Source organism: Arthrobacter citreus, from assembly GCF_038405225.1.
In the GTDB taxonomy this organism is placed as follows: Bacteria; Actinomycetota; Actinomycetes; order Actinomycetales; family Micrococcaceae; genus Arthrobacter_B; species Arthrobacter_B citreus_A.
On the sequence record NZ_CP151657.1, the window covers coordinates 3,703,644 to 3,816,149 of the forward strand.

106 protein-coding genes and 1 other RNA gene (2 of these 107 running past the window's edge) are annotated in these 112,506 nt (G+C 65.7%); 69 read left to right on the forward strand and 38 right to left on the reverse strand.

Annotation, left to right across the window (positions count from 1 at the left end; all coding sequences use genetic code 11):
• Window positions 1-195: the 3' end of a RidA family protein gene (locus AAE021_RS17200; RefSeq protein ID WP_342023509.1), read on the forward strand. 207 nt of this gene lie to the left of the window's left edge; only the last 195 of its 402 coding nucleotides appear in the window; its start codon lies beyond the left edge, outside the window; it ends in the stop codon at window positions 193-195.
• Between the two features lie 169 nt (window positions 196-364).
• Here the strand turns inward: AAE021_RS17200 and AAE021_RS17205 are convergent, their stop codons facing one another.
• Together AAE021_RS17205 and AAE021_RS17210 are read right to left on the reverse strand one after the other, a co-directional pair.
• Window positions 365-1,231, reverse strand: coding sequence for a PaaX family transcriptional regulator (locus AAE021_RS17205; protein WP_342023510.1), 867 nt, complete (start codon window positions 1,229-1,231; stop codon window positions 365-367).
• Window positions 1,232-1,264: 33 nt separating this feature from the next.
• Window positions 1,265-1,987, reverse strand: coding sequence for a nucleoside/nucleotide kinase family protein (locus AAE021_RS17210; RefSeq protein ID WP_342023511.1), 723 nt, complete (start codon window positions 1,985-1,987; stop codon window positions 1,265-1,267).
• Window positions 1,988-2,161: 174 nt separating this feature from the next.
• Between AAE021_RS17210 and ssrA the strand changes: the two genes are divergently transcribed.
• Window positions 2,162-2,532: a transfer-messenger RNA gene (ssrA, locus tag AAE021_RS17215) on the forward strand.
• A gap of 87 nt (window positions 2,533-2,619) precedes the next feature.
• Here the strand turns inward: ssrA and AAE021_RS17220 are convergent.
• Complete coding sequence (locus AAE021_RS17220; RefSeq protein WP_342023512.1) at window positions 2,620-2,976, reverse strand: DUF4440 domain-containing protein; 357 nt, start codon at window positions 2,974-2,976, stop codon at window positions 2,620-2,622.
• A gap of 95 nt (window positions 2,977-3,071) precedes the next feature.
• Between AAE021_RS17220 and AAE021_RS17225 the strand changes: the two genes are divergently transcribed.
• Window positions 3,072-3,563 carry a hypothetical protein gene (locus AAE021_RS17225; protein WP_342023513.1) on the forward strand — a complete coding sequence of 164 codons (492 nt, stop codon included), beginning with the start codon at window positions 3,072-3,074 and terminating at the stop codon, window positions 3,561-3,563.
• A gap of 823 nt (window positions 3,564-4,386) precedes the next feature.
• Here AAE021_RS17225 and galK read toward each other — a convergent pair.
• The 3 genes from galK to AAE021_RS17240 all read right to left on the reverse strand — a co-directional run bounded on the left by galK (window position 4,387) and on the right by AAE021_RS17240 (window position 7,624).
• The gene (galK, locus tag AAE021_RS17230; protein WP_342023514.1) at window positions 4,387-5,544 is read right to left on the reverse strand and encodes a galactokinase; all 1,158 of its coding nucleotides are present in this window, start codon (window positions 5,542-5,544) and stop codon (window positions 4,387-4,389) included.
• A complete protein-coding gene (gene galT, locus AAE021_RS17235; RefSeq protein WP_342023515.1) occupies window positions 5,541-6,680 on the reverse strand; it encodes a galactose-1-phosphate uridylyltransferase in 1,140 nt (379 codons plus the stop codon). The genes galK and galT overlap by 4 nt, the downstream gene beginning before the upstream one ends.
• Window positions 6,681-6,784: 104 nt before the next feature.
• The gene (locus AAE021_RS17240; protein ID WP_342023516.1) at window positions 6,785-7,624 is read right to left on the reverse strand and encodes an SDR family oxidoreductase; all 840 of its coding nucleotides are present in this window, start codon (window positions 7,622-7,624) and stop codon (window positions 6,785-6,787) included.
• Window positions 7,625-7,787: 163 nt separating this feature from the next.
• On the opposite strand from AAE021_RS17240, the gene AAE021_RS17245 reads away from it, so the two are divergent.
• Together AAE021_RS17245 and AAE021_RS17250 are read left to right on the forward strand one after the other, a co-directional pair.
• Window positions 7,788-8,021, forward strand: a complete 234-nt coding sequence (locus AAE021_RS17245) for a hypothetical protein (protein ID WP_342023517.1) — start codon at window positions 7,788-7,790, stop codon at window positions 8,019-8,021.
• A gap of 100 nt (window positions 8,022-8,121) precedes the next feature.
• Entirely contained in the window at window positions 8,122-8,460 is a 339-nt protein-coding gene (locus AAE021_RS17250; RefSeq protein ID WP_342023518.1) for a hypothetical protein, read from the forward strand.
• A gap of 40 nt (window positions 8,461-8,500) precedes the next feature.
• Here the strand turns inward: AAE021_RS17250 and AAE021_RS17255 are convergent, their stop codons facing one another.
• Genes AAE021_RS17255 through AAE021_RS17265 form a run of 3 tightly spaced genes read right to left on the reverse strand, consistent with a single transcriptional unit; the run spans window position 8,501 to window position 10,694 of the window.
• On the reverse strand, window positions 8,501-9,352 hold the full coding sequence (locus tag AAE021_RS17255) for a hypothetical protein (protein ID WP_342023519.1): 852 nt from the start codon (window positions 9,350-9,352) through the stop codon (window positions 8,501-8,503).
• Between the two features lie 51 nt (window positions 9,353-9,403).
• Window positions 9,404-10,057 carry an alpha/beta family hydrolase gene (locus AAE021_RS17260; RefSeq protein ID WP_342023520.1) on the reverse strand — a complete coding sequence of 218 codons (654 nt, stop codon included), beginning with the start codon at window positions 10,055-10,057 and terminating at the stop codon, window positions 9,404-9,406.
• Between the two features lie 10 nt (window positions 10,058-10,067).
• Window positions 10,068-10,694 carry a TMEM175 family protein gene (locus AAE021_RS17265; RefSeq protein WP_342023521.1) on the reverse strand — a complete coding sequence of 209 codons (627 nt, stop codon included), beginning with the start codon at window positions 10,692-10,694 and terminating at the stop codon, window positions 10,068-10,070.
• 237 nt (window positions 10,695-10,931) lie between these two features.
• Here AAE021_RS17265 and AAE021_RS17270 point away from each other — a divergent pair, with 237 nt between their 5' ends.
• Window positions 10,932-11,243 (forward strand): maleylpyruvate isomerase N-terminal domain-containing protein, encoded by a 312-nt coding sequence (locus AAE021_RS17270; RefSeq protein WP_342023522.1) that lies wholly within the window; start codon window positions 10,932-10,934, stop codon window positions 11,241-11,243.
• Between the two features lie 335 nt (window positions 11,244-11,578).
• On the opposite strand, the gene AAE021_RS17275 is transcribed toward AAE021_RS17270, so the two are convergent.
• Window positions 11,579-12,349, reverse strand: a complete 771-nt coding sequence (locus AAE021_RS17275) for a hypothetical protein (protein WP_342023523.1) — start codon at window positions 12,347-12,349, stop codon at window positions 11,579-11,581.
• Between the two features lie 166 nt (window positions 12,350-12,515).
• Here AAE021_RS17275 and AAE021_RS17280 point away from each other — a divergent pair, with 166 nt between their 5' ends.
• The 3 genes from AAE021_RS17280 to AAE021_RS17290 are packed head-to-tail and all read left to right on the forward strand — an operon-like array spanning window position 12,516 to window position 15,194.
• Entirely contained in the window at window positions 12,516-13,238 is a 723-nt protein-coding gene (locus AAE021_RS17280; protein WP_342023524.1) for an ABC transporter ATP-binding protein, read from the forward strand.
• Window positions 13,235-14,506, forward strand: a complete 1,272-nt coding sequence (locus tag AAE021_RS17285; protein WP_342023525.1) for an ABC transporter permease — start codon at window positions 13,235-13,237, stop codon at window positions 14,504-14,506. Before AAE021_RS17280 ends, AAE021_RS17285 begins: the two co-directional genes overlap by 4 nt.
• 43 nt (window positions 14,507-14,549) lie before the next feature.
• Window positions 14,550-15,194 (forward strand): TetR/AcrR family transcriptional regulator, encoded by a 645-nt coding sequence (locus AAE021_RS17290; protein ID WP_342023526.1) that lies wholly within the window; start codon window positions 14,550-14,552, stop codon window positions 15,192-15,194.
• A 7-nt stretch (window positions 15,195-15,201) separates the two neighbouring features.
• Here AAE021_RS17290 and AAE021_RS17295 read toward each other — a convergent pair whose 3' ends face one another.
• The gene (locus AAE021_RS17295) at window positions 15,202-15,552 is read right to left on the reverse strand and encodes a hypothetical protein (RefSeq protein WP_342023527.1); all 351 of its coding nucleotides are present in this window, start codon (window positions 15,550-15,552) and stop codon (window positions 15,202-15,204) included.
• Window positions 15,553-15,661: 109 nt separating this feature from the next.
• Window positions 15,662-16,252 (reverse strand): hypothetical protein, encoded by a 591-nt coding sequence (locus tag AAE021_RS17300; RefSeq protein ID WP_342023528.1) that lies wholly within the window; start codon window positions 16,250-16,252, stop codon window positions 15,662-15,664.
• Between the two features lie 145 nt (window positions 16,253-16,397).
• Between AAE021_RS17300 and AAE021_RS17305 the strand changes: the two genes are divergently transcribed.
• Complete coding sequence (locus AAE021_RS17305) at window positions 16,398-16,880, forward strand: TetR family transcriptional regulator (RefSeq protein ID WP_342023529.1); 483 nt, start codon at window positions 16,398-16,400, stop codon at window positions 16,878-16,880.
• On the opposite strand, the gene AAE021_RS17310 is transcribed toward AAE021_RS17305, so the two are convergent.
• Complete coding sequence (locus AAE021_RS17310) at window positions 16,877-17,557, reverse strand: GyrI-like domain-containing protein (protein WP_342023530.1); 681 nt, start codon at window positions 17,555-17,557, stop codon at window positions 16,877-16,879. The genes AAE021_RS17305 and AAE021_RS17310 overlap by 4 nt on opposite strands.
• Window positions 17,558-17,701: 144 nt before the next feature.
• Between AAE021_RS17310 and AAE021_RS17315 the strand changes: the two genes are divergently transcribed.
• The 4 genes from AAE021_RS17315 (at window position 17,702) to AAE021_RS17330 (ending at window position 21,272) form a co-directional block, all read left to right on the forward strand.
• Window positions 17,702-18,484, forward strand: a complete 783-nt coding sequence (locus tag AAE021_RS17315) for an NUDIX hydrolase (protein WP_342023531.1) — start codon at window positions 17,702-17,704, stop codon at window positions 18,482-18,484.
• A 60-nt stretch (window positions 18,485-18,544) separates the two neighbouring features.
• Window positions 18,545-18,985, forward strand: coding sequence for an SRPBCC family protein (locus AAE021_RS17320; RefSeq protein ID WP_342023532.1), 441 nt, complete (start codon window positions 18,545-18,547; stop codon window positions 18,983-18,985).
• A 102-nt stretch (window positions 18,986-19,087) separates the two neighbouring features.
• The gene (locus AAE021_RS17325) at window positions 19,088-19,843 is read left to right on the forward strand and encodes a trimeric intracellular cation channel family protein (RefSeq protein WP_342023533.1); all 756 of its coding nucleotides are present in this window, start codon (window positions 19,088-19,090) and stop codon (window positions 19,841-19,843) included.
• 55 nt (window positions 19,844-19,898) lie between these two features.
• Window positions 19,899-21,272 carry an NAD-dependent succinate-semialdehyde dehydrogenase gene (locus AAE021_RS17330; protein ID WP_342023534.1) on the forward strand — a complete coding sequence of 458 codons (1,374 nt, stop codon included), beginning with the start codon at window positions 19,899-19,901 and terminating at the stop codon, window positions 21,270-21,272.
• 36 nt (window positions 21,273-21,308) lie between these two features.
• On the opposite strand, the gene AAE021_RS17335 is transcribed toward AAE021_RS17330, so the two are convergent.
• The 4 genes from AAE021_RS17335 to AAE021_RS17350 form a co-directional block, all read right to left on the reverse strand.
• Window positions 21,309-21,794 (reverse strand): GtrA family protein, encoded by a 486-nt coding sequence (locus AAE021_RS17335; RefSeq protein WP_342023535.1) that lies wholly within the window; start codon window positions 21,792-21,794, stop codon window positions 21,309-21,311.
• Between the two features lie 59 nt (window positions 21,795-21,853).
• The gene (locus tag AAE021_RS17340; RefSeq protein WP_342023536.1) at window positions 21,854-23,449 is read right to left on the reverse strand and encodes a PAS domain-containing sensor histidine kinase; all 1,596 of its coding nucleotides are present in this window, start codon (window positions 23,447-23,449) and stop codon (window positions 21,854-21,856) included.
• A gap of 8 nt (window positions 23,450-23,457) precedes the next feature.
• Window positions 23,458-24,273 carry an alpha/beta hydrolase gene (locus AAE021_RS17345; protein ID WP_342023537.1) on the reverse strand — a complete coding sequence of 272 codons (816 nt, stop codon included), beginning with the start codon at window positions 24,271-24,273 and terminating at the stop codon, window positions 23,458-23,460.
• Between the two features lie 139 nt (window positions 24,274-24,412).
• Window positions 24,413-24,949, reverse strand: coding sequence for a dihydrofolate reductase family protein (locus tag AAE021_RS17350; protein ID WP_342023538.1), 537 nt, complete (start codon window positions 24,947-24,949; stop codon window positions 24,413-24,415).
• A 163-nt stretch (window positions 24,950-25,112) separates the two neighbouring features.
• Between AAE021_RS17350 and AAE021_RS17355 the strand changes: the two genes are divergently transcribed.
• The 12 genes from AAE021_RS17355 to AAE021_RS17410 all read left to right on the forward strand — a co-directional run bounded on the left by AAE021_RS17355 (window position 25,113) and on the right by AAE021_RS17410 (window position 39,362).
• Window positions 25,113-26,936, forward strand: a complete 1,824-nt coding sequence (locus AAE021_RS17355; protein ID WP_342023539.1) for a thiamine pyrophosphate-requiring protein — start codon at window positions 25,113-25,115, stop codon at window positions 26,934-26,936.
• Window positions 26,937-27,077: 141 nt separating this feature from the next.
• Window positions 27,078-27,884 carry a DeoR/GlpR family DNA-binding transcription regulator gene (locus AAE021_RS17360; RefSeq protein ID WP_342023540.1) on the forward strand — a complete coding sequence of 269 codons (807 nt, stop codon included), beginning with the start codon at window positions 27,078-27,080 and terminating at the stop codon, window positions 27,882-27,884.
• Window positions 27,881-29,422 (forward strand): rhamnulokinase family protein, encoded by a 1,542-nt coding sequence (locus tag AAE021_RS17365; RefSeq protein ID WP_342023541.1) that lies wholly within the window; start codon window positions 27,881-27,883, stop codon window positions 29,420-29,422. The genes AAE021_RS17360 and AAE021_RS17365 overlap by 4 nt, the downstream gene beginning before the upstream one ends.
• A 40-nt stretch (window positions 29,423-29,462) precedes the next feature.
• Entirely contained in the window at window positions 29,463-30,497 is a 1,035-nt protein-coding gene (locus AAE021_RS17370; RefSeq protein WP_342023542.1) for an autoinducer 2 ABC transporter substrate-binding protein, read from the forward strand.
• 43 nt (window positions 30,498-30,540) lie between these two features.
• A complete protein-coding gene (locus tag AAE021_RS17375; protein WP_342023543.1) occupies window positions 30,541-32,079 on the forward strand; it encodes a sugar ABC transporter ATP-binding protein in 1,539 nt (512 codons plus the stop codon).
• Entirely contained in the window at window positions 32,076-33,110 is a 1,035-nt protein-coding gene (locus tag AAE021_RS17380; RefSeq protein WP_342023544.1) for an ABC transporter permease, read from the forward strand. Before AAE021_RS17375 ends, AAE021_RS17380 begins: the two co-directional genes overlap by 4 nt.
• Window positions 33,107-34,186 carry an ABC transporter permease gene (locus AAE021_RS17385; protein ID WP_342023545.1) on the forward strand — a complete coding sequence of 360 codons (1,080 nt, stop codon included), beginning with the start codon at window positions 33,107-33,109 and terminating at the stop codon, window positions 34,184-34,186. The genes AAE021_RS17380 and AAE021_RS17385 overlap by 4 nt, the downstream gene beginning before the upstream one ends.
• Window positions 34,183-34,986, forward strand: a complete 804-nt coding sequence (locus tag AAE021_RS17390) for a class II aldolase/adducin family protein (protein ID WP_342023546.1) — start codon at window positions 34,183-34,185, stop codon at window positions 34,984-34,986. The genes AAE021_RS17385 and AAE021_RS17390 overlap by 4 nt, the downstream gene beginning before the upstream one ends.
• Window positions 34,983-35,837 (forward strand): sugar phosphate isomerase/epimerase family protein, encoded by an 855-nt coding sequence (locus tag AAE021_RS17395; protein WP_342023547.1) that lies wholly within the window; start codon window positions 34,983-34,985, stop codon window positions 35,835-35,837. Before AAE021_RS17390 ends, AAE021_RS17395 begins: the two co-directional genes overlap by 4 nt.
• 18 nt (window positions 35,838-35,855) lie before the next feature.
• A complete protein-coding gene (locus AAE021_RS17400) occupies window positions 35,856-36,818 on the forward strand; it encodes an ABC transporter substrate-binding protein (protein WP_342023548.1) in 963 nt (320 codons plus the stop codon).
• A gap of 8 nt (window positions 36,819-36,826) precedes the next feature.
• Complete coding sequence (locus AAE021_RS17405; RefSeq protein WP_342023549.1) at window positions 36,827-38,341, forward strand: sugar ABC transporter ATP-binding protein; 1,515 nt, start codon at window positions 36,827-36,829, stop codon at window positions 38,339-38,341.
• Window positions 38,334-39,362, forward strand: a complete 1,029-nt coding sequence (locus tag AAE021_RS17410) for an ABC transporter permease (RefSeq protein ID WP_342023550.1) — start codon at window positions 38,334-38,336, stop codon at window positions 39,360-39,362. The genes AAE021_RS17405 and AAE021_RS17410 overlap by 8 nt, the downstream gene beginning before the upstream one ends.
• Window positions 39,363-39,443: 81 nt before the next feature.
• Here the strand turns inward: AAE021_RS17410 and AAE021_RS17415 are convergent, their stop codons facing one another.
• The 4 genes from AAE021_RS17415 to AAE021_RS17430 form a co-directional block, all read right to left on the reverse strand.
• Complete coding sequence (locus tag AAE021_RS17415; RefSeq protein ID WP_342023551.1) at window positions 39,444-40,724, reverse strand: ammonium transporter; 1,281 nt, start codon at window positions 40,722-40,724, stop codon at window positions 39,444-39,446.
• A gap of 174 nt (window positions 40,725-40,898) precedes the next feature.
• Window positions 40,899-41,492, reverse strand: a complete 594-nt coding sequence (locus AAE021_RS17420) for an HdeD family acid-resistance protein (protein ID WP_342023552.1) — start codon at window positions 41,490-41,492, stop codon at window positions 40,899-40,901.
• 142 nt (window positions 41,493-41,634) lie between these two features.
• Entirely contained in the window at window positions 41,635-42,465 is an 831-nt protein-coding gene (locus AAE021_RS17425) for an SGNH/GDSL hydrolase family protein (RefSeq protein ID WP_342023553.1), read from the reverse strand.
• Between the two features lie 44 nt (window positions 42,466-42,509).
• On the reverse strand, window positions 42,510-43,211 hold the full coding sequence (locus AAE021_RS17430; RefSeq protein WP_342023554.1) for a phosphoribosyltransferase: 702 nt from the start codon (window positions 43,209-43,211) through the stop codon (window positions 42,510-42,512).
• 137 nt (window positions 43,212-43,348) lie between these two features.
• Between AAE021_RS17430 and AAE021_RS17435 the strand changes: the two genes are divergently transcribed.
• The 6 genes from AAE021_RS17435 (at window position 43,349) to AAE021_RS17460 (ending at window position 51,196) form a co-directional block, all read left to right on the forward strand.
• Window positions 43,349-44,110, forward strand: a complete 762-nt coding sequence (locus AAE021_RS17435) for an SDR family NAD(P)-dependent oxidoreductase (RefSeq protein WP_342023555.1) — start codon at window positions 43,349-43,351, stop codon at window positions 44,108-44,110.
• 77 nt (window positions 44,111-44,187) lie between these two features.
• Complete coding sequence (locus AAE021_RS17440; protein ID WP_342023556.1) at window positions 44,188-45,516, forward strand: M20 family metallopeptidase; 1,329 nt, start codon at window positions 44,188-44,190, stop codon at window positions 45,514-45,516.
• Window positions 45,517-45,554: 38 nt separating this feature from the next.
• Entirely contained in the window at window positions 45,555-47,180 is a 1,626-nt protein-coding gene (locus tag AAE021_RS17445; RefSeq protein WP_342023557.1) for an AbgT family transporter, read from the forward strand.
• A 65-nt stretch (window positions 47,181-47,245) separates the two neighbouring features.
• The gene (locus tag AAE021_RS17450) at window positions 47,246-48,208 is read left to right on the forward strand and encodes an alpha-L-glutamate ligase (RefSeq protein WP_342023558.1); all 963 of its coding nucleotides are present in this window, start codon (window positions 47,246-47,248) and stop codon (window positions 48,206-48,208) included.
• 123 nt (window positions 48,209-48,331) lie between these two features.
• The gene (locus AAE021_RS17455; protein ID WP_342023559.1) at window positions 48,332-50,020 is read left to right on the forward strand and encodes a long-chain-fatty-acid--CoA ligase; all 1,689 of its coding nucleotides are present in this window, start codon (window positions 48,332-48,334) and stop codon (window positions 50,018-50,020) included.
• A 249-nt stretch (window positions 50,021-50,269) separates the two neighbouring features.
• Complete coding sequence (locus tag AAE021_RS17460; protein WP_342023560.1) at window positions 50,270-51,196, forward strand: YsnF/AvaK domain-containing protein; 927 nt, start codon at window positions 50,270-50,272, stop codon at window positions 51,194-51,196.
• 84 nt (window positions 51,197-51,280) lie between these two features.
• Here the strand turns inward: AAE021_RS17460 and AAE021_RS17465 are convergent, their stop codons facing one another.
• A complete protein-coding gene (locus AAE021_RS17465) occupies window positions 51,281-52,195 on the reverse strand; it encodes a LysR family transcriptional regulator (protein ID WP_342023561.1) in 915 nt (304 codons plus the stop codon).
• Window positions 52,196-52,341: 146 nt separating this feature from the next.
• Between AAE021_RS17465 and AAE021_RS17470 the strand changes: the two genes are divergently transcribed.
• The 3 genes from AAE021_RS17470 (at window position 52,342) to AAE021_RS17480 (ending at window position 57,407) form a co-directional block, all read left to right on the forward strand.
• Complete coding sequence (locus AAE021_RS17470) at window positions 52,342-55,818, forward strand: bifunctional proline dehydrogenase/L-glutamate gamma-semialdehyde dehydrogenase (RefSeq protein ID WP_342023562.1); 3,477 nt, start codon at window positions 52,342-52,344, stop codon at window positions 55,816-55,818.
• Between the two features lie 429 nt (window positions 55,819-56,247).
• Window positions 56,248-56,523 carry a hypothetical protein gene (locus AAE021_RS17475; RefSeq protein WP_342023563.1) on the forward strand — a complete coding sequence of 92 codons (276 nt, stop codon included), beginning with the start codon at window positions 56,248-56,250 and terminating at the stop codon, window positions 56,521-56,523.
• A gap of 125 nt (window positions 56,524-56,648) precedes the next feature.
• Window positions 56,649-57,407: an SDR family oxidoreductase gene (locus AAE021_RS17480; RefSeq protein WP_342023564.1), complete on the forward strand. Its 759-nt coding sequence runs from the start codon at window positions 56,649-56,651 to the stop codon at window positions 57,405-57,407.
• Here the strand turns inward: AAE021_RS17480 and AAE021_RS17485 are convergent.
• Window positions 57,404-57,661, reverse strand: a complete 258-nt coding sequence (locus AAE021_RS17485) for a hypothetical protein (RefSeq protein WP_342023565.1) — start codon at window positions 57,659-57,661, stop codon at window positions 57,404-57,406. The genes AAE021_RS17480 and AAE021_RS17485 overlap by 4 nt on opposite strands.
• A 138-nt stretch (window positions 57,662-57,799) precedes the next feature.
• Here AAE021_RS17485 and AAE021_RS17490 point away from each other — a divergent pair, with 138 nt between their 5' ends.
• Window positions 57,800-58,129 (forward strand): DUF6221 family protein, encoded by a 330-nt coding sequence (locus AAE021_RS17490; RefSeq protein WP_152223283.1) that lies wholly within the window; start codon window positions 57,800-57,802, stop codon window positions 58,127-58,129.
• A 55-nt stretch (window positions 58,130-58,184) separates the two neighbouring features.
• A complete protein-coding gene (gene malQ / locus AAE021_RS17495) occupies window positions 58,185-60,338 on the forward strand; it encodes a 4-alpha-glucanotransferase (RefSeq protein ID WP_342023566.1) in 2,154 nt (717 codons plus the stop codon).
• Window positions 60,339-60,350: 12 nt separating this feature from the next.
• On the opposite strand, the gene AAE021_RS17500 is transcribed toward malQ, so the two are convergent.
• The 4 genes from AAE021_RS17500 to AAE021_RS17515 all read right to left on the reverse strand — a co-directional run bounded on the left by AAE021_RS17500 (window position 60,351) and on the right by AAE021_RS17515 (window position 64,853).
• A complete protein-coding gene (locus AAE021_RS17500; protein ID WP_342023567.1) occupies window positions 60,351-61,583 on the reverse strand; it encodes an ABC transporter permease in 1,233 nt (410 codons plus the stop codon).
• On the reverse strand, window positions 61,580-62,461 hold the full coding sequence (locus AAE021_RS17505; RefSeq protein ID WP_342023568.1) for an ATP-binding cassette domain-containing protein: 882 nt from the start codon (window positions 62,459-62,461) through the stop codon (window positions 61,580-61,582). Before AAE021_RS17505 ends, AAE021_RS17500 begins: the two co-directional genes overlap by 4 nt.
• A gap of 111 nt (window positions 62,462-62,572) precedes the next feature.
• Window positions 62,573-63,346 (reverse strand): response regulator transcription factor, encoded by a 774-nt coding sequence (locus AAE021_RS17510; RefSeq protein ID WP_342023569.1) that lies wholly within the window; start codon window positions 63,344-63,346, stop codon window positions 62,573-62,575.
• Between the two features lie 106 nt (window positions 63,347-63,452).
• Entirely contained in the window at window positions 63,453-64,853 is a 1,401-nt protein-coding gene (locus tag AAE021_RS17515) for a sensor histidine kinase (RefSeq protein WP_342023570.1), read from the reverse strand.
• Between the two features lie 138 nt (window positions 64,854-64,991).
• On the opposite strand from AAE021_RS17515, the gene AAE021_RS17520 reads away from it, so the two are divergent.
• The 6 genes from AAE021_RS17520 to AAE021_RS17545 all read left to right on the forward strand — a co-directional run bounded on the left by AAE021_RS17520 (window position 64,992) and on the right by AAE021_RS17545 (window position 71,441).
• Window positions 64,992-66,167, forward strand: a complete 1,176-nt coding sequence (locus AAE021_RS17520; RefSeq protein WP_342023571.1) for a M20 family metallopeptidase — start codon at window positions 64,992-64,994, stop codon at window positions 66,165-66,167.
• Window positions 66,168-66,176: 9 nt separating this feature from the next.
• Window positions 66,177-66,632 (forward strand): hypothetical protein, encoded by a 456-nt coding sequence (locus AAE021_RS17525; protein WP_342023572.1) that lies wholly within the window; start codon window positions 66,177-66,179, stop codon window positions 66,630-66,632.
• Window positions 66,633-67,047: 415 nt separating this feature from the next.
• On the forward strand, window positions 67,048-68,427 hold the full coding sequence (locus tag AAE021_RS17530; protein ID WP_342023573.1) for an HNH endonuclease: 1,380 nt from the start codon (window positions 67,048-67,050) through the stop codon (window positions 68,425-68,427).
• A 313-nt stretch (window positions 68,428-68,740) separates the two neighbouring features.
• On the forward strand, window positions 68,741-70,171 hold the full coding sequence (locus AAE021_RS17535) for an APC family permease (protein WP_342023574.1): 1,431 nt from the start codon (window positions 68,741-68,743) through the stop codon (window positions 70,169-70,171).
• 25 nt (window positions 70,172-70,196) lie between these two features.
• On the forward strand, window positions 70,197-70,745 hold the full coding sequence (locus AAE021_RS17540; RefSeq protein ID WP_342023575.1) for an acyl-CoA thioesterase: 549 nt from the start codon (window positions 70,197-70,199) through the stop codon (window positions 70,743-70,745).
• Between the two features lie 78 nt (window positions 70,746-70,823).
• Entirely contained in the window at window positions 70,824-71,441 is a 618-nt protein-coding gene (locus AAE021_RS17545) for a dihydrofolate reductase family protein (RefSeq protein ID WP_342023576.1), read from the forward strand.
• Window positions 71,442-71,507: 66 nt separating this feature from the next.
• Here the strand turns inward: AAE021_RS17545 and AAE021_RS17550 are convergent, their stop codons facing one another.
• Window positions 71,508-74,375, reverse strand: coding sequence for a hypothetical protein (locus tag AAE021_RS17550; RefSeq protein ID WP_342023577.1), 2,868 nt, complete (start codon window positions 74,373-74,375; stop codon window positions 71,508-71,510).
• A 330-nt stretch (window positions 74,376-74,705) separates the two neighbouring features.
• On the opposite strand from AAE021_RS17550, the gene AAE021_RS17555 reads away from it, so the two are divergent.
• The 3 genes from AAE021_RS17555 (at window position 74,706) to AAE021_RS17560 (ending at window position 77,398) form a co-directional block, all read left to right on the forward strand.
• The gene (locus tag AAE021_RS17555) at window positions 74,706-76,112 is read left to right on the forward strand and encodes an OFA family MFS transporter (protein ID WP_342023578.1); all 1,407 of its coding nucleotides are present in this window, start codon (window positions 74,706-74,708) and stop codon (window positions 76,110-76,112) included.
• Window positions 76,109-76,222, forward strand: a complete 114-nt coding sequence (locus AAE021_RS18150; protein WP_425362417.1) for an MFS transporter small subunit — start codon at window positions 76,109-76,111, stop codon at window positions 76,220-76,222. Before AAE021_RS17555 ends, AAE021_RS18150 begins: the two co-directional genes overlap by 4 nt.
• Before the next feature lie 141 nt (window positions 76,223-76,363).
• Window positions 76,364-77,398: an NAD(P)-dependent alcohol dehydrogenase gene (locus AAE021_RS17560; protein ID WP_342023579.1), complete on the forward strand. Its 1,035-nt coding sequence runs from the start codon at window positions 76,364-76,366 to the stop codon at window positions 77,396-77,398.
• A gap of 12 nt (window positions 77,399-77,410) precedes the next feature.
• Here AAE021_RS17560 and AAE021_RS17565 read toward each other — a convergent pair whose 3' ends face one another.
• The 4 genes from AAE021_RS17565 to AAE021_RS17580 form a co-directional block, all read right to left on the reverse strand.
• A complete protein-coding gene (locus tag AAE021_RS17565) occupies window positions 77,411-78,532 on the reverse strand; it encodes a phosphotransferase family protein (protein ID WP_342023580.1) in 1,122 nt (373 codons plus the stop codon).
• A gap of 3 nt (window positions 78,533-78,535) precedes the next feature.
• Window positions 78,536-79,795, reverse strand: a complete 1,260-nt coding sequence (locus tag AAE021_RS17570) for an acyl-CoA dehydrogenase family protein (protein ID WP_342023581.1) — start codon at window positions 79,793-79,795, stop codon at window positions 78,536-78,538.
• A gap of 19 nt (window positions 79,796-79,814) precedes the next feature.
• Window positions 79,815-80,597 (reverse strand): SDR family oxidoreductase, encoded by a 783-nt coding sequence (locus AAE021_RS17575; protein WP_342023582.1) that lies wholly within the window; start codon window positions 80,595-80,597, stop codon window positions 79,815-79,817.
• A 155-nt stretch (window positions 80,598-80,752) separates the two neighbouring features.
• Window positions 80,753-82,726 (reverse strand): acyl-CoA dehydrogenase family protein, encoded by a 1,974-nt coding sequence (locus AAE021_RS17580; protein WP_342023583.1) that lies wholly within the window; start codon window positions 82,724-82,726, stop codon window positions 80,753-80,755.
• 248 nt (window positions 82,727-82,974) lie between these two features.
• Between AAE021_RS17580 and AAE021_RS17585 the strand changes: the two genes are divergently transcribed.
• The 6 genes from AAE021_RS17585 (at window position 82,975) to AAE021_RS17610 (ending at window position 88,025) form a co-directional block, all read left to right on the forward strand.
• A complete protein-coding gene (locus AAE021_RS17585; protein ID WP_342023584.1) occupies window positions 82,975-83,412 on the forward strand; it encodes a MarR family transcriptional regulator in 438 nt (145 codons plus the stop codon).
• An 88-nt stretch (window positions 83,413-83,500) separates the two neighbouring features.
• On the forward strand, window positions 83,501-83,839 hold the full coding sequence (locus tag AAE021_RS17590) for a bifunctional 3-phenylpropionate/cinnamic acid dioxygenase ferredoxin subunit (protein WP_342023585.1): 339 nt from the start codon (window positions 83,501-83,503) through the stop codon (window positions 83,837-83,839).
• 165 nt (window positions 83,840-84,004) lie between these two features.
• On the forward strand, window positions 84,005-85,054 hold the full coding sequence (locus AAE021_RS17595; RefSeq protein WP_342023586.1) for an iron-siderophore ABC transporter substrate-binding protein: 1,050 nt from the start codon (window positions 84,005-84,007) through the stop codon (window positions 85,052-85,054).
• A gap of 145 nt (window positions 85,055-85,199) precedes the next feature.
• Entirely contained in the window at window positions 85,200-86,414 is a 1,215-nt protein-coding gene (locus AAE021_RS17600; protein WP_342023587.1) for a mechanosensitive ion channel family protein, read from the forward strand.
• A gap of 114 nt (window positions 86,415-86,528) precedes the next feature.
• The gene (locus tag AAE021_RS17605; protein WP_342023588.1) at window positions 86,529-86,840 is read left to right on the forward strand and encodes a PRC-barrel domain-containing protein; all 312 of its coding nucleotides are present in this window, start codon (window positions 86,529-86,531) and stop codon (window positions 86,838-86,840) included.
• A gap of 108 nt (window positions 86,841-86,948) precedes the next feature.
• Complete coding sequence (locus AAE021_RS17610) at window positions 86,949-88,025, forward strand: YihY/virulence factor BrkB family protein (protein ID WP_342023589.1); 1,077 nt, start codon at window positions 86,949-86,951, stop codon at window positions 88,023-88,025.
• A gap of 64 nt (window positions 88,026-88,089) precedes the next feature.
• Here the strand turns inward: AAE021_RS17610 and AAE021_RS17615 are convergent, their stop codons facing one another.
• Window positions 88,090-89,421 carry an APC family permease gene (locus AAE021_RS17615; protein WP_342023590.1) on the reverse strand — a complete coding sequence of 444 codons (1,332 nt, stop codon included), beginning with the start codon at window positions 89,419-89,421 and terminating at the stop codon, window positions 88,090-88,092.
• Between the two features lie 65 nt (window positions 89,422-89,486).
• Here AAE021_RS17615 and AAE021_RS17620 point away from each other — a divergent pair, with 65 nt between their 5' ends.
• Window positions 89,487-90,473: an NAD(P)/FAD-dependent oxidoreductase gene (locus AAE021_RS17620; protein WP_342023591.1), complete on the forward strand. Its 987-nt coding sequence runs from the start codon at window positions 89,487-89,489 to the stop codon at window positions 90,471-90,473.
• Here AAE021_RS17620 and AAE021_RS17625 read toward each other — a convergent pair.
• Window positions 90,439-91,476, reverse strand: coding sequence for an NAD-dependent epimerase/dehydratase family protein (locus tag AAE021_RS17625; RefSeq protein ID WP_342023592.1), 1,038 nt, complete (start codon window positions 91,474-91,476; stop codon window positions 90,439-90,441). The genes AAE021_RS17620 and AAE021_RS17625 overlap by 35 nt on opposite strands.
• 195 nt (window positions 91,477-91,671) lie before the next feature.
• Here AAE021_RS17625 and AAE021_RS17630 point away from each other — a divergent pair, with 195 nt between their 5' ends.
• From AAE021_RS17630 to AAE021_RS17655, 6 genes are all read left to right on the forward strand, one after another.
• The gene (locus AAE021_RS17630; protein WP_342023593.1) at window positions 91,672-92,730 is read left to right on the forward strand and encodes a glutathione S-transferase family protein; all 1,059 of its coding nucleotides are present in this window, start codon (window positions 91,672-91,674) and stop codon (window positions 92,728-92,730) included.
• Between the two features lie 159 nt (window positions 92,731-92,889).
• Window positions 92,890-93,948, forward strand: a complete 1,059-nt coding sequence (locus AAE021_RS17635; protein ID WP_342025453.1) for a FecCD family ABC transporter permease — start codon at window positions 92,890-92,892, stop codon at window positions 93,946-93,948.
• Complete coding sequence (locus AAE021_RS17640) at window positions 93,945-94,994, forward strand: FecCD family ABC transporter permease (RefSeq protein WP_425362418.1); 1,050 nt, start codon at window positions 93,945-93,947, stop codon at window positions 94,992-94,994. The genes AAE021_RS17635 and AAE021_RS17640 overlap by 4 nt, the downstream gene beginning before the upstream one ends.
• Before the next feature lies 1 nt (window position 94,995).
• Window positions 94,996-95,949 (forward strand): ABC transporter ATP-binding protein, encoded by a 954-nt coding sequence (locus AAE021_RS17645; RefSeq protein WP_425362419.1) that lies wholly within the window; start codon window positions 94,996-94,998, stop codon window positions 95,947-95,949.
• The gene (locus tag AAE021_RS17650; RefSeq protein ID WP_425362420.1) at window positions 95,946-97,004 is read left to right on the forward strand and encodes a siderophore-interacting protein; all 1,059 of its coding nucleotides are present in this window, start codon (window positions 95,946-95,948) and stop codon (window positions 97,002-97,004) included. Before AAE021_RS17645 ends, AAE021_RS17650 begins: the two co-directional genes overlap by 4 nt.
• A 393-nt stretch (window positions 97,005-97,397) precedes the next feature.
• On the forward strand, window positions 97,398-98,012 hold the full coding sequence (locus AAE021_RS17655; RefSeq protein WP_342023594.1) for a M23 family metallopeptidase: 615 nt from the start codon (window positions 97,398-97,400) through the stop codon (window positions 98,010-98,012).
• Between the two features lie 23 nt (window positions 98,013-98,035).
• Here the strand turns inward: AAE021_RS17655 and AAE021_RS17660 are convergent, their stop codons facing one another.
• Window positions 98,036-98,995 carry a diacylglycerol/lipid kinase family protein gene (locus AAE021_RS17660; RefSeq protein WP_342023595.1) on the reverse strand — a complete coding sequence of 320 codons (960 nt, stop codon included), beginning with the start codon at window positions 98,993-98,995 and terminating at the stop codon, window positions 98,036-98,038.
• A gap of 223 nt (window positions 98,996-99,218) precedes the next feature.
• Between AAE021_RS17660 and AAE021_RS17665 the strand changes: the two genes are divergently transcribed.
• The 10 genes from AAE021_RS17665 to AAE021_RS17710 all read left to right on the forward strand — a co-directional run bounded on the left by AAE021_RS17665 (window position 99,219) and on the right by AAE021_RS17710 (window position 109,472).
• Complete coding sequence (locus AAE021_RS17665; protein ID WP_342023596.1) at window positions 99,219-99,998, forward strand: SGNH/GDSL hydrolase family protein; 780 nt, start codon at window positions 99,219-99,221, stop codon at window positions 99,996-99,998.
• Between the two features lie 248 nt (window positions 99,999-100,246).
• Entirely contained in the window at window positions 100,247-101,746 is a 1,500-nt protein-coding gene (locus AAE021_RS17670) for an MFS transporter (RefSeq protein WP_342023597.1), read from the forward strand.
• A gap of 63 nt (window positions 101,747-101,809) precedes the next feature.
• Window positions 101,810-102,310: a MarR family winged helix-turn-helix transcriptional regulator gene (locus AAE021_RS17675; protein WP_342023598.1), complete on the forward strand. Its 501-nt coding sequence runs from the start codon at window positions 101,810-101,812 to the stop codon at window positions 102,308-102,310.
• Between the two features lie 74 nt (window positions 102,311-102,384).
• Window positions 102,385-103,530, forward strand: a complete 1,146-nt coding sequence (locus AAE021_RS17680; RefSeq protein WP_342023599.1) for a glucose-1-phosphate adenylyltransferase family protein — start codon at window positions 102,385-102,387, stop codon at window positions 103,528-103,530.
• A 405-nt stretch (window positions 103,531-103,935) separates the two neighbouring features.
• Window positions 103,936-104,172 (forward strand): 50S ribosomal protein L28, encoded by a 237-nt coding sequence (gene rpmB / locus AAE021_RS17685; protein ID WP_104053173.1) that lies wholly within the window; start codon window positions 103,936-103,938, stop codon window positions 104,170-104,172.
• Window positions 104,172-104,339, forward strand: coding sequence for a 50S ribosomal protein L33 (rpmG, locus tag AAE021_RS17690; protein ID WP_104053172.1), 168 nt, complete (start codon window positions 104,172-104,174; stop codon window positions 104,337-104,339). The genes rpmB and rpmG overlap by 1 nt, the downstream gene beginning before the upstream one ends.
• A gap of 2 nt (window positions 104,340-104,341) precedes the next feature.
• Complete coding sequence (gene rpsN / locus AAE021_RS17695; protein WP_104053171.1) at window positions 104,342-104,647, forward strand: 30S ribosomal protein S14; 306 nt, start codon at window positions 104,342-104,344, stop codon at window positions 104,645-104,647.
• Window positions 104,648-104,958: 311 nt separating this feature from the next.
• Window positions 104,959-105,246, forward strand: coding sequence for an HU family DNA-binding protein (locus AAE021_RS17700; protein WP_152223378.1), 288 nt, complete (start codon window positions 104,959-104,961; stop codon window positions 105,244-105,246).
• Between the two features lie 222 nt (window positions 105,247-105,468).
• Complete coding sequence (locus AAE021_RS17705; RefSeq protein WP_342025457.1) at window positions 105,469-107,496, forward strand: cytochrome c oxidase assembly protein; 2,028 nt, start codon at window positions 105,469-105,471, stop codon at window positions 107,494-107,496.
• Window positions 107,496-109,472 (forward strand): NHL domain-containing thioredoxin family protein, encoded by a 1,977-nt coding sequence (locus tag AAE021_RS17710; protein ID WP_342023600.1) that lies wholly within the window; start codon window positions 107,496-107,498, stop codon window positions 109,470-109,472. The genes AAE021_RS17705 and AAE021_RS17710 overlap by 1 nt, the downstream gene beginning before the upstream one ends.
• Window positions 109,473-109,632: 160 nt before the next feature.
• Here AAE021_RS17710 and AAE021_RS17715 read toward each other — a convergent pair whose 3' ends face one another.
• The 3 genes from AAE021_RS17715 to AAE021_RS17725 form a co-directional block, all read right to left on the reverse strand.
• On the reverse strand, window positions 109,633-110,616 hold the full coding sequence (locus AAE021_RS17715) for a hypothetical protein (RefSeq protein ID WP_342023601.1): 984 nt from the start codon (window positions 110,614-110,616) through the stop codon (window positions 109,633-109,635).
• Between the two features lie 77 nt (window positions 110,617-110,693).
• A complete protein-coding gene (locus AAE021_RS17720) occupies window positions 110,694-111,962 on the reverse strand; it encodes a sn-glycerol-3-phosphate ABC transporter ATP-binding protein UgpC (RefSeq protein ID WP_342023602.1) in 1,269 nt (422 codons plus the stop codon).
• Between the two features lie 37 nt (window positions 111,963-111,999).
• Window positions 112,000-112,506, reverse strand: partial view of a carbohydrate ABC transporter permease gene (locus AAE021_RS17725; protein ID WP_342023603.1) — the 3' portion only. Its footprint extends 336 nt past the window's final position; the window shows 507 of its 843 coding nt (coding positions 337-843); its start codon lies off the right edge, out of view; the stop codon is at window positions 112,000-112,002.

Here is a 112,506-nt window from a genome sequence, read left to right on the forward strand (position 1 = left end):
GATCTCGTCTCGGTGACCATTTACTTGACCGACGTGGATGACTACATGGCCCACGGACGTGAAATCGGAAAGCTGTGGCGCGAGATGGCCGGCAGCGAGTACCCCGCCATGGCGGGAATCGGCGTGAGCCGGCTATGGCAGAAGGAAGCCGTCATCGAGATTCAGGGCGTCGCAGTCATTCAGGACCGCGGCTAGCCCGAAGGCGGCGGACGGCGGCGCCTGTGCCATTGACGGTTGGCGCCGCCGACGGAAAGACGATGGAAAGACGACGGACGCGCGCCGCCGACGGCTTAGCGCCGTCGATGGTTAGCGCCGCCGACCGCCCTGTGCTCAACCGCCCCGGAACGGGGCAGGCTAAGGGCTGTCAGGAAACGCCCTCGAGGATTGCCGTCGCGTGGTTCCTGGCCAGCGGACCCAGAAGGGAGTGCAGCCGGGAAAACAGTTCGTGGGCTTCCAGTGCGTTCCAGTCCTTGGACAACAACTCCACCGGCAGCCCGGGATCCAGGTACGGCAGTCTCCGCCATTCGGTGAGCAGCACCAAATGGTCCACGAACGCCTGTGCCTGCTGGTCCGGGCCGCTGTATTCACCCGCGGTCCACTTATCTAAAAGCGGCTGCTGGGCCCTGATGAACTCCGCGTATTGGCTCTGCAGGGCCGGAAGGTCCCACCACCGGGCAACGTTTTCCCGCATGTCGGTACTGCCTGCATGGTCCGCAGTGAAGAACTCCAGATACTCGCTGAGGCCCCGGCTGTCGAAGTAGGACAGCACCGCCGGACGCAGATGTCCCGGTGCAATCCACAGGCCGGGAGTTACCGCCCCGAAACCCATCCGCACCAGGGTACTGCGGATCTTGTGGCGGACGCTGCGTTGCGATTCCGGCACGGTGAAGGTGGCCAGCAGCCAGGGATCCCCCAGCTTTGCCCGCTGCGGATGGAAGATGCGCTCGTCGCCCTCTTGGAAAGTGGCGTCCAAACCGGCGGCCAGGGCATAACCGCTGCGGCCCTGCACCGTGACGCTGTCCAGCACACCGCGCTTTTTCAAGCGGGAGATGGAGGAACGGACCCCTGCGGGACCCACCCCGGCGTCCTGCAGCAGCCGGATGATGGCCGCCACCGGTATGCCGCCGCCGGGCGTCCTGGCGTAGAGGCCAAACAGGGTCACGATCAGCTGATGGTGCCGCGGTGCTGCCGGTTCCTGTTCATTCGCAGCTGCCGGCCGATCTGTGATCATTCGGCCATGCTACCGCTCCGGAGGCTACCCCCATCAATGCAGGGATGGGCCTGGGTTCTCCGGCAGCCGGACGGTGAGGTCCGCGAGCCGGGCGTAGCGGCGAACCGTGCCGGCATTGGTCTCGTCACTGCCCAGAGCCCATGTCTCCGCGTCCGCCGCGGACTTGCCGAAGTCCATGTGGCGGCGGATCAGACGCTCCCGGCGGATGTCATCCCCGGTCGCCAGGAACCACACCTCGTCCATGGCGGCCCGGGCGCGCGGCCACCGGCCATCCGGCAGCAGCAGGTAGTTGCCCTCCGTGATGACCAGGGGAACGTCGCATCGGATGGGCAGCGCCGACCCTATTGGTTCCTCAAGTTCCCGCCGAAAGTCCGGTGCATAAATCACCGGCTCCTGCGCCGTTTGGCGGCGCAGCCGTTCCAGCAGCGCCGCGTACCCGCCGTCGTCGAACGTGTCAGGAGCACCCTTGCGGCCGCGCCTGCCCAGCGCCTCCAGGACACTGTTCGCCAAGTGGAAGCCGTCCATCGGCACCAGGACGGCGGTTTCCGGCCCGAGTGCAGCCGCGAGCTCCGCGGCAACAGTGGATTTTCCTGCTCCCGGTGCTCCGGTGATGCCCAGAATCCGCCGGCCACCGCTTGAGGCCAGCAACCGTGCCCGTCCGGCCAGCTCGACGACGGTGGCCGGCGTTCCATCGACGGACCCGGTGGGTTCCGGCGCGGCCGGGCCGGTGCTGTTCGGGTGCGGTGAGTTGTCCATGCGGACATTCTCCGGCAGTTTTTCCGTGCCGGGGAATCATCACGGCGTGGTCGGCGTTATTATTTTCGGACGCGGGAACCACGGGTTGGCCGGAGCGAAAAATTCGGCCGGCGGTTCTGCGGCCAGTGGCAGCTGAAGAACCTGTTAGCTGCACGCATTTTGATAACTGCACACGGGGATGATCGGTTTCGACGATGTTTGCCGCGACAGGGGAAGCGGGCCGAGGATGCAGAGTTATCTCGCTAACGCTCTCTGCAAAAAAATAAGTGCCAAACCTATGCGCACTGACTTCGCCCTTGCTGCCTAAGCAGTAAGGCACAGTCCGTCAGCCCGGAGTTGCTCTCGCTCCGGTTTCTGGCGTCGTTTAGAGGGCCACTGCTGAACACCCAAGCCGTGAGGGTGTTCGGGACACTTTAACGGCTGGGCCCGGATCAGCCGCACGTCTGTACGACGGCTGGGGCCAAGAAAATCCGACGCAGACTGCGCCCGGAGAAGCCCTTTCAACACAGCATCGGACGGGGGTTCGATTCCCCCCATCTCCACCACCGGCATCTGCCGGAGTTCGAAGGCCTGCCCGGCAACGGGCGGGCCTTCGGCGTTTAACGGCGTTATCCCGGCCTGCTGAATGCCCCTTACTGGAATTCCGCCGGTATGACCGTTCCCTGGTGAAACCGCAGGCGTGGCGCCGCTGCCGAGGTATCCCACACCGAAGAGTGCCTGCTCTGCCTGGTCCCGTTGCGCAGCCGGTAGGTCACGAGGACAAGATCCTCGGACAGGTCAACGAAACCCCATTCGTCCGCTTCCGGGGCCGGGCGCCTGGCCTCTCCGGCCAGGGCAGCAATGACTTCGGCGCGTGTCCACTGCCGTCCCGAACGGCCAATTTCTCCGAATTCCGGATGCAGTAGTTCCTCCAGCCTGACTGCATTACCCCGGGTGGCGGACTCGAGAAGTTCCAATTCAGCGGCTTGAACCACGGCGTGTTTACTCATGGGATTAGTGTGCCGGATCCCGCACAATCTCCTAGGGTGGATTCCACAGAAAAACCAACAGGAACCAGGATGACCCCCCGGGCAAGGAGGCAATCATGACAGGACGCGGACGGACACTGCTCAAGGCGGCGGGAACCGGAGCGGCGGCGGGAATGGTGGGCGTGGCGGTGATGACCGCCGGTGAGAAGGCCGAGCAGCTGTTCACTTCCCGGCCCAATTCCTACGTGCCAGCCCGCACACTGCTGACCCTGCTGGGCAAAAAACCGGACGACGGCGAACACCCGCCCGTGTGGAATCACGCCATGCACTGGGGAACCGGTGCAGTGCTGGGTGCGCTGAGGGGCGTTTGGTCAGTGACCGGTATCCGCGGCCCGGTGGCCAACGGCACCCACACCGTGGTGCGGCTCGCCACCGACCAGACACTGGAGAATGCCACCGGGGCCGGGGCGCCGCCGTCGTCCTGGCCGGCCGGTGAAACCATCGTGGATGTGTGGCACAAGGCCGTGTATTCGTGGGTGACCGGGGTGGTCAGCGATGCGTGGATAGCGCCGGTGCTGGAATCGCGCCGGGGAACCACCAGTCACTGAGCGGTTCTGCCCCTCAAGCCACCCGGTAGCCGACCGGCGGCCGCCAACCCTGCGCGGTTCTGCCCCTCAAGCCACCCGCCCGGAGCGGCCGCCGCCAACCCTGCGCGGTTCTGCCCCTCAAGCCACCCGCCCGGAGCGGCCGCCGCCAACCCTGCGCGGTTCTGCCCCTCAAGCCACCCGGCAGCCGCCAACCCTGCGCGGTTCTGCCACCAAGTCACGCGCCGGCTGGCGCCGATGACCAGCCGGAGACCGTTCCCAGCCTTCCGACCTGGACCAGCCCGCCTCAGCTAACTGGACGGGATCTCTCGTGCAGATGAGGGGCTTTCCCGGGATCTATTGTGCAGATCAAGGGCTCAAAAGGGGCTTTTCGGGGTTCTTGGTCCCGTTATCTGCACGAAGGATTTCTTGATGCCCCGTTATCTGCACGAGAGATGGGCCGAGCGGGGTTCTAAGCCCGTTATCTGCACGAGAGATGGTGTTAGGAGGGACGAACCGGTCCGGGCGAGATCTCTCGTGCAGATCAGGGGCTTTCCCGGGATCTATTGTGCAGATCAAGGGCTCAAAAGGGGCTTTTCGGGGTTCTTGGTCCCGTTATCTGCACGAAGGATTTCTTGATGCCCCGTTATCTGCACGAGAGATGGGCCGAGCTGGGTTGTTAGCCCGTTATCTGCACGATAGATCGGCACCAGACACCGACGCGGTCGATCTGCTCCACAAACGCGCTCCCGAGGATCGTGGTGGGCGTCGATCGCGAGAGACCCGGCCGGACCTAGACCCGGCCGGACCTGGACCCGGCGGCCCCTGCGCCCGGCCGGACCGGGACCTAGACCTCCACCCGTCCCGCGCCGGCGGCAGGCAGCACCGTGAAGACTGCCGGAGCTGCGTAACCGGCCGCGGCAAAGGCACGGGAAACCGCATCAGTGACTGCCCCGGCGTCGCCGTCGGCCACCAGCGCGATGGCCGAACCGCCGAAGCCGCCGCCGGTCATCCGGGCACCGAGCGCCCCGGCGCCGAGAGCCGTTTCCACCGCAAGGTCCAGCTCGGGACACGAGATCTCAAAATCATCGCGCATGGACGCGTGGCTTTCGTTGAGCAGCGGGCCAAGGCCGCTCGGACCGGACTCCCGCAGGACGTCCACGGCGGCCAGCACCCGGGCGTTCTCCGTGACGATGTGCCGGACCCGCCGGAAGGTTTCCTCGTCCAGAACGTCTGCGGCACGGGCGAGATCATCAGTGCTGAGGTCGCGCAGGGCCGGAACTCCCATGGCTTTGGCCCCCTTCTCGCAGGAGGCACGGCGGGAGGCGTAGCCGCCAGTGGAGTGCTCGTGGCTGACCTTGGTGTCAATGACCAGCAGGGCAAGGCCGCTGCCGGCCAGATCCAGCGGCACCAGCTGGGCTTCCCGGCTGCGGCAGTCCAGGAAGACTGCGTGTCCTTCCTCGCCGAGCAGGGACGCGGACTGGTCCATGATTCCGGTGGGTGCGCCCACCATGAGGTTCTCCGCGCGCTGGCCCAGCGCGGCCAGCTCGGGTCCGGTCAGGCCGGCCTCAAAGAGGTCATTGGCCATAACCGCCACGGCGCATTCCAATGCGGCGGAGGAGGACAGTCCCGCACCAACCGGTACGTCCGAATCCAGGAGTACGTCCACGCCCGGGACCTTAACGCCATGGTCCTCGAAGGCCCACAGTACGCCCAGCGGATAAGCGGCCCAGCCCTCGATGCTGCCCGGCGCAAGATCTTCCAGGTGCGAACTGGCCGTGCTTCCTCCGCCAAAGGCGGAATGGACGACGGCGGTGCGGTCGGTGCGCGGTGCCGCAGCAACCGACGTCGTGCGGTTGATGGCGAAGGGCAGCACAAATCCGTCGTTGTAATCGGTGTGCTCCCCGATCAGGTTGACCCGCCCGGGAGCGGACCAGATGCCCGCCGGCTCCCGGCCGAAGCGGTCGGTGAAGGCAGCGGCAAGTTCGGGCGTGGAGAGGGTCATGACAGGGCCTTTCCGGCATGCTGCACCTTGGCGGCGGGGGAGGGGACGGCGCGCAGGGCTGCTGCCACCTGTTCAGGAAGAGTGTCGTTGATGAAGGCGCCCATTGCCGCTTCGGAGCCGGCTAGGAACTTGAGCTTGTCCTCGGCCCGGCGGGGTGAGGTCAGCTGCAGGTGAAGGCGGCTCGACGGGCGGAAGCGGGAATCCAGCGGGGCCTGGTGCCAGGCCGCGATGTAGGGAGTGGGCGTGGAGTAGAGCCCGTCGACGCGGGCCAGCAGGTCAAGGTAAACGGACGTCAGGTCGTCGCGCTCGGCGTCGTTCAAGTCGGCCAGGTCCGCCACTTGGCGGTGCGGAACCAGGTGAACTTCCAGCGGCCACCGGGCGGCAAAGGGCACAAACGCACTGAAGTGGCGGCCTTCGAGGATCATCCGTTCGCCGGAACTGCGCTCCGCGTCCAGGGCCGCTCCCAGGAGGGTTTGCTGTCCGCCGGAGGCCTCATGGAAGGCCGCGGCCTGCTGCGCCATGACCGCGGAGCGGGGAGGAATGAACGGGTAGGCGTAGATCTGGCCGTGCGGATGCAGCAGGGTCACGCCGATATCCGCTCCGCGGTTCTCGAAGCAGAACACCTGCCGGATGCCCTCCATCGCTGAAAGCGCCTCCGTGCGCTGCGCCCACGCGTCCACCACCGTGCGGGCGCGCTCGTGGGACAGGGACCCAAAGGATCCCTCGTGCGCGGAGTCGAAGGCCACCACTTCGCAGCGCCCGTACGCGGGCGCCGTCGCACCCCAGGCCGGATTGTCCGGAAGGACACCCAAGTCCGGGCCGAAGGACGGAAAACGGTTCTCGAACACCACCACTTCATAGTCTTCGGCCGGGATTTCCGAGGCGCGCGACGGCGAGGAGGGGCACAGCGGGCACTGATCGGCGGGCGGCAAATGGGTGCGCGACTGGCGGTGCGCAGCAACGGCAATCCATTCTCCGGTCAGGGCATCAAACCGTGCGGTGCCGCTGCCGGGCCGGGGAGGCAGCCCCCGGCTGTCGGCGGGGGCTGCCGCGCGCCGGCGGGCGGCCTCGCTGGATGCGTCAAAATAGATGAGTTCCCGGCCGTCGGATAGCCGCGTGCTGGTGGAGACTGTCATGAATTCCTTAGTCGGCCGGTCGCTGGAATTCACAGACTATCCCAAGCCGCCGGGCCAAACGCGGGGTGTGACAGGGCCCGGCGGAACCCGCCGCCGCGGGACGGCTACAGGATGGGGCGGCCGCCCGTCACGGCAACGCGCGCGCCCGAAATGTAGCTGCCGTCGTCGGATGCCAGAAGCACATACACCGGGGCCAGTTCCGCGGGCTGTCCGGGACGTCCCAGCGGTGTGTCGGAGCCGAAGGAGGCCACCTTCTCCGGCGGCATGGTGGCGGGAATCAGCGGGGTCCAGATCGGTCCCGGGGCCACGCTGTTCACCCGGATGCCCTTCTCGCCCAGGAGCTGCGCAAGGCTGGCGGAGAAGTTGGCAATGGCCGACTTTGTGGCGGCATACGGCGCGAGAGTGGGGCTGGGCATGTCCGAGTTCACCGACGAGCTGCCGATGATCGAAGACCCCGGAGCCATGTGCGGCAGCGCGGCCTTGACGAGGTAAAACATCGCATTGATGTTGACCTTGAAGGTGTACTCCCACTCCTCGTCGGAAATCTCCTCGAGCGTCTCGTGGTTCATCTGGTAGGCGGCGTTGTTCACGAGGATGTCGACCTTGCCGAACTCGCGCACTGCGGTGTCGATGACCTTGCGGCACTGCTCGGCCGTGTCCAGGTCGCCGGGAACCAGCACGGCGCGGCGGCCGGCTTCCTCCACCCAGCGGGCCGTTTCTTTCGCGTCGTCGTCCTCGTTCAGGTAGGAAATGACGACGTCGGCGCCCTCGCGCGCATAGGCGATCGCGACCGCACGCCCGATGCCGCTGTCGCCGCCGGTAATCACGGCGGTCTTGTCCGTGAGCTTGCCCATCCCTCGGTATGTTTTTTCGCCGCAGTCCGGGGTGGGGGTCATCTGGCCCTGGGTGCCCGGGGTGTCCTGCTGCTGTTCCGGCTGGTTCATGACGGTCCTTTCACTGGAAAAGTGCTAAGCAGGCTTATAATCTAGTGGTGCCGGCCGTCGTTGTGAAGCCCCGCTTTCGGCTCCTTCGAACCCGGTCGGCGAGACCAGGACAGCCTCCACGCTGCTGTCCTGAAGCAGCTGCGATCAGCAAAGGAGAAGGATGATGCCCACCGCAGATGACCGTTCCGCCATGCCGGCGCAGAACGAAGCCGATGCCCTGGAACAGCAGGCTCCCGCGGTCCCGGAGGCGCAGGAGGACGCCGGAATCCAGGACCCCGTGCGGGCGCACGGAGATCCGCTGCGGCCGGAGGGCTCGGAAGCTGACCGGCTTGAGCAGGACGCCGACGGCGGGATGGCTCCCGATGAAGACGACTATCCCCGCGGCGGTGCCGGCTAGGGGCGGCAGTTCCGCCGTTTCCCCAAGCGCCGTCTGATGCTGCCGACATGCAAGACATCGAAACCGCCCCGACACCGGAGCCCGACACAGGAGGAAGAAGATGACTGACTCACCCGCTCACGAGGACCTGCAGCTGCCCGGTTTTGACCACGTTCCACTCGGTTCCCTGCCGTCCCGGATCCACCCCCTCGATGAGGCCGGAGTGTCCGGACTGCTGGCATACGAACGGGCGCATGGGAATCGGCTGCCCGTCATCCAAGTCCTTGAACGCCGGCTCGAGGCGCTGCGCAACGGTGAAGAGCCGAGCGGATCGGTTCCGGAGGACATGCCTGAGGTAACGCAGAATCAGCAGGGTTCCAAGGTTTCTCCGGCGACCACCGGCCCCAAGATTAATCCGCCGTCGCAGGGTGACCCCACCAATCCGGCGCAGCCGCGCTAGGAACCTGCTGCCCGGCGTGGCACTGGCCAGCGATGCCGGCTCAGGCGGCCCGGCCCGCTGACGCGCGCGGGTGCTGGTGTGCTCCGTGGGGGTGCACGCCGAGGCCTTGCCGGGTGTGGTTTTGAAGGTCAGCGATTGCCTGGTCGGGAAGATCGATGATGCCCCGCAGCGAACCACGCAGGCTGCGGTAGGCGGCCTCGACCTCGGAGGGGGTGGCAGCGCCGTCCAGGATGATGTTCAGCGCCTGCCGGGCTGTGGCCAGCTTGCTGCGCTCGGCGTCGCTGAGCTTTGACTGACCGCAACGCCTGGCGTACTTTTCGGCGGTGATGAGGGCAACCTCGAAGCGGTCCACGGCACGGTGGAGCTTCGATCCCTCGGCGTGGCCGCGGCCGATGTCCAGGGCTTCCGCCTCGGCCGCGCGGATGCCCTGCATGGCCACGATGACGTCGCGGATCACTGGGTCCGAGTAGTCGGTCATGACCGGGTAGTCGATCATGAGCGACACATCGGTTTCGTAGCGGGACCACTTCACCAGGAGCTCGTCCCGGCGCTGGTGCAGCCGGCGCCAGGACTCCACCCGGGCCGCGGCGTCGTCGCGCCGGTTCCGCTCCCGGCGTGCCCGGCGCTTGAGTCCGCGCACGCCCAGGGCCAGCAGCACCACCGCGCCGATGAACAGCGACGGTGCGATGAACACTCCAAAGAACGACAGGATCGATGGCCCGTCGTCGAAGTCCCGGTAGGAATCGGAGCCGTCCATCATCTCGGAGGATTCGGAGAAGACCCAGTCGATCATCTGGAAGGCGCCGTAGCCCAGGACCGCCACCAGGCCGGCAGTAAAGGCCGTGAAAATCAGAGCAGCCACCGCGACTTTTTTCGCCAGTCTCTTCAGCATGGCGCTAGCTTACCGAGTGCCGGGCCGCCGGCACAGGGGCCGCCGGGTATCTCACACGAACGCCAGGACCGGCTCGGCCAACCCGCCGCCGATCTGCTCCGGAGGGCGCTTGTTTCCGCGGACCTCAAAGGAGTGGTTGCCGCCCTCGATCCGCTGGACAACGGCGTTGGGCCCAATGCGCTCAGCCACGGGTTCCAGCTCTCCGGGCAGCGCGAAGGGGTCCCGGGTTCCCTGCAGGAACAGCATCGGCAGGGTCAGTCCGTACAGATGTTCGTCGCGCATCTTCTCCGGCTTGCCCGGCGGGTGCAGCGGATAGCCCAGAAGGATCAGTCCCGCCGTCGGCATGCCTTCAGCGGCGGCCATTGATGCCATCCGGCCACCGAAGGATTTTCCGCAGGCCCACAGCGGCAGGCCGGCCGTGCGTGCTGCTGCAGCATCCATGACGTCACGCCACGCCTGGATGGCGGCCGGAGGGCGGTCCGGAAACTTCTTCCCGGCCTCGCGGTACGGGAAGTTGAAACGCAGCGTGGCTACTCCGCCTTCATTGAGCGCATCAGTGAAACCGGTGAGGAAGGGATGGTCCATTCCGGCCCCGGCCCCGTGTGCGACGACGACGGCGGCAGTGGCGTTCGGGGGTGCGGCGAAGGCGGCGGAGACTTCGGTTCCGCCTGTCGACAGGAGGAACTGTTCGTACTGGATGGGCATGTCCTTCAATTTACGCGGCCCGCAGCACACGGGCAGCCAACCGCTCCACAGGACGCTGCAGGAACAGGAGCAGCAGTGCCCAGAGTCCCACGCGCGGAAATCCGAGGGCGACTGCCAGGGCAAACGCCATAAGGGCCGTCAGAGATGCAGCAGGAAGAACCCGCGCAGGCCGGGCGTCAGCTGCGGCAAGGCCGGGTGTGCGGCTGATGATCATTTGCTGGATGAGGGCCGAGGCGCTGGTGAGAAGCATTGTCCCGATATAGAGGCCGTTGGTTAGCCTGCCGTCCTGGCCGCCGCTGTCAAGCAGCTGGGTGGGGAACGGCAGGAACACGAGGCTGAGCAGCCACAGCAGGTTGGCCCAGACAAGTGCCGGGGTGAAGCCGGAGATGCTTTCGTACGTGTGGTGGTGGCCCAGCCAAAACCGGAAAATCACCACAAAGCTCAGGGCAAACGCAAAGAGGCTGAAGGAGTTCTCCGCCAGGAATGCTCCGGGGGACTGACCGCCGGCGGCCGCGGCCCCGGTCACCGGCGGGAGGATGAGCAGGGTCATCGCGATGGCCACAACGGCGTCAATAAAACCGAGCAGGCGGCCTGTCCCGGCACGGACAGGCCCGGAATCCGCCGGCAGCTTGGCCATGGCCCACCGTCTTTCACGCCGCCGGAATGTGCAGCCAGCCTAAGCGCCACCCGGGAGCGTGAGGAAGACCGGACTATGAGTGGACGTTCCGGCCGCCGCAAAAAAGTGCGCTGAGAAGAACGGGACCCACGGCTGCCCATACCGTGCGGGATGCTCCGTTGCTACCGTCGGAAATGTCGAGGTGCCGGACAGGACAGATGCCCAGGCAGGACGGATGAAATCCCGCGAGGAGGAAAGATGCGCGCTCCGGTCGATTTCCACCATGCAGCCCGGGACACGGCGGTGGTCATTGCCGCCATCCGGGACGACCAGCTGGGCTGGCCCACGCCGTCGCCCGACTACAGCGTGGGTGATCTTTTGGACCATATGGACGGACTGTCCCTGGAGCTCCAGCTTTCCGCCATCAAGAACGCGCCGCCGCCCGGTATCGGGGAAGCACCGCAGGCTGACGCCTCCCACTTGGCCGCCGGCTGGCGTGAACGAATCCCCAATCAGCTCACTGCGCTGGCCGATGCCTGGGCTGAACCGGGCGCCTGGGGAGGGTGGTGAAGCCGTGGCGGAACTGCCCGCCCGCTCCCTTCCGCGGCGCAGGGCGGGCGGGGTTGATCCGGATGCCGCGCTGGAACAGCAGCGAACCCGCATAGGATGCGGCTGCCGCCAGCATCATTCCCGGCAGCCCGATCAGCGCCAGCGCGGCGCTGCCTGCGGCCGCCGCCGTCGTCGACGCCCCCTGGTTTACCAGCGTCGAACAGCACCTGCGGCAGTGGGTGACCGCCGCCCGCGCCCGGGACATCAGCTGGGCAGGCATCGGAGAAGCCCTCGGCATGTCCCGCCAGTCCGCCTGGGAGCGGTTCCACGACTAGCGGTTCCGCGGTTGGCCCGGCTCAGCCCAGGAGCCAGTCCAAGGCCTCCCGGGCCACGGGCGCCGGGACCGTGTGTCCGCCGTCGAACTCCCGGTAGGTCACGTCATATCCGTCCTTTTCCAGGGCGGGGACAATCTTCCGGGTTGTGGAGCGGAGCGGGAGGACATCATCGCCGGTGCCGTGGGAAACAAAAATGGCCGGCTTGCCCTGCCGGGGGCCGGACGGGATGAAGCCAGGGGAAAAAGCGATCACCTTGGAAAAAAGGTCGCCGTTGGCCAGGCCAAGCCCCAGGGCGTAGGAGGCGCCGTCGGAGAACCCCGCAATGGCGATGCGTTCCGGATCGACGGCGATGGCGGAAAATGTCTCCTCCAATCCGGCGTTGATATGCTCCACATCGGCCTCGTAGCCGCCGCGGATGGCATCCCAGGTTCCGGTCCGCGATGCGGGGGCCATAAGCGCCAAACCGTAGCTGTCCGCAAGGCCGGCCAGCAGGGACAGTCCACCCGCGGCGTCCCCGCCTGCCCCATGCAGGAGCACCAGCAGCGGCAGGAGCCCGCCCGGTGCAGCTGCCGACCCGGGAACTACGGCAGGCACGTACAGCAGCGCGTCGCGTTCGGCGACCAGCCCCAGCGTCCGCTGTCCGGAAGGGGCACTGCCGCTGGTTTGCCCCGGCCGGGCCGTCAGGTGCGCCGCATGCGCCCCGGCATCCGTGCTGCGGACCGGCCGGCAGCCGGGAATGAAGGCTCCGGCCGCCAAAACGGCGGCCGCCGCCACAAAGGCTCGACGCGACATTTCCTGCACCCTTCCCTCCTGCTGCTGGCTGCGGCCGCCACGCACCGCCCGGAAGCACACCACAGAGTAAATAGCCGTACCCGCCTCCTGTAAAGGCTCCGGGAATTGGCCAGCGCAATAATGCACTCCCTGCAAACTTGCAGAAACTGCACGTATCGTTTCGGGTATGACACCACACATACTCAGCGCGCAGGACCTGACCAAGTCGTACGGTCAGGGGGAGAACCGCTTTGACGCCCTCAAGGGGGTCAACCTTTCCGTGGACGCCGGAGAATCCCTCGCCATCGTCGGCAAGAGCGGCTCCGGCAAGTCCACCCTCATGCACTTGCTGGCGCTCCTGGACACACCGGACGGCGGCACGATTACCGTCAAGGGACAGGACGCCCGGTCGCTGGGTAAAAACGAGCTGAACGAACTGCGCAACCGGGACTTCGGTTTTGTGTTCCAGCAGTTCTTCCTCACCCCCAACTCCTCGGTGCTGGATAACGTGGTGCTGCCGCTGATGATCGCCGGCGTGAAGCCGGCCGAGCGGAAAAAGCGCGGCATGGAGGCGCTGGAGCGCCTGGAAATGGCGGACAAGGCCCGCAACCGGGCCACCGACCTCTCCGGCGGACAGAAGCAGCGCGTGGTCATTGCCCGCGCCCTGGTGAACAACCCGTCGGTGATCTTCGCCGATGAACCCACCGGCAACCTGGACACAGCCACCGGCGCCGTCGTTGAGGACATCCTCTTTGACCTGAACCGGGAACAGGGCATCACGCTGATCGCCGTCACCCATGACACCGACCTCGCGGCCCGCTGCAGCCGCCAGTTCTACATCAAGGACGGCCGCGAAGTATCGGCCGCCGAGCTTACCTCCACCACCATCACCACAGGGGCCTCAGCATGACCGCCGGCGATATTCTCCGCTCTGCCGTATCCAACACCTTCCGCAGTAAGGTCCGCACCGCGCTGACCGTCGTCGCCATCTTCATTGGCGCCTTCACGCTGACGCTCACCAGCGCCATTGGCGCCGGCGTCTCGGACTACATCGACAAGCAGGTGGGCGCCATTGGCGGCGATGACCTGATGACCGTTTCTCCCACCACTGAGGCGGCGGCCGCGGATGACGGGCCCAAGGAATACGACCCCAACGGCGCCGCCACGCAGGGCAACTTCACCCTGCTGTCGGACGCCGACATCGAGGCCATCCGCGCCACTGACGGCATCGAAAAGGTCGAACCCGCCGCGATGCTGGCACCGGACTACATTCAGTACGACGGCGGCGCCAAGTTTGAGCTGACCGTCAATCCGATGGTGGGGCTGGCCGACGCGGACCTGGCCGCCGGACGTCAGCTTTCCGAGGGCAGCGGGACACTGGAAGTGCTGATTCCCTCCAGCTATGTGGAGGCCATGGGCTTCGCTGACGCCGAGGCAGCCCTGGACCAAACGGTGGCCATTGCGGTCACCGATTATGCCGGTACCCAGCACACTGTGGATGCCGTCATTGCCGGCGTGCAGAACGATTCCCTCTTCGGTGACGGCGCCGGTTTCAACGCGGACCTGCGCGCCGAGGTGGATGCCCTGCAGCGCACCGGAATTCCGGAGGGCGTTTCCACCGGTTACATCACTTCCGTGGCGTACCTGGACGATGACACGGATGAGGACCAGCTCGCCGCCATCAAGGCTGACCTGGAAGACAAGGGCTTCACCGGCCTCACGGTCGCCGATCAGATTGGCGCCATCCAGACCGTCATCAACGGGATCATCGGCGTGCTGAACGCCTTCGCCGTCATCGCCCTGATCGCCGCCGGCTTCGGCATCGTCAACACGCTGCTGATGAGCGTGCAGGAACGGACCCGCGAAATTGGCCTGATGAAGGCCATGGGCATGGGCGGCGGCAAGATCTTCGCCCTGTTCAGCGTCGAAGCCATCTTTATCGGTTTCCTCGGCTCCGCACTCGGTGCCGGTGTCGCCGTCGGGCTGGGATCCGTGATCAGCTCGGTGCTGTCCAACACCGTCCTGTCGTCACTGCCCGGCCTTCACATCATGCTGTTCACGCCGGCATCCGTGGCCACTATCATCGGCATCGTCATGCTGATCGCCTTCCTGGCCGGCACCCTGCCGGCCCGCCGCGCGGCCAGGCAAAACCCGATCGACGCGCTGCGGTACGAGTAACAGCTTGGACGGGGACCGGAACACGGCAACGGAGGGAGCAGGCATGGACGGCATCACGGCCGCAGCTGAGGACCATCCCGGCGAGGGGCTGCGCGCCCGCAAGCGCGCAGCCGCCCGGGCCGCCATTGAGCGGGCAGCGATAGCCCTGGTGCTTGAACGCGGGTACGAACGGGTGACCGTTGACATGATCTGCACCGCGGGCATGGTCTCGCCGCGCACGTTTTTCAACTACTTCGGATCCAAGGAGGGCGTTTTTCTGGGACCGGCGCCCGAGGACGCCACCGAGGCTGTCACCCGCGCCTTCCGCGCGGACACCGGCGCCCCGGTGGTCCTGGCGCTGGCCAGAGCCGTGTTCTCCGCGCTCTACGAGGGCCAGCCCGACGCGGAGCTGGCCCGCGCCAGGATGAAGGTGGTCATGGATTCCCCGGAGCTGCTGTCCAAGCAAAACGAATGGATGGCGGTCCATGAGAACCAGTTGGCGGACCTGGTGGTGTCCCGGTATCAGCGGGAGGGGCGCGGCGAGCCGGCTGCGGACCTCGCCGCCGAGGCGCGGATGGTGGTGGGCCTGGCCCTGGGAGTGGTCCGGGTGGTGCTGCAGGAGAGTTACCTGGAGGACGACGGCGAGTGGCCCGGAGCCGGCGCCATGGACCGCTCCGGGGAGCTGCTGGAGAAAATCTTCCCCCGCTGATCCCGTGTTATGGGGCCCTGATCCTGCCCCCGCGGCCGTCGCCGTCGTCGTCGTCAGTTGCTCCGGGCTGGGAGCCGAACGTGCGCCTGACCGCGGTGCCTTTGCCCAGATGCTCCGGATTGGGCCGGGAGGTGATGATCAGGAGCAGGAGCATCAGCAGCGTCACGATGAAGGTAACGCAGGCGGCGGCGACGCCGAGCTCCCACCGGAACTCGCGCTCGGTGCCGCCGGTGGAGAAAACCGCAACGGCCACCCCGGCCACGGCTGCCAGTACGGCAGAGATGATCACGGGAACGTTGCCGAAATCCTGGCGGCCGGACGGGCCGTGCTGCCCGGGTAGGGACGGTGTGTGGGGCATGGCCATTCCTCCTGCGGAGAGGGTGAAGAGGCACGCACCATCGTAAGACTCACGGCGTCCCGCCGGAACCCCCAGCCGCAGGGTTTGCCGGAGCTTCCGCCGGGCGGGGTTAAAGGCTCCGCATGTCGAACATCGGCAGGGTGCGGTTGATCAGCGGACCCACCAGCAGCGCGAAGGCCACGGTCCCCAGCCCCACGGTGCCGCCCAGCGCCCACCCCGTGGCCAGCACCGCCACCTCTATTCCGGTGCGCACCGCCCACACCGGCCAGCCGAAACGGACGTGTATGCCGGTCATCAGACCGTCCCGCGGGCCGGGCCCAAGCCGTGCCCCGAGGTAAAGCCCGGTGGCGGCCGCCAACAGCACCAGCCCGCCGGTAAAGAGCAGCACCTGTGCCCAGAGCTGGTCCGGCGGGCTCACCAGGAGCAGGCAGATCTCTGCGCTGGGCCCAACCAGCAGAACGTTCAGGACCGTGCCGATCCCCGGCTTTTGCCGCAGCGGAATCCACAGCAGGAGCACCAGTAAACCAATCAGGTTGGTGACCAGGCCGAAGGGCGCCCCGGACTGCCGGGACGTTCCCTGCGACAGGACATCCCATGGCGAGACTCCCAGGTGTGCCTGGATCATCATGCCGATGGCAAAGCCATAACAAAAAAGCCCGAACAGCAGCTGGGCCGAACGGCGAGCGGTGATCCACGTCATGACCCAAGACAAGCCGGAAACAGGCTGGCGTTCAAGCAGATGTCCGACATGACGGAGAGGGGTTTGCCGAAGCTGAAGTTAATTCCAAACCGGGCTAAGCTTGTCGGTCAATCGAAACACGGTTGACCGTTGAGCTGGAGGAAAAATGTTCAGGCCGGGCGCACCAATCGACGAGGTCGAGCAGGACGTTGAAGCAATGATCATAGAGCTGGTCCATGAACTGGGCCGGCTCGCGGAAGCGGACCCCAATCCGGTGGGAGCACAGGACCGGGCGTATATCCAGGCGTTCTCTGATGCCGGATCCAACAGCAACACTGACCAGGGCGCGCTGCTGGCCACCGCCGTCGGACGGCCGAACCTGGCGGAGTCACTGGTGTACCTGAACCGGCGCCTGGACCGCGACAACCTGGATCCGCGACAGCCCACCGGGGTTATCGGCGTAATCATCCGGCTGGCCATGGACGGCCTGTGGGTCAGCGACATTTTGGATTCCACCCGCTTTGCGGACAAGGAACGCACACGCATCACCAAGCTGCTCACCGCGCTGACCCGGGTCAGTGATGATCAGCTGGAAACCATGCTCGGCGCGCTTGCCAGTTCCGGCGCCGATGAGCGCCGGCGGGCCTAGGCGGTTGTATCCGGGTCTTCCTGCCCTGACGGCCCTGACGGCCCTGACGGCCCTGACGGCCCGAGCGGGCGGACCGGCTGCCGGAGGACCGTCCGCAGTTTTTCGGTGGCGGTCCGCCGCGGGTCGCTGAGGTACACCTCGTGGTGGTCGCCGTTGAACGTCAGCCGATGGGCCGGCATCCACTGGTGGTGCAGCCGGTGCAGGACCGGGCCCTCGGCGTCGTAGGCTCCGATGTACAGAATCTGCACGGAGGAGCCCTCCTCGAGGGGCAGCAGCCGGATTCGTTCCAACCCGGACAGGGCCTTTTTCTTCTGCACGGTGGCGACTGCCGCCTGCACCATGTCCTCTGTGATCCAGTCCGGCTGGGCCACCAGCATGGTCCAGTCCCAGGAATCCTTTTCGCCGCGGGTGAAGGCGTCCATGTCATCGGCCCGCCACAGTCCCTCGAGTGGACCCACGGTGAAGTCCAGGCCGAGCTCCTTCTTCGAGGCAAATTTCAGCGTATACGCCGCGGGATACAGGCACTCAAGGGCATGGACATATTCGGCTGAGGTGTTGGGATCCCCCTGGCCGTCATAGGCCAGATACTGCAGGCGGGGCACCTGGACCATGGAAAAATCACCGGGCTTGGGGGCGTAAAGCTCCGGATAGGCCTTCTTGAACTCGAACTTTTCCATTGTCCTGCGCCGCCTTTCCGCTGCCCGTATCAGGGTAGGTCGCCGGGCATGGCGGCTGCTACCGCACACCGGAAAACAGCTACCATCCATGTGGGGCCGGATGGTTCCTGAGGTTTCTTCAATTCCCCGGACGAACGGATGCCCATGCTGCACGGTACGGCCGCCACAGTGGTGCTGTTGCGTGATGCCCCGGACGGCCTGCAGGTGCTGCTGCTTGAACGTCCCGGCCACCGCGGCGCCTTTGCCGGGGCCTGGGTGTTCCCCGGCGGAGTGGTGGACCCGCAGGATGCCGTGGAAGCAACAGAGAACGACGACGCCGGGCTGGCGGCCGCGCGCCGGGCCGGCGTGCGGGAAACGGCGGAGGAAACCGGCCTGGTCCTGGACCCGCGGGAACTGGTGCATTTGTCCTGCTGGGTTCCGCCGCCCGAAGCGCCGCGCCGCTGGAAAACTCAGTTCTTCATAACCCCGGCCCCGGCGGGCAACATCGTGCTGAGCCCGCAGGAGCACGTTGACGCGGTGTGGCTGAGGCCTCAGGACGCACTGCGCCGGGGACATGAGGGAACCATGGACCTGGTGCCGCCCACCTGGGTAACTCTGCACGGTCTGCAGGAGCACCGGACCGTTGCCGAGGCGCTGGCCGCCGCGGCAGCAGCCGTTCCTGAAACGTATGCCACCCGCCGGCTGCCCGGGCGGGAACCACTGGTGATGGTGTGGCAGGGTGACCCCGAGTACCCGGGGAATGACCCCCAGTACCCGGCCGGCCCGGCCGGCCCGGACGGCGCGGCCAGCCCGGACGGCCCGGCCAGCCCGGACGGCCCTGACGGTTCCGAGGGCCGGGACGGAACCGACGGCCGGGACGGAAACCCGGCCCGCCGGCACCGGCTGGTGCGGCACGGATCCGGCTGGATCTACCAGCGAATCAAGTAGCGGTGTTCGCCGCGCATGCCCGCAGTCCGCACGGCGGACGCGCGCCCCTAGACTGGGCGGATGAACAGTCCCTATCTGATTTCCCGTGACCAGCTGGTGCCTGCTGCACCCGACGCCGTCTTTGACCTGCTGGCCCGCCCCGCCATGCACAGCGTGATCGACGGCTCCGGCACCGTGCGCGAGGCCCAGCCCGACGGCCCGGCCAGGCTCTCACCGGGAGCCCGCTTCGGCATGGACATGAAGATGGGCATTCCCTACAAAATCAGCAACACGGTGACCGAATTCGAGGAAGGCCGCCGCATCGCCTGGCGGCACTCCGGCGGGCACGTCTGGAGGTACCTCCTGGAACCTGTCGAGGGCGGCACCCTGGTGACGGAGCAGTGGGACGCACGGAAGGTGCGCCACCGCGTGATGTACCGGGTCATCGGAATTACCCGAAGCCACCCGGCCAGCATCGAGCAGACACTCGGGAAGCTCGCCGCGCATTTCACGGTGAAGTAGCGGCACAAGGCCAAGCCGCGGCACGGGGGTCAGCTGCGCAGGCCCCGCCCCGATAGAATGGATGCCTGAAACACGGGCAGGCAAACTAACACCGGGAGCGGCGTGGAGAACTTCGATCCGGGGGCCGTCTTCAACTTTGTGGACCTTGCCGGCGTGCTGGCTAACGGCGTGTTGGGCGGTGCCGTGGCCCGGCAGCTGCGCATGGACCCGGTCGGCTTCCTCGTCCTGGCGCTGACCTCAGCCCTGGGGGGCGGTGTCCTGCGCGACACCCTGCTGCAGGCCGGAACACCGGTGGCCCTGACCAACCCCGCGTACCTGATGGCAGCCATTGCCGGAGCGCTCATTGCGTACCTGATCGAGCTTAAGGGCAAATGGGCCAACCGTTTCCTGATCATCATTGATGCCCTGGCTTTGGGCTGCTGGGCCGCCACCGGAACATCGAAGGCTCTGACCGTGGGCCTGGAGTGGCTCCCGGCAATCCTGATCGGCGTGGCCACCGCGGTGGGCGGCGGCATGATCCGCGACATTGTGGTGGGCCGGGTACCGGCAATCTTTGGCGGCAACACGCTCTACGCCACGGGTGCACTGGTTGCCGCCGTCGAAATGGCCATTCTGTACCGGATGGGAATGCCCAACGTGGGGATGGGTGCCGCCATCGTGACCGCCGCCGTCCTGTGCACAGTGGCCCGGCGCCGCGGCTGGCGCCTCCCGGGCCCGGGGGAGTGGAGTGTACGCATGACCCGCCGCCCCCGCGCCTCCGGGTCCTCGGCAGCCGGCCGCAGGAACCCCAAACGCGAGCAGCAGGGCTGGCCCCGTCCGCGCTTTGGCCGCTTCCCGGGGCTGCGCCGAAAAACTTGAGCCGGCAGCGAACCGACTTGTCGCCATGCCCACACCCGCCGGTAGCGTGGCGCACATGACTGCTTACAAAACCGTGAACCCCGCAACCGGGGAGACACTCCAGGAATTCGCAGAAGCGACCGACCGAGAGATCAGTGAAGCCATCAGCGCCGCGCACGGGGCCTTTGCCTCCTGGCGGGCAACGCCGGTTGAATCCAGAAGCAAGATCATGTCCCGCGTGGCGGAGTTGTACCGCGAACGCAGTGACGACCTGGCAGCACTCATCGCCACCGAAATGGGCAAACCCCTGCGCGAAGCCAAGGGTGAAGTCGCCCTGTCAGCGAACATCTACGAGTACTACGCCACCGAAGGCCCCGGTTTCATGGCCGACGAGGAACTGACCGTCAAGGGCGGCGGCGGCGCCACCGTGCGCACGGAGCCGATCGGCACAATTTTGGGCATCATGCCGTGGAACTACCCGTACTACCAGGTGGCCCGCTTCGCCGGCCCCAACCTGATGCTGGGTAACACCATCCTCCTCAAGCACGCCAACAACTGCCCGCAGTCCGCACTCGCAATGGAGCAGATCTTCAGCGACGCCGGGCTGCCGCAGGACGCGTACATCAACCTCTTCGCCACCAATGAACAGGCTGCTGACATCATTGCCGACCCGCGCATCCAGGGCGTTTCCCTGACCGGGTCCGAGCGCGCCGGTTCCGCCGTCGCCGAGGTGGCCGGCCGGAACCTGAAGAAGTACGTGCTGGAACTGGGCGGCAGCGATCCGTTCATTGTCCTGGACTCCGCGGACCTGGACGCCACCGTCAAGTCCGCCGTTGCCGGACGCATGGGCAACGCGGGACAGGCCTGCAACGCCGCCAAGCGGTTCATCGTCATGGAGGACCTCTACGAGGACTTCGTGGAAAAGTTCACCGCCAAGATGGAGAAGATCCAGCCCGGAGACCCGCTGGACGAGGGCACCCGCTTTGGCCCCCTGTCATCGCAGGCCGCCGCCGACGGACTGATCGAACAGATCCGGGACGCGGTGGACAAGGGGGCTACCCTGCACACCGGCGGCAGCCTGGTTGACGGGCCCGGAGCCTACGTGCAGCCCACCGTCCTGACCGGGGTCACCAGGGACATGCGCGCCTTTTCCGAGGAGCTCTTTGGTCCGGCAGCGGTGATCTACAAGGTTTCCAGCGCGGATGAAGCCGTGGAGCTGGCCAACAGCTCGCCCTACGGCCTGGGCGGCGCCGTCTTCAGCACCGACGAAGACAGGGCCCTGGAGGTGGCGGACCGCCTGGAATCGGGCATGGTCTGGATCAACGGTGTCTCCGGAACCCAGGAAGACCTGCCGTTCGGCGGCGTCAAGCGCTCCGGCGTCGGCCGCGAGCTGGGCCGGTTCGGCATGGACGAATTCGTCAACAAGAAGCTCATCCGCACTCCGAAGTAACGCGGCGGAAGGATGCACCTCGGGAGGAACCCGAACCTAGGCGGGTTCCTTCTGGGGTGTCTCCTTCAGCCCGGCGCGGGCAGCGCGCTCTTCCGCCGTGGTGAACACGATGTACCGGTACGCAAAATACCGGAACACGTTGCCGGCAATCACGCCCACCACGTTTCCGGAGATGTTGTCCGCCAGCTGGCTGTCGAAGCCCAGCAGATAGTGGGAGACATACAGGCACCCCGTGGCGATCAGCAGGCCAACAAAATTGGTGAGGGCAAACAGCAGGGTTTCGCTGCGGATGCTCCGGCCCCGCGTCCTGCGGAACGTCAGGTAACGGCTGCCAAGCCAGGAAACAGTGGTTGCGACGGCGACGGAAGCCACCTTGGCCGCGATGGGGCTGTCATCAAGGACTGTCGAGGCCAGCACGTTGTACAGCGAGATGTCCACCAAGAAGGCCACAGTGCCGACGAGGGAAAACGACCCCAGCCTGCGCACGACTTTGCGCACCGGCGAAGCTTTGCTGCTGGCCATCGACCTGTTCCCCTGCTCACTTTCGCCCGGACAAATCCGGGACTCCCTTTGGGATATTTTCACAAGCGGCCGGAGGCCACAAAATCAGCCGGGGCAGGGGTGACGGGCAGTGTGACAGTGAAGACAGTTCCCCGGCCCGGTTCACTGTGCAGGGTGATGCTGCCGTGATGTTCTTCGATGATCTTGCGGCTGATCACCAGCCCCAGCCCGACGCCGGGAATGGCGGCTTTGCGTGCGGTGGCTGACCGGAAGAACTTAGTGAAGACCTCGCCCTGCTCGGCCTCGGTCATGCCGATGCCGGGATCGGCCACCTCGATGCTGGTCTGCCCTCCGGTGCGCCGCGCACGGACGGTGACCGTTCCACCGTCGGGGGAGTATTTGACGGCGTTGGACAGCAGGTTATCCAGCACCTGCCCGATGCGCTGGGGATCGACGGTGTCCGGGAGGGTGTCCGGCAGATCCGTGACAAACTGCACCCCGTTGATCCCGGCCCGGGGCGCAGCGGAGGTCACGGCGGACTGGATCAGCTCGGTGAGGTCGACGGCCTGCAGCGCCAGCGTACTTCCGCCGGCGGCCGCGGTGAGCAGGTCGGAGACCAGCGCCAGCAGCTTCTCGGAATTGCGCATCGCCACCTTGAGCGACGTCGTCACGTGGCCCGGAAGGTCATCCGCGTCTTCCAGCAGCAGGTCCAGGTAACCCATGATCGACGTCAGCGGTGTGCGCAGTTCGTGCGAAACGTTGGCTACGAAGTCATCCTTGGCACGCACCGCATCCACCAGGCCGGTGACGTCGTTGAAGACAATAACCGACCCCCGAAAGGCTCCCTGGCCGCGCACCGAGCGGGCTGAAACGCTCAGCCCCTGCTGCCCGTCCCCGGTGCCAAACCACACGAGCTGGTCCGAGTAGGACCCGGCGAGGACCGCGCGCCGGAGCGGGCGCTCATCACTGGGCAGCGGGGTCACCCGGTCAGGACCGAACATGAGCAGTTCACACTCATCAGCATCCCGGACGCCGGGCGGGACGGCCCGCTGGCGGTTATGCATCTGCCGGTTGTTGGTCAGGATGTTGTTTCCCGCCTCGTCGATCACCACCACGCCCACCTCAACGGTGTTCAGGATGGTCTCCAGCAGCGTTCCCTTCCGCCGGCTCTCGGCCAGGCTTTCCTGCAGCACGAGGTCCTTTTGCCGCAGGGCCTCCTGCTGGGCGAAAACCGACGCTTCGGCGCTGGCCCGTGCTTCCTCGGCTTCTTCCGTCTTGCGCAGCGTATTGACCAGTTCCTGCTCGTAGAGCCGGCGTTCGTGGGCATTGAAGACTATGACCCGGTCCATGGCCGGCTGGCCGTCGGCCGCCGGGATGCGGCTTGCCGAAAGCAGCGCCGGCATCCTGGCCCCGTCCGCCTTGAGCAGGTCGACGGCGAGCTCCGCGAAGGCGCCCGCGACGCCCATCTGGGGCGCGGCATGGGTCGCGTAGAGGATCCGGTCGCCGATGGGCAGCAGCTTGAGGAAGCTGGTTCCCACCAGCTCTGCGCGGGTCATGCCCAGCCATGCCAGCAGGGTGCGGTTGGCCTCGAGGATGGTCCCGTCAGCGCCGCTGATGAGGTAACCGGCCGGAGCATCGTGAAACAGGGCCTCGAAGTCCAGGGGGACAGCGTCCACCAGAGGGGCTACGCCGCCTGGCGGAGGTAACCGAGGATGGTGTCGGCGGTTTCCTCCGGGGCGCTGACATGCGGCAGGTGGCCGGTGGCCTTCATGACCGTCAGTGTTGCCTGGGGCAGATGCTCCTGCGTGTAGCTGCCAACGTGGACGGGAGCCAGCAGGTCATCGGAGCACTGCATGACGAGGGTGGGAACGCTGACCTGCGGAAGCAGGTGGCGGACGTCGGAAAGGAACGCCACCCGGGCAAACTCGCGCGCAATGGTCGGGTTGATCCGGCAGAAACTGCCCTCCAGCTCGCTGTGCAGCTGCGGGGATTCCGGATTTCCCATGATGACCGGGGCCATGTTGGCGGCCCACACCATGTAGTTGCTGTCCAGGGAATCCAGCAGCTCGTGGATGTCATGCTGCGATGTGCCGCCAACATAGTCATCCTCGGGGTAGTCCATGTAGCTGGGCGAGGAAGCCAGGAACACCAGGGACTTGAACCGCGAAGGATCGGCAGCCGCTGCGGCCACGCCCATCATGCCCCCGACGCTGTGGCCCACAAACGTCACGTCGTGCAGGTCAAGCTCTTCCATGATGTCCTGCACGTCGGATGTGTAGCCGTCCAGTGATGAGTACCGGGCGGAGGAATAGGAGTCCACATCCGAGTTGCCGGCGCCCATGTGGTCAAACAGGACAATCGTGAAATCCTGTGAAAACCGGGGGACCAGGCGCTGCCACATGCCCTGGTCGCAGCCGAAGCCGTGCGCGAACATGATGACCGGGCCCTCGGGATTCCCCAGGACTTTAACGTTATTGCGGATGCGGATGTCTTTCCCCATGAAGATTTGCCACTTTCTGAGACTGGCGAGCTGGCGCGCTGGCATGCTGCGGCCGAAAGAGTCAGGCGGACCCCGCGGCGCACGAAATCACACTCTATCGGAATCAGGCAAGCGGAGCCGGATGGCCCGGCGCTGCCGGCTAGGTGAGGGAAAAGCGGAGCTCCGCGGCTCCGCCGTTGAACGACGTCGTGCCCGCCAGCCGCATCGGTGCAGTCGGGGCCGACACCGGGAGCAGCCGCCGTCCGGCTCCCAGGGCAACGGGCATGTAGGTGACCCACATTTCGTCCAGAAGCCCGGCCTCCGCGAACTGGGCTGCAACGTCGCCGCCGCCCACCACCCAGACGTTGCGTCCGGCGGCGTCACGAACAGCGTCCGCACAGATTTGCCGGATGTCCCCGGAGGTAAAGCGCACTCCGCTGCCCGGGGGTGCCTGCAGGTTTCTGTGGGTCACCACCTGGCATGGCATGGTGCCGTAGGGCCAGGTGTCCGGCTCTTCCCGGCCCATCCATTCGAAGGTGGCCGAGCCCATGACCAGGGATCCGACGCCGGCAATGAACTTGTCGTAGTGGTCCTGGAAAGCTTCGAATCCGAAGGCCAGCAGCCAATCCAAATTGTGGTCCTCAGTGGCGATGAACCCATCCAGTGATGACGCGACGTAATAGAGGACCTTACCCATGGTGAAGAGCATATCGGCGGCCCGGCTCCCGCACACCAGCCCGGGCACCGGCAACAGGGGGAAGGGGGCAAAGTTGCCTCCCTTTCCTCCTCCGCCTGCCCGGCCGGAAGCGGGGATAGAGTGGGGAATACTCAGCACACTGATCATTTCCGGGAGGCATGCGATGGGCGAAACAACGGACGGTTCACAACGGCAGGAGGAGCCGCAGCTGGTGGCGGACCTGTTGGTCTCCCGCCTCAAGGCCTGGGGCGTGGGCCGGATCTTTGGCTACAGCGGGGACGGCATCAACCCTTTGATGGGTGCGCTCCGGCGGGCCGGAGGGCCCGAGTTTATCCAGGCCCGGCATGAGGAAAACGCGGCGTTCATGGCCGTAGGCCACGCGAAGTACACCGGGGAAGTGGGCGTGGTGGTCTCCACCCAGGGACCCGGCGCCATCCACTTGCTCAACGGCCTCTATGACGCCCGCATGGATTCAGTGCCGGTGGTGGCCCTGATTGGACAGCAGAGCCTGAGCGTCCTGGGGTCCGCGTACATGCAGGAGGTGGACCTGATGCACCTTTTCCGCGACGTCGCCTCCGGGTTCCGGCAGCAGGTCAGCAGCCCGGAGCAGGCGCCGCTGGTCATTGACCGGGCCTTCAAGGAGGCCCTGGCCACCCGCACGCCATCGGTGGTGATCCTGCCCCATGACGTTCAGCAGGCGCAGGCACCGGAACTGGACCAGGAACACGGTGTCCTCAGCACATCTCCGGTCTGGCGTCCGGCAATGGTTCTGCCCCGCCCGGATGATGTCCAGGCTGCCGCTGACGTGCTGAACAAGGGGCGGAAAATTGCGCTGCTTGTGGGCCAGGGAGCACGCGGCGCCCAGGAACAGGTGGTGGCCCTGGCGGAGAAGCTCGGTGCTGCCGTCACCACCAGCCTGCTCGGCAAGCCGTATGTGGATGAATCCCATCCCCTGGCCGCAGGGGTCATGGGCCATTTGGGCACCTCTGCCAGCGGTTTTGTGCTGGCCAACTGCGACACCCTGCTGATTGTCGGCTCCAATGATCCCTGGACGGAGTTCTATCCACCGCCGGGAGCCGCCCGTGCGGTGCAGGTTGACATTGACCCGGCCGCGATCGGCAACCGGTATCCGGTGGAGGTGGCGCTGCCCGGCGAGGCTGCGGCCACCCTCGACGCGCTGCTGCCGCTGCTTGCTGAACGCGGCGAATCCGTCTGGCGAAGCGACGTCGAAGGAGCCGTGCGCGCCTGGCACGATCTGTCCCTTGAACGGGCCTTTACGCCCGCCAACCCGGTGAACCCCGAGCGGGCGGTCCACGAGATTAGCCTGCGCCTGCCGGAAAACGCGCAAGTGGCTGTGGATGTGGGCAGCAGCGTGTATTGGTATGCGCGCCAGCTGCGCCTGCCCCCGGGGGTGCCGGCTCACCTGTCCAGCACGCTGGCCAGCATGGGCTGCGCCGTTCCCTACGGGATTGCCGCGAAGCTGGCCCATCCGGACCGCCCGCTGATCGCACTTGCCGGGGATGGGGCCATGCAGATGGCCGGGCTCACCGAACTCATTACCGTGAGCCGGCTGTGGACGCAGTGGTCCGATCCAACGTTCATCGTCTGCGTGCTGAACAACCGTGAACTCACTGAAGTGACCTGGGAACAGCGGGAGATGGAGTCCGAACCGCGGTTCGAGGACAGCCAGGCCCTGCCGGAGTTCAGCTACGCAGGCTACGCGGACCTGCTGGGATTCGAGGGCATCCGGGTGGAGGACCCCGAACTGCTTGGCGCCGCCTGGGACCGGGCGCTCGCCGCCGGCCGGCCGTGCATTATCGAGGTGGTTTCGGATCCGGACATCCCGCTCCTGCCGCCGTTCCCCGGCGGCAGGGCTCAGGCGGAGTCCATGATGCAGGCGATGGAGAAAGAGGGTCCGCAGACGCAGCACGCCCGCGACCTGCTGTCCGTTTACGTGCGGCAGGAGGAAGCGCTGGATGAGGGGTGAAACTGAAAGGCGCAGCGTGCTAATCGAAATCTAAGTAGTTTCGTTTGGTCTTCGTTTATTGACCCTCCGATAGTGCGGGCATAGCTTGAGCGTTGTCGCCACTGTGGCGGCTGCTTTCGCCAATGCTGTCGGGGGTACTGTGTGAAACCGAACCGCGATGAAGCTGCCAGGGAGCACGAAATCCTGGTGGAGCTCGACACCCGGGGTGCCGTGATCGTGCGTGACCTGGCCGACCGTTTCGGAATTTCCGAGGTTACGGTTCGCAAGGATCTGGCCACGATGGAACGCCGCTCCCTGCTGCGCCGGGTTCGCGGCGGTGCCGTTCCCTTGGAACTCTCCGATGAGGGCGCGTTCAACATGCGGCTGCGGAGCCAGCGTGAAACCAAGCGTCTGCTGGCCAGGGCCGTGGCTCCCCTTGTGGACCACGGCGACACGATCGCGATAGATTCCTCCACCACCTGCTTTTATCTCGCCCATGAACTGGTGGACCGCCGCAATCTGCTGGTGGTCACCAACGGGCTCCGCGTCGCGACACTGTTCATGGAGCGCTCCAATGCCATGGTGGTGATGCCCGGGGGCACGGTGCGGCGTTCCTCGGGATCCCTGGTGGGCCCGGTGGAAGACGCACTTTCGGGGCGGGGCCGAATCTCCAAGGGGTTCTTCGGTGTCAAAAGCATCTCCTTGGAGTACGGACTCGCCGAGCTGGCCCTGGAAGAGGCAAACGCCAAACGGCACCTTGCCAATGCCTGCACCTCGGTATATGCCCTGTTCAGCTCCGTGAAGGCCGGCCAGCTGGGTTTGCACCCGTTTGTGGCCCCGGCGCGGATCACCGCCATGTACACGGACGAGCGCATCAGTGGAACGTTCGTCAGCGATTGGGAGCGCCGCAACGTCCCGGTCCATACTGTGGCGACCCAGCAGCGGCCCGGACTGGAGGCAGCGGGATGACCGGCCGGACGGTGGTGGCAGTGGATCTGGGCGCGGAAAGCGCGCGTGTGGCAGCCGTGACGCTGACGGACGGGCGCCTGGAATTCCGGTTGGCCAGCCGCACTCCCAACGTGCCGGAAATTTCCAGTGGCCAGCTGAGCTGGAACATGGACTCCCTCTGGCAGGGGGTTTCTGACGGGCTTGCGAAGCTAACCGTTGAAAGCGATCCCATAGCGTCGGTGGGCGTGGACAGCTGGGGCGTGGACTACGGGCTGCTGGATGAGGACGGAACTCCGGTAAGGGATCCTGTCTGCTACCGCGACGGACGCAACGCGGCCCAGCTCACCCGGGCCCTTGCCCGGGTGGGCGCCCGGAATCTTTATCTGGCCACGGGATGCCAGATCCATGAAGTGAACAGCGTCTTTGGCTTGATGGATGATGCGGCCAACCATCCACTGCGGCTGGAAAGTGCCCGCAAAATGCTGATGATGGCTGACCTCTTTGCAAACCGGCTCAGCGGCAGCACGGTCACGGAACGTTCGCTTGCCTCCACCACCGGTTGTTTCGACATGGCCACCGCATCCTGGGCCGTGGACCTGCTGGACAAGGTGGGGGTGCCGACCCATATGCTTCCCGACGTCGTCGCCGCCGGCACCGACGCCGGCCCGCTTATCGGGGTACCCCGCACCGGAGCCCTTCGGCATGCCCGCGTGATCCTCCCCGCAGCACATGACACGGCGAGCGCAGTGCTGGCGGTGCCTTCGGACGCCCCCGGTGAAGGCTACATTTCCTCCGGAACCTGGTCACTGGTGGGGGTTCTGGCCAGGGAACCCGTCATCACTGAAGAGTCCTTCGCCGCGAACCTGACCAACGAGGGCGGTTACCAGGGCACCATCCGTCTGCTGCGCAACATCACCGGGCTGTGGATGCTCCAGGCATGCCGTGCGCAGTGGAGCCGCGAAGGCACTGCCCGGGGCTATGACCAACTGGCCGACGCTGCTTCCCGGGAGACCCCGCTGCGAAGCATCATCAACCCCAACGCCGCGGAGTTCCTGGCGCCGGGAGACCTGCCGGCCCGCATCCGCCGGTACTGCCTGAGGAACGGTGAACCGGTGCCGGAAACCATCGGTCAGACAGCACGCTGCGTAGTGGATTCCCTGGCCCTGGCTTACCGGCTGACCTTCGAGGATATTGCCCGGGTCACCGGCCACAGCATCAACGCCGTGAACGTTGTGGGTGGAGGGGTGCGCCATACTCTCCTGCAGCAGGCCACGGCCGACGCCGTCGGCGTGCCGGTTCGATGCGGATCCCCCGAAGCAGCTGCCCTCGGCAACGCGGCCGCCCAGCTTGTCTGCCTCGGAGAACTCACGGCCACGGATATTCCGGCGCTGATGCGGGCCGGCAGCGAGGTGCACACCTATGAACCGCTGGCGGGAGCCGATTGGGAGGCTGCGGCAGCCCGGCTGCGCCTCCTGATCCGTTGCGACGACGCCGGCCGCGGCACCGGGGGACCCGGCACCCGGCCTCAAACTCCAGTACCCATCACGCAGCATCCCTAACCCCGCTGTACCCCTACCCGCAGTACCCCTAAGGAGAAAAATGCGACGTTTATCCAGAACCGGTGTCTTCGGGGCGGCGGCTGCCGCACTTCTGCTGGCCGCGACCGGCTGCACCAACAAAAACGACACCGGCGCCACCGGAGGAGAGGACGGAGGCGATGAAAGCATCACCGTCGCCTTCGTTCCCAAACTGTCCGGCATTCCCTACTTCGAGGCCATGAACACCGGCGGACAGAAGGCCGCGGAGGAGCTGGGCAATGTTGAATGGCTCTACCAGGGTCCGACGACGGCGGATGCGGCTGCCCAGGCGGACATTGTGCGCTCCTTTATCCAGCAGGGCGTTGATGCCCTCATCGTCGCGCCCAATGATCCCGATTCCATGGCTCCGCTGCTTCAGGAGGCACAGGCGGCGGGCATCAAGGTTGCCACATCGGACACCGATGCTCCGGGTTCGGTCCGCGAGGTCTTCGTGAACCAGGCCAGCACTGAAGGCATCGGCCAGGCCCTGACGGACCAAATGATGGAGGCGATGGGCGGGTCCGGGAAGTACGCCATTGTCTCCTGCGGTGAGACGGCCGAAAACCTCAACTCCTGGATCGAGGTCCAGCGGGAGTACACCGCGCAGGAGTATCCGGACGCCGAAATCGTGGACGTCGTTTACGCCGGTGAGGACCAGGCCAAGGCCACGGCTATGGCCACTGACCTGATGAACGCCCATCAGGACCTGACCGGGCTGGTGGGCGAATGCACCTCATCCGCCCCCGGGGTGGCGCAGGCGGTCCGCGATGCCGGCCGCACCGGCGAGGTGTTCACCACAGGGCTGGGCACGCCGCAGTCGATGGCACCGTACCTGGAGGACGGATCCGCCTCGGCATCGGTCCTGTGGAACGTGGAAAACCTCGGCTACCTGACCGCTTGGACCGGCCAGCAGCTGGTCGAAGGCAACGAGCTGCAGGCCGAGAACAACGTGGGTGAAGGCATGGAAGCGGTGACTTTCGACAGCGGATCCAAAGTGCTGCTGCTGGGTGACCCCCTGATCATCACCTCCGAGAACGTTGGGGAATTCGACTACTAAACCGCCGTCGTCGTTCGGCGTCCGGTTATGACCAGGAGCAAACGTGGCTGATCCATCCACCACCGCGGCACCGCGGCTGGAACTGCAGGGCATCTCCAAACGGTTCGGCGGCGTGCATGCCATCACCCGCGCTGATCTCTCCGTGCGGCCGGGCACCGTGCACGCGCTGATCGGAGAAAACGGCGCGGGTAAATCCACCCTGATCCGGATCATTTCCGGTGCCGAGGTCCCCGACACCGGCACCATCCACTTCAACGGGGAACCGGTGAGTGCGGGATCCACCGTGGGTGCCATGAACCTCGGTATCGAAACCGTTTACCAGGAGCCCCAGCTCTTCGATGAACTGACGGTGGTGGAGAACGTGTACATCGGCCGGGAGCTCACCACGGGGATCCGCATTGACTGGCGCAAGGCCACCGCAGAGGTGGCTGAACTCCTCGACGTCATCGGGCTTCCGCAAAAGTACATCCGGGTGCCGGTCGGGGAGCTGTCCATCGCCGAAAAGCAGCAGGTATCGATTGCCAAGGCACTGGCCCGGGACGCAAGCGTGCTGATTCTCGACGAGCCTTCGGCCATCCTCACCGACGCCGAAATCGACCGGCTGTTCGGGGTTATCCGCAACCTGGTGCGCAAGGGAGTCAGCGTCATCTACATCTCCCACCGGCTGGATGAGCTGGCCCGCATTGCCGACGAAATAACGGTGATGCGGGACGGGCAAACCATCACGACGCGTCCCGCGGCCGAACTCTCGGTCCGCGAGATGGCGGAGCTGATGGTGGGTGGAGTGCTAAACCAGGACCGGACCGGGCGCAAGCCACCGGATCCGGAGCCGTTCCTTCGTCTCGAAGGGCTTTCCGCGGCGGGAAGGTTCGAAGACATCAGCTTTGATGTCCGACCCGGCGAGATCGTGGGGCTCTACGGGCTGGTCGGCTCCGGAGCTGGAGACATTGCCTCGGCACTCTACGGGGTCCTGGACACATCGGGCGGGAGCATCTTCCTTGGTGGCCGCCGGGTGGATCCGCAGTCTCCGGGCCACGCCCAGCGGCTGGGTGTGGGCCTGCTGCCGGCCAACCGGAAGGCACAGGGCATGTTCTCCTTTCAATCCATCGCCTTCAACATCTCGGTGGGTCACCTGCGGTCCTTCAGCCGCGGGCACCTGGTGATGAACCGGCGCCGCGAGACCGGCACAGCTCGGGATCTAATCCGCCGGCTGTCCATCCGGACACCGGATGAGAAGACTCCCATCAGCGCCATGTCCGGCGGTAACGCGCAGAAGGTGGTACTGGCCCGGCAGCTTGTCGGCCGGCCTCCGGTGCTGGTCCTGGTGGAACCCACCCAAGGCGTGGATGTGGGGGCCAAGGAGGAAATCCACCGCATTGTTGCCGAACTTGCCGACTCCAAGAGCGCGGTCCTGATCGTGACCTCGGACCTGACCGAGGTCCTGGGGCTGTGCGACAAGATCCTGGTGGTGCGGGCCGGAACCGTCGCTGCGGAATTCGGCCCGGACACCAGCCAGGTCAATGTCCTGGCGGCAGCGGCCGGAGACACGTCCCCGCCACCCCCGCAAGGAGCACATTCATGACCACCAGCACGCCGCGTCCGGCCCGGGTGGGAACAGTCGCCGGTGCCGCCGCCCCGCGGACCCGCAGCCGTATCCTTCCCTTTCCCGTCACCAGCCAGGAACTGGTCCTGATCGGCGTGACCGCCGCACTGTGGGTGACGCTCGGGTTCATGACTTCGTCCTTCCTCACCCCCGGATCCATCCAGCCGCTGCTCACCTCAGTTGCGCCCATTGCCCTCATCGGCGTTGGCATGACGGTGGTGATTATTACCGGAGGCATCGACATCTCGGTGGCCGCGGCCTTGATGGTCACCTCAGTGGTTACGGCCAAGCTGCTGGTTGACGGCGGGCTCCCGCTGCTGCCGGCCATGCTGGTCTCCATGGCGCTGGGCGCCGCCCTTGGCTCCCTTAATGGACTGCTGATTGCCTTTGGCCGGGTGCACGCCATCATCATCACCTTCGGCACCGCGAACCTGTTCCTTTTCCTGGGCCTGCGGATTTTCGGCTCAGCCACGGTCAATGGGATTCCGGACACCTTCGCCTTCTTTGGCCGCGGCGAAGCCGGGCGTACCGCGGGCGTTCCGCACAGCTTCCTCATAACCCTGCTGGTGGCCGCCGCCGCTTGGTGGTACCTGCGGCATACGCCCGGCGGCAGGCACTTCTACGCCATCGGCGGAGATAAGGAGGCGGCCAGGCTGGCCGGCATCCGGGTGAAACGGCGGCTGATGATCGCCTATTCGCTGACCGGCCTGCTGGTGGGACTGGCCGCCTGCTTCACCATCGCCCTGGGCACCTCCACCCTGGACCAGAGCGTGGGCACGGGCCGGGAACTGGCCGTCATCGCCGCCGTCGTGATTGGCGGAACATCCATCATGGGCGGCCGCGGGTCGGTGCTGGGCACCGTGCTCGGCGCGCTGCTGGTGCAGACCGTCGCCTCCGGGGTAACGCAGCTCGGGTGGCCATCCCAGCTGGGGGACCTGTTTGTGGGCCTGTTCATTGTGATCGCCGTGGGCGCGGATATCCTCCGCGAGCGCGCCAGGAGGAAATTATGAGCACCGTCATTGCAGATCCCACCGCCCCCAGCCGGCCCGCGGGGCCCGGTGCCCGGCTGCTCAAGGCCCTGGCCACCCAGCGGACCGTGCTGCTCGCGGTGCTGCTTGTGCTCGTGGTGGCCATCATGAGCTTCCTCAGCGCGGCCGGGTACATGTCCGGGGACTACAACCCGGATTACATGTCCGCCGCCCTGATTAACGCGGTGCCGCTGGCCATGCTGGCCCTGGCCGAGCTGGTGGTGATCCTCTCCGGCCGCGGCGGGATTGACCTTTCGGTTGGCGCCATAGTCTCCCTGACCGGCATGATCTTCGGCTTCACCTACGGTCTGTGGGGATGGTCGCTGCCGGCCAGCCTGCTCGCCGCGGTCCTCTTTGGAGCACTCTGCGGGGCGGTGAACGGCGCGCTGGTTGCCTACCTTGGTTTTCCGCCGCTGATCGCCACGCTGGCCACGTTCTATGCGTACAAGTCCATCGCGATCGTCATCAATGACCAGCGTCCCATCAGCACCCCGCCCATCCAGGAGTTCTACTCCACGGCCAAGGCAGTGGAACTCCCGGTTATCGGGCACAACATCCCCAACATTCCCCTGGGGCTGTTCACGTTCCTGATCCCCACCGCGCTGGCGGTGTGGTTCCTCCTGGCCCGGACCCCGTTTGGCCGCCGGATCTTCGCCATTGGCACCAACAACACCGCAGCGCAGTGGGCGGGAATCGATACCCGGCGCACCCGTTTCACGGCCTACCTGCTCTCCGGCCTGATCTCCGGGCTGGTTGCCGTGGTCACCGTTGCCCAGTTTGCCTCGGCCCGTCCGGACGCCGGCGTATCCGGCAACGGCATGGCGCTGCCGGCCATCACCATCGCCGTCCTGGGCGGAGTTGCCATCACCGGCGGGATCGGCCGGGTGTCCGGTGTCATCCTGGCCGCCCTGCTGGTGGTGTGGCTTAACGCCGGGCTGCTGCTCCTTTTTGCCGGTAACGTCGGCGCGCAGATCCAGCTGTTCGCCCTGGGCACCGTGCTGATCCTGGCCGCGCTGCTCAACGGCATAGCCACCCGGCGGTACGGAGGCACCGCATGAGCACCATCTGGGATCCGTCCCGTGTCAGCGGCGAGCTGGTGGAACTGACCAAGGCGCTCGGCGCCGCCCACCGCGATCTGGTGATCCTGGCGGAGGGCAACACATCGCAGCGCATGACGGACGGGAGCATCGCCGTCAAAGCGTCGGGAACCTCCATGGCTGCCGCGGGAGCAGAGGATTTTGTGCTGGCAGACGCGGCGGAACTGGTCCGTCTCCTGGCGGACCCGGAAGCCACCCAAGCCCGGCTCAGCGCTGAACTGGACGCCGGAACCCACGGCGGGATCCGCCGCCGCGCCTCCATCGAAGCGCCGCTGCACGCCGTAGTCCAAGTGCTCGGGGAGGCGGCCTTCATTGCGCACACCCATCCCACCGACGTCGTGTCCGTCCTGGCCAGCGTCCACGGCCCCCAGGCCTACGAGTACTCGGTCTATTCCGACGAGGCCGTGGTCCTGGGCCGCCCGCTGTACGTCCCCTACGCGCAGCCGGGAATCGAACTTGGCAGGCTCTTCCACCTCCGGCTGCGGGAGTACCTGGACTCGTACGGGGAACTTCCATCGCTGGTGCTGCTGGGAAACCACGGGATCGTCGCCATCGGCGCAACCCCGCAGGCGGTGGACGGGATAACGGCCATGGCCGTGAAAGGTGCCCGGATCCGGGTCGGCGCCCACTCCATGGGCGGGGTGGTCCCGGTACCGGAGGAATCCCTCGCCTTGTTTTTTGACCGCAGCGACATTCTCGATCGCCGGCGCCTGCTGGCGGGGAACCAAGGAACGGGTCACCAAACAAAGGAGACAACATGAACACCATCGGTATCCACGGCATGGTCTGGGTGGGAGGCTTCAGCAAACCCGAGGCGGAGCACGCCATCACCAGTTCCGCGGCAACGGGTTATTCCCTGATCGAGCTGCCCCCGGTTGATCCGGGAACCATCGACGTCGAGTACATCCGCGGTCTGCTCGCGGACAACGGGCTGGCGATTTCAGCCACCCTCGGGCTGGACGAAGCCACCGATGTCTCCAGCACCGACCAGGCCGTTGTGCAGGCCGGCCGTGAACGGCTGCTGGGTGCCCTGCACATGGTCACCGAGCTGGGCGGCAACTTCCTGGGTGGAGTCATTTACTCCAAGCTGGGCCGTTATGCGGAGCCCGTCAGTGAAACCGGCCGTGCCAATTCGGTGGAGTCCATCACTCAACTGGCGGACGAAGCCGCGAAGTCCGGCATCACCATCGGGCTGGAGGTCGTGAACCGGTACGAAACCAACGTCATGAACACGGTCCAGGAGGGGCTGGCCTTCATCAAGGACGTGGGCCGGGACAACGTCACCCTCCATCTGGACACGTACCACATGAACATCGAGGAACGCAGTTTCCGGGACGCCATCCACGCCGCGCACGATGCCGGAAAGCTGGGGTACTTCCACGTGGGCGAAAGCCACCGCGGCCAGCTGGGCACAGGGTCCGTCCCGTGGGACGAGACGTTCAGTTCGCTTGCCGAAGTGGGGTACGACGGCGTCATCACGTTTGAGTCCTTTTCCTCCAAGGTGGTCCACCCCACCCTGTCATCCACCCTGGCCATATGGCGCAACACCTGGGAGGACAGTTACGAACTCGCATCCGGGGCACGCGGGTTCCTCCGCACCCACATCGCTTGACACTCAAAGGAGAGCACCATGCGCATCACCAAAACCCTTATCCGCTGTGCAGCGGCGTCCAGCGCCGCGGCCCTGCTGCTGTCGGCCTGTACCACTGGCGATGAAGCCGCCACGCAAAGCGGTGAACCGCGTGAAATCGAGACCATTGGGCTGATGGTGCAGGACCTCAGCAACCCCTTTTTCTCCGCCATGCAGACCGGTCTGGAAGCGAAGGCCGAAGAGATCGGGGCCACCGTTAATACCCAGGACGGACGCCAGGACCTGGCAGCCCAGAATGACCAGATTGATGCCTTTATCCAGCAGCAGGTGGACGTAATCCTCCTGAACGCCGTGGACTCGGACGGCATCGCATCAGCCGTATCCCGCGCCAAGGCGGCGGGGATCATCGTGGTCGCCGTCGACGTCGGAGCCGAAGGCGCGGATGCCACCGTCACGACGGACAACGTGGCGGCGGGCAGCCAGGCCTGCCAGTATCTGGTTGATGCGCTGGGGGGAACCGGCAACATCCTCATCGTGGACGGCACCCCCATCACCTCGGTCCAGGACCGGGTTGCCGGCTGTGAGGAAGTGCTGGCAGACAACCCCGGCATCAAGGTGGTCGGCAAACAAGCGGGTAAGAATGACCGGGCCACCTCGCTGACCTTGACCACTGACATGCTCACGGCCAACCCCGTGGTGGACGGCATCTTTGCCATCAACGATCCCACAGCCCTGGGATCGGCCCTGGCCGCGCAACAGTCCGGACGCGCCGGCATCCAGATTGTTGGAGTGGATGGCTCGCCCGAGGCCGTTGCCGAACTCCAGAAAGCCGAGTCACCCTTCGTCGCCACCCCGGCCCAGGACCCTGCCGGAATTGTGGTGCGGGGACTGGAAATCGCCCAGGAGATCGCCTCCGGGGAATCCCCCGAGGAAACAGAGGTGCTGATGCCCACCGAACTCATCACCCGGGAAAACCTGTCCACCTACAAGGGCTGGACGTAGGGGCAGGCATGAGCCGGGCCCCCCTGCTCAGCCTGAGCAACGTCAGCAAACGCTTTGGTGCAACGCTTGCCCTGGACGACGTGAGCTTTGACCTGATGGCCGGTGAAGTCCATGCCCTGATGGGGGAGAACGGTGCCGGCAAATCCACGCTGATGAAGATCCTGGCCGGCGTCTATCCGCTGGACTCGGGCTCCATAACACTGGACGGGCAGCCGGTCACCATGGCTTCGCCCCGCGATGCCGCCACCCACGGCATCGCGATCATCCATCAGGAACTCAACACGCTCCCGGCCATGACGGTGGCGGAAAACCTGGCCATCGGTAGGGAGCCCACCCGGCTGGGCGCGCTGAACCGGCGCCGCATGGTCGCGGACGCCAGGGACAAGCTCGCCCGCATCGGGTCCACCTTGGACCCCCGCAGGGAGCTGGGACAGCTGAGCGTTGGCATGCAGCAGATGGTGGAGATTGCCCGCGCCGTGAGTGAGGACGCCAGGATCCTGGTGCTGGACGAACCCACGGCGTCGCTTTCCCGCACCGAGTCCAAACGGCTATTTGACCTGATCGCGGATATGAAGGCGCAGGGGATGGGCCTTATCTACATCAGTCACCGGATGGAGGAGGTCTGGCAGCTGGCTGACCGGGTCACTGTCTTCCGCGACGGCCGGCTGGTGGGTTCCCGGGAGAAAGGCAACATCAGCCCATCCGAAGTGGTCCGCATGATGGTTGGGCGGGACGTGGACGACCTTTACACGCGTGGTGGCCGCAGCGCCGCGGAGCCGGTCCTGCAGGTGGAAGATCTGAGTGACGGAAAGGGGATAGGACCGGTCAGCCTGGAGGTGCGGGCCGGTGAGGTGGTGTGCCTCTCCGGACTGATCGGGGCCGGACGGACTGAGACGGCACGGATGATTTTCGGCGCGGACAAGTACCGCGGCGGCACCGTCCGGGTTAAGGGTCAACGGATTCCGCCCAACCGGCCCCGTGCGGCAATCCGTGCCGGGATGGGAATGGTGCCCGAAAGCAGGAAGGAACAGGCACTCTTCCTGGAGCTGAGCGTCAAAGACAATATTGCGATTACCTCCCTGGCGGACAACACCCTTGCCGGTGTCGTCCGGGACGGCCGGGTGACTGCCGCGGTGCGGACCCAGATGGAAAGGCTGCGGATCCGTTCCAATGCCCTTCGGCTGCTGGCACGGAGCCTTTCCGGCGGCAACCAGCAGAAGCTGGTCATTGCCCGGTGGCTGCTGATGGACCCGGTGGTTCTGGTTCTGGATGAACCAACCCGCGGCGTGGACATAGGAGCTAAAAGCGAGATCTACGCCCTGATCCAGGAACTGACCGAGCGGGGGATCGCCATCCTGGTGATTTCCTCCGACCTGCCCGAAGCGCTGGGCATCAGCGACCGGATTCTGGTGATGCGGGCAGGTCTGGTGGTGAAGGAATTGGACGCACGTTCGGCAACGGAGGAGGACGTCATGAAGTACGCAACGGGAATAACGGACCTGGTGGGAGCCGGCGATGAGTGAGCAGGTCAGTGCCACCCCGCAGCCCTCTGCATCCTCAGCGGACATTGTGACTGTCCAGCGCGCTGCGCCGCGTTCAGGCGTGAACCTGGCCCTGTGGTGGGACCGGGTGGGGATCTTCCTGGTCCTGCTGCTGTTGATTGCCCTGATGTGCGTTGTGGCACCGAATTTCGCCACGGTGGACAACGCGCTGAACGTGGCCCGTGCCGTTTCGATCAACGCGATCCTGGCCGCTGGCATGACCGTGGTGATCCTCACCGGGGGCATAGACCTCTCAGTGGGCTCCATCGTGGCGGTCTCCGGCGTGCTGTCGGTGCTGCTCTGGGTGAACGGCGTGCCGTCGTTTATCGCCGTGCTGGTGGGGATTGTGGTGGGAGCTTTGGCGGGGCTGGTCAACGGCTTGCTGACCGCCTATCTCGCGCTTCCGGCTTTCATCGTCACGCTGGGCGCGATGACTTATCTGCGCGGTGCGGCGTATTCGCTGACCGATGGGCAGCCTCTGGTGGCGAACGGCCTCGGGTTCCGGGGGCTGGGCAACGGCACCGTGGCCGGGCTGCCCACGCCTGTGGTGGTGATGGTCCTGGTCTATGTGGCGGTGTGGTTCCTGCTGGAACGCACCAAGTACGGCCGCCACATCTACGCGGTGGGAGGAAACAAGGAGGCTGCACGCCTGGCCGGAGTGCGGGTCCGTCCGCTGATTGCCAGCGTTTATCTGATTTCGGGAGCAACAGCAGGACTCGCGGGCGTCATCTTCTCCGCCCGGGTGCTCAGCGGGCAGCCAACGGCCGGCAGCGGCTACGAGCTGGATGCCATTGCCGCGGTTGTCCTGGGCGGAACCAGCCTGATGGGTGGCCGCGGACGGATCCTGGGAACCCTGGTGGGAGCGTTGATCATCGGAGTCCTGAGCAACGGACTGGTCCTGATGAACGTTCCCTTTTTCTATCAGCTGGTGGTCAAGGGCGTGGTTATTGTGGTGGCCGTTGGTTTGGACAGCCTCAAGCGGCTGGGCCGGACAACGGATTAGGACGCCGCCGGAAACCCCCGCCGGTGAGGGCAGGGGCATCCGGCGGCGGATCAGCAGAGCGGCCGGGAGCGGCGGGCCCGGTTAGGGCCGGGCCCCCAGCTCCACCGGCTCTTCGTCGTTGAGGTATGCGGATTCGGCGTGGGCTGCGATGTCGATGCCCTGCAGCTCGCTTTCCTCGGGAATGCGCAGGCCAATGGTGATCGCCAGTACCTTGGCGATCACCCAGGTGACCACGAAGGAGTAGACCAGGACGGCAGCCGCGGCCAGCGCCTGGATGCCCAGCAGCTCGAAACCTCCGCCGTAGAACAGGCCGCTGACACCGTTGGGTGCTGCGTCGGTGGCAAACAGCCCGATCAGCAGGGTGCCCAGCAGCCCGCCCACCGCGTGGACGCCGACGACGTCGAGCGAGTCGTCATACCCGAGCCGGAACTTCCATTCGATGGCCAGCGAGCACACAAGACCGGCCAGCAGGCCAATCGCCAGGGCCCCCAGCGGGCTGACCGCTCCGCAGGCCGGCGTGATCGCCACCAGCGCCGAGATCAGGCCGGACGCCGCGCCCAGCGAGGAGGATGTTCCCAGCCGCAGCCGGTCCATCAGCATCCAGCCCAGCAGGCCCGCCGCGGCGGCCACCGCGGTGTTCAGGAAAACGACGGCGGCGGAGTGGCCGGCACTCAGGGCCGAACCGGCGTTGAACCCGTACCAGCCCACCCACAGCAGCCCTGCTCCCAGCAGCACCAGGGGACGGCTGTGCGGCTTGCCGTGCGCGTGCGGCCAGCCCTTGCTGCGGCCCAGCACCAGGGCCAGGGCAAGGGCGGCGACGCCGGCGTTCAGGTGCACTGCGGTTCCGCCGGCAAAGTCGATGGCACCGAGCTGGTTCGCAATCCAGCCGCCGGTGACGGACCCGTCCTCACTGCTGAAGGCGAAGACCCAGTGCGCCACGGGAAAGTACACCAGGGTGGCCCATAGCCCGGCAAACAGCATCCAGGCGCCGAATTTCATGCGCCCGGCGGCGGCTCCGGCCACCAGGGCAGTGGTCACGCAGGCAAACATCAGCTGGAACGCGGCAAAGAGTGCCAGCGGCAGCGCGCCGTCCGGGTCTTCCACCAGCAGTTCGGACAGTCCAAAGAACTCGGCGGGGTTCCCCAGCAGGCCGGCTCCGGTCAGTGAGTTGCCGAAGGAAGCCGAATATCCATAGAGCACCCACAGCACTGCGACGAGGCTTGCCCCGCCGAAGCACATCAGCATCATGTTCAGGATCCGGCGTGAGCCCACCATTCCTCCGTAGAAGAAGGCGATGCCGGGGATCATCAGACAGACCAGCGCGGAACTGGCCAGCAGCCAAGCGGTGTTTCCAGAATCCATGGAGTCACTCCATTTCGGGGATGGCCGGCCACGCCTGGGGCCGGAGCGCGGGGATGGAAACCGTACTTATCCCAGAGTGAGCGCCCCGTATTACGGTCAGGTTTCCCGCCAGGTTAGCGCTGTGTTAACAGCTGCTGGACGGTTGCTGGACGCTGGCCACACGGTAGCCGGGCACTACCCGGACAGAGGAATGCCGCGGCCAAAGGCAAACGCCCGCACAACTTCCACAATGCCCAGCACCACCAGGAAGATCCCGCCAAACACGACGAGGGCAGCCAGCGATCCCACTGGAAGGAACAGCACCACGGCGCCGGCGAGGATGCTGATGACTCCGTACGTGATGGCATACCAGCGAGAGCCGCCGCTTTCACTTTCGGTCAGGGCCATGACGCCCTCGACAATCCAGGCAATTCCGATGACCATCCCCAGAACGGCCAATGACGCGAGCGGATTGCGCATGGCCACCACTCCAACAATGAAGATCAGCACCCCGGTGAGGATGTTCAGGACCCGCAGGCCGCCGGACAGGGGCGTGATGATTCCCGTGACCACGCGCACCGCTCCGGAGATCAGGAAATACAGTCCAAACAGGACGGCGACCACATCCAGCGTTGCACCGGGCCAGAACAGCACCAGGGCGCCCAGAATGATGGAAAGAACCCCGGTGAGGGCCAGCCCGCCGCGGATATTCCGGACTGCCTTGCGGGTGAGCTCGTTGATGTCCAGGTTCAACCCGCCCAGCCCAAAAACGCTTCCTGACATGGACATGTGGAACCTCCCGGAGAGTCGGAACAGCGGGCCGCCCGCTGTCTGGAATTATCCGCCGCAGGGGTTGGTGGCGGTAGGGCAGGCTCCGTTCGGGGCCGTCGGAAGGCGGGACTGGGGCGGCACCGGTTCCGGGGCCGGGGCCCTACGCTCCGAGGTGGGTGCGGATCATCCGGGCCACGGCCTCGTGGCCGGCCTGGTTGGGGTGGAACGGGAGCGGTCCGCCTTCGGTTGGCAGGAAGGCTCCCACCGTCCAGGGGTCGTCCGAGCCTGCATAGTGGTCCGCGCTGGCCTTGGCCACCCGGACCACGGAACAGCCGGTGGCGTTTGCGCCGGCTTCCGTGGCCAGCGCGAGATGTACGGCGAGGCGGCGGCAGGCGGCGGCCTGGGCCGGCTTCATGCCCGGCACCCTGATGCGCGGATCCAGCGGCAGCACGGTCAGATATTCCACGAACAGTACGACGGCGTTGGGGGAGCGGCGCCGGATCAGCTGCCCGACGGACGCCATATCCGCAGGCAGCAGGCCGATGTTCCGGTTCAGCACCGCCGGCGCGAGGGCCTTAATGAACTCCATCGACGGACGGTGCCGCAGATATGCGGCCGGCGATAGTCCTGCCATCATCAGCGAGGCTGCATAGCCGATGTCATTGCCGCCAACCGTGACCGTGACCAGATCCGTGTCGGGGGTCAGGGCGTCGGCCTGGGGCGCCTGCCCGTACTGCGGGCGCCACAAAACGTCTGCAGTGGTGGCCCCGGAGCTCGTGGCGTCAGTGAGGGAAAGCTGCAGTGCTCCCGCGAGGAGGTGGGCGTAGTTGGCATCGGTGCGGCCGGCTTCCGGAGGGCTGTCCGGCACCGGATGCCCCAATCCGGGAGCCGATGCGTAGGAGCTTCCCAGCGCCACATAGCGGGCCCCGGCCCAACTGCGTGCGCCGCCGTCGTATTCCGGCGCTGCGTTGTTATCAGGCACTGCGTTCATGGGTTCCTGCCTCCGATAGTGGGCGGTCCGGAGATCCGGGCCGGTTAGGGGACGTTGAGGAGCTGCAGTATCTCGTTGTCGGTGGTCTGGTCAAAGTGCTCATAAGCCTGCCCCACCGCCGTCAGCCCGCCGCTTCGCCAGGGAATGACGACGTCGTCGGCCAGCGCAGCCAGCCAACCCGGATCCCCGCAGCTGGCAGGAGCGGCGGCCACCAGGCGGGCAGGCTCCTGGCGGCGCAGCGCCAGCAGGGCTGCCCGCATGGTGCTGCCGGTGGCCACCCCGTCGTCAACCACGATCACGGTCCGGCCGCCCACGTCCAGGGAGGAGCGGCCCATCCGGTAGAGCTTGTCCCGGCGGATCAGCTCAAGCTGTTCAATGGCAGCTGCCGCGTCAAAAGCCCGGTCCGCGTCCAGATGACGGGAGGAGGACGACGGATCCCGGTGGCGCAGGGGCGCCAGGGACCGCTGCCATTCGAGAAGCACCGGCTCGTTGCGCACAGTGGTGACCGTTCCCGCCAGCCATGCCATGGCTCCGGCGGCCAGTTCGGGCTGGGACGGAAACCCCACTTTGCGGACCGCCACTACGTCCAGCGGTGCGCGCAGCAGGTCGGCCACCGCGGCGGCAACCGGCACTCCGCCGCGCGGCAGCCCGATCACCAACAGCTCACGCGTGCCGAAATACGGTGCGAGTTCCAGGCCCAGCGTCCGGCCGGCGTCCTGCCTGTCGCGGTACCGCCGTGGTGCCATGGCTCCTCCTCGACGGGCACGGCTTTCCTGCCACGGTAGGGCTGCCTGCAGCCGGTGGCAAGGAGCGGCGGCCCCGGGGACATCCTCATTGCCAAAGCCTGCGGGGCATAGCAGGGTTGGCGTGGAAAGGTGGACCCATGACTCCCACAGCTTTGATTACCGGCGCCACGTCAGGCATCGGCGCCGAATTTGCCCGCCAGCTGGCTCACCGCGGCTACAACCTGGTCCTGACAGCCCGCAACGAACAGCGGCTGAAGGACTCGGCTGCTGCACTGGCCCGGGAATACGCCGTGCAGACTGAATACATAACAGCGGACCTCGCCGACCCCGACGGCGTGGAGCTGGTCAGCCGCCGGCTGGAAAAACCCGACATCACGCTGCTCGTCAACAACGCAGGCTACGGCCTGAAGAACAACTTTGAACGCAATGAGCTGTCCGCGGAGCTGGATCACCTCAATGTGCTGGTCGCGGCACCGCTGCAGCTGAGCCACACGGCGCTGAACACCATGCTGTCCCGGATGGAGGGTCCGGGCGGGCACATCATCAACGTGGCCTCCGTTGCCGGGTTCATTCCCCGCGGCACCTACAGCGCCGCCAAGTCCTGGGTCATCACGTTCAGCCGCTGGGCCAACATCGCGTACGGCGGCCGCGGCGTGCACGTGACGGCGCTGTGCCCCGGCTTCGTCCACACCGAGTTCCATCAGCGCATGGACATGGACAAAACCGTTTACCCCAACTGGATGTGGCTCGACGCCGAACGGGTGGTGCGCGAGGGGCTCGCCGATGCCTTTGCCGGCAAGGGAGTGTCCATTCCGTCCAAGAGGTACAAGGCGCTCGCGTGGTTTGGCGCCCGCGGTCCGCAGGCCATCGTGGCGCGGATCGCCGGCCGCGGCCGCTAGCCCGGGGGCGCGCCACCATCAACACGGTGCGTCACGTAACTGGCTCAGGCACCGCCGGGCACTTAGTGTGGTGGCCCATGACCCGCATCACAGCACCGAGTACTGCCTACCTACTCCACCTCGACGCCGAAACCGCACGCCGCATGCAGACGGCCCAGGCTCCGGACTCGCCCTTTGCGGGAGCTTCCGCCCAGCTGGCCGCTGCACTGGAGGCGCGCGTGGATGCGCTCGCCGCGGATCTGTCCGAGGTGGTCCACACCCTGCACGGGGATCCCGAAACCGCCTATGAGGAGCACCGCAGCGCGGCGTTCCTCGTGGAACTGCTGAACCGGCACGGAATCAAGGCCGGGCTGGGTGTGTTTGGGCTTTCCACCGCCGTGCGGGCCGAGATCGGCTCCGGCTCCGGCCCGGCCATCGCCATTCTCAGCGAATACGATGCCCTGCCGGAAGTGGGCCACGCCTGCGGCCACAATGTCATTGCGGCCACCGGCGTCGGTGCATTCATTGCCCTCGCCAAAACCCTGGACGAGGATCCGGAAGCCTTCCCCGGCCGGGTGGTGTTCCTGGGAACCCCCGCCGAGGAAGGGCACTCGGGCAAGGAGGTCATGGCCCGCGGGGGTGCTTTTGACGACGTTGACGCGGCGATCATGGTCCACCCCTACGCCATGGACCTCGCCGAGCAGGTATGGCTCGGCCGGCGGCTGCTCACGGTCACCTTCTCCGGTGTGGCGGCGCATGCCTCCGCCCAGCCGTTCATGGGCCGCAACGCACTGGACGCAGCATCCCTGGCCTACACCGGCATTGGCCTGCTCCGCCAGCAGCTGCCGCCGGCGGACCGGGTGCACGCGATCATCACCGAAGGCGGGCAGCGTCCCAGCGTGATCCCGGAAAAGGCGGTGCTGAAGCTCTACGCGCGGTCCAAGTATCCCGACACCCTGAAAGACCTCAGCGCCCGGCTCGAGGACATTGCCACCGGCGCGGCCCTCATGACGGGCACCGCGGTGGATATCAGCTGGGACGAGCATCCGCCGTCGCTGCCCGTCCGCACCAATTCCGCCCTCACCGGCCGGTGGGTGGCCGCGCAGCAGCGCCGCGGACGCAGCCCGCTGCCCGCCGGCGTCGTATCCGAAACCATTGCCGCGTCCACCGACTTCGGCAATGTCAGCTACCGAATCCCCGGAATCCATCCGCTGATCGGCATCGCACCGGCGGACGTGGCACTGCATACCCGGGCCTTTGCGGAGGCCGCCGGCTCGCCGGCTGCCGAATCCGGGGCGCTCGACGGCGCTGCGGGGCTGGCGCTGACCGCTCTCGATTACCTCTGTGATCCGGAACTGCGCGAAGCGGTGGCCCGGGAGTTCGCCGAAGCCGGCGGTCCCGTGGACGTTCCCTCCTACTTCGACTAACCCGCCCGCACACCCTCGACACCAGGAAAGAGACCGGAATGAGAACTTCGCCCGACTCCCTCGGCACCGGCCGCCCCAGTCTTCCCGACCGTCTCCTTGGCGGGGTGGAGCGGATCGGCAACAAGCTGCCTGACCCGTTCATGCTCTTCCTGTTCCTCTTCCTGGCCGTGGCCGTGGTGTCCACCGCCATGGCCTGGGCCAACGTCGTGGTCACGGTGCCGGGCGCGGCCGAGGAGACCGTCATCAAGGGCTTCTTCACCGCTGAAGGACTGAGCTGGTTCACCACCACCCTCGGTGCCAACTATCTGGGTTTCCCGCCGCTGGCCACCGTGCTGCCGATCCTGCTGGCCGTGGGTGTTGCGGAGAAGTCGGGGCTGCTGTCAGCCCTGATCCGGAAGGCCTTCGGCTCCGCTCCGCGCTGGGCGCTGCCCTACGCCGTCGGGTTTGTGGGAGTGACCGGGTCGATCATGTCCGACGCCGCCTTTGTGGTCATTCCTCCGCTCGCGGCGCTCGTTTTCAAGGCCGCTGGCCGGCATCCGGTGGCCGGCCTGCTGGGTGGTTTTGCCGCTGCCGGTGCCGGCTACTCCACGTCGATGCTGGTCACGAGCCTGGATGCGCTCTTTGCCGGAATCACGACGGCGGTGACCGAGACCCTGCCCAACCCCGGTGCGCCGGTAAACCCGCTGTCCAACTACTTCTTCAACTTTGCCTCCTCGCTGGTGCTGATCCTGCTGGCCGGCTTCATCATCGACAAGATCCTGGAGCCCCGCCTGGCCCGGCAGGGCGTACCCACCGAGGAAACCGAAGACGAAACCGAAACGGACGGCGGCGCACCCGCCGCTGCTCACGCACCCGCCACTCCGCACGCCCCCGCGGCTGCGCTGTCCTCGGTGCTGACCCCGGTGGAACGCCGCGGCGTGCTGTGGGCCGTTGTTGTGGGAGCCGCCGTCGCGCTCCTGATCCTGGTGGGTGCGGTGCTGCCGGACTCGCCGTGGCGCAACGAGGACGGCGGGTTCCTGCCCAAGTCCCCGCTGCTGAGCTCCATCGTCTTCATCGTGTTTGTCCTGTTCACCGTCCCGGGACTGGTCTACGGCAAGATCACCGGAACCATCGCCTCCGGGAAAGATGTTCCGCGGGTCATGGGTGCTTCGCTCAAGGACATGAGCGGGTTCCTGGTGCTGGCGTTCATCCTGGGCCAGTTCATTGCCCTGTTCAACTGGTCCGGAATCGGCAACTGGATTGCGGTTGCCGGAGCATCCGGGCTGGAATCCATCGGCCTGACCGGTTATCCGGCGATCCTCGGCTTCATCCTGCTGGCCTCCGTGCTGAACCTGTTCATCATTTCCGGCTCTGCCATGTGGACCCTGATGGCATCGGTGTTTGTGCCCATGTTTGCCCTGCTCGGGTTCGAGCCGGCCTTCATCCAGGGCGCGTTCCGGGTGGGGGACTCCGCAACACAGATCCTCACCCCGCTGAACCCGTACATGATCGTGCTGCTGACCATGCTGCGCAAGTATGAGCCCCAGGCGGGCCTGGGCACCGTCATCGCCCGGATGCTTCCCTTCACCATCCTCTTTTGGCTGGCATGGGTGGCCGTGCTGACGGTGTTCTTCATCTTTGACCTCCCCATGGGACCGGGCAACGGAATATACATCGGCGGCTAGGCGCTGCATCACATCAACAACGCAGAAACATCCCAGAGACAGCAGCGACCCGAGGAAAGGCACCCATGAGCTCCGCCACCCCCACGATCTACGCCCTGCACGAGAACCCGGAATGGTTTCCCCCGTTTGCCCGCGCCTTCGAAGCCGAAGGGCTGCGGGTGGAGGAATGGCTGCTGACCGACGGCGTCCTGGACCTGGACTCGGTCCCGCCGGAAGGCATCTTCTGGTCGCGGATCAGCGCCTCATCACACACCCGGGATCACGGGTTGTCCAAGGACTATGCGCGGGCGGTGCTGTCCTGGCTCGAAGCCCACGGCCGGCGCACGGTCAACGGCCGCCGGATCCTGGAACTGGAAATGAGCAAGGTGGACCAGCTCACCGCGCTCCGGGCCGCCGGGATCGATACCCCGCGCACTGTTGCAGCCGTTGGCAGGGAGCAGATCCTGGCCGCGGCCAAGGAGTTTGCCGCACCGTTCATCACCAAGCACAACCAGGGCGGCAAGGGGCTCGGGGTGCGGAAGTTCGAGTCCCACGGCGAGCTGGCCGAGTACGTGGCCGGTGCCGAGTTCGAAGAGCCGGCGGACGGCATCACCCTGATCCAGGAGTTCATTGTTGCCGCGGAACCCTTCATTACCCGGGTGGAGATCGTCGGCGGGGAGTTCATCTATGCCATTAAGGCCGACACGGCCCGCGGCGGATTCCAGCTGTGCCCCGCCGATGCCTGCGCCATTGACCCGTCCACCGGCAAGCCGATCATGCCGCCCGGCGCCACCATCGCGCCGGACTCTGACACCCAGCTCTTCAGCCTGCGGGAGGGGTTTGACCATCCGATCATTGGCCAGTACCTGGACTTCGCCAAGCGCACCGGCCTGGAGGTGTGCGGCATTGAGTTCATGGAAACCGCCGACGGCCGCATCCTTACCTATGACGTCAACACCAACACCAACTACAACGCAGCAGTTGAAGCGGCGGCGCCCCGCTCGGCTCCCCGGGCCCTGGCACAGTATCTCAAGGGACTCACGGACTAAACCGGCAGTGCGGGGAAGGCGGGAGCGGCCACCCCTGCGGGCAGTGGTTTTGGACAACTTATTTATCCCTCGGCCCGGCCCGTCGCTATAGTCGGGATTAATCGAACTGAAGGAGCTTCCTCAATGACTGCTGCCCAGGAACCGTTGTGGGTCAAGAACTACCAGCCCGGAGTTCCGGCAACCATTGAGCTGCCCACCGAGTCCCTGACAGCCATGGTGGAGGACGCCGTCACCCGCTTCGGTCCCAAGGTGGCACTGGAGTTCTTCGGCGCCGAAACCACCTACACCGAGCTGGGCGAGAAGATCGACCGCGCCGCCGAGGGCCTGCGCAGGCTCGGCGTGGGCCGGGGACACCGGGTGGCCATCGTGCTGCCGAACTGCCCCCAGTACCTCATCGCGTTCTACGCGGTGCTGCGCCTGGGCGCCGTCGTCGTCGGCCACAACCCGCTGTACACGGAGCGCGAACTGCGCCACCAGTTTGAAAACCACGGCGCCCAGGTGGCCATTGTCTGGGACAAGGCCGTGGAGAAGATCCAGGACTTCCCCGATGACATTGCAGTGAAGACCATCATTGCCGTGGACATCACCAAGGCCATGCCGCGCCTGAAGCGGATGGCGCTGCGGCTGCCCGTCCCGAAACTGCGCCGCACCCGCGCCGGGCTGACCGCCAAGACCGAAAACACGATGTCGTGGGAGAAACTGCTCAGCTCGCCCCGGATCGACAGCGCCTACCCCCGCCCCTCCGTGAAGGACCTGGCGGCACTGCAGTACACCTCGGGCACCACCGGCACTCCCAAGGGCGTCATGCTCACCCACTACAACCTGCGCTCCAACGCCCTGCAGGGACAGGCCTGGATGCACGGCGCCGAAGAGGGCAAGGAAGTCATCTTCGGGGTGCTGCCAATGTTCCACGCCTTCGGCCTGACGCTGTACCTGACCTTCGCCATGCTGACCGGTTCCCGGCTGGTGCTGTTCCCCAAGTTCGACGTGGACCTGGTCCTGACAGCGGCCAAGAAGTCCCGGCCCACCGTGTTCTGCGCCGTGCCGCCGATCTATGAGAAGACGGCGCTGGAATCCAAGAAGCGCGGCATTGACCTGTCCACCATCCGTTTCGCCATCTCCGGCGCCATGACGCTGCCGGCCGCAACGGTGAAGCTGTGGGAAGAAGTCTCGGGCGGGCTGCTGGTGGAAGGCTACGGCCTCACCGAATCCTCGCCCGTGGCCCTGGGCAATCCCTTCGCCGACTCGCGCCGCAACGGCACCATCGGTGTCCCTTTCCCGAGCACGGAAATGCGGGTGGCCGATCCCGAACACCCGGAGAACAATGTTCCCGCCGGCGAGCGGGGCGAGCTGCTGATCCGCGGCCCGCAGGTTTTCGCCGGTTACTGGAACAACACCGAGGACACTGAGCAGGTGTTGCTCGAGGGTGGCTGGCTCCGCACCGGAGACATTGTGACGGTCGACGAGGACGGGTTCGTGAAGGTGGTGGACCGCCGCAAGGAACTGATCATCACCGGTGGTTTTAATGTGTCGCCCAGCGAAGTCGAGGAAGTGCTGCGCAGCAACCAGGCCATTGCCGACGTCGCCGTGGTGGGTCTTCCCCGGGCCGACGGCGGCGAGCAGGTGGTGGCGGCCGTGGTGCTGCAGGCGGGAACGGAGCTGGATGAAGCCGGCCTGCGCGCCTGGTGCCGCGAGCGGCTGACCCCCTACAAGGTGCCGCGCCGCATCGTGGCCGTGGAAGAGCTGCCCAAGTCGATGCTGGGCAAGGTCCTCCGCCGCGAGGTGCGCGGACTCCTCACCGACTCGAAGTAGGGCTTCGAAACACTACCTATTGACGCTCCGAAGCTGGTGGGTTGGAATAGTAAGCAGGCTTGGGATTCCAGGCCGGGCCGCCATCTGGGCCCTCACAAGGCTCAACCGGGGTTTGGCGTGCGTATCCGTCAAAGGCCGTTCGGCTCTGCTTTTCCTCTGCCGTTCGTCCCTCGACGGATCCGGCATACTCCGGCCCAACGTGAATAAGCACCGGACAACGGTGAAGGTTCGCAGCTGAAGGAGAACAACATGATCAGCAATCAGCAAGTCGAAGGCCTCATGGCCGGATCAGGCAACGTGCTGGGCCCCAACGGAGACAAGATTGGCTCGGTGGGGACGTTCTACCTGGACGATCAGACCAACGAGCCCGCATGGGTAACCGTCAATACGGGTCTCTTCGGCACCAATGAGTCTTTCGTCCCGCTCAGCGAGGCAACCGTCGAGGGCGTGGACGTACTGGTGCCCTACTCCAAGGATGAGGTGAAGAACTCTCCGCAGGTGGAGTCCGACGGATCCATCTCCCCGGAAGAGGAAGTGACCCTCTACCGCTACTACGGATTCACATACGACGACGGTTCCGCTGACACGAGCACCATGGACGCCGGTTCGGGCACGATGACCGACAGCGGCACCAGGACGGACCGCACCACGGGCGTGGACCGCGATTTCGGGGACGACAGCGACATTACCCGTTCCGGCGTCGGGACCTCCTCGGGCAACGCCTCCGGCACCGTGGGACACGACACCTCCGGTCCCACCACCGACGATGCGATGACCCGGTCCGAAGAACAGCTTGATGTGGGAACCCAGACCCGGCAGACCGGTAAGGCACGCCTGCGCAAGTATGTTGTCACGGAAAACGTCACCACCCAGGTTCCGGTCAGCCATGAAGAGGTCCGGGTGGAGCGGGAGCCCATCACCGATGCCAACGTCGATTCCGCCATGTCCGGTCCCGAGCTCAGCGAAGAGGAGCACGAGGTAACGCTTCACGCCGAGGAGCCTGTGGTGGAGAAGAAGACCGTTCCGGTGGAGCGGGTCAGGCTCGACACCGAAACGGTCACCGACACTGAGAGCGTGACCGAGGAAGTCAGCAAGGAGCAGATCGATACGGACGTGGACGGCACTACCCGCCGTTCCGGACATGACGGCTCCGGCGGGTCCAGCTCCGGACGGTAACCCCGCCGCGGCTGGCCCTGCATGGGTGCGCCAACTAAAGATCCAATCGACTGCGGTCCCGGCTCCGGCCGGGGCCGCAGTTCCTTATGAGGCCGGCGGCGGCTGGGCCGCCACCGTCCGTGCCGTCCGCTCCAGCACCTCCCGGCAGGCCAGGACGGCGGGCCGCCGGCTGCCGGCCCGCCGCACCGAGGTAAAGATGCTCCGCCGTGGCCTGCCGTTCAGTTCCAGCAGCCGGACGCTGGGCTCCCGTCCGGTCCAGACCAGGTCCGGCATCAGGGCGACGGCGTTGCCGGATTCGATGAGGCGGATCTGTGCCTGCAGGTCCGCCGTTTCGTAGCGAACGTCCGGTTCAAAGCCGGCCCGCCGGCAGGCCTGTTCCGCCCAGTGGCGTGACGCGGCCCCCCGCGGCTCCATGACCCAGGGCAGGTCTGCCGTGTCCGCCAGTGAGTGCACCGGCGTCAGCCCCTCGTGGGGCACAGCCAGCCGGATGGCGTCGGAGGTCAAGTGCACGCGGTCCAATTCCGGGTGCCGCACGGCGGCGTGCCCCGGGTACTGCTCGGCTATCACCACGTCGAAGTCGCGCGCCCAGGTTTCGTACAGTGCTGTTTCCGGTTCCCGCTGCACCATTTCCACCCGCAGGTCGGGATGCTCGCGGCGCAGCAGCGACAGGGCGCCGGGGAGCAGGGCCAGGGCTGCCGACTGAAACACCGCCACCCGGATCCTTCCGGTAACCGTGGTCAATGACGAGGCCAGGTCCGCTTCGGCGCGTTCCAGCGATTCCAGGATGTCGGAGGTATGCGCCACCAGAATCTCGGCCTGCGGGGTCAGCTGCACTCCGCGTCCGGTTTTCCGCAGCAGTTCCACGCCAACATCCTTCTCCAGCAGGGCCAGCTGCTGGGAGACGGCGGACGGGCTGAGGCCCAGCGTTTCGGCAACGGCTGCCAGCGTTCCACGCACCTTCACCTCGCGTAAAAGGTTCATTCTGCGTACGTCCAGCACGGGCTTCCTCCGATGTTTTCCTGCATGCTCAATTCATTAGTAAAACTAACCTATATGCGTAAGAAAACTAACCTTTGTCTTACGGGACTTTGCGCGGATACTTAGAGGAAGCATCAATCAGTCGCACGTCGAAAAGAGCTGGCCGCATGAGTAACACCGTCATCGAACCAACCGCGGGACCGGGCGTACCCCAGGACCTGTCCGGCGAAGCAGTGGCCCTCGTCCGCCGCTGGCTGGCCGAAGCCGCATCAGTACCCGTTGACGCCTCAGCGGCCCAGCTTGCCGGCGTCCTGAAGGACCCCTCCGGACTGGATTTCACCGTCGGATTTGTCGACGGCGTCATCCGCCCCGAGGACCTGCGCGTTGCCGGCCGGAACCTCGCCGCACTGGCTCCGCAGGTTCCCGGCTTCCTGCCCTGGTACATGCGCTCCGCAGTCCGCCTTGGCGGCATCATGGCTCCCGTGCTTCCCCAGGTGGTTATTCCCGTGGCCCGCAAGGTGCTGCGCCAGATGGTGGGACACCTGATTGTCGACGCCACGGATGCCCGGCTGGGCAAGGCCATCAGCAGCATCCGCAAGGACGACGTCCGGCTGAACATGAACCTCCTCGGTGAGGCAGTCCTGGGTGAGCGTGAAGCCAACCGCCGCCTGCAGGGCACCCATGATCTCCTGGCGCGGGACGACGTCGAATACGTTTCCATCAAGGTTTCCTCCACCGTGGCGCCGCACTCGCACTGGGCCTTCGACGAAGCCGTCGAGCACGTAGTGGAGAAGCTGGCCCCGCTGTACCGGCAGGCGGCATCCTTCAGCCCCAAGAAGTTCATCAACCTGGACATGGAGGAGTACAAGGACCTGGAGATGACCATGGCGGTCTTCACCAAGCTCCTCTCCATGCCGGAGTTCAAGGACCTGGAAGCCGGCATCGTCCTGCAGGCCTACCTCCCTGACGCCCTCTCCGCCATGATGCGCCTGCAGGAATTTGCCGCCGCACGCCGGGCCGGCGGCGGCGCACCCATCAAGGTGCGCGTCGTCAAGGGTGCCAACCTGCCAATGGAACAGGTGGAAGCGTCCCTGCACGGCTGGCCGCTGGCCACCTGCGGCACCAAGGCGGAGACGGACACCAACTACAAGCGCGTCATCAACTACGCACTGCGCCCCGAACACGTTGCCAACGTCCGCATTGGCGTGGCCGGCCACAACCTCTTCGACGTGGCCTTCGCCTGGCTGCTGGCCAAGCAGCGCGGCGTCACCGACGGCATTGAGTTCGAGATGCTGCTGGGCATGGCAACGGGCCAGGCCGAAGTGGTCAAGCGCGACGTGGGATCGCTGCTGCTGTACACCCCGGTGGTGCACCCGGCCGAGTTCGACGTCGCCATCGCCTACCTGATCCGCCGCCTGGAAGAAGGGGCGAGCTCCGAAAACTTCATGTCCGCCGTCTTCGAGCTCAGCGAAAACGAGACGCTGTTCGAGCGTGAGAAGCTGCGCTTCCTCACGTCGCTGGCGGACCTCGATGACACGGTACCCGCATCAAACCGGCTCCAGGACCGCAGCCAGCCCCGCCCCGCGGATACCGCCGGAGCCGACGCCGCCAACCAGGGCTTCGAGAACACGCCGGACACCGATCCGTCCCTGCCCGCCAACCAGGCCTGGGGCCGGGCCATCCTGACGCGCGTCGAGGAGTCCGTCCTCGGCGATGCCGCCGTCGCGGAAGCCCGGATCGCTGATGAGGCCGCCCTGGACGCGGTCATCCGCACGGGCGTGGAGGCGGCCAAGGGCTGGGCATCGCTCAGCGGCGCCGAACGCGCCGAGGTCCTGCACCGCGCCGGCGTCGTGCTGGAGCAGAAGCGTGCGGACCTGATGGAGGTCATGGCGTCCGAGACCGGCAAGACGCTGGACCAGTCGGATCCCGAGGTGTCCGAGGCCGTGGACTTTGCGCATTACTACGCAGAGCGCGCCAAGGACCTGGAAACGGTCGACGGCGCCCGGTTCGTTCCGGCCCGCCTCACCGTGGTCACGCCGCCGTGGAACTTCCCGGTTGCCATTCCGGCCGGTTCCACGCTGGCCGCCCTGGCCGCCGGATCATCAGTGATCATCAAGCCCGCCCGCCAGTCCGCACGCAGCGGCGCCGTCATGGTTGAGGCCCTCTGGGAAGCCGGCGTTCCCCGCGACGTGCTGCAGATGGTGCAGCTCGGTGAAAAGGAGCTGGGCCGCCAGCTGGTGGCGCATCCGTCAGTGGACCGCGTCATCCTCACCGGCGGGTACGAGACGGCCGAGCTGTTCCGTTCCTTCCGTGCCGATCTGCCGCTGCTGGCCGAGACCTCCGGCAAGAACGCCATCATCGTGACGCCCAGCGCCGACTTTGACCTGGCTGCCCGCGACGTCGTTGCCTCCGCCTTCGGCCACGCCGGCCAGAAGTGCTCCGCGGCATCCCTGGTGATCCTCGTGGGCTCGGTGGCCAAGTCGCCGCGCTTCCGCAACCAGCTCGTTGACGCCGTGCAGTCCCTCAAGGTGGGCTACCCGGTGGATGCCGTGACGCAGATGGGTCCGATCATCGAACCGGCCGCAGGCAAGCTGCTGCGCGGCCTCACCGTCCTGGGCGAGGGCGAATCCTGGCTGATTGAACCGAAGCAGCTGGATGAGTCCGGCCGGCTGTGGAGCCCGGGCGTGCGCACCGGTGTCCGCCGCGGTTCCGAGTTCCACCTCACCGAGTACTTCGGCCCGATCCTTGGCGTCATGACCGCCGACACGCTTGAGGAAGCCATCGAGCTGCAGAACCAGATCGACTACGGGCTGACCTCGGGCCTGCACTCCTTGGATCCCGCGGAGATGGATGTGTGGCTGGAGAACATCTCGGCCGGCAACCTTTACATCAACCGCGGCATCACCGGAGCCATCGTCCAGCGCCAGCCCTTCGGCGGCTGGAAGAAGTCGGCAGTTGGTGCAGGCACCAAGGCCGGCGGCCCGAACTACCTGATGGGCCTGGGCCAGTGGGAGCCGGCGGTTTCCACCGGCGCCGGAGCGCCTGTAACCCACCAGGGCGCAGCGAAAATCCTGGCCTCCGCATCGGCCGGAAGCTACGCCGCTGACACCGATTTCCTGCACCGGGCACTGAGCAGCGACGCCGCGGCATGGGCTGAGGAATTCGGCACCGCCAAGGATGTTTCAGCACTGTCCGCCGAGCGCAACGTGTTCCGGTACCGGCCGCTGCCGGTCACTGTCCGGCTGGCCGAGAACCAGCCGCTGGACGCCCTGGTACGCGTTGTGGCCGCCGGCCTGCTGGCCGGATCCGCGCTGCGGGTATCCACCGGCGTCGAACTGCCGGTAGCGCTGCTGGCGCTGCTGACCGAATACGGGATTCCCGTCACCCAGGAGGACGACGCCGCGTGGCTGGCGTCCGCTTCCAGTTACGATCCCGCAGTCCACGGCCCGCGGATCCGCCTCATTGGGACCGGCGCATCGGCGCTGGCTGAGGCTCTGGGCGGCCGGCCGGACGTAGCCGTCTACGCCAATCCGGTCACCGAGGCCGGACGCGTGGAACTGCTGCCGTTCCTGCACGAGCAGGCCGTCAGTATCACCGCTCACCGGTTCGGAACGCCGAACCACCTCTCCGACGCCCTGATCTAGCGGACGTCTCGATCTAGCGGAACGAGCCTTTCCAGGCAGGACATCGGCCGGTTAAAAACCGGCAAGGACGGCACCGGGTCTATCCCGGTGCCGTCCTTTGTTGTTACGGTAGGCCGCATGGAACTCATTTACGAGTAGGGCCGTGCCCTGGCCGGGCGCCGCGGATCCGCCTCCCTCGTGGCTGGTGCTGATCCCTCCCGGCCGCACGCACCCTCTTTTTCGCAGACAATATCCACCCACTGCCGGGTGAGCTTGTCGATGGTGCGTGTTGCTGACCGTGCTCCCCTCCCGAACCATTACCCTCCTGAACGCCTCTGCTCTCCGGAGCAGATGGGCGGCGGCAGGTGTTGCAGTTCGGATGTTCCCGGAGTCCCGTCCGCACCATACCCAGCGAAGCTCCCGGCCCGAAGCAGATGTCCGGAGATCACCATGACGCAAAACAAGAAAAACCACGCGAAACCCCTGTCCGCAATCCCGTTGTCCGTGCCGGTACCGTCCCCGGTTCCCGGCCCGTCACTGCCGGAAGCAACCGTTAGCCTGGCCCCCGCCGCAGCCGCGAAGCTAAGCGCCGATGCTTCCGAAAAGGCGGCAGCGGCGATGGCGGCGGAGAACGCATTGCCCGGATGGCAAAGCCTGGGCAAGGACCACAAGCCCACCCATGCCAACGGCAAGCAGGGAAGGCGGGAGAAAAAGGTGCGCTGGTAAGGCAACCTGCGCGGGAATATGCCCTGCACAGGGCCCGGGCCAGTGCCGGTTCCCTGTGCAGGGCGGCCCGGCAGTGCCATCATGGACAGCCACGGCCACAGCCACAGCGGACCAAAGAGGCTCACATGCTGCTCAACGGAAAAACAGCCGTCATCTATGGCGGCGGAGGGTCAATTGGGGGAGCGGTGGCCCGGGCCTTCGCCCGCGAGGGGGCCCGCGTCTACCTGGCCGGCCGCAGCCCGGAAAACCTGGGAGCTGTGGCCAGGGACATCCGCGCTGCTGGCGGACTCGTCGAGACAGCACTGCTGGACGCCACCAACGAGCAGGCGGTGGACGAGCACGCTGATGATGTGGCTGCCGCCGCCGGGAGTCTGGATATCTCGATGAACGTCATCCAGCACGGCGATGTCCAGGGCTCGCCCATGGTGGACATGCAGGTGGAAGATTACCTCCGCCCGGTGTCCACTGCCGTACAGACGTTCTTCCTGACATCCCGGGCGGCGGCCAGACAGATGATGCGGCAGAAATCCGGGGTCATCCTGGTCTTCGGCGGATCCGGAAATCCAAGCCCGGGTACCTACCTCGGCGGGCTCATCACCGCGTTCGAAGCCATGGAGGCCATGCGGCGTCAGCTTTCGGTCGAACTTGGCGAACACGGTATCCGCGTGCTCACCCTGCGCAGCGGCGGCATTCCCGAATCCCTGCCGGCAGGGATGGACGGCCGCGAGGACATCGCCAACAGCATTGTTGACGCCACCCTGCTGAAGCGGGCGGCGACCCTGGAAGAAGTGGGAAACGCGGCGGCCTTCGCGGCATCGGACAAAGCGGCAAGCATGACCGCAGCCACCCTGAACATCAGCGCCGGGTCCCTCATGGACCGCTAGGCGTGGCTCGCAGGTGCGCCGGGCTGGGCCGGAACCTTCCAGAGGGTGAAGTCCTCGACGCTGACGGCGATGCGGAGTCCGTCATCACCGCGGATCCAGAGCGTGCCCAGACCGGGCGCAGTGTCACGGACTTCTCCGCGGTAATAAACCTCGCTGCCGCTTCGGACTTCGATGTGGTCGCCGCGGCGGATGGAACGGATATTTCGTACCCGCTTGGCGCGGGCGGCCTTCGAACGGGTGGGCGTACTGGGCATGCTTGGAGCTGGCACAGACTCTCTTTCTCTCGACTAGTTATGTCAACTAACAGCTCCCGGAAGTTATTCCCGTGCTCAGCACACGGTTTTGGGGATGTGTCCCTGACGCCCGGAAGTGCCCGGCGTACGATCAGGAACATGGATATCGTGGACTTCCTGTTGACCCGCTTCCAGGACGATGCCGCGGAGTCCCGCAAGCTCCTGACGGCCCGGGGTGTATCCCCTTCCGACCGCTGGTACGAGGAACGGCTGCTCCGTGAATGCGAATCCAAGCTGATGCTCATCGAAATCATCGGCGGCGCCAGGCGCAACGCACTGGCCCGGATGGTGATGGATCCCGACGGCGAGGGCAAGCAGTCCGCTGACGAGTTGGAGTGGACCACCCTGGCCCTGGCAGCCATGGCGGCCGCCTACGAGGACCACCCGGATTATCAGGACGTTTGGCGGCTGACGGAAAAGCGCAGCTAGGCCTGCGGACACCGGGGCTGGGCGACGGGGCTCGGCAACCCTTAGATTAGCTGTCATGACTGTAGCGAATTCTCCTGGCCAGGCGACGGACAGCAGCACCCTTTTGCGCGAGCTCGCCGCACACCACCACGTAGTCACCACCTTCAAGGGCTGGGACGGCACACCCCGCGAAGTATCGGATGAAACGCTGCGCCGCGTCCTCTCCGCGCTGGGAGTCGCGGTGGACACCGAAGATGAAATGGCCGCATCCCTGGCTGAAGGGCGCCTCTCCGAGTGGCGGCGGACTCTGCCCGGTGCCGTCGTCGTCCGCGAAGGCGGCAGCCATTCAGTCGCCGTCCACACCCCGGCGGGGGAGGACGCCACAGTGTTCATCACGCTGGAGGACGGCGGTCAACGCGAACTCGACTGGCCGCGGGTTCCCGCCGAAGAGCTGGACCTTGACGGGACGCTGACCGCCCGCACCCTCGTGCGGCTTCCCCTGGACCTGCCGCTGGGATGGCACCGCCTCGAGGTCAAGTGCGGCGGAAAGCAGGCGGATACCGTCCTGGTGGTCACTCCGGCACGGCTGACGACGGCGGCGGAACTCGCCCAACGCCGCGCCTGGGGACTGATGGCGCAGCTGTATTCGGTGCGGTCCTCCCGTTCCTGGGGCATCGGTGACCTGAACGACTTGGCGGACCTGGCGGCTCTTTCCGGCGCTGACCACGGGGCCGGGTTCATTCTGATTAATCCCCTTCACGCTGCCGAACCGGTTCCGCCGCTGGAACCATCCCCGTACCTGCCCACCACCCGGCGCTTCTTCAATCCGCTCTACATCCGGGTCGAGGACGTCCCGGAGTATGCGTACCTTCCCGCGGCAGCCACGGCGCAGGTCGAGGAATCGGCACGGGCGCTCAGCGCAGCCAACCGCTCCACCGATCTGCTGGACCGCGATGCAACCTATGCGGCCAAGCTTGCCGCACTGGAGCAGGTTTTCTCGGTCCCGCGGAGCATCGCGAGGGAACAGCAGTTTCAGCGGTTCTGTGACTTGGAAGGGCCCGGCTTGGAGAGCTTTGCCCTGTGGAGCGCGCTGGCTGAGAAACTTCCCGCCGGAGCCCCCGAGTGGGAGCAGATTACAGGGCCTGACAGCTCCTACGTGCGCGGTAACGAGCAGGACCTCGCCCCGCGCGTGCAGTTCTTCAAGTGGCTGCAGTGGATCTGCGACCAGCAGCTGGAAAACGTCCAGGCCGCGGCCCGGAGCGCCGGGATGTCCATCGGCGTGGTCCATGACCTGGCCGTGGGCGTACATCCGGCGGGCGCGGATGCGTGGATGCTGCGGCCGGTGCTTGCTCCCGGCGTTTCAGTGGGCGCGCCGCCGGACATGTTCAACCAGCAGGGCCAGGACTGGAGCCAGCCGCCCTGGCACCCGCAGCGGCTGGCCGACGCCGGCTACCTGCCCTACCGGGACATGCTGCGGACCGTGCTGCGGCACGCCGGCGGCATCCGGGTCGATCACATTCTGGGCCTGTTCCGGCAGTGGTGGATTCCGGCCGGATCAGCTCCGGGCGAGGGCGCCTATGTGCACTTCGACCATGAGGCGCTGATTGGGATTCTGGCGCTGGAGGCAGAGCGCACCGGTGCCGTCGTCGTCGGTGAAGACCTGGGAGTGTTTGAGCCCTGGGTGCAGGAGTACCTCGGAGAGCGGGGCGTGCTGGGCACGTCCATCCTGTGGTTCGAAGAGGCCGAAACCGGCCCGCGGCTGCCCGAGGAATACCGTCAGGGCGCCCTGACCACCGTCAACACCCACGACCTGCCGCCCGCGGCCGGATACCTCGCCGGCGAACATGTGGACCTTCGTGCGTCCCTGGGCCTGCTGAGCCGCCCGGTGGAGGAAGAGCGGGAAGCCGACGCCGCCGCCAGGGAGGCCGTCCTGTCGCTGGTCCGCAGCCGCGGACTGCTGCCCGAATCCGGCACCGGCAGCGATTCGGTCCAGCAGACCGTTGAGGCGCTGCATTCCTTCATCCTGCAGACACCGTCGGTGCTCCTCGGGGTGTCACTGACTGATGCGGTGGGGGAGCGGCAGACCCAAAACCAGCCGGGCACCGGAGATGAATATCCCAACTGGCGGATTCCCCTGAGCGGGCCGGACGGGCAGGCCATCCTGATCGATGACCTGCCCTCCAACCACCGCTTCAACTCCCTGGCCAATCTGATGCGGGACTCGATCTAGGATTCCAGTTTCCTAGGACTCCAGCTTCATGGCCTTGCGGAGGGTCAGCGCGCCTCCGCTCTGCATCACGGCGCGGCGGTAGATGTTCTCGCTGAAGCGCAGCAGGGCGTAGGCCGCGGCCAGGGCGATAGCCAGGGACAGGAACGTTTCCCACAGCGGAACCTCGGTGTTGAGCATCCGGATGGGCATTGCCACCGAGGACACCACCGGGATGTAGGACGCGATCACCAGCAGCTGTCCCTTGGCGAACAGGCCGGCAAACAGTGCGGCGAAGACAACGGCGAGCACCGGGGTGGAGCTGTTGCTCAGGTCCTCGTTGCGGCTGGCCATGGCGCCGAGCATGGCCCAGGCCGAGGCCAGGATCAGGAACCCGGCGAGGAAGAACACCAGGAACCAGCCGGAGGCCGGAATGATCATTCCCACCATGTCCGCCGTGTCCGTCATGTTCAGCGCCAGCAAGGCTGCACCGCCGTACAGGGCCAGCTGGATCATTGCCAGGACGGTGTTGCCGGCCACCTTGCCGTAGAGCAGCTGCCGGATGGGAATGGCCGTGGCCAGGATTTCCACCACCCGGTTCTGCTTCTCCTCCAGCACCGAGGTGGCGATGGCCATGCCGAAGATGATGGCGGACATGTAGAACAGGAAGCTGAAGGCAAAACCCACCACGGTGGCCAGCAGGGCGTTTTCGGCATTACCCTCGAGCAGCTCTTCCTGCAGCTCGCTGCCGGCCAACAGCTCCGTGCCGGTGGTTCCGGCCGCTTCGGCGTTGTCATTAAGGACGGTCAGCCGCAGTGCTTCAGTAAGCGCGGAGCGCAGCCCGCCGTCAACTTCCTCGTTCCCCACCAGGGTCCAGACGCCGTCGGAATCCTGCAGCAGGGCGGCATCGGCGTCTCCGTTGCGGACCAGTTCCCGTGCTGCGTCGGGGGAGTCGGCGTTAACCGCTTCGAAAGTGGTGTTGTCATCGGTGCCGGCAGTTTCGCCGGCGGTTTCCACCACGGCCGCACCGGAGGTTCCCGTCACGGCCACGGCGTAGTCGTCGCCGCGGTTGGCCATGTAGGCGTTGAACACCACGGCGCCGACAATCAGCACCAGGGTGACCAGAGTGGAGATCAGGTAACTGCGGTCGCGGGCCTTCACCATGACCTCGCGCAGGGTGACGATGGCCCACGGCGGAGTGTTCTTGGCTGCCGGTTCCGGACGCTGGGAGGCGGAGGATTCAGGACGGCGGGTCTCGGTGGTGCTCATGCTGATACCTCCCGGTAAATTTCGCTGAGGGACGGCCGCAGCGGGGTGAATTCTTCGACGGTGCCCCGCGACATGGCGGTGCTGAGCACGCGCTGGGCGGCGGCATCGCCGTCGAACTCCAACACTGCCGTGGGTCCGGCCACGTCAATGACGTGCAGGCCCGGCTCATCGCGGAGCCAGCCCGCGTCAGGGGAGACGGTGAGGCGGTGGCGGCGCGGAGCGCTGGCCCGCAGCTGGTCGCTGGATCCGGCGGCCATGACCTTGCCGGCCTTGAGGACCACGAGGTTGTCGCAGAGCCGGTCCACGAGGTCCAGCTGATGGCTGGAGAACAGGACGGGAACACCTTCGCGGGTGCGCTCGCGCAGCAGTTCCACCATGGAATCGACGGCGGCGGGGTCCAGTCCGGAGAACGGCTCGTCCAGGATCAGCACGTTGGGCTGGTGCAGCAGCGACGCGGCGATCTGCACCCGCTGCTGGTTGCCCAGCGACAGCGACTCCAGTTTGTCCTTGAACCGGTCCGCGAGCGTGAACCGCTCCAGCAGGTCCATGGCCTCGCGCCGGGCGGCTGCGGAACTCATCCGGTGCAGCTGCCCCAGATAGATGAGCTGGTCCAGGATGGGCTGCTTGGGGTAGAGGCCGCGTTCCTCGGGCATATACCCGAACTGTGCCCGGTCAGCTGCGGTCACGGGCGAACCGTTGAGGATAACCTCGCCGCCGGTGGCCGTCAGCACCCCCATGATCATGCGCATGGTGGTGGTTTTGCCGGCGCCGTTGCCGCCCACAAAACCCGTCATTTGTCCGGCGGGGACGTCAAAGCTGACGTGGTCCACCGCCGTTTTGTCCCCGAATTTTCGGGTGAGGTTGGAGACCTGCAGCATGGTGGCTGCTCCTTTCCCGGGATCCCGGGTGTTGTCAGGGGAAAACTTCTCCCTCGACTTTACGGGCGGCTGCCCGAAAGGGGATCGGCCGGGCGGGTGAATCCTCCCGGGCTAGGGCCGCCGCTCCCCGGCCGCCTCGGCCGCGCTCTCCCCCGGAAGGATGAGGCCGGATTCATAGGCAAACACCACGGCCTGGACGCGGTCCCGGACCTGGATCTTGGCCAGGAGATTGGAAACGTGCGTCTTGACCGTCGCCTCGGCGACAAACATGCGCGCGGCGATCTCGGCGTTGCTGCATCCGGCCGCCACATTCACCAGGACTTCCCGTTCCCGTGAGGTCAGGGATGCCAGCAGTTTCTGCTGTTCGGGTGAAACCGGACGTGCCGCGGCCTGGCCTGCGGGAGCGGCTCCGTCCCCGGAGGAATTGGCGCCGGAGGCGTCCTGCGCGGACTCGGCCCCCAGCTGGCGTGCGAAGCGCTCGATGACGCGGACGGTGACTTCCGGTGCGAGCAGGGCGTGACCGCCGGCGACGGCGTGGACGGCGGCCACCAGGTCATCCGGATCGGCATTCTTGAGCAGGAAGCCGCTGGCCCCGGAGCGGATGGCGTCAAAGAGGTAGTCGTCGCGTTCAAAGGTGGTCAGGATGATCACCTTGGCTGTGCCTGCCTGCACCACGGCTTCGGTGGCCCTGATGCCGTCCAGCACCGGCATTTGCACATCCATCAGGATGACGTCCACCGGATGGGCAGCGGCGAAGTCCACAGCCTCCCGGCCATTGGCCACCTGACCCACAACCGTGATCTCGTCCTCCACGGACAGCATCATGGCGAAGCCCGCCCGGACCAGCGCCTGGTCATCCGCCAACAGGACCCGGATCGGTTCCATCGCGTGTCTTCACACCCTTTCGTGTAAGGAAAGCCCCCTACCACCGGCAGGGCCGGCCGGCCCCTCAAATACCGTACCGGCTAAAGCCGCGGGATGGGCGGACGGCTCAGCGCACGGGGAAACGAACGCGCACCCGCCAGCCTCCGCCCGCCCGGGGGCCAATCTCGGTGGTGCCACCGTGCAGCGCCGCCCGTTCGCGGATGCCCTGCAGGCCAAAACCCGAGCCGGCGGTGCTTCCCGTCCGCGGCCGGCCGTCGTCGACAATCTCGGCTTCCACCCAGTCGGCGTCGTCCGACCTTCCCGTCCGCAGTGCCACCACCGCTGAACCCGCCGTGGAATGCCGCCGCACATTGGCGAGGGACTCCTGCACCGTCCGGTAAATGGACAGGCCCAGCGGTGCGGGGATGCGGTTCAACACCGACTCGGGATCCGAGGCCTGATGGAAGGACACCCGCAGCCCCATGGCATCATGCTCGGCGATTAGCGTGGGCAGGTCCGGCAGCCCGGGCTCCGGATGCCGCTGCGCTCCGCCGTCGGAATCTGTGGCCGGTTCCTGCCCGCCGCGCAGCACGCCAAGCAGCGAACGCATCTGCCCCACGGCTTCCCGGGACGAGGCTTCAATTGTCTGCAGGGCGCCGGCGGTGGCGGCAGGCTTTTTCTCCAGAACCCGCCGGGCGGCTCCGGCCTGGATGCCAATCACCGCAATGTGGTGGGCGACGACGTCGTGCAGCTCGCGGGCGATGCGCAGGCGTTCATCGATCACCGCCTGCCGTGCCAGCTCGGTGGCCTGTGCCTCCAACTGGGCCGACTGTTCGGCGAGCTGCTCCCGCTGATGGGCACTGCGCCAGGAGGTAATGCCAAAGAGGATCGCTCCACCAAAGTAGGCGGCATTAATGAGGAACGTGTAAATCGCATAGGAAGCCAGTGGCGGCAGGAAGCTGCGGGAGGGGTTCTCCTGTTCCTCCACCTGCTGCAGGAAGGACTCGTACGCGTTGCTCACGGTGAAGGACAGCAGCAGCCACAGGGCCATTGCCGCTATCACCAGCACCAGGGCCAGCCGCAGCAAGCGGCGGTTCCGCGCCCAGGCCACCGCGGAATAGATGGCGGCAAAGTACGCGCCCTGGAAGGCGATCTGCATGGAGAGGATGGGCATGTACATGCCCAAAACCAGGAAGAACACCGATGATACGAGCAGGACGGTGACCGGAAACCGGCGCCGCACTGCCAACGGCAGCACCATCAACGCCATCACCAGATGCTGAAGCCAGAACGGTTTCCCATCCCCGCCCATGGTCCCGAAGCCGCGGACGCTCTCGAGCGCGACGGCGCTGAGCAGCAGGACGATGCCCGTGCCGATCACGTCCCGGCGCAGCTGCTCCGGCGTGGGTCCGGGGCGCTCCCAGTCGTCGCCGTTTTGCCATGGACGGACGGGGAAAAAGCGCTGTGCAAACCGGTTGCGGGGCCCGGCGTCCCGGGTGTCGGCGTCGGAGGCGGGCGTATCGATCATGCCCCCCAGTCTAAAAGCCGGCGCTTGGCATCGGCTCCGCCGGAGGGATGATCGTGCAGGAGGGGAAGGAATGATTTACTTCAAGGTACTGATACGGCAGCCTGGCGGCGGCCGACCGCGTTGACGACAGGATTTTGCATGTTTGTTGAAGAGGCCCAGACCATCCTGCCGGAACTGGTGGCGCTGCGGCGGGCGCTGCACGCCGATCCGGAGACCGGCAACAATCTGCCGCGAACCCAGGAGAAAGTCCTTGCAGCGCTGGAGGGGCTAAACCTGGAGATCACGCTGGGGGTGAAATCGACGTCGGTGGTGGCCGTGCTGCGGGGTGCCGAGCCGGGACCGGCAGTGCTGCTGCGCGGCGACATGGATGCCTTGCCGGTCACTGAACTGACAGACCTGGACTATGCCTCCACCAACGGGAACATGCATGCCTGCGGACATGACCTGCACGTGGCGGGCCTGGTGGGTGCGGCCAAACTGCTCTGCGCCCAGCAGGAAGATCTCTCCGGCAGCGTCATCTTCATGTTTCAGCCCGGGGAAGAGGGGCACGACGGCGCCAGCCTCATGCTCGACGAAGGAGTGCTCGACGCCGCGGGGGAGCGTCCCGTAGCCGCCTACGGTATCCATGTGCGTCCCGGTCCGCTGGGTGTTTTCCGGACAAAGCCGGGCACGCTGATGGCCGGCGCCAACGAACTCCGGATCACCGTCAAGGGATCCGGCGGCCACAGCTCACAGCCGCAAACCGCCGTCGACCCCGTTCCGGCGCTCACTGAAATTGCCACGGCGCTGCAGACCATGGCCACCCGCCGGTTCTCGGCCTTCGATCCGATCGTGCTCACCGTGACGCAGCTCAGTGCGGGCGAAGCCATCAACGTCATCCCTGACACCGCCAGCCTGGGCGCCTCGGTCCGCACCCTCTCCGAAGAGTCCCTGGACCGGGTGGTGGTGGAATCCAAGACGCTTGCCGAGGGCATTGCCGCAGCCCACGGGTGCAGCGTGGACGTGGACTTCACCGTGCGGTACCCGGTAACCCGCAACGACGCCGGTCGCACCCAGGAAGCCATCACCGGGCTGCGGGAAATCTTCGGTGAGGACCGCGTACTGGAATCCCGGGATCCGTTGATGGGGTCGGAGGACTTCTCCCTCGTCCTCAACGAGGTTCCCGGCACCTTCATCTTCCTGGGAGCGACGCCGCCGGCGCTGGATCCGGAAACCGTCGCGTGGAACCATTCTCCGCGGGTGCTGTTTGACGATTCGGTGCTGGGTGACCAAGCCGCCGCCCTTGCCCAGCTGGCGTACAACCGGCTGACGTAGTCTGTGCCCATGCCTCTCTCGAACCTGATCACCGCGGCTGCCCGGCCCGCTCCACCCACCTCCAAACGCCGCCGGATTGGCGCCATTGTGCTGGGTTCGTTCCTGGCCTTTGCCGGCACTTCCCACCTGACCTTTGCCCGCTCTGAATTCCAGGCCCAGGTGCCGGAATGGGTGCCGGTGGATGACGACGTCGTGGTGCTGCTTTCGGGCATCGCCGAGCTGGGTTTCGGTGCGGCGCTGATCCTGCTGCGCAAGCGACGGGTCCCGGTGGGACTGGCTGTGGCGGCATTTTTTGTCGCCATCTTCCCCGGCAACATTTCCCAATACGTCACCCATACCGATGCTTTCGGGCTCGATACCGACCGCGCCCGGCTGGTGAGGCTGTTCTTCCAGCCGCTGCTGGTGATCTGGGCGCTCTGGTCCACCGGTGCCTGGAAAGCGATGCGGGCTGCGCTGAAGAAGTAGTGCACACTCGCTGCGCACAACAGTGTCACCGTGGTCTGCCCTAGGGTGCATTTGCGGAATCGGTTACGAGGCCGCCGTGGGGGTCTGCCGCAGCAGATAATCCGGGGCGTTGAATCAGAATTCCTCTTTCTGATTGGCCTCGGATACTCAAGTAATTGGCGATATAAGTCCGGTGACTGTGTTCTTCCCCAAGACGGGTTTTCCCTATTCTTTGCTCTTGGTGCCGGATAAAATAGAACACATGTACGGGCCCAAGAAATGTGAAGACTCAGTTCGGGTAAGCAAGACGGCTAACTCGGACCATAAGGCGCCCAATTCAACTCTGGCTTTAGCCCGAAGCTGCACGGGACTCTTGTCCAGCGGATGTGAGAGCACAATTCCTGAAGCTGGATATGACCCAGAGCATCTGGCTGGGTTGATTGACCAGATTCGTGCGCTGGAGGAACTCAAAGCAGCCGCGTCAGCAGCCCAGGCCCGGGCCACAGCAATCTTTGACGCGATGACCCGGCGCTCCCAGGCCGCAGCAGGGTTGAAAGCGGATCAGCTCGGCAAAGGCGTCGGAGCGCAAATCGGGTTTGCCCGCCGCGAGTCCCCTCACCGCGGAACCCGGATGCTGGGCCTGGCCCGGATCCTGACCCGCGAAATGCCCCACACCCTGCACGCCCTCACCCTCGGAGTGATTAGTGAATGGCGGGCCACACTGCTGGTCCGCGAGACCGCCTGCCTGTCCCTGGCGGACCGGCAGCGCATCGACGAGCAGATCGCCGGGAACCTGACCGAGCTCGAACAGCTCGGAGACCGGGCCCTGATCGCCAAAATCAAGACCCTTTCCTACGCCATGGATCCGCATGCCGTGGTCAACCGTGCCGCGCACGCCGTGTCCGAGCGGTTTGTGTCCTGCCGTCCGGCCCCGGACACCATGACCTACGTGACCGCGCTGCTGCCGGTGGCCCATGGCGTGGGCGTGTACGCGGCACTGACCCGCGAAGCGGACCGCCTGCGCGGGGCCGGGGATCCGCGCACCAAGGGTCAGATCATGGCCGACACCTTCGTGGAACGCACCACTGGGCAGGTCAGGGCTGAGGATGTGCGGATCGAGGTGCAGCTGATCATGACGGACCGGGCCCTGCTGGCCGGATCCGCGGAACCGGCGGTGTTGCCCGGATACGGGATCCTGCCCGCGCAGACAGCCCGGGACCTGATCCGGCGGAACTCAACCGCCCAGAACCGAACCTCCGGCGACGCCACCCGGGACGGGATTCCCCGGAAGCCCACGGGCCGGGACTCAACTACCAAGGACCCCGTGGACCCGGATAAGTCAGCACGCACCTGGCTCCGGCGGCTTTACACGGCGCCGTCCACCGGCCAGCTGGTGGGCATGGACTCACGGGCCCGGCTGGTGCCCGAGGGTTTGGCCCGGTTCATAGCGGCAAGGGATCAGGTATGCCGGATGCCGTGGTGCGGTGCGCCCATCCGGCACTATGACCACATCCGCCCGGTCCGCGACGGCGGAACCACCAGCGCAGAGAACATCCAGGGCTTATGCGAGGCCTGCAACCAGGCCAAGGAAGCCCCGGACTGGACCACCCGCACCATGGGCGTGGTTGGTTCCCTGCCCGCCCCGCCCACCGAACCTCTGGCACCCAATGCTGTTTACCCGAACGTTCGTCATGCCATCCATACGGTGGAAACTCTCACTCCCACCGGTCAAGTTTATCGTTCCTCCGCACCACCCTTGCATGGATCCAGGCCAGCCCCTCCTGGCAGTCCGGGCAGCAGCGCTAGGTCAGGATAGGGAATCCTCCGAACCGTTCCCTGTGCGCCACATAATTTCGGAAGACAAGTGATTCCCGTGCTCCACCGATAAGTGCCCACACGGCGTCGGTCTCAAAACCGTAAGCCGCCACCACATAGGTGCCCCGGTAATCTTTGTCCCATTTTTTGGCCAGCGACGTATAAGGGCCAGCGACGTATGACTGCATTGCACCGGGCTTCTTCAAAACTGTTCAATGTTCACGTCTTTTCCTAAGCCCAGTTGCAGCTATACCCTGTCCCCAAATCGCGCCGCCACAGAGCACGGAGAGTTTTCAACGGAAAGAGGTCTCGCCATGACCGCCACGCAGCCGGGAACGGAACCATCACTCAAGAAAGTGCTGGGCAGGCTGGACGTCCTGGCCATCGGCTTCGGTGCAATGATCGGCTTCGGCTGGGTGGTCCTGACCGGAGGATGGCTGGAATCAGCAGGAACCATGGGCGCGGCATCCGCGATGGTGGCCGGCGGGATCATCATGTCCGTCGTTGGCCTGACGTATGCGGAACTGTGTGCCGCCATGCCAAAGGCGGGCGGGGAACACAACTACATCATGCGAGCGATGGGTCCGCGGACTTCATTTATTGGGTCCTGGGCCATCATTGGCGGGTACGTCACCATCGTGGCCTTTGAAGCCGTGGCCCTGCCGCGGACGGCGGAATACATCTTTCCCAACCTGAGCCAGATCCCACTCTGGGAGGTTGCCGGCTTTGAGGTGCACCTGACCTGGGCGCTGGTCGGCGCCCTTGCCGCGGTCCTGATCACCTGGATCAATATCCGCGGCGTGAAGGAAGCCGGGATTGTGCAGAACTTCGTTGTCCTGTTCCTTCTGGTTATTGGGGTGGTCATGATTGCCGGCTCGTTCACCGGCGGCTCCGTAACCAATATGGAACCGTGGTTCAACGGCGGCATCAACGGTTTCTTCGCAGTTCTCGTTGTTGTCCCGTTCCTGTTTATCGGCTTTGACGTCATCCCGCAGTCGGCCGAGGAGGTGAATATCCCCGCCAAGCAGATCGGGAAGCTGGTGGTGATATCGGTAATTCTCGCCACGATTTGGTACGTGATGGTAGTGATCACGACTTCCTCGGCAATGCCGGCGTCAGAACTGGCCGGAGCGGACATCGCCACGGCAGACGCCGTCGGCACCATGTTCGGAACCGATGTCATGGCCAAGATCCTGATCGCCGGAGGCATCGCCGGCATTCTTACCTCGTGGAACTCGCTGCTCATGGGTGCATCACGCCTGATGTATTCGCTGGCGCGGTCGGGAATGCTCCCCGCATGGTTCGGCAAACTCCATCCCAAGTACCACACCCCGCACAACGCCCTGCTCTTTATTGGCGCGCTTAGCTTCTTGGCGCCATTCGGTGGAGCGGAGATGCTCGGCTGGCTGGTGGATTCGGGTGCTCCGAGCATTGTCCTGGCCTACACCCTCGTGGCGATAGCCTTTCTGCTGCTGCGCCGCCGTGAACCGGACATGGAGCGCCCCCTGCGGATAGGCGGGCGTGGAAAAGGCGGACTGATGATCGGCGTGCTTGCCGCAGTTTTCGGTATTGCGCTGTTCAGCCTCTACATGCCGGGCATGCCCGCCCAGCTCGGAGTTGAACCGTGGATTCTGTTCGGTCTCTGGTGGGTAGTTGGCATGGTCTTCTTCTTCCGTATTCCCGGGGGAGTCAAAGCCGGGCCGGACGCGGAAGATGACCTGCTCGATAAATTGCGGACAAACTAAGTTACTGACCAGTAATATAGCGTCTATGCACCTTCTCCTCCGCACGCTCCTGGTCCTCTTCCGCTCCCGTCGCCGCCCCAAGATGGGCTTTTTTGACACGTCGTCCCTGCCCATGCGGGTGCTCCCGACGGATATCGACATCGCCATGCATCTGAATAACGGGATGTACCTGTCGCTGATGGATCTGGGCCGGTTTGACCTGATGGTGCGAAGCGGCTTTTGGGCGGCAATGCGCCGCAACGGCTGGAATCCCGTGGTGGGCAATGAAACCATCAGCTTCCGTAAATCCCTTGAATTGGGCCAGCGCTACACGATTGAAACCAAGGTTATTGGGTTCGATGAGCGTGCCAGCTACATTGAGCAGCGGATGGTGGCCGACGGCGAAATTTACGCCCGCGCCTACATTGCCGCGCGCTTCGTGTCCAAGAAGGGGCCGGTAAGCAACGAGGAAATCTTCAAGGCCGCAGGCGTCCGTCCGCCGGCAGACCTGGAGCTGCCCGAGTGGATCCGGCAGTGGCGCGAGGACGGCGCCCTGCCGAGCACCCGCCGTCCGGCGCCCTCCATCTGGGGCTGATTCCCGCTCCGAAGTATCTGGGGTCCAAAACCGGGCGCCTGCGTATCGCCGGTCTGCCGGGCGGCGTAAATTGGCGCCATGACTCTATCCCTGAACATGTTTCTGAGCCTGGATGGTGTGATGCAGAGCCCGGGTGCCGTCGATGAGGACCGGTCCGGCGGGTTCGAAAACGGCGGATGGCTCGCGCCGCACATGACCACGGGTGTGAGTCGAACGGTCACCGGCTGGTTTGCCAAGGCTGACTCGCTGCTTCTGGGCCGGGGCACCTATGACATGCTGCAGCCATTTTGGGAACCTGTGACGGACCCGGAAGACCAAGTGGCCTACGCCTTCAACCAATTGCCGAAGCACCTGGTTACCTCGACCATGGAGAATCCGACCTGGCACAACACCAAGGTTCTCAAAGGAGACCTGTTGCCGGCCGTTGCGGCGCTCAGGGAGCGGCGCGGGGAGGTGCAGGTCCATGGCAGCCACCGGTTGGCCCGGGCCCTGCATGATGCGGGACTGGTGGATGAGTATCGGCTGCTCGTCTTTCCTGTCGTGGTCGGAGGCGGGAAGCGCCTCTTTGAAACGGGGGCGGCGTCGTCCGGCTTCCGCCTTTTGGAAACCGAGACCCTCGACGGCGGTGCCCTGCACCTGCGGCTGCGACCCATCCCTTTTGGAACTGCGGACTTTGAGCACGGATGGGACCACTGAAAACACTGAAGGGCGGAACCGCTGCTGCGGTTCCGCCCTTCTTCTTACTGGTCTTGCCGCTGGTGGCTAGTGCTGCTGCCGACGGGAGCGCCCGCTGATCAGCATGACCAGGGGAACCATCAGCAGGAGCAGCGGAATCAGTAGTGCCAGGACCTTGGGAGAGGTGACAATCTCGCCGGGCGTCATGGCTGTGGTGCTGGCCCGCATGGTGTCGGCGCCCGCGGAGATTTCCCCGTTGCCGCCGTCGAGGGTCTCGGTGCCTTCGGCCAGCTTCTTATTGCCGTCGGCCAGTTCAGCCGCACCCTCCTTCAGATCGCTTGTCCCGGTGGTGAGCGTCTTGCCGCCGTCGTCGAGCTTTACGACGCCCTCGGCAAGGCTGCCACTGCCGGTGACCAACTTGCTGGTGCCGTCCGCCAGAGTGGTGGCGCCGGTCGCCAGCTGGTCATTTCCGTCAGCCAGCGTTGCTGCTCCGGCTTCCAGAGTGCCGAGGCCCGTGGAAAGAGTTTGGGCGCCGGTAGCCAGTTTTTCTGCACCGGTCACCAGGTCCGGAGTCTTGGCAGCCAGCTCTGAGGCGCCCGCATTTAGCTTGCCGGCGCCTTCCGCGATGGCGGTATTACCCGCAGCCAAGGTTCCCGCACCGGCACGCAGCGTTCCCAGACCGGTGGAGAGCTCTCCGGCTCCCGCCGAGAGGGACACGGCACCGTTGTTGAGCGTTCCCGCGCCGGTTGCCAGCTGTCCGGCACCAACCTCCAGTGCCTTGGTGCCCGTGGCCAGTTCAGCGGCTCCGGCGTTGAGCTGTCCGGCACCTTCGGCGATGGCCCCGTTGCCCTTGGCCAGATCCCCGGCGCCGGCACGCAGCGCCGTCAGGCCGGTTGACAGGTTTGAGGCGCCGGCGGAGAGATCCCCGGCTCCGGTGTTGAGCTGGCTTGCACCAGCGGCGATCTGATTGGCACCGGCCGTCAATGCCGGAGTTCCTGCGGCCAGAGCTGTGGCACCGGTGTTCAGTTCATCAGCACCGGCGGCGAGCAGTTCATTGCCGGCGGCCAGATCGCTGGAGCCGGCTTCCAAAGCACCGGTTCCGGTGGCCAGTTCGCCAATGCCCTTCTCCAGGCTGCCCGTTCCCTCCAGAACCTGCTGGGCTCCGCCCTGGAGGAGCAGTGCGCCGTCGGCAAGCGCTGCGGCACCCTTGGCTACTCCTGCCGCACCGTTACGCAGACCGGGTTCTTCAGCAGTTCCCTGGCCATCAAAACCGGCCTTGATCGTTTGAACTCCAACGTTGAGTGCTTCGGCTCCGGCGGCAACCTGCTGGCCGCCGTCCTGCACCGCGGCAAGCCCCAGGACTCCTGGGCCAACGGCTTCTGCACCGGCACGAACCCGCTCCAGTCCGTCCTTAAGCTGGGTGTTGTAGGCGTTGCTGAACTTGGTTCCCCCCTCGGCGACCTTAACCACGCCGTCCTTGGTGGCCTGCGCCTGAGCTGTGACTGCAGCCAGACGTTCAGCAAGCTGAGCCTCGGTCAGGGAGGGGGCATCCTGCTGCAGTTTCTGCAGTTGGGCCATCATGTTTTCGGCGGCCGCTGATGCGCCCGCCGCGCCGGCTGCCACCTCATCGGCACTGGTTGTCAGGACGGCTGCACCACCATTGACCAGAGGAATACCAGCGACGAGAGATGCTGCACCCGTTTGCAGTGCACTTCCGTTGGGTATCAAGAAATTGATGCCGTTGGAGAGGTTCCGTGCACCAGTGGCGAGTTCAGCTGAGCCGACGGCCGCTTTATCCACGCCATCGCCGAGCTCCTTGGCACCTGCATTGACGCGGTTGGCGCCGGCCACGAGGTCCGTGGTGCCCTGGACTGCAGCTCCGGTTCCCTCATGAAGGGCGGCGGCGCCGTCGCCAAGGTCTCCGGCACCCTTGGCCAGCTTGGAGACGCCGGCATTTACGCCGGCGGCACCTACGGCTACCTGTGCGGCACCCTCCTTGGCAGAGACCGCGCCGGTCTTCAGCTCGCCGGTTCCTGCGGCAATCTGCTGGGCACCGGCGTCAGCATTCTTGGCACCTGCTGCCAGCTCCGTGCTTCCGGTATTGAGCGCATCCGCACCCGCAGCAAGCGTGCCTGCCCCGGTGGAAATCTGCTCGGCGCCGTTTTTGGCATCCCCTGCTCCGGCCTCCAGTTTGCCGGCACCGGCTTTTGCATCATTGGCACCGGATCGCAGCACTCCGGCACCCGCGGCGAGCTGTCCGGCACCGGCGTTGGCGGCCTTCGAACCGTCCCGCAGCTTGAGGCCGCCGTTGTTCAGCTCCTTCGCTCCGCCGGCAATCTGATCTGCGCCGTTCCGAAGGGCCACGCCGCCGTCGTCAAGCTGTCCCGCACCGGCGTTCAGCGTCTTGGCGCCTTCAGCGGCGTTGAGGGCTCCCGTATTCAAGTCTCCGGAACCGACAGCAAGCAGGCTGGCACCGTCAGAGGCCCGCACAGCTCCGTCGCGGAGCTGGATTCCGCCGCTTGCAAGCTGACCGGCACCGGCGTTGGCCGTCCCCGCGCCGGTGGCAAGTTTGAGGGCACCCTCGGAGGCAGATACGGCGCCGGTCTGCAGTTTCAGGGCACCTTCGTCCAGGGAAACTGCACCGGCCTTCAGGGAAGTCGCTCCGGTCTTGGCGGAAGCGATGCCCTTGGCCAGGGTGTTGGCCCCGGTGTCCACCTTTTCGCTGCCGGCGGCAACCTTGTCCGCACCATCGCGGGCCTTGGCTGCGCCGTCCTTCAGGTCACCGGCACCGGTGGACGCCTTGGCGGCACCGTCGCTGAGCTGGGTGGCTCCGGCCGCAACACGGCTGGTGAACAGGACGAAGAAGGCGAGAAGGAGTATCAGGAATAAAGCTAATAGAGCTGTCAGGAGTGTATGCGGCCTGGAACTGGCCCGCCCGGACGGAGAACTCGTCATTGAAATTCCTTTTGTGGTCATATCCGGTCCCATGACCGGGTGGGCGCGAAGCGGCGCCGAAGGCTTCCGCTGTCAGTGCTGCCGGACCGAAAGCGCCTCTACTCTGATGACGAATTCCCCCGACAAAGTGTGATGTCTGTTACATCTAACCTACTGACCGGTAACAAGGCAAGGATTTTGGAAATTTAAGTTACCGAAGAGTAGGTTGTGGCCCGCGCCACATTTTGCTGGTCGTGCCGCGGCGTGTCAGGACCAAGCCTGCGGGCGTCATGGGGAATGCTGGCGGAAATGGCAGTTGCAGGCGCTTCACCATCGACAAGGGAGTTATGGATGAGCTGGCTCGACCGTGAAAACACCATTGCACCACCGGGATTTAACCGATGGCTGATTCCGCCGGCCGCGTTGGCGGTCCACCTCTGCATTGGACAGGCCTATGCGACAAGCGTGTACAAAAACGCACTGGTGGAACACTTCGACGCCAGCCTGACCCAGATTGGCGTCATCTTCTCGGTCGCCATCGTGATGCTGGGGCTGTCAGCCGCAGTGATGGGTACCTGGGTGGACCGGAACGGCCCGCGGAAGGCGATGTTTGTTTCCGCGGTGTTCTGGACCGGTGGTTTCCTGGTGGGGGCCGTCGGAATCTTCACCGACCAGCTGTGGCTCCTTTACCTGGGCTACGGAGTGATTGGCGGAATAGGTCTGGGTATCGGTTACATTTCCCCGGTTTCAACCCTGATCAAGTGGTTCCCTGACCGGCCCGGGTTGGCCACGGGAATGGCCATCATGGGCTTCGGCGGCGGCGCGCTGATCGCCAGCCCGCTGTCCTCGGCCCTGCTGAGCTTTTACGACCCTGAGTTTGGCACTCCGGGCGCCGACGCCGGAGAAGCGGTGGGCAAGCTCTTCCTCACCCTCGCCGCCGTGTATCTCGTGTATATGCTCTACGGGGCATGGACCATTAAAGTCCCTGCCGACGGCTGGCGGCCCGAAGGGTTCGACCCGTCGAAAGTCGCCAGCAAGGCACTGGTCACCACCAACAACGTATCCGCCGCAAACGCCATCAAGACCCGCCAATTCTGGCTGGTATGGATTGTCCTGTTCTGCAACGTCACGGCGGGGATCGGCATCCTGGAGCAGGCAGCCCCAATGATTCAGGACTTCTTCCGCCAGCCCGACGGCGTTTCCCTGGTCAGCGCTGCGGTGGCCGGAGGCTTCGTGGGACTGCTGTCGATCGGCAACATGGGTGGACGGTTTGTCTGGTCCGCGACCTCCGACGTGATCGGACGCAAACGCATTTACATGGTCTATCTGGGTGCGGGGGCGGTGCTCTATCTGATGCTCTCCCTGTTCGGCAGCACATCCACCATCCTGTACGTCCTGCTGGCCTTCGTGATCCTGTCCTTCTACGGTGGAGGATTTGCCACCGTCCCCGCCTATCTGCGGGACCTGTTTGGGACCTACCAGGTGGGCGCCATCCACGGCCGTCTGCTGACGGCCTGGTCCGCAGCGGGCATTGCCGGGCCGCTGATCGTGAACTCCTTCCTTGACGCCCAGGGCACCCCCGGCGAACTGGACGCGGGCGCATATCAGCCGGCGCTGCTGACGATGGTTGGGCTGCTGGTCATCGGTTTCCTGGCCAATCTGCTGGTACGCCCGGTGGACGCAAAACATCATGAGCCGCAGAGCACAGTCCCGGCCGCGGCGGCCGACGCAAGCGAGTTGGAGGATGAGCGCAAATGAAAAAGACCTCGAATGCCCGGGTCGTGCTGAGCTGGCTGCTGGTGGGAGTGCCCCTGGCGTACGGAGTGTTCCAGACCCTGACCCGCGCGTCTGCCCTGTTTGGCGGCTGACGGCGTTAACCCCGCCGCCGGGTCCGGTGGCGGGGTGAGGGGCTGTGTATTGAAGTGATGGGTGCAACGATTAAAGCGCCCGAATCCACCAGCCGCGACCGGCCGACCACGCGTCCGGGGCACGGAGATCAGGAGTTTCCCATGAAGGCTCTTCAATACCGCACCATTGGTTCCCCGCCCGAAGTAGTGGAGATAGAAACTCCCGAGCCCGGGCCCGGCCAGGTCCGCATCAAGGTGAGCGCCGCAGGCGTGTGCCATTCGGATGAGTTCATCATGAGCCTGCCGGATGACCAGTATGTGTACGGCCGGCCGCAAACGCTGGGACATGAGGGCGCCGGAGTGGTGGACAAGCTGGGCGACGGCGTGAAGTACCTGGAGCTGGGAACGTCCGTTGCGGTCTATGGTCCCTGGGGCTGCGGGCGCTGCTACGAGTGTTCCAAGGGCAGCGAGAACTACTGCACGAATGCCGCCAAATACGGCATTATGCCGCCTGGCCTGGGCGCCCCCGGAGCCATGGCCGAGTACATGATTGTGGACGACCCCAGGCACCTGGTTCCGCTGGGGGACCTTGATCCGGTGAAGAATGTATCCCTGACCGACGCCGGCCTGACCCCGTACCACGGGATTAAGGGGTCACTGGATAAGCTGCATGCCGGTGCCACCTGCGTGGTGATTGGCGTTGGCGGGCTGGGTCACGTTGCCGTCCAGCTCCTGCGGGCTATGACCCCGGCCACTGTGGTGGCGCTGGACATCAGCGAGGACAAGCTGAATCTGGCCTCGGACGTTGGCGCTCAGTACACCTTCCCGTCAGAATCCGGAACAGTGGATCTGGTGAGGGACCTGACCCACGGCGAGGGCGTGAACGCGGTCTTCGACTTCGTCGCCAACCAGGCCACGATGGATCTGGGCAAGGCCATGATCCGGACCCAGGGGGACCAGGTCCTGCTCGGTGTGGGCGCCGGCGTGCTTCCCGTCGGCTTCATGTCGGGAGCACTCGAAGCCACCATCCGCTCTCCGTACTGGGGGAGCAGGCCGGAACTGATCGAAGTTTTTGACCTGGCCCGCTCCAGCGGCATCAACGTGCACACCGAGGTGTATTCCCTGGACGATGCGCCCAAGGCCTACGAAAAGCTGAAGAACAACGAGATCATTGGCCGGGCGGTCATCGTGCCTTAATCCACGGCGGCCTTAGTCCACGGCGGCAGGGGACAGCCCGGCGAAAACACGCGCCTGCGCGAGCAGCTGCGGAACACCGGCCGCCATGGACGGGGCAAATTGTGTGTCGTTGGGCCGTTCTCCCTTGAGCCAGCGGGTGTAGATGGCCTCGCAGAAAATCGACGCCTTCCAAAGGGCCAGCGCCTGGTACCAGGGAAGGGCATCAAGCGATAGACCGGTTTGCGCCTGATAGCGCTTAATCACGTCGCCGCGCCGCAGATATCCCGGATTCCGGGTGACGGCGGTCAGTTCCAGGGGGCTGGGCGGGCTGCCCGGCTCGGCATAAGTTGCCGTGAGATAGCCCAGGTCCGCGAGCGGATCGCCGACGGCGGCCATTTCCCAGTCCAGGACGGCGGCCACCCGCGCGGGCGCGCTGCGGTGGAACATCAGGTTCCCCGGACGGTAGTCACCGTGCAGGACGGCGGCCTGCTGGCTGTCGGGAAGATTGTCAGCCAGCCACCCGCCGAGCAGGCCCACATCCGGAAGCGAGCGGGTGGTATTGATGTCCCACAGGGCGGAAAACCGCTCCACCTGGCGGCGCAGGTATCCGTCGGGGCGGCCGAAGGAGGCCAAATCGCCTTCCGCCACGTCCACGCTGTGCAGCTTCACCAGGGTGTCGACGACGGCGTTGCTGGTCGCCAGCCGCTGCTCCGCGGAGTCCAGGGCCGCCGGGATGGTGTTGGTGATGACGAGGCCGTCCAAATAGGACATGACATAGAACGGCACGCCGAGGATCGACTCGTCCCCGCAGACCGCCAGGATTTCCGGAACCGGAACACCGCGGCTTTTCAGGAGCTGCTGGATTCGTGCTTCCCGCACCATGTCGTGGGTGGACGGCGGCAGCGGAGGTCGGGGCCCGCGCCGAAGGACAAAGACATCACTGCCGCGCTGGATGCGGTAGGTGACGTTGGATTGCCCGTCCCCGATCTGGGCCCAGGACAGGGGGCCTGAGCCAAGGTTGTGCTCGTCCAGGAACGCGGTAACTGCGTCGAGAATGAGCAGGGGAGGCGAAGCCAGTTTGTCGGCCTCGGCCCGGGTTGCCACCACTTCGGTTCCATCCGGGACGGAAAGCAGCGATGCCGCGCCCGTTGCCATCTCCTACGCCTCCGCGGAGCTGTAGGAGGGCGTTCCGTCGACGCCTGCCTGGAAGGGTGCGCCTTGTTCGACCTCACGGCGCCGCGTGGCTGAAGCCCGCCGTGCAATGGCCCACTTATGCGTTTCATTCGAGCCGTCATAAATGCGGAACGCCCGCACTTCATTAAGGTAGGACGCCAGCGGCAGGCGGTCGGAGACGCCGTCGCCGCCGCACAGCTGAAGGGACCGGTCGATCACCCGGTACACGGCTTCGGAGGTATGTGTTTTCGCCACTGAGGACAGTGCGGAACCGGCTCTGGCATCGGTGTCCAGCAGCATGGCGGTTTTGGTGATGATGGCATCGGACGTTTCCAGGTCCAGCACGTTCAGCGCCAGCATGTCCTGGGCGATGCCCAATTCATGCATGGCGGAGCCGAAAATCTCCCTGGTGTTGGTCCGGTCCAGGGCAATGTCCATCGCCCGCCGGGCAAGCCCGAGCCAGCGCATGCAGTGCGTCAGCCGGGCCGGGCCCAGCCGGACCTGGGCGTAGCGGAATCCCTCGCCCGGCGCCCCCAGAACGGCATTGTCGGGTACAAAGACGTCCTCAAAGTGCAGGTGCGGATGGCCGCCGCCAATGGCGCGGTCCATGGTGGAGATCTGCTGGCCGATCCGGACCCCCGGCGTGTCCATATCCACCAGGAGCATGGTGGCGCCGGCGGGGGCAGCGCCTCCCGGCAACGAGCCGTCCAGTGCCGGCGTGCGGACCATCGCGATGCAGAAAGCGGCATTGTTGGCACCGCTGGTGAAACGCTTGTGGCCGTTGACAACCCAGCCGCCGTCCACCTTGACCGCCGAGGACTGCAGGGCGGCCGGGTCCGATCCGGCACCGGGATGGGGTTCAGTCATTCCGAAGCAGGACCGGGCTTCCCCGGAGACCAGCGGACGCAGATACTGCTCCTTTTGTGCCTGCGTTCCGATCAATTCCAACATGTGCATGTTGCCTTCATCCGGTGCCTGGCAATTCAGGACGGTCGGCCCAATCAACGAGTAACCGGCCTCCTGAAAGATCGGCGACCAGAATTTCAGCGGCAGCCCCTGGCCACCGTATTCCCTGGGGGCATGCGGGGCGTAGACCCCGGCGTCCTTGGCCGAGGCGCGCAGCCGGCCGAGGGTGTCCTCGTCCAGCCGTTCACCGGGTGAAGGCTCCGCGGGAATCACCACGGATCGGATAAAGTCCCGGGTGCGCAGACGCAGGTCCTCGACGTCGGAGGGCAGGGTATTCATGCGTGGTGTCCTTTGCTGCTCAGGCGTTGCCGCCGGCAGCCAGCAGGCCGCCGTCGAGGTTGAGGATTTGGCCGGTAATCCAGGCCGCGTCGTCGGACGCCAGGAAGGCCGCGGCGGCAGCCACATCTTCGGGCGTGCCAAGCCGGCCGAGGGGGTAGGCGGCGGCCACCTGCTCTTCCCGGCCTTCATACAGGGCGCGGGCAAACTGCGTCTTGACGACGGCGGGAGCGAGGGCATTGACCCGGATGGCCGGGCCCAGTTCAACCGCCAGGGAACGGGTGAGCTGCTCGATGGCGGCCTTGCTGACACCGTAAAAGCTTATTCCGGGGGATGGCGTCTGTGCGCTGACCGAAGACAAGTTAATGACGGACCCGCCGCGGCCGGCAAAATCGAGCTTTTCGTGATGATAGGCGTCCTGCACCCAGCCGAGCGTGCCGTAAAGATTCACCTCGATGATCTTCCGGGCGGCTTCGGCATCCAGATCCATCAGCGGACCGTACACCGGGTTGATGCCGGCGTTGTTGACCAGGATGTCCAACCGGCCAAAGACGCCCGCAACGGTGTCGAGCACTTCGGCCCGGTGCCCGGCGTCGTCGGATTTTCCGGCAACGGCCAGGACCGTGCCCTCGGGGAACGACGCCGCTGCCTCCTCCAAGGGGCCGGGCTTCCGCGCGGTGATGCAGACCCGGGCGCCCTCCGCCGCCATCCGACGGGCCACGGCAAGACCGATGCCGCGGCTGGCCCCGGTGACTATGGCGGTCTTGCCCTCCAGCCGGCGGGCACTGACGCTGTTTTCCTGCACCTTGACTCCCTTGTCAGAACCGACCCGCTACCAAGCAACCGCTTGGTATGCATGCTGCCTACGCTAAGTCTGGTGCAGGCCACATGATGTGTCAATGCTCACACTGAGCCACCGGATGGCGGCTGGCCCGGTGTGCGCAAAGCAGGATGCGGGGCTCAGCGGTACCGGCGGTGGAGGTTTTCCCCGGCGTCAGGACCATTGGCCCACTCCGAAATCCAGGGGCCGGTCCCTTCGGATTGATCCAGCACTCCCTCCTCCAGCCAGGTGTACCGCCCGGCCAGGACACCTTTCGCGAGCCGGCGGTCCTCGGCATCGGAATTGCGCCACAGGTCATCAAAGAGCGTGTCGGTCCGCACCCGGGACTGGGCGCAGAAGGCGGCGGCCAGTTCAAAGGCTGCCGCTCCCTCCACCGGATCCTTCCGACGCATTGTCTCAGCGCGCATGCAGACAGCAGACATGGCGAACAGCTCGGCTCCGATGTCCACGATCCGGCCCAGGAAAACCTGGTGGTGCTCCAGCCCCGCCTGCCACCGGGCCATCCCATAGAAGGTGGACCGGGCCAGGCGGCGGGAAGCGCGGTCGGCATACCGCAGGTAGCCGGCAAGCGGGCCGAACTCCGCATAGGACGTGGGCACCGAACCCCGACCGGCTGCCAGTGTGGGCAGCCACCGGCCGTAGAAACCGCTTGCCTTTACCGCGGCCCGGGCTTTCCTGTTGAGGGTTGCGTCCGCGACGGCCAAATCACCGGCGGCCTTGAGATGGGCGTCAACGGCCTCGCGGGCGATCAGCAGATGCATTATTTCGGTGCTGCCCTCAAAGACCCGGTTGATTCGCAGGTCCCGCAGCTGCTGCTCGGCGCCAACGGCCCGCTCTCCCCGGGCGGCCAGGGAATCGGCGGTCTCAAAGCCGCGGCCGCCGCGAATCTGCACCAGTTCATCGCCCACCCGGTAAGCCATCTCTGATGCCCACAGCTTTGCCAGTGCGGCTTCGATCCGGATGTCCTTGGTTCCGGCGTCGGCCATGCTGGCCGACAGCTCAAAAACGCTCTCCAGCGCGAAGGCGGTGCCGGCGATAAAGGCCACCTTCTTCGCCACGGCCTCGTGCTGGCCGATTGGCCGCCCCCACTGTTCCCGGGTCCCGGTCCAGCCGCGGGCAATCTTCACCGACCATTTGGCGGACGCCGCACACAGGGCCGGAATGGAGAGGCGGCCCGTGTTCAGGGTGGTCAACGCGATCTTCAGGCCCTGGCCCTCCCGGCCCAGGCGGTTGGCCGCGGGGACCCGGACTCCGCGGAGGCGGGTCACCCCGTTTTCGATGCCGCGCAGGCCCATGAAATTATTCCGGTTCTCCACCGTGATCCCCGGAGAATCCATTTCCACCACAAAGGCGCTGATCCCGCCTTTTTCGGAACCGTGCGGCGGCACTGCGGCCATGACCACCACCAGTTCGGCAATGACGCCGTTGGTTGTCCACAGCTTGACCCCGTCCAGCACATATTCGCTGCCATCCTCGGACAGCACCGCCGTTGCGCGCATGCGGGCCGGGTCGGACCCGACGTCGGGCTCTGTCAGCAGGAAGGCGGAAACGGCGCCCGTGGCGCAGCGCGGCAGGTACTCTTCTTTTTGCTCCGCCGTCCCGAAGACCTTAACCGGCTCCGGAACGCCGATGGACAGGTGGGCCGACACCAGTGCGCCAAGGCTGGGATGCACCGACCCCAGAAGCATCAGGCCACGGCCGTAGGCGAGCAGGGACAGGCCAAGTCCGGCGTACTGCCGGGGAATCTTCATGCCAAAGACGCCCAGCTCGGTCAGGCCCCGGAGGTAGCCATCCGGAATGACACCGGTCCGCTCGATCAGCCGGCCGTCCAGGGTGGCGCAGTATGCGGCGAGCCGGTCCAGGAAGTCCCGCTCCCGGATTGCCGCTTCCGGATCCACAGGCTGCGGCCGGATGAGGTCCAGGTTGTATTTGCCCATGTAGATGCCCTTGGCAAAGCTGGGGCGCCGGTCTTCGCTGATGCGGGAGGCCTCGGCCAATGCGCGGGCGTCCTGGGCGGTGACCACCCGCTCCTTGACCTCCCGGACGCCGTCGTCGCCGGCGCTTCGGGCATCCTGCAGATCCTTTGTGCTCATGGCGGTTCCCCTCATCCGGGCTGCACCAGGCAGCCTTCGTTGGCTGTGCCGCCCCAGCCTACGCCCGGAGGGGACAGCCAGAAAGGGTTCCCCGGTGCTGTGCCGAAATCGGCTAGGCGCACCGCCCAAACAAGACCTCAATTCTTGACAACTGCCCCCCTTGTAGCGTTGGAATGGTAAGCACACTGATTATTTCCGATGCTAGTGGGGACCCAGACAAGGGGCGATGGATACAGGGAAGCAGGCAGATGCAGAACGAGGGGGATTGGGAAGCCGTCCGGTTACTGTCAACGGCCGCGCGGTTGGTGCGCCGTGAAGTGGACAACCGGTTGCGGGAAGTTGGCCTGACGCAGGAGCGCGTCACGGTGCTGCGGGTGCTGATGGCGGACGGGCCGTTGAAACGTGCCGAGCTGGCGCGCCGGCTGAGGGTTACGGCACAGACGCTGGGAACCTCGCTGGTGACAATGGCGCGCCAGGGGCTGGTGGCTGAGCTGCCGCCGGGGACTGACGGGTCGGCCCGCCGGATGGTGGGGATCTCCGACCATGGCCGCCGGATGCTGCTGCAGGCCGACGACATAGAGCGCGCCGGGTTCAGCGCTGACATCCGGCCCGAACTCCGCCGGGAGCTGATAAGCCTGATCAGGGAGCTGGAAGTGCACCGGGCAGGCGCATCTGCGTCGTTGTAGCGCCGAGCGCACCCGCCCGCCGGCCGGGGTAACGTGATGAGTGGATCCAGTAGGAACATCACGGCCCCGGGCCGGAAGAGGGTAAAACATGAGTGAAGGCATTCGAGTTGCTGCCGCGGAAGACATTGATGAAGGAACCGCGTTGAAGGTTGACGCCGAGGTGGCGGGCACTGCGGATGACATAGCGGTGTTCCACAGCGACGATGGAAGCTTTTATGCCCTGAACGACACCTGCACGCACGAGGAGGCGTCGCTGTCGGAGGGGTGGATCGAGGACGGTGAGGTGGAATGTCCCATCCACTCAGCCAGGTTCTGCCTCCGGACCGGAGAAGCGCTGTGTCTTCCTGCCCTGGTGAACGCGAAAGCACACCGGGTTGAGGTGCGCAGTGGAGAGGTGTACCTCTACCCGGGCGAAACGCCCGATTAGTCCGGCGTGCGGGCCCGCCCCCGCGGCCCGCAATGGGCTGTGAGCGGTAATACGCAAGACTGATGTTGCGTAATAGGGGCAAGGGTAGGATACCCTTACTTTTGTCCGGCTTCCCGGACACTGGTCAGCGTTGAAACTTACCTTCCCTTCAGTCAAGGAGCCCCCATGGCCCTGTTTCGGATGCGCCGCGCTGCGGCCGTTGCCGCCGTCGCCGTTTTGTCCCTCTCCGCATGCTCAACCGGTTCCGCCGGAGGAGAGGCCGATGCAGGCACCGGCTCCTCCGCCGCAGCTGATGCATTTCCGGTCACCATCGAGCATGCATACGGCGAAACGACCATCGAATCCGCTCCCGAGCGCGTAGCGGCCGTCGCCTGGGCAAACGCGGAAACAGCCCTTGCCCTCGGCGTTGTCCCGGTGGGCATGCCCACCATCGAATACGGCGGCAATGAGCAGGGCACAACTCCGTGGATCGATGATGCACTCGAAGAACTCGGTGCACCGATCGGTTCTGAAGGCGCCCCGGTCCAGTACTCGGAGGCAGACGGCATTGCCTACGACGACGTCGCGGCCACCAATCCCGACGTCATCCTGGCTGCCTTCTCCGGCCTGACCCAGGAGGACTACGACAAGCTCTCCAAGATCGCGCCGGTCGTGGCCTACCCGGAAGCCCAGTGGGGCACATCGTGGCAGGACACCGCCGCACTGACCGGCAAAGCCCTGGGCCTGTCCGACAAGGCTGACGAGTTGATCGCCGAGACAGAACAGTCCATTCAGGATGCTGCCGCGGATCACCCCGAGCTTGAAGGGAAAAGCTTCATTTACGGAAACCTTGCCCCGGCCGGTTCCTCCATCTACACGGCCCTGGACAACCGTCCGAAATTCCTCACCGAACTGGGCATGGTCCAGGCACCGATCGTGGATGAGAACGCCCCGGATGGTGAGTTCTACTACTCCTGGGCCAACGAAAACGCCAACCAGCTGGACTCCGATGTCTTTGTGACCTGGGTGCAGGATGACGAAGCTGCGGCTGCCCTCAGTTCGGATCCCCTGCTGGGCCAGATCCCCGCGGTCAAGAACGGCGGCCTGGTTGCCGACTCCAACGCAGAGCGCATCTTCTCCGTCTCCGCCATCAATGTCTTGAGCATCCCGTACGCCCTGGACAACGTGGTGCCGATGATCGCCGAAGCAGCAGCGGCGGCCGACGCAGGCAAGTAAACGCCAAGCAAATAGGTTCCCCAAGGGAGCACCTCCGAAGATAGTCGGGGGTGCTTCCTTTTGCGTTCGGCTGTTGCCGTTCTCACGTTCGCCGGGCTGCCGCCAATTGGACACGACCCCCGGGGCAACTGACACGATCGGATGTATGCAAGATCTGCTCAGTATTGCCTCCGACCTCAAACCAGTGTTCGCCGTTCTGCTCGCTGTGGGAGCAGCCCTGCTGCTCGCGCGGATTTTCCAGGAGTCCCTCGCCAGGATCTTCCGCCGGGTTCCACGGATCCGGGAGGCGATAGCTCAGGGCCGTAATCCCCTGCGGCTGGTGCTGTCCCTCATCGGCATCCGGATAGGCCTCGGCGCCACCGCCGCCGGCGCAGAGTGGTTTGGTCCGGTCAGCTACGTCCTCACGCTGGGACTGATCGCTTCGCTGGCCTGGCTGGCCGTCGTCGTCCTGCTCATCGTCGAGGTGATGCTGCTCAGCAAATACTCGACCGACAGCAAGGACAACCGCCGGATGCGCCGGCTGAAAACGCAGATCATGCTGGGCCGCCGGGTGGGCGTGGCCGTTATTGTCACCATCGGCGTGGCATTCGTTCTGCTCACCATCCCCGAAGTACAGGCGCTTGGTGCCGGTATCCTCGCCTCCGCCGGTCTGATTTCCATCGTCGCCGGTCTTGCCGTGCAGAGCAGTCTTACCAATGTTTTTGCAGGGGTCCAGCTGGCCTTCACTGACGCCATCCGGGTTGACGACGTTGTGGTCGTGGAGACCCAGTGGGGAACGATCGAGGAAATCACCATGACCTATGTGGTGGTGCATCTGTGGGATGACAGGCGCCTGATCCTGCCGTCCACCTACTTCACCTCCACGCCGTTCGAGAACTGGACCCGGAAGCAGTCCGCGATCCTGGGCACCGTGGAACTGGACCTGGACTGGCGGGCTCCCGTGGGCGACCTGCGTGCGCACCTGAAGGAGACCCTCGCCGGAACCGAGCTGTGGGACGGACGCACCGGCGTGCTGCAGATTACCGACGCCGTCAACAGCCTGGTGCGTGTGCGCATCCTGGTCAGCGCGGAGGACAGCGGAGCGCTTTTTGACCTGCGTTGCCTGGTCCGTGAAGCGATGGTCACCTACCTGCAGGAATGGCACCCGGGAGCACTGCCGCGCCAGCGCTGGGAAGAAGTCCATGCCAAGGCCCCCGGGGTGCACAAGGCGCCCCGGTCCCGCGCCGGGGGAGATCCGGAAGACACCAGCACATCGCAGTTCTTCACCGGTTCGATCGAGGCCATTGACCGCCGTCATTCCTTTGCCGGCCCGGGCAAGCAGGTCTTCGAGGAGCGCGAAGAGAACTCCGTGGACGACTAGCGTATTCGTGGCCCAATCTTCTTCCGTCGGTTGACAGACGGGCATCCTTCTGGCTGGCTGGCAGCAGGGCACGGGGTGCCCATCCGACCGTCAACAGGGAACAGAGGAACAGACATGGCAGACGAATTTGTAATCCATGAACTGCAGGGCTCCAACGTATGGGCCAAGGACGGCGAGCGGCTGGGGCTGGTGGGCCAGGTGCACCTGGACCGGGCCACGGGCGAGCCGGAATGGATTACCGTTGCACTGGGCTTGTTTGAAACAAGGCAGCATTTTGTTCCGCTGGCGGGAGCGCGCCGGGATGAAGACGACATTTACGTCAACTTCAGCCGGGAGGCGGTCGATGACTCGCCTGTGGTGGATCCCGACGGCGCGCTCAGTCCCGCGGAAGAAACGCTGCTCACGGACTACTACAAGCAGTTCTGACCCCCGGCGGCCGGCAGGACGCCCGAATGGCCTAGTGAAGTCCTTTGGTAGTAAGCCCCCTTACCAATAGGATAAAAGTCTGCAATTCAACGCACCCAGGAGGCCGTCATGGCGCAGCAGGACAGCGGAGGGCGGGCCCAAACGGCACCGGATCCCGAACACGCGAGCAAGCCGGATAGCCCGGCCGAGGTTACAAAGCCCAGTTGGAAGTACATCCTGCGCAAGACGGTCCGGGAATTCAGCAAGGACCAGTGCACCGACCTCGCCGCAGCGCTGACCTACTACACGGTGCTGGCACTGTTCCCGGCCCTGCTGGCGCTGGTGTCCATACTCGGCCTGGTGGGACAGGCCGAAAGCACCACCAACACCATGCTCGACTTCCTGAAGGAATTCGCCCCGGCAAGCGCCGTGGGGGTCCTGGAAGGGCCCATCAAGCAGCTGACCACTTCCGGTGCCGCCGGATTTGCGCTGATTGTCGGTATTGCCGGTGCCCTGTGGTCAGCATCCGGCTATGTGAAGGCCTTCGGGCGGTCCATGAACCGCATCTATGAAGTGGATGAAGGGCGTCCGGCCTGGAAGCTGCTGCCCACCCAGCTGCTGGTCACCCTGATCCTGATCCTGCTGGTCGCGGCGCTGCTCATCATGCTGGTCATCAGCGGGCCGATCGCCGAAACCCTGGGCAACTTCATTGGCCTCGGGTCGGAGTCGCTCACCATTTGGAATATTGCCAAGTGGCCGGTGATGGTCCTGTTTGCGGTGCTGGTCATCGCCATCCTGTACTACGCCACCCCCAACGTGAAGCAGCCCAAGTTCCGCTGGATGAGCATGGGCGCGTTTATTGCGCTGGTGATTCTCGCCATCGCGACCCTTGGCTTCAGCTTCTACGTAGCCCGGTTCGGCAGCTACAACGCCACCTACGGCGCCATCGGTGGCGTGATCGTCCTGCTGCTGTGGCTGTGGCTGGCCAATCTGTCGCTGCTGTTCGGTGCCGAGTTTGACGCCGAGGTGGAGCGCGGGCGTGAACTCCAGGCCGGGATCCAGGCTGAGGAGACCGTGCAGCTGCCAGCGCGCGACACGCGCCAGACGGAAAAGCGCCAGGAGCAGGAAGAGGAAGACATCGAGCAGGGCCGCAAGCTGCGCCAGCAGCACGCCGGCAAGGATTACGACGACCACCTGCACGAATAGAAAGACCCCGTAACAGGAGCTGCCCCGGACCGCTTGGTCCGGGGCAGCGCTGTTTTAGCGGGAGTTACTTGCCCTGGGAACCCAGGTTCTTGCCCTTGGAGAGGAACCTGGCGCCGAACAGCAGAAGCCCCACGCCCATCAGGATGCCCGCGCGCAGCCACACCGTGGCGTCCTGCTGGGTCAGGAGCAGTACGCAGGAGGCGATGGCCAGGTACGGAAGAATAATCGGGGCTCTGAAGTGCTTTTCCTCCACCTTGTCCTTCCGCAGGACAATTACGGCAACGTTGGTGCTCAGGAAGACGAACAGCAGCAGCAGGACGACGGTTTCGGCCAGGGAGGCCAGTCCGCCGGTCATGGTCAGGATCATGGACACTGCGGTGGTGGCCACGATGGCCACCCATGGAGTCTGCCGGTTGGGCAGCACCTTGCCGAACACTCCCGGCAACAGGCCCTGCTCCGCCATGCCGAAGGTCAGCCGGGAGGACATGATCATGGTCAGCAGCGCACCGTTGGCCACCGCCACCAGGGCAATGAGGCTAAAAAGCCAGTCCGGAACACCAAAGCCGGTGGCGCTGACGACGTCGAGCAGCGGCCCGGAGGATCCGGCCAGGTCCTCGGTGGGCAGGGCAATGGACGCTGCCAGCCCAATCAGGATGTAGACAAGGCCGGCGGTGAGCATGGCCGCGAAAATGGCCCGGGGATAAACCCGGCGCACATCGCGGACCTCCTCGGCAATGTTGGCCGAGACCTCGAAGCCAACAAATGAATAGTAGGCAATGACGGATGCCGCGAGAACAGCGGTTGCCGGGTTCACATCAGCCGGGAACTGGGTGATCTGCTCCGGATAGCCCTCACCCTTGCCCAGCATGAGACCCACCAGGACGATCACCAGCACCAGTCCGGAAACCTCGATGACGGTCATGACCACGTTGCTGCGCACCGATTCGGAAATGCCGCGGGCATTGAGCAGTGCCACCAGCAGCAGGAAAACGATGGCTGCGGGGACCGGGGGGACATCCAGGAACGGGCTGAGGTAGTCGCCCGTGAAGGCCAGCGCCAGGCCGGCGGCGCTGGTGACGCCGGCAGCCAGCATGGCGAAACCGACAAGGAAGGAAACCGCCGGAACCTTGAAGGCCCGCTGGGCGAACACCGCGGCGCCGCCGGCCTTGGGGTATTTAGTGACAAGCTCGGCGTAGGAGGCAGCGGTCAGGAGCGCCAGGCCCAGGGCGACCACCAGCGGCACCCAGATGGCGCCGCCCACTTGGCCTGAAACTTCGCCGACGAGGGCGTATATTCCGGCGCCCAGGACGTCGCCGAGGATAAAGAGGTACAGCATGGGGCCCGTGATCCCCTGCTTGAGTTTTGAGGCAGTCGGTGCCTGCGTGCTGGTATCCATGTCGAAAAGTGTAGGGCAACTATAAGGGTGCTGACGATTTCCCAAATCTGCTGTACAAAAGTTCCATGACTTATGGCTCCGGCGCGGGTTCAGCGCACTTTGACGTGATCATTATTGGTGGTGGAATTGCCGGACTCACGGCCGCGACGGTCCTTGGAAGGGCCCGCCGCCGTGTCTGTGTCATTGATGCGGGCCGCCCGCGGAATGCTCCGGCGGACCACGTGCACGGCTTTCCCTCGCGCGACGGTGTTCCGCCCCGTGAACTCCTCCGGCTGTGCCGCGTGGATTTGGAGCGGTACGACGTTGACATCATCGATGCCGAGGCCACCGCGCTGACCCCGGACCGGCGCGTGGAACTGGCGGACGGCCGGGTGCTGCACGGCCGGCATGTGGTGGTGGCGACCGGGCTTCGCGACGTACCCCCGGAGATTACCGGGGCGCCCGAACGTTGGGGCCGGGACCTGCTGCAGTGCCCGTACTGCCATGGCTGGGAAGTGGCCGAACGCCCGCTCGCGGTCCTGGCCTCCGGACCGTCTTCCGTGCAGCAGGCGTTCCTGGTGCGTACTTTTTCGGACGAGGTCACGCTGATTTGCGGCAAGGACATGGAGCTGACCGGTGACGACGCCCGGGCCCTCGCGGCCATGGGCATAACGGTGGTGCATGGCACGGCGGCCGAACTGCAGGTCCGGGACGATGCCGTGGCGGCGGTGGTCCTCGCGGACGGACGCAGGGTGCCGTGCCGGGCAGTGTTTTGCGAACCCGGTGCCGCTGTGGACCCCCTGCTGGCGGAAGTGCCGGGGTTAAGCCGCGACGCCGACGGCTGCCTGGAGACCGACGACGCCGGGCGGACAGGCGCAGACCGCATTTGGGCGGTCGGCAACGTCACGGATCCATCCAGCCAGGTGGTGGCGGCTGCGGGGGACGCCTACCGCCTGGCGGTGGCCCTGAACGCGGAACTGCTGCAGGAAGACGTGGCGGCCGCGGTAAGGACAGCAGGGGCGGAAGCCCCGCCGCAGTTCAGCGCCGGGGAGCCAGCAGCGGCGAACCTTTAACGCCGTCGCCTGCTGACAGGCCGTCCAGGACGTATTTCAGCGACTCCACGGATGTCTTCCGCGGACGCCAGCCCAGCAGGTCCCTCGCCCGGGACGTATCCATCAGCGGAGCCCCGGCAGCCATGTCGATCCAGCCGGGATCAGTGCGCTGCAGACGTGCGGCCCATGTGATGCCGACGACGGCGCGCAACAGTTTCACGGGAATGTTCAGCAGCCGCCGGGCACCCAGGACTCCGGCCAGCAGCTCCGGCGTAATGATGGGATCGGCTGCGATGTTGAAGGCGCCCTCCGCACGCTGGTCCACCACCCGCCAATAGGCATCGGCCATGTCATCACCGTGGACAATCTGGAAGGAAAACTCCTTGGGCAGCGGAATCAGCGGCAGTTTCAGCTTGTTCAGAACAAATTTGGGCACCAGCGGGCCCAGGAAATAGCTGCCAATCTCGGTTCCGGCGTCGGAAGAGAAAATCAGGCCCGGCCGCAGGCGCGCCACGGGAATCTCCGGGTACTCCCGCTCGAACTTGTCGAGAAGGGCTTCCTGTTCGCCCTTGTGCCGGCTGTAGTGGGAGCTGGCGATGCCGCGGGCGGGCCATGACTCATCGGTGAGCCGGTCCTTCGGAGCGGGGGAGTATGCGCCCACCGAGGAAGCGCAGACGAACTGGCGCACACCGGCGGCGGCAGCCGCGGCCAGGGCGTTCTCGGTGCCGTGGACATTGATGCGGTGGAGTTCGGCTTCGTCGTGGTTCGGCTGGATGGCCCAGGCCAGGTGCACCACGGCATCCGCGCCCCGCAGCGCTTCCGTCAGCTTGTCCCGGCCCTCCGCGGTGGCAATGTCGATACTGTGCCACTGAACGCCGTCGTACGGCGGGGCACCGGTTTTCGGTATACGCCGTGCAATACCCACGATCTCCAGGCCGTCCGGGCGTTCGCCGCGCGCCTGTGCAAGCCGGCGCAGCAGGGCTGTACCGACATTCCCGGTTGCTCCGATAACAGCTACTCGCATCTGGCTGGGTCCTTCCCCGCCGAAGACTCCGCACCGGGATTCTTCGGCTGTTGGTTCTCATGGCTAAGCGGCAATGTCTTCCCGACTCTACCGGTGGCAGCCGCGGAACACATCGGAAGCAACGGCCGGACAGCCAGCAGTTATTGTGGAGAGAGAATGATCACCACCAAAAGTCACACCTGAACGGGGAGCGTCATGGCCGACAGCACTGGAACAGAGCAGGACGGCGGTTCAGGGTTCAGCACGCGCGGAGCGTATGTAACCGGCGGCAGCGAGTACACCCGGGACACCAACTACATTGAAACGCGCATCACGCGTGACGGGCGCGACGGATACCCCGTGGAGGCCGGACGGTACCGGTTGATCGCTGCCCGCGCCTGCCCCTGGGCCAACCGGACCATCATTGTCCGGCGGCTGCTTGGCCTTGAGGATGCGATTTCGCTGGGAACGCCCGGCCCCACCCATGACGCCCGCAGCTGGACCTTCGATCTGGACCCTGACGGAAGGGATCCGGTCCTGGGCATTGAACGCCTGCAGGAAGCGTTCTTCCGGCGCACGCCCGGGTACAGCCGGGGCATCACTGTTCCGGCCATCGTGGACATCCCCAGCGGTGCCGTGGTGACGAACAACTTCCCGCAGATCACCGAGGACTTCTCCACCGAATGGAAGGAGTTCCACCGCGACGGCGCTCCGGACCTGCTGCCGGAGGAACACCTGGAGGAAATGCGCGCGGTGAACAAGCGCATTTTCACCGAGATCAACAACGGCGTGTACCGCTGCGGCTTCGCCGGTTCGCAGGAAGCCTACAACGCGGCCTATGACCGGCTGTGGACTGCCATGGACTGGCTGGAGGACCGCCTGTCCCGGCAGCGCTACCTGATCGGTGACACCATCACCGAGGCCGACGTGCGGCTCTTCACGACGCTGGTCCGCTTTGACCCGGTGTACCACGGCCACTTCAAGTGCAACCGGAACAAGCTCACGGAGATGCCCAACCTCTGGGGTTACGCCCGGGACCTGTTCCAGACCCCGGGGTTCGGCGACACCGTCGATTTTGAGCAGATCAAGGCGCACTACTACATCGTTCACGAGGACATTAATCCCACGGGGATCGTGCCCAAGGGCCCGGATGTTTCGAATTGGCTCAGCGAGCACCACCGGGAGGAGCTGGGCGGCCGGCCGTTCGGTGAAGGGACTGCTCCCGGACCGGTCCGTGCCGGCGAGGAAGTGACTCCGGGGCACGGAGCCGCATGAATCCCCGGCTTCCCGGATAGTTTTCCGCCGGGAGGGTAATAGGACATGGAAATGTTTCTTAAGCACCCGCACCGTAGGTTAGCCTTACTTAAGATTATTCCGTCTTAAGGAGGTGCCGCCGTGGGCGTGAACGTCAGCCACTCTGCGGCACCCCGAATCATGACCGCCGCGCAGACCGCCCCGGCGGCCCCCACGGCAGCTGCCGGGAGCCGCCGCGGAGTCCGCCCGGCCGCCCGGGCCGCTCTCCTGGCGGCCTCCGTGGCCGTCCTGGCGGTGGCATGCCTGGCATCCGTTGCCCTGGGTGCGCGGGCGCTGCCCCTGGAAACTGTCTTTCAGGCGCTGACCGCGTTTGATCCGGCCAACGGAGACCACGCCGTGGTTGCCTCCCGCATACCCCGCACGGTCCTGGGGCTGCTGGCCGGCGGCGCGCTGGGCCTGGCCGGAGCCGCCATGCAGGGCGTGGCCCGCAACCCGCTGGCGGACCCCGGAATCCTGGGCGTCAATGCCGGGGCTTCATTCTTTGTGGTCCTGGGCATCTACGGCTTCGGCGTTGCCAGCTTCACCGGCTATATCTGGTTTGCCCTGGCCGGTGCGGCGCTGGCCGCCGTCGTGGTTTACACCGTCGCCAGCCTGGGCCGGGAAGGCGCCACACCGGTGAAACTTGCGCTGGCCGGCGCCGCCCTGTCCGCCGGCCTCAGCTCCATGATGAGCGCCCTGCTGGTCTCCAACCAGCAGACCTTCGACGTCTTCCGCTTCTGGCAGGTGGGCAGCGTATCCGGCCGCGGCTGGGACGTAATCACTGCCGTGCTGCCGTTCCTGGCGGTGGGAGCCGTCATCACGCTCGGGGCCGGCCGGGCCCTCAACGGACTGTCCCTGGGAGATGACCTGGCCCGGGGCCTGGGCCAGCGGGTGGCGCTCAGCCGCGGCATCACCGCCCTGGGCGTGGTCCTGCTGTGCGGCGCCGCCACTGCCGCGGCAGGTCCGATCGCCTTTGTCGGCCTGGTCATTCCGCACATGGTCCGTTCCCTCACCGGACCCGACTACCGCTGGATCCTCCCCTTCTCCCTGGTCCTGGCGCCCATCCTGCTGCTGATCGCCGATATCACCGGCCGCCTGGCCCTGCCGCCGTCCGAAATCCCCGTAGGCGTCATGACCGCGGTCATTGGTGCGCCGGTGTTCATTTGGCTGGTCCGGCGCCGGAAGCCGGCCCAACTGTGAGCGCGCTGCTGGAGAGGTCCGAAGGCGCCGCCGTCGTCAGCTCCGCACGCCGCACGTCCGTCCGGCGTGTCCGCACCGTCACAACGGCCCTGGCGGGCGCCGTCGTCGTCCTGTTTGCCGTCAGCATCCTGCTGGGCACCTACACGGTGACCATTCCGGACTTTTTCCGCATCCTTGGCGGGGAGCAGATTCCGGGCGCCACGTACATCGTCATGGAGAGCAAGCTTCCGCGGGCCGTGATCGGGACCATGGTGGGTGCCGCGCTGGGGATGGCCGGAAGCGTCTTCCAAACCATGCTGCGCAACCCGCTGGCGAGCCCGGACATCATTGGGATCAGTTACGGTGCCAGCGCCAGTGCGGTGGTGGGCATTGTGGTCTTCGGAGCCACCGGAACCACTGTTTCCCTGGCTGCGCTGGTGGGCGCCCTGGTTGTGGCGCTGGCTATCTACCTGCTGTCGCGGCGCGGTGGAGCCGCGGGTTACCGGCTCATCCTGGTGGGCATTGGCTTTGCCGCAGTGATGCAGGCGGTGGTCATGTTCCTCATGACCCGCACCGATATCCGCACCGCATCACAGGCCCTGGTGTGGCTCAACGGGTCCCTCAACTCCGCCAGCTGGGACCGCGCGGGTGCCCTTGCCATCGGAATGCTGATCCTGCTGCCGGCCGCGGCAGTACTCGCCCGGCAGCTGCGCGGACTGGAACTCGGAGACGACACCGCCGCCGGCCTGGGCCTGCACGTGGAAGCATCCCGGCTGGGCCTGCTCGTGACCGGCGTGGCCCTGGCCGCCGTCGCCACCGCTGCCGCCGGTCCCGTCTCCTTCATCGCGTTCCTCTCCGGTCCCATCGCCCGCCGCCTCCTCGGCGGGCGGCAGTCCCTGGCCGCATCGGCGCTGGTGGGCTCCGTGATAGTGCTGGCCGCTGACTTTGCCGGATCCAACCTGGTGCCCGGCGTATCGCTTCCCGTGGGCGTGGTGACCGGCGCGCTGGGTGCTCCGTTCCTGCTGTGGCTGCTGGTCACTTCCAACCGTGTAGGCCGAGGAGGCTGAAATGGGAAACCCCCAGAACTTGTCCGGTGAGCAGGAGCTGCCCACCCTGAGCGCGCAGGACCTGGTGCTTTCCTACGGGGAACGCATTGTGGTGGACGGGCTGTCGGTCACCCTTCCGGCCGGCCGGATCACCATGATCGTGGGCGCCAACGCGTGCGGCAAATCCACCCTGCTGCGCGGGCTGTCGCGGCTGCTGAAGCCCGCCGGCGGGACCGTGCTGCTCGGCGGCAAGGACATCCATTCACGTCCGGCACGCGAAGTTGCACGGACGCTGGGACTGCTGCCCCAGACGCCCACCGCACCCGACGGCATCACTGTCGCCGACCTCGTGGGCCGCGGCCGCTACCCGCACCAGGGCTGGTTCCGCCAATGGACACCGGCCGACGACGAAGCCGTCGCCTCCGCCCTGGAAGCAACAGGCACGCTGGACCTGGCGGACCGGAACGTTGATGAACTCTCCGGCGGCCAGCGCCAGCGGGTATGGATTGCGATGGCCCTGGCCCAGGAAACACAGATCCTGCTCCTGGACGAGCCAACCACCTTCCTAGACGTCACGCACCAGATTGAGGTGCTGGATCTGGTCACCGATCTCAACCGCCGGTCCGGCACCACCGTGGCGATCGTCCTGCATGACCTGAATCTGGCAGCCCGATATGCGGATCACCTGATCGCCATGAAATCCGGAGCCATTGCCGCTCAGGGCGCCCCGGCCGACGTCGTCACCGAGGAACTTGTCCGCGACGTTTTCGGACTGGAATCCCGCGTTATCAGCGACCCCGTTGCCGGCACCCCCATGGTGGTTCCGCTGGGACGCCACCACACCGCTGCACCGCAGCAGGACGACTTACCGGAGGACGCGCCGGCGAAGGACGCGTCAGCAGTGGGCTACCTGCCCAACCCGCAGGACACCGGCACCACATCGACCATCAAGAACCGCCTGGAGGCAGCATCATGACGCAGGTCCGCACCCGCAACGGAGCAACCGCCGCTCCCCGCAAGGCACGCCGTGCCTCCAGCGCAGGAGCGGTCATGTGCTTCGAAGTGGAAGTGAAGCGGGTCCAGCGGCTGAGCGGGAACTTCCAGCGGATCACCTTCGCCGGCTCCTGCCTCGCCGAGTTTGGCGTCCAGGGACAAACCCACGACCTGCGCATCAAAGTGGTGGTTCCCTCGGTTGACTCCGACGGCCGGGCGCTGCCCATGCCGAAGTTCGACTGCAGTGACACCGCCTGGTACCGCAACTGGCTGCAGCTCGACGCCGGCGTGCGCGGTTCCATGCGCACGTACACCGTCCGCGCGGCACGCTGCGGAGGCCCGGAGCCGGAGATCGACATCGACTTTGTCCTGCACTTTGATGAGGCGGGCAAGGGCGGCCCGGCCTCCAGCTGGGCCGCGGCGGCACAGCCCGGTGACCGGGTCAGCATCATCGGGCCCAACGCGGCACACTGCGTCACCGCGGAAAGCTACGGCGGCGTCGAGTGGCGTCCGGGCATGGCCCGGCACGTCCTGCTGGCCGGCGACGAAACAGCCGTCCCGGCCATTACCGCCATCTTGGAATCACTGCCCGCGGACATCACCGGGCATGCGCTGCTGGAGGTTCCCGCAGACACCGACACGCTGCCGGTGTCCACCCAATCCTCAGTGCAGGTGTCCTGGCTGCCCCGCGGCTCCCGTCCCCACGGCGAGCTCCTCGAGGCCGCCGTCCGGGAAGCTGTCGTCCTTCCCGGCTGGGCCTCCGTGGACGGGGCGCCGGTGCCGCCGCGCCCGGTTATCGAGGACGTCAACGTTGACGAGGCCATCCTGTGGGAGACGCCGCAGCGGCTGACCGAAGCCGCGGTAAAGGCCACACCAAACCCCCATGCGCCCTCCGGTGCGCTGCCGTTTTACGCCTGGATTGCCGGTGAAGCTGCAGTGGTGCGCGGGCTGCGCCGGTATCTGGTGACGGAAGCCGGCATTGACCGCAAGCAGGTGGCCTTCATGGGTTACTGGCGCAGCGGCCGGGCCGAATCCTAGGATGTGACGGCCGCCGCGCGGTGCGCGGTAATTGCTCACAATCGTTTCCGGTCAGCAGTCCCGCACTCGTAAAATGAAGGAGTCGGAGTGCTGCTCCGTGATCTCATTTGCGGGAGTACCGCTCCGTGCTCTTAGCCACAGTATTTCTTGTTCACTGCCCCTTTGCCGAACAATGCACAGAGGTGATGGATTACGAAGAAAACCACGGAGAACCTGCGTTATCTGACGGAATTGCGGAAGCTGGCCCTTAACTGGGCCACTGATAACCGTCCGCCGGGTAAACACGTTGCTTCGGCGGTTCGGAAATATTGGCCGGCCCAACTCCCGGCGGCGGCAAAGTCACTGCCGCTGGACCTGCGGTGGTTTACCGCTCCCGGGCGCCGCACCTGCGCGATGGGCGCGGCAGCCGCACTGGTGGTGGGGTCGGTGGTTGTGGGAACGGCCCAGTCAGCCCATGAGCCGGGAGAACTGCAGCGCACCACGGTGGTGTCGGAGCTCCCCGCTGAGGAACCCGCGGAAGCGGAACCGGCTGAACCCGAAGGGCCGTCCGAGGGACAGGGTTCCACCACACCGGTGGAGGGCCCGGCGGAGCCCGCTCCCGAGCCCGAACCGGAGCCCGCATCAGTACCACTGGACGAACTGCGGGTAACATCGCCGTTTGGCTGGCGCGAGAACCCGCTGCTGGCCAGCGGGGCCCTGGAATTCCACAACGGCATCGACTTTGGTGCTGTCACCGGCACCCCAGTGAAGGCCGCTGCCGGTGGAACGGTGACCTACGCCGAGTACCACCAGTACGGTGGCCTGCGGATCGTGGTCGACCACGGAAACGGCACCGAAACCACCTACAACCACCTGAGCGAAATCCACGTTGAGGTGGGCCAGCAGGTGGACTTCAACACGGTGATCGGCGCCATCGGCAGCACGGGTAATTCCACCGGTCCGCACCTGCACTTTGAAGTGATGATCAACGGCGAATACCAGGATCCTGCCGTTTGGCTGGGTATCTAGCTCCCGGCCCGGGAATCCTGCGTCTAGACCCGGGGATCCGTGAGGATCGCCGGGTCTTTCTTCCCATGGGGCATCCGGACCCTTAGGGCACTGGGATCCACCCGGAGCGCCACGTGCGATGCCTTGCCCAAGTGATCGCCGTCAACCTCAAACTCCTGCGGCGTCTCGGTGAAAATCTCGGCTTCCTTGCACTGGTAGTAGTCCACGGACGTGCTCCCCTTGCCGCGGCGCAGCAGTCCGGCCACAACGCTGAACCAGCCGAACCGCCCCTTGGGTGCCATGGTCATGACGTCCAGCAGCCCGTCATCGATGCGTGCGCCGGGGAAAATCTCCAGCCCGCCCATGATTTTTCCGCAGTTTCCCCCCATGACGCTGCGCGGATGGCCGTGGATTTCCTTGCCGCCGTCCAGCCGGATGGTGCTCTTGACGGGCTTGCCGGGAAGGTTCCGGATACCGGCGTCGACATAGGCCAGCCAGCCCACCCTGTCCTTCAGCGCATCGTTGGTGTCTCCCATTAGGGCCGCGTCATAGCCGAGTCCGGCCATCACCAGGAAAACGTCGCCCTTCAGCGCCCGGTCAAGGGTGACATGGACGACGTCGATGTTGCGGTCGGCTCCCGTCAGGGCTGCGGTGACGGCAGCCTCCGGGTCGTCGACGGCGATGTCCAGGTTGCGGGCCAGCAGGTTTCCGGTGCCCAGGGGCAGCAGGCCCAGGGGAGTGTCGGTGCCCGTCAGCTCGGCGGCCACGCAGCGAACGGTGCCGTCACCGCCGGCTGCAATGACCAGATCCACCCCGGCGTCCAGGGCGTCGCGGGCCATTCCGCGGCCCGGGTCCTCCTTGGTGGTTTCCAGCCACAGCGGCTCATCCCAGCCCTCGTCCCGGCATATGCGGCCAACCAGGGCGCGGATGTCCACATCCGTTTTTTTGATCGGGTTCATGATGACGGCGACGCGCTGGCGCGTTCCTGCGGCTGAGGTGGTCATGGGGTCCTTTGGGCGGCGGCTTGGCTGTGTGGAACGAAATGGCGGTGTGGAACGAAATGGCGGTGTGGAACGAAATGGCTGGGTGGAGCTGACCGGCTGGGTGGAACTGCTCACTGCGCAGGAGGCCTGCGGCGGAGGTGCGGTGTGCTTCAGAGTCTAATCCGCCCCGGCGCCCGGTGCTGGCGGATGCGGGAACGGCCGGATCAACTTGTACCCTGTGGGAGTGACTTTTACTTCTCGTTATGTGGCCCTGGGGGATTCCTTCACCGAAGGCGTGGGGGACTGGGACGAATCCCGTCCCAACGGCGTCCGCGGGTGGGCGGACCGGGTGGCGGAGCAGCTGATGCTCGCCGACGATTCATGGGGGTATGCGAACCTGGCGATCCGCGGGAAGAAGCTGCATCAGGTCCTCGCCGAGCAGGTGGACGCCGCCGTCGCCCTGCAGCCCACCCTGGTCACCATCTACGCCGGCGGCAACGATATCCTGCGCCCCAAAGTGGACATCGACGCCCTGGTCAACGCATACGACGCCGGCATTGCCGCCCTGCGTTCCTCCGGCGCTGCGGTTCTTGTCTTCACCGGATTCGACTCTGGCCGTGCCCCCGTGTTCGGTGCCACCCGCGGACGGACCGCCCTCTACAACGAACTGGTGCGCGAGGCCGTGGACCGCCGCGGCGCCGAGCTGGTGGACTACTGGCGGATGAAGGAACTCCAGGACGAACGGTACTGGGATATCGACCGGCTGCACATGTCGCCGGCCGGGCACATGCTCACGGCCAAAAAAGTCCTGGAGGTCCTGCGCCGCACCGACGCGATCGATCTGCCGGAGCTGGATGCGCTGCCGGCACGGACCCGGGTTGACCAGCTGCGCCGGGACGCGCAGTGGGCACGGGAGTACCTGGGGCCCTGGGTGGGACGCCGTTTGCGCGGTGTTTCATCCGGTGACAACCTCAGTCCGAAATACCCGGTTCCGGTGCGTTTGGACGTGCCCGCAGGCCGCTGAAACACCGAATTGAGGGCAATTTTCAGCCCCAAAACGGCCAGCGGTGAGGTGTTTCACAATTCCCGCCGCAGTCCTTATGCTGGCGCGGATTAGGTCCCGCGTGAAAGCTTTCCAGCGGCTTCAGCCGGCCCCGCAATTCGGTTAGCGGGGCCGTTTTTCCTAAACTTGATGGTCTGCCCGGCGCCTATTGTGGCGTCTGGCCGGTTGCTTCCGATACACGCAGCTGACTTCTAGGAAAGAAAGCCAACATGCCTAAAGATGCACCGACTAAGCGCCGCCCCGTTCTGGGACGCCGGCGCCTGAAGGTCGATGATGTGAATGTCGTCGACAAATCGATGATGAAAAAGGCCGTCGGCGGAACCGTCGTCGGCAACACCATGGAATGGTTTGACATCGGTGTCTACGGCTACCTTGCCGTCACCATGGGTGCCGTGTTCCTCTCCGAGGCCGATGCCTCCGCCCAGCTGATCTTCAGCCTGGGTGTTTTCGCCGCCACCTTCCTTGCCCGTCCGCTCGGCGGGATTGTTTTCGGCCGCCTCGGCGACAAACTGGGCCGCCAGAAGACGCTGGCCACAACGCTCATCCTGATGGCCGCATCGACCTTCGTCATCGGGCTCCTGCCCGGCTATGACCAGATTGGCATGTGGGCTCCGGTCCTGCTGATCCTGATGAAGCTCCTCCAGGGCTTCTCCACCGGCGGCGAATACGCCGGTGCCACCACCTTCGTGACCGAGTATGCCTCCGACAAGCGCCGCGGGTTCCTCTCCAGCATCCTGGACACGGGCAGCTACCTGGGCTTCGCCCTGGGCGCCGGTGTCGTTTCCGTCATGCAGCTGACCCTGAGCGCCGAGACCATGCTGGACTGGGGCTGGCGCATCCCGTTCCTGATCGCCGGTCCGCTGGGCCTGATCGCGATTTACTTCCGCCTCAAGATCGAGGAATCCCCGGCATTCCAGGCCACCCTGGACGCCCAGGAGGCCAACGCCGCCTCGGACAACCCCGACGAATCGGTCACTCCTCCGGGCACCCTGGCAATGATCGGCCTCTACTGGCGGCCGATCCTCGTCGCCATGGCCCTGGTTGCCGCAGCAAACACCGTGGGCTACACGCTGACGTCCTACATGCCGTCCTACCTCACGGACTCCATGGGCTATGACGCCCTGCACGGCACACTGCTGACCATCCCGGTCCTGGTGCTGATGGCAGCCTGCATCCCGCTGGCCGGGAAGCTGTCGGACCGCATCGGCCGCCGCCCGGTGCTGCTGATGGGCGCCGGTTTCACCATCGCCCTGGCCGTGCCGGCGTTCCTGCTGATCGCCCTGGGCCCGATCTGGTCCACGCTGCTGGGCCTGGTCCTGCTGGCCGTGCCGGTGACGCTGTACGTATCCAACCTGGCCTCGGCGCTTCCGGCCCTGTTCACCACGGCCAGCCGCTACGGCGCCATGGGCATCTCGTACAACTTTGCCGTGGCCATCTTCGGCGGCACCGCGCCGCTGATCATGCAGGGGCTGATCAACGCGACGGACAATGACCTGATGCCCGCCTTCTGGCTGATGGCCACCTCCGTTGTCGGAGCCGTTGCCGTCTTCATCATGAAGGAATCAGCAAACCGGCCCATGCCGGGGTCAATGCCGAGCGTGGACACCGCCGCCGAGGCACGCGAGCTGGTGGCAACGCAGGACGAAAACCCGCGGCTCGACGTCGATTCCCTGCCCTTCGGCACGGAAACGGCTGACTCGAACAAGTAGTACCCCGCGCAGCCAGCGCCCGCCAATCCTTGAAGGCTCAACTAATCATGGGAGAATTGACGCATGAGTGAACCTGATGCACCTGCTCCCCGGTGGCTGACTCCCGAGGAACGGCGGGCCTGGCTGGCGCTGTATGCGGTTGCCACCCGGTTGACGCCCACCCTGGACGCGGACCTGTTCAAGAGGGCGCGGATAACGCTCTTTGACTACCACGTGCTGGCAATGACCTCCGAAGAGCCCGGCCGGGCACTTCCCATGAGCGAGCTGGCGGCCCGGTCCAACGCCTCGCTGTCCCGCCTGTCCCATGTGGTGAAGAAGCTGGAGGGGCGCGGGTGGATGGAACGGACCCCGTCTCCCGACGATGCGCGCGTGACCATGGCCGCGCTGACGGACGAGGGCATGGCGGCCCTCGAAGGCCTGGCTCCGGATCATGTCCGGACCGTGCGGGAGCTGGTCTTCGACGGGCTTGATGACCGCGACGTCGAGGACCTCGAGCGGGTGGGGCGCCGGATCCTGGCCCGGATCGAGCCGGACCTCAGCGTCCTCGACGCCGAGCGGGCCTGACAGGGCGTTTTTGCGTTTGCTAGCGTAGGGACACAGCTGAGCAGCCCCATCACCCCCAGCGAGAGGTATTACTCATGCACGCGCCGCGGATCCTGACCATCATTCTTGCCGGCGGAACCGGGGGCCGGCTCGGAGCTCTCACCGAGCACCGGGCGAAGCCGGCCATGCCGGTGGCAGGTTCCTACCGGCTCATCGACGTGCCGCTGTCCAACCTCCACAACAGCGGGTTTTCCGATGTCTGGATCGTGGAGCAGTACAAGCCCAAGTCGCTCAACGACCACCTGGTCAGCGGGCGTCCCTGGGACCTGGACCGGACCAACGGCGGACTGCGGGTCCTGCCGCCGTACCAGGGCGGAGAAGGCGAAGGGTTTGCTGAAGGAAACGCCGATGCCCTGTACCGGCAGGCCGATTACATCCGGGAATACGATCCCGACCTGGTGCTCGTGCTCAGCGCCGACCACCTGTACCGGCTGGACTACCGCGACGTCGTCGCCACCCATCAGGAGGCCAACGCCGCGTTGACGGTGGTGACCACCAAAATCCGGAACAATGCTTCCGACCACGGCGTGGTCGAGTCCGCGGACGGCGAGGTGACCGGCTTTGAGTACAAACCGGAAAAGCCGAAGAGCGACACGGTGGCCGCTGAGATTTTCCTGTACGACGCCGGCGTCCTCCTCTCAGCCATGGACGAGCTGATGGAAAAGGAAGGCGAGCTCGAGGACTACGGGGACCAGCTGATCCCTTACCTGGTCCGGACCGAAAAGGTGGCCGAGCACCAGCTGGACGGCTACTGGCGGGACATGGGCACCCCGCGCAGCTACCACCAGGGCCACATGGACCTCATTGACGGGCGCGGACTCGTGTTTGACGATCCCCAATGGCCCATCCTCAGCGCCGCTCCGCGCCGGCTTCCCGGCTACGTGGGAGACGGGGCGCAGGTGTCGGGCAGCCTGCTCGCTCCGGGATCACGGGTGGAGGGGGCTGTCCGGCGCAGCGTGATCGGTCCCGGCGCGCTTGTTGAAGCCGGAGCCGAGGTGGAGTCCTGCGTGATCCTCGGGGATGTGCGGATCAGCTCAGGCGCACGGCTGCGCAACGCCATTGTGGACGCGGATGCCGTCATCGGCGGAGGCACGGAACTGGACGGTGCCGCCCTGGATCCGGACGCCGGCGTGGTGGTGGTGGGTGCGGACGGAGCGGTGGACGCGCCGTCGTCGTCCTGACATCCGCCGCACCGGATCGTGAGGTCCGGCACGTTAACCGGGTAGGGTGTCCGGCCGGTTTGAATGAAAGCCGGGTTGCCCCTAGGATAGAGAGGCGTTAAGTTGCGCCTGTGTCCACTCGGCCCGCTTCCATGCGGCCGGACGGATATTTGCGCGGCCACCCGTATAAACCTAGAATTGAAGGCTGTCCCGGCAGATACTGCTTGGCTTCCTGAACTTCACCGTCTTCCCCGCGGCGAGGCACTTCGGCTGGATCTCACCCCGCCAGGTTCACCTCCGGAAAGTCGCAGTAATAACGGTGTCAAAACTGGTGGCGGGACGCTCTTTATGGCAGGTGCTTAGGCAAACGCCCTGTGTCTGTTTTTTGAGGACCGTCATATTTACTACAACTGGAGGAGAGAGATCATGGCAGCATACTGCCAGGTCACCGGAGCCATTCCCGGCTTTGGTCACAGCATTTCGCACTCGCACCGCCGCAACAAGCGCCGGTTCGACCCGAATATTCAGAAGAAGCGCTACTGGGTTCCGTCCCTGCGCCGCAACGTCACGCTGCAGGTTTCCGCCCGCGGTATCAAGACGATCGACGTGCGCGGTATCGACGCCGTCATCACTGACCTTATCGCGAAGGGTGTGAAGCTCTAGTGGCTAAGGACAAGGACGTACGTCCGATCATCAAGCTGAAGTCGACCGCCGGCACCGGGTACACCTACGTGACCCGCAAGAACCGTCGTAACGACCCGGACCGCATGGTCCTCAAGAAGTACGACCCCAAGGTCCGCCAGCACGTCGAATTCCGTGAGGAGCGCTAAGAATGGCAAAGAAGTCAAAGATTGCCCGCAATGAGCAGCGCAAGGTCATTGTTGAGCGCTACGCTGCGAAGCGCCTCGAACTGAAGAAGACCCTGGTAGACCCGAACGCTACCGACGAAGCCCGCGAAGCTGCACGCCTCGGCCTGCAGAAGCTTCCGCGCAACGCATCGCCGGTCCGCCTTCGCAACCGCGACCAGATCGACGGCCGCCCCCGCGGTACCCTCCAGAAGTTCGGTATCTCGCGCGTTCGTTTCCGCAACATGGCCCACGCAGGCGAACTGCCGGGCGTCAAGAAGTCCAGCTGGTAAGCACTGCTTAACCGGTTCTGAAAGGGCGGCAACCTCTTGGGTTGCCGCCCTTTTTGCTGCCGTTTTTGCTGCCCGGGGAAGCGGGGGACCACACCCGTGCCGCCGGCGGCCGGAATCCGCGCCGTTGCAGGGAAGTAGCCTACGAGGCGGTGTGGGGCAAAAGACACCTTTTTCTGGGCTCATAGCGGAAAAAACCGCGAAAAACAGCGGATTTTGCCGGATTTTCGGCGGCGGACTGGTAAGTTTTCCAACAGTGGCGGTTTCGCATCCGTGATCCGCTCGAGCTAACCCCTAGTCCAGGAGGACATAAATTGGCTATGAACCGCAGTGAACTTGTTGCAGCAGTCGCAGAGAAGTCCGGCAACAGCCAGACCGCAGTGAATGGCGTGCTTGACGCTGTCTTCGAGATCTTCGCAACCTCCGTTGCCAATGGTGAAAAGATCACCATCCCGGGCTGGCTCGCAGTTGAGCGCACCGACCGCGCTGCCCGCACCGGCCGCAACCCGCAGACCGGCGAAACCATTCAGATCCCCGCAGGCCACAGCGTCAAGCTGACCGCGGGCTCCAAGCTGAAGGCTTCGGTCTCCAACAAGAAGTAACCTCCTCGAACGAGGCAAGGGCCGGCGCCGTAAGGCGCCGGCCTTTTTTGCGTAATTAGCCCAAATTTCTACCGTGGGTAGAGAATAGGTACCGTGCCTAAAACTGCCAACACCGATACCGCAGGCGCCGCCCGGTCGGGAAGAGATGCCCGCTCCGCCACCGGCGCACCCGCTGCCGTTCCGGCCGTACGGAACGGCTGGCTGATCGCGGCCGCCGCTCTCATGCTCACCGCCCTGGCCTCGGCACTGCTGTTCTCCGGCGCTGCCGCGGCCCAGCAGCTGTCCGACCCCGGCGCCCTGACCCGGTGGGCGCTGCCAGTCTTCAAGGCGCTCCACAACGCAGCCATGGCAGCCGTGATCGGCGCCCTGGTGTTCTCCGTGGCCATCCTGCCCAAATCCCTGAAGCTGAAGCGGGGCCGCAGGGTCGAAGCCGGCGAACCGGAGCATCCGGCCTTCACCCGCACGCTGGCACTGGCAGGGACCGCGGCGGCGGTGTGGACCCTGTCCGCCGTCGCCGTGCTGCTCTTTACCTACTCCGATGTGTCGGGGCTGGCGCTGAGCGCGGATGCCAGCTACACGCAGGGACTGGGCTCCTTTGTCACTGATTTCTCCACCGGACGCGCCTGGCTGGCCGTGAGCATCATTGCCGCCGTGGTGACCACCCTGACCTTCGGTGTCCGGTCCCTCAACATGCTGGCTGCCACCACTGTGCTGGCTGCCGGCGCCATTATTCCCATTGCACTGGTGGGTCACTCCGCCGGCGGCGATGACCACAGCGCCGCCGTCAACTCGATCGGGCTGCACCTGGCCGGGGTCTGCCTGTGGATCGGCGGGCTGATTGTCCTGGCCGTCGTGTCCGGGCGGCTGGGTCCCATCACCGGCGTGGTGCTCCGCCGCTACTCGGCGCTGGCCGGCTTCGCCTTCGCGCTGGTGCTGCTGTCCGGCGTCGTCAACGCGTCCCTGCGGATTACGTCCCTCAGCCAGCTGAACTCGGAGTGGGGTGCCCTGGTGATCGTCAAGGCAGCGGCAACCCTGCTGCTCGGCGTCATCGGTTTCCTGCACCGCCGGTGGATCATCCCGCAGCTGCCGGCCAAGGTTCCCGGTTCCGCCGCCGGTTCCAGCGAGCATGGCGGAGCGAAGCAAAAGAGTGCCAACCGCGTCCTCTGGCAGCTGATCACCGTGGAGCTGCTCATCATGGGCGCAGTGTCCGGTGTTGCCGTGGCGCTGGGCCGCACCGCCACGCCCCGGCCCGAGGAGCTGCCGCCCAACGCATCCCCTGCGCGGATCCTGACCGGCTATGACCTTCCCCCGGAACTGACCCTGGAGCGGTACCTCACCGAGTGGCGGTTCGACTGGCTCTGGGTGGCCATTGTGCTGACCCTCGCCGTCGCCTATCTGCGCGGTGTGGTGAAGGTCCGCCGGCGCGGAGACAAATGGCCCCTGGTCCGGACCCTGAGCTGGCTGGCGGGCCTGGCGATGCTGACGTACGTCACCTCGGGCGCCCCTGCCGTTTACGGCATGGTCCTGTTCAGCACGCACATGCTCGCGCACATGTCCCTGACCATGGTGGTGCCCCTGTTCCTCGTCCTGGGCGCGCCCGTCACACTGGCCCTGAAGGCCCTGACGCCGCGCGGAGACGGAACCCGGGGCATCCGGGAATGGATTCTCGTAGGCGTGCACTCCTGGTTCTCCAAGCTGGTGACCAACCCGATCTTCGCGGCGGTCAACTTTGCCGGGTCCATCGTGGTGTTCTACTACTCCGAGCTCTTCGGCTTCGCCCTGCGCCAGCATGTTGGCCATGAGCTGATGGTCGTGCACTTCCTGCTGACCGGTTACATCTTTGTCCTGACCATGATCGGCATCGACCCGCTGCCGTACCGGGCACCGTATCCGCTGCGCCTGGTGATCCTGCTGGCCACTATGGCTTTCCACGCATTCTTCGGTGTTGCGGTGATGGGCGGCACCTCCCTGATCCAGGCTTCCTACTTCGGAAACATGGGCCGGGAATGGGGACTTTCGGCACTGGCTGACCAGCAGCTGGGCGGATCCATCATGTGGGGAGTGGGCGAAATTCCCACGGTAATGGTGGCCATTGGCGTGGCCCTGCAGTGGTCGCGGACCGACGCCCGCGAAACACGGCGTAAAGACCGGGCGGCCGACCGGAATAATGAGGCTGAACTGGCTGCTTACAACAACATGTTTGCCAATCTGGCGAAGCGGGATGCCAGCAGCTCTGAAGGAGATCGTTAATGACTGAAACCGTGCGTACCGATTACCGGGTGCGGGCGTCCGCGCTGGAAGGCCGCAACTGGCTCAATACCGGCGGCCGCCAACTGGGGCTCGAAGACCTGCGCGGCAAGGTTGTGCTGCTGGACTTCTGGACGTTCTGCTGCATCAACTGCCTCCACGTGCTGGATGAGCTGCGCCCGCTGGAGGAGAAATACTCCGACGTCCTCGTCACGGTGGGGGTCCATTCGCCCAAGTTCGAACACGAAGCGGATCCGGTGGCCCTCGCAGCGGCCGTTGAGCGCTACGAGATCCACCACCCGGTCCTGGATGATCCTGAGCTGCTCACGTGGCAGGCCTACGCGGCCCGGGCCTGGCCCACCCTGGTGGTCCTGGACCCGGAGGGCTACATCGTGGCCAACCTCTCCGGTGAAGGGCACGCCGCCGGCCTGGATTCACTGATCAGCGAGCTGGTAACCGAGCACGAAGCCAAGGGCACACTGCACCGCGGCGACGGCCCGTACGTTCCGGCCGAGCCCACCGCCGGAAACCTGCGCTTTCCGGGCAAAGCGGTTCCGCTGCCCGGCGGCACGTTCCTGGTGGCGGACACCGGGCACCACCGCCTGGTGGAGCTGGAAGCGGACCTTACGACGGTGCGCTCCGTCCTTGGCGACGGCACCAAGGGCTGGCAGGACGGCACGGCAGCCACCGCACGCTTCAACGAACCCCAGGGCCTGGCGGTGCTCCCGGCGGGCGTCGCCGAAAAGGCAGGGTACGACGTCGTGGTGGCTGACACGGTCAACCACCGGCTGCGCGCGGTCGCGCTGGACTCCGGAACGGTGACGACGGTGGCGGGAAACGGCATCCAGCGCCTCCTGGACGCCGGAAACCAGACCAAACGGGCTGCGGGGGACCCGCACCCCTCCGAATCCAGCACAGCGGATGCCAGCAGCTTTGAGCCGGCCCTGGCCGAATCCGACCTGGGCACGGCACCCCTGGACGTTTCCCTCTCCTCGCCGTGGGACCTGACCTGGTCCTCGGCACTGGAACGGCTGGTCGTGGCCATGGCCGGCACGCACCAGATTTTCACCTTTGATCCGGTCACCGGAGCGGTGGGCATCCTGGCCGGAACCGGTTTGGAAGGCCTGCTTGACGGTCCCGGAGACAAGGCCTGGTTCGCCCAGTCCTCCGGCCTGGCCGAAGACGCCGCCGGCAACATCTGGGTAGCCGATTCGGAAACATCGGCACTGCGCAGGCTGTCCTTCACCACCGACGACGCCGGGACACACGTGTCCGTTGACACCGCCGTTGGCGCAGGGCTGTTCGACTTCGGTTTCCGGGACGGCGACGCCGCCGCGGCCCGCCTGCAGCACCCGCTGGGCGTTGCCGTGCTGCCGGACGGTTCCGTGGCCATTGCCGACACCTACAACGGAGCGGTCCGCCGGTATGACCCGGCCACCAAGACGGTGTCCACTCTTGCCCGCGGCCTCGCTGAGCCCTCCGATCTGCTGGTGGACACCACCACCGGGGAGCCGCTGCTGATCGTCGTGGAAGCGAACAGGCATGAACTGGTCCGGCTGCCCATTCCCAAGGAAGCCCAATCAGTGGACGAGGGTGCCCGGCAGACCCAGCGGCCGGCAAGCCCGATGGCCGCCGGCCCTGTGGCTCTGTCCGTGCGGTTCTCCGCTCCCAAGGGCCAGAAGCTGGATGACCGGTGGGGGGATCCGACCCAGTTGAAGATTTCGGCCTCGCCCGAAGAGCTGCTCCTTTCCGGTGGCGGCACCTCCACCGGGCTGACGCGCGAGCTGGTGCTTTCGGGTGACGTTCCCGGCGGCGTCCTGCACATCACCGCCCGGGCCGCGGCCTGCGACGGTGAACCCGGCGGGGAGATCCCTGACCATGCGGCCTGCCACCTGTACCAGCAGGACTGGGGCATCCCGGTGACGATCGAGGCCGCCGGCGACTCGGTGCTGACGCTGGACCTGCGCGGGCTCGACTAACCGCTCACCCCGCCCGCCCCACCCCGCTCCACCCCGCGAGATGGCAGTAAGTGCGCTTCCCAGCCCTGAGAAGCGCACTTACTGCCATCTCGCGGTGATTTTTTGGGATGACTTTTTTTGAGGGGCGTGGCGGGGTGAAGGCGGTGGCGATGGCGGCGCGTCAGTCGATGAGCGGCGTGACGGATACGTCGTCGCTGCCGACCGACAGCTGCGCGGCGAAGCTAAAGTCCTTCTCCACTTCCAACGGGCTCTTGGCGCCGCTGAAGAGGTCTGTCTGGGTGGCGGTAAGCCGGGCCTTGCCGTTGAGCGGCGACAACACCCAGTTTCCGGATACGGAGCGGATCTTCACCTCGGGAAACTCGGTGATCTCCCAGACGATGGGAAGTTCCACCCGGTTGTCGGTGAAGTGGAAGAAGGGGCAGCCCGGGGGAGCGAGGCGGTCCTGGGCGCTGGTGCAGCCGGCCAGGAATGCGCGGACGTCGTCGTCCACTGCTTTTTTCAGCGACTCGGTGGCCTCTGTGGTCAGCACCAGGTCCACAGTGTCCTGCGGTGATGCGACGGACCCCTGCTGGGCCGCGGCTGCGAAGTACTCCGAGGTGTAGGAAACCTCGACGCGCGCCGGGTAGAACGCAGCAAATGTTGTGGTGTCAGCGGGCAGGGCAACCTGAACACCGTTGACCGTGGCCTCCCGCTGGCCTGCCGCGGTGACCGTCAGTGTGGGCAGGGACGAGGGCACAAAGGACCAGTGGTCAAAAAACAGCCACTGCCTGTCGGTCCGTTCCAGGCGGTAGGTGCTCGTCCCTTCCTCGTCGCCGAAGGAATAACGGACCTCAACATCCACCCGGTTTCCGCCGGCATCCTGCGGTTCGCCGATTTCCAGGATCTCCAAGCCGGCGGTGGAGCCCTTCAGGCCCTCATCGTCCAGCAGGGCCGCGTTGGCGTCCGGCACCTTGGCGGCCAGCAGCCCCAGGGCGCGTTCGCCGTCGCCCTCCTGAAGGGCCGCCAAATAGCTGGTGACCTGGTGTTCGGGCCCGTAGATTTTGGCGTTGACGAAGAAGATCACCACCACTGCGGCGGCCACCGTGACCATGAGCGCGAGCAGCCACGTGGCCACTGCCTTAATTACTGAAGTTGTTCCCTGCACTGCTCAAACGATACCGGGTGGAACTCCGGTAAGCCCGGACCGGCTTGGGTCCGCGGTCCGGGCTTCTTCCGCGGCGGCTAGGATTCGACCCCGCTGGCCACGGCGTCGTTTTCACGCGCCATGGCGATTTCTTCGGCCCGTGCGGCGTTGGCTTCCTCCGTGAGCTCGGCTCCCGCCCGCGCATCACGGGTGAGGTTTTCCCCGGACTCCGGGTCGAACAGGTGCACCTTGCGGGTGTCCAGCCACAGCTCGGCATCCCGGCCGCCGCGGATGCGCGAAGCGGCATCGAGGGTGACGACAATCTGCGGACGCAGCTCGTCGGCGTCCATGTCGCGGGCCAGGTTGTCCAGCAGCTCCTTCACCTCGGGGTCCGGATTGAAGGGGATGTAACCGTACTGCTCGTTGCCCAGCCATTCGGTGTGGCTGATGGGAGCAATGAAGATGGAGCCGTGCGGGCGCTTTGCCTCGTCCACGAACTTGGCGTCCTCGAAGAACTCCGGCCGCAGGCCCACGAGGACGATCTCCTTCCCCGCTGCCTTGTCCGCCTTATCCTGCGGGATGGTGAGGTCTCCCACCGCCGTCCGCAGGACGTTGCCGTCCACCGTTGCGGGCAGGAAGTTCATCGACGGCGAGCCGATGAAGCCGGCCACAAAGAGGTTGATGGGCTGCTCGTAAAGTTCACGGGGCGAGGCAACCTGCTGCAGGATGCCCTTCTTGAGGACGGCAACCCGGTCACCCAGAGTCATGGCCTCGGTTTGGTCGTGCGTCACGTAGACGCTGGTGGTCCCGAGCCGGCGCTGCATTTGTGAAATCTCGGACCTCATCTGGCCGCGCAGCTTGGCGTCGAGGTTGGACAGCGGCTCGTCAAAGAGGAACGCGTCGGCCTGGCGGACGATGGCCCGGCCCATGGCCACCCGCTGGCGCTGTCCGCCGGAAAGGTTGGCTGGCTTGCGGTCCAGGTGCTCCGTCAGCTCCAGGGTGGCCGCCGCGTCGTTGACCAGCTTGTGCACCTGCTCCTCGGTGTACTTCCCCTTGGCCAGGCGAAGCGGAAATGCGATGTTTTCGAAGACGGTCAGGTGCGGGTAGAGGGCGTAGTTCTGGAACACCATGGCGAGGTTGCGGTCGCGGGGCGCCTTGTCATTCACGCGCTGCCCGTTGATCAGCAGGTCCCCCGAGGTGATGTCTTCCAGGCCCACGATCATGCGCAGCAGCGTGGACTTTCCGCAGCCGGAAGGGCCCACCAGGATGATGAACTCGCCGTCCGCGATGTCCAGACTGACATCGTTGACGGCGGGAAAGCCGTCGCCGTACTTCTTGACGAGGTTCTTGAGGGTGATCGATGCCATGAGAACAAATCCTTTTCTTCGACCGAACGTGCCGGGACTAGCCCTTGACAGCGCCCTGGGTTAGACCCGAGACGATCTGGCGCTGGAACGCCAGCACCAGGACTACAACGGGAATGGTGACAATAATTGCGGCTGCCGAAATGGCGCCGGTTGGTTCTTCGAACTGCGAAGCCCCGGTGAAAAACGCCAGGGCCGCGGGAACCGGGCGGGCCGCGTCGGTGGAGGTGAGCGAAATGCCGTACACGAAGTCATTCCATGCGATGAAAAACGCAATGATCGCGGTGGTGAAAACGCCGGGCGCGGCCAGGGGCACGATGGCTTTGCGGAAGGCCTGCCACGTGGTTGCTCCGTCCACCTGGGCTGCCTGCTCCAGCTCCCAGGGGATCTGCCGGAAAAAGGCGGACAGGGTCCAGATGGAGATGGGAAGCGTCAGGGACAGGTACGGAATGATCAGCCCGGGCCACGTGTCGTAGAGGCCGATGTTGCGCCACAGGTTGAACAGCGGCGTCACGATGGAAATAACCGGGAAGATCGATACGCCAAG

Bases quoted from the DNA above. Each gene is read 5' to 3' on its own strand.
- AAE021_RS17660 (WP_342023595.1), bottom strand. From the start codon at position 98,995: ATGACCACCTCAGCCGCAGGAACGCGCCAGCGCGTCGCCGTCATCATG.
- AAE021_RS17710 (WP_342023600.1), top strand. From the start codon at position 107,496: ATGACTGAAACCGTGCGTACCGATTACCGGGTGCGGGCGTCCGCGCTG.
- AAE021_RS17205 (WP_342023510.1), bottom strand. From the start codon at position 1,231: ATGATCACAGATCGGCCGGCAGCTGCGAATGAACAGGAACCGGCAGCA.
- AAE021_RS17260 (WP_342023520.1), bottom strand. From the start codon at position 10,057: ATGCCCATCCAGTACGAACAGTTCCTCCTGTCGACAGGCGGAACCGAA.
- AAE021_RS17585 (WP_342023584.1), top strand. From the start codon at position 82,975: ATGCAGAACGAGGGGGATTGGGAAGCCGTCCGGTTACTGTCAACGGCC.
- AAE021_RS17580 (WP_342023583.1), bottom strand. From the start codon at position 82,726: ATGAGCACAAAGGATCTGCAGGATGCCCGAAGCGCCGGCGACGACGGC.
- AAE021_RS17440 (WP_342023556.1), top strand. From the start codon at position 44,188: ATGACCCGCATCACAGCACCGAGTACTGCCTACCTACTCCACCTCGAC.
- AAE021_RS17470 (WP_342023562.1), top strand. From the start codon at position 52,342: ATGAGTAACACCGTCATCGAACCAACCGCGGGACCGGGCGTACCCCAG.
- rpsN (WP_104053171.1), top strand. From the start codon at position 104,342: ATGGCAAAGAAGTCAAAGATTGCCCGCAATGAGCAGCGCAAGGTCATT.
- AAE021_RS17400 (WP_342023548.1), top strand. From the start codon at position 35,856: ATGCGCATCACCAAAACCCTTATCCGCTGTGCAGCGGCGTCCAGCGCC.
- AAE021_RS17680 (WP_342023599.1), top strand. From the start codon at position 102,385: ATGCACGCGCCGCGGATCCTGACCATCATTCTTGCCGGCGGAACCGGG.
- AAE021_RS17560 (WP_342023579.1), top strand. From the start codon at position 76,364: ATGAAGGCTCTTCAATACCGCACCATTGGTTCCCCGCCCGAAGTAGTG.
- AAE021_RS17620 (WP_342023591.1), top strand. From the start codon at position 89,487: ATGACTTATGGCTCCGGCGCGGGTTCAGCGCACTTTGACGTGATCATT.
- AAE021_RS17350 (WP_342023538.1), bottom strand. From the start codon at position 24,949: ATGGGTAAGGTCCTCTATTACGTCGCGTCATCACTGGATGGGTTCATC.
- AAE021_RS17510 (WP_342023569.1), bottom strand. From the start codon at position 63,346: ATGGAACCGATCCGGGTCCTGTTGGCGGATGACCAGGCGCTGGTCCGG.
- AAE021_RS17540 (WP_342023575.1), top strand. From the start codon at position 70,197: ATGCACCTTCTCCTCCGCACGCTCCTGGTCCTCTTCCGCTCCCGTCGC.
- AAE021_RS17720 (WP_342023602.1), bottom strand. From the start codon at position 111,962: ATGGCATCGATCACCCTCAAGAACCTCGTCAAGAAGTACGGCGACGGC.
- AAE021_RS17290 (WP_342023526.1), top strand. From the start codon at position 14,550: ATGGACGGCATCACGGCCGCAGCTGAGGACCATCCCGGCGAGGGGCTG.
- AAE021_RS17490 (WP_152223283.1), top strand. From the start codon at position 57,800: ATGGATATCGTGGACTTCCTGTTGACCCGCTTCCAGGACGATGCCGCG.
- AAE021_RS17240 (WP_342023516.1), bottom strand. From the start codon at position 7,624: ATGAACCAGCCGGAACAGCAGCAGGACACCCCGGGCACCCAGGGCCAG.
- AAE021_RS17485 (WP_342023565.1), bottom strand. From the start codon at position 57,661: ATGCCCAGTACGCCCACCCGTTCGAAGGCCGCCCGCGCCAAGCGGGTA.
- AAE021_RS17435 (WP_342023555.1), top strand. From the start codon at position 43,349: ATGACTCCCACAGCTTTGATTACCGGCGCCACGTCAGGCATCGGCGCC.
- AAE021_RS17345 (WP_342023537.1), bottom strand. From the start codon at position 24,273: ATGGGGAAAGACATCCGCATCCGCAATAACGTTAAAGTCCTGGGGAAT.
- AAE021_RS17305 (WP_342023529.1), top strand. From the start codon at position 16,398: ATGTTCAGGCCGGGCGCACCAATCGACGAGGTCGAGCAGGACGTTGAA.
- AAE021_RS17300 (WP_342023528.1), bottom strand. From the start codon at position 16,252: ATGACGTGGATCACCGCTCGCCGTTCGGCCCAGCTGCTGTTCGGGCTT.
- AAE021_RS17405 (WP_342023549.1), top strand. From the start codon at position 36,827: ATGAGCCGGGCCCCCCTGCTCAGCCTGAGCAACGTCAGCAAACGCTTT.
- AAE021_RS17595 (WP_342023586.1), top strand. From the start codon at position 84,005: ATGGCCCTGTTTCGGATGCGCCGCGCTGCGGCCGTTGCCGCCGTCGCC.
- AAE021_RS17675 (WP_342023598.1), top strand. From the start codon at position 101,810: ATGAGTGAACCTGATGCACCTGCTCCCCGGTGGCTGACTCCCGAGGAA.
- galT (WP_342023515.1), bottom strand. From the start codon at position 6,680: ATGACAGTCTCCACCAGCACGCGGCTATCCGACGGCCGGGAACTCATC.
- AAE021_RS17590 (WP_342023585.1), top strand. From the start codon at position 83,501: ATGAGTGAAGGCATTCGAGTTGCTGCCGCGGAAGACATTGATGAAGGA.
- AAE021_RS17480 (WP_342023564.1), top strand. From the start codon at position 56,649: ATGCTGCTCAACGGAAAAACAGCCGTCATCTATGGCGGCGGAGGGTCA.
- AAE021_RS17380 (WP_342023544.1), top strand. From the start codon at position 32,076: ATGACCACCAGCACGCCGCGTCCGGCCCGGGTGGGAACAGTCGCCGGT.
- AAE021_RS17545 (WP_342023576.1), top strand. From the start codon at position 70,824: ATGACTCTATCCCTGAACATGTTTCTGAGCCTGGATGGTGTGATGCAG.
- AAE021_RS17295 (WP_342023527.1), bottom strand. From the start codon at position 15,552: ATGCCCCACACACCGTCCCTACCCGGGCAGCACGGCCCGTCCGGCCGC.
- AAE021_RS17415 (WP_342023551.1), bottom strand. From the start codon at position 40,724: ATGGATTCTGGAAACACCGCTTGGCTGCTGGCCAGTTCCGCGCTGGTC.
- AAE021_RS17365 (WP_342023541.1), top strand. From the start codon at position 27,881: ATGACCGGCCGGACGGTGGTGGCAGTGGATCTGGGCGCGGAAAGCGCG.
- AAE021_RS17450 (WP_342023558.1), top strand. From the start codon at position 47,246: ATGAGCTCCGCCACCCCCACGATCTACGCCCTGCACGAGAACCCGGAA.
- AAE021_RS17635 (WP_342025453.1), top strand. From the start codon at position 92,890: ATGACCGCCGCGCAGACCGCCCCGGCGGCCCCCACGGCAGCTGCCGGG.
- AAE021_RS17225 (WP_342023513.1), top strand. From the start codon at position 3,072: ATGACAGGACGCGGACGGACACTGCTCAAGGCGGCGGGAACCGGAGCG.
- AAE021_RS17445 (WP_342023557.1), top strand. From the start codon at position 45,555: ATGAGAACTTCGCCCGACTCCCTCGGCACCGGCCGCCCCAGTCTTCCC.
- AAE021_RS17335 (WP_342023535.1), bottom strand. From the start codon at position 21,794: ATGGCCAGCAGCAAAGCTTCGCCGGTGCGCAAAGTCGTGCGCAGGCTG.
- AAE021_RS17220 (WP_342023512.1), bottom strand. From the start codon at position 2,976: ATGAGTAAACACGCCGTGGTTCAAGCCGCTGAATTGGAACTTCTCGAG.
- AAE021_RS17645 (WP_425362419.1), top strand. From the start codon at position 94,996: ATGGGAAACCCCCAGAACTTGTCCGGTGAGCAGGAGCTGCCCACCCTG.
- AAE021_RS17705 (WP_342025457.1), top strand. From the start codon at position 105,469: ATGCTCACCGCCCTGGCCTCGGCACTGCTGTTCTCCGGCGCTGCCGCG.
- AAE021_RS17460 (WP_342023560.1), top strand. From the start codon at position 50,270: ATGATCAGCAATCAGCAAGTCGAAGGCCTCATGGCCGGATCAGGCAAC.
- AAE021_RS17650 (WP_425362420.1), top strand. From the start codon at position 95,946: ATGACGCAGGTCCGCACCCGCAACGGAGCAACCGCCGCTCCCCGCAAG.
- AAE021_RS17520 (WP_342023571.1), top strand. From the start codon at position 64,992: ATGTTTGTTGAAGAGGCCCAGACCATCCTGCCGGAACTGGTGGCGCTG.
- AAE021_RS17395 (WP_342023547.1), top strand. From the start codon at position 34,983: ATGAACACCATCGGTATCCACGGCATGGTCTGGGTGGGAGGCTTCAGC.
- AAE021_RS17605 (WP_342023588.1), top strand. From the start codon at position 86,529: ATGGCAGACGAATTTGTAATCCATGAACTGCAGGGCTCCAACGTATGG.
- AAE021_RS17625 (WP_342023592.1), bottom strand. From the start codon at position 91,476: ATGCGAGTAGCTGTTATCGGAGCAACCGGGAATGTCGGTACAGCCCTG.
- galK (WP_342023514.1), bottom strand. From the start codon at position 5,544: ATGACCCTCTCCACGCCCGAACTTGCCGCTGCCTTCACCGACCGCTTC.
- AAE021_RS17555 (WP_342023578.1), top strand. From the start codon at position 74,706: ATGAGCTGGCTCGACCGTGAAAACACCATTGCACCACCGGGATTTAAC.
- AAE021_RS17550 (WP_342023577.1), bottom strand. From the start codon at position 74,375: ATGACGAGTTCTCCGTCCGGGCGGGCCAGTTCCAGGCCGCATACACTC.
- AAE021_RS17275 (WP_342023523.1), bottom strand. From the start codon at position 12,349: ATGTCGCGTCGAGCCTTTGTGGCGGCGGCCGCCGTTTTGGCGGCCGGA.
- AAE021_RS17410 (WP_342023550.1), top strand. From the start codon at position 38,334: ATGAGTGAGCAGGTCAGTGCCACCCCGCAGCCCTCTGCATCCTCAGCG.
- AAE021_RS17630 (WP_342023593.1), top strand. From the start codon at position 91,672: ATGGCCGACAGCACTGGAACAGAGCAGGACGGCGGTTCAGGGTTCAGC.
- AAE021_RS17355 (WP_342023539.1), top strand. From the start codon at position 25,113: ATGGGCGAAACAACGGACGGTTCACAACGGCAGGAGGAGCCGCAGCTG.
- AAE021_RS17315 (WP_342023531.1), top strand. From the start codon at position 17,702: ATGCTGCACGGTACGGCCGCCACAGTGGTGCTGTTGCGTGATGCCCCG.
- AAE021_RS18150 (WP_425362417.1), top strand. From the start codon at position 76,109: ATGAAAAAGACCTCGAATGCCCGGGTCGTGCTGAGCTGGCTGCTGGTG.
- AAE021_RS17525 (WP_342023572.1), top strand. From the start codon at position 66,177: ATGCCTCTCTCGAACCTGATCACCGCGGCTGCCCGGCCCGCTCCACCC.
- AAE021_RS17285 (WP_342023525.1), top strand. From the start codon at position 13,235: ATGACCGCCGGCGATATTCTCCGCTCTGCCGTATCCAACACCTTCCGC.
- AAE021_RS17565 (WP_342023580.1), bottom strand. From the start codon at position 78,532: ATGGCAACGGGCGCGGCATCGCTGCTTTCCGTCCCGGATGGAACCGAA.
- AAE021_RS17570 (WP_342023581.1), bottom strand. From the start codon at position 79,795: ATGAATACCCTGCCCTCCGACGTCGAGGACCTGCGTCTGCGCACCCGG.
- AAE021_RS17250 (WP_342023518.1), top strand. From the start codon at position 8,122: ATGACTGACTCACCCGCTCACGAGGACCTGCAGCTGCCCGGTTTTGAC.
- AAE021_RS17255 (WP_342023519.1), bottom strand. From the start codon at position 9,352: ATGCTGAAGAGACTGGCGAAAAAAGTCGCGGTGGCTGCTCTGATTTTC.
- AAE021_RS17535 (WP_342023574.1), top strand. From the start codon at position 68,741: ATGACCGCCACGCAGCCGGGAACGGAACCATCACTCAAGAAAGTGCTG.
- AAE021_RS17280 (WP_342023524.1), top strand. From the start codon at position 12,516: ATGACACCACACATACTCAGCGCGCAGGACCTGACCAAGTCGTACGGT.
- AAE021_RS17430 (WP_342023554.1), bottom strand. From the start codon at position 43,211: ATGGCACCACGGCGGTACCGCGACAGGCAGGACGCCGGCCGGACGCTG.
- AAE021_RS17600 (WP_342023587.1), top strand. From the start codon at position 85,200: ATGCAAGATCTGCTCAGTATTGCCTCCGACCTCAAACCAGTGTTCGCC.
- AAE021_RS17390 (WP_342023546.1), top strand. From the start codon at position 34,183: ATGAGCACCATCTGGGATCCGTCCCGTGTCAGCGGCGAGCTGGTGGAA.
- AAE021_RS17385 (WP_342023545.1), top strand. From the start codon at position 33,107: ATGAGCACCGTCATTGCAGATCCCACCGCCCCCAGCCGGCCCGCGGGG.
- AAE021_RS17475 (WP_342023563.1), top strand. From the start codon at position 56,248: ATGACGCAAAACAAGAAAAACCACGCGAAACCCCTGTCCGCAATCCCG.
- AAE021_RS17425 (WP_342023553.1), bottom strand. From the start codon at position 42,465: ATGAACGCAGTGCCTGATAACAACGCAGCGCCGGAATACGACGGCGGC.
- AAE021_RS17670 (WP_342023597.1), top strand. From the start codon at position 100,247: ATGCCTAAAGATGCACCGACTAAGCGCCGCCCCGTTCTGGGACGCCGG.
- AAE021_RS17270 (WP_342023522.1), top strand. From the start codon at position 10,932: ATGCGCGCTCCGGTCGATTTCCACCATGCAGCCCGGGACACGGCGGTG.
- AAE021_RS17655 (WP_342023594.1), top strand. From the start codon at position 97,398: ATGGGCGCGGCAGCCGCACTGGTGGTGGGGTCGGTGGTTGTGGGAACG.
- AAE021_RS17515 (WP_342023570.1), bottom strand. From the start codon at position 64,853: ATGATCGATACGCCCGCCTCCGACGCCGACACCCGGGACGCCGGGCCC.
- AAE021_RS17505 (WP_342023568.1), bottom strand. From the start codon at position 62,461: ATGCTGCAGGTCTCCAACCTCACCCGAAAATTCGGGGACAAAACGGCG.
- AAE021_RS17310 (WP_342023530.1), bottom strand. From the start codon at position 17,557: ATGGAAAAGTTCGAGTTCAAGAAGGCCTATCCGGAGCTTTACGCCCCC.
- AAE021_RS17320 (WP_342023532.1), top strand. From the start codon at position 18,545: ATGAACAGTCCCTATCTGATTTCCCGTGACCAGCTGGTGCCTGCTGCA.
- AAE021_RS17455 (WP_342023559.1), top strand. From the start codon at position 48,332: ATGACTGCTGCCCAGGAACCGTTGTGGGTCAAGAACTACCAGCCCGGA.
- AAE021_RS17245 (WP_342023517.1), top strand. From the start codon at position 7,788: ATGCCCACCGCAGATGACCGTTCCGCCATGCCGGCGCAGAACGAAGCC.
- rpmB (WP_104053173.1), top strand. From the start codon at position 103,936: ATGGCAGCATACTGCCAGGTCACCGGAGCCATTCCCGGCTTTGGTCAC.
- AAE021_RS17210 (WP_342023511.1), bottom strand. From the start codon at position 1,987: ATGGACAACTCACCGCACCCGAACAGCACCGGCCCGGCCGCGCCGGAA.
- AAE021_RS17420 (WP_342023552.1), bottom strand. From the start codon at position 41,492: ATGTCCATGTCAGGAAGCGTTTTTGGGCTGGGCGGGTTGAACCTGGAC.
- AAE021_RS17370 (WP_342023542.1), top strand. From the start codon at position 29,463: ATGCGACGTTTATCCAGAACCGGTGTCTTCGGGGCGGCGGCTGCCGCA.
- AAE021_RS17265 (WP_342023521.1), bottom strand. From the start codon at position 10,694: ATGGCCAAGCTGCCGGCGGATTCCGGGCCTGTCCGTGCCGGGACAGGC.
- AAE021_RS17615 (WP_342023590.1), bottom strand. From the start codon at position 89,421: ATGGATACCAGCACGCAGGCACCGACTGCCTCAAAACTCAAGCAGGGG.
- AAE021_RS17500 (WP_342023567.1), bottom strand. From the start codon at position 61,583: ATGAGCACCACCGAGACCCGCCGTCCTGAATCCTCCGCCTCCCAGCGT.
- AAE021_RS17610 (WP_342023589.1), top strand. From the start codon at position 86,949: ATGGCGCAGCAGGACAGCGGAGGGCGGGCCCAAACGGCACCGGATCCC.
- AAE021_RS17330 (WP_342023534.1), top strand. From the start codon at position 19,899: ATGACTGCTTACAAAACCGTGAACCCCGCAACCGGGGAGACACTCCAG.
- malQ (WP_342023566.1), top strand. From the start codon at position 58,185: ATGACTGTAGCGAATTCTCCTGGCCAGGCGACGGACAGCAGCACCCTT.